We start from the raw sequence: 115,343 nt of genomic DNA on the forward strand, positions 1-115,343 counted from the left end.
CCCGATTGAGGTGGGAAGGCTTTAAAGCAAAGCCCCGAGAAGAGCATTTTTATCAAGGAATTCTCTCAGTTATGAAAGACATCCTGAAAAGAGATAGAAATAAAAACATCCTCAAATTTGTCAGCTCTGAAATTTGTCCCGATTGCAAGGGAGCAAGGATTAAATCTGATCACCTAAAGTTCCAATGGAAAGGATTGAATTTTCATGAATGGATGGAGATTCCACTGCATGATTTATATGATCAATTGAAAAATCAAGACTTATCAGCGGGAGAAAAAGTATTGGTTGATAAGATTTGTACTCAATTGCATGATTTGAATCGATTGGGAATGGGAGAATATCAGTTAAGTACACCAAGTACTGATATTTCCTCCGGTGATGCACAGCGAATCAAATTAATCAAGCAAGTAAATAGCAGTCTTCAAGGGATTTTATATGTTTTTGATGAACCTTCCATTGGTTTATCGGAAGAATACCAACTCTATTTGCGCCATATCTTAAAGCGATTGATTAGCCGAGGGAATACTGTAATGGTAGTGGAGCATGACCTCAATTTTATCCAGTCTGCAGATTGGATAATAGAATTAGGACCGGAAGCGGGTGTACATGGTGGTGAGATTGTTTTTAATGGGCCGATTAAAGATTTTTTAAAGGCGAAAAATATTTCAAGCCCAACCTTAAAGGAATTGAAAGCTGCCAAAACAGCATCTATTAAGCAGCCTAAAAAAGAATCTCCCAATACTTTTCAACCCAAGCCAAAAAGCCTGACGGTGGTGAGCAGAAAGACTCCTCAATTTGTTGAAAACATCAGTAGTTTTTGTGCAAAAGAGGAATTGAGCCTTGTCACGGTATCGGATCAACCCATTGGCAAAACGCCTCGAAGCAATCCTTCGACTTATACAGGTTTGGCAGATATAATACGTGATCTTTTAGCGAAAACGCCCGAGGCAAAATCCTTGAAATTGGCAAAAGGAGCATTTTCTTTTAATAATAAAAGCGGCAGATGCGAAAACTGTGAGGGAGCCGGTGTCATTACACTTTCCATGAATGTGATGGGCTCGATTAATCAGATTTGCCCGGTCTGTAATGGAAAGCGCTTTAAGCCTGAGGTACTTCGTGTTCATTGGAATAATAAAAACATTGCGGATATCTATAACCTAAGTATAGAAGAAGCTTTTGAATTCTTTTCAGATGAAAAGCAAATTACTTCCATTCTGTCTTTAATGCTGCAATTGGGACTTGGGTATATCAAATTGGGGCAACCCTCCAATACTTTATCAGGCGGGGAAGCGCAACGCATAAAATTGACTAAGCATTTCGCAAAACCATCAAAAAAGACCCTTTTATTACTGGAAGAACCTAGTATTGGATTGCATCAGCAGAATGTGAGACAGCTACTTGCCGCTTTGCATGAATTGAAAAAGCAAACGGCAGGCATTATTTGCTTTGAAAATCATCCGCTTTTTCAATCAGATTGTGATGTGTTGGTGGATAATGCATTGAAACCAGAACCAGTAAATTTGAAAGAATCTTCAGACCAGAAAACCGACCAGATTTCCATAAAAGGCGCAAGAACTCACTATCTCAAAGATTTGGATATTGATTTCCCTAAAAACCAATTATCTGTCGTCACAGGAATTTCGGGTACAGGTAAATCCTCATTGGTAATCGACACACTGCATGGATACGGACTGCAGGAAATGACCAAACAATTTTCAAGTTATCAGCAGTCGAGAGTTGGAGTAAATTTCCAGTTTGAAGTGGATCATATTAAAGGCTTGACTCCTACGATTTGCATCACACGCAAGGAAAAAAGTTTTTCAGAACGCTCCGATATCGCCAAGCAAACGGGCATAGATAAAATCTTGCGATTTGCCTTTTCCAGAAAGGCGCAATATGAAGGAGAAGAATTATCCGCCAGTCATTTTTCCAATAATCATGAACTAGGAAAATGTGCGGTTTGTGATGGTTATGGAGAGGAATTACTTCCTGATTTGGCTAAAATAGTCATGGATGAGAATAAAAGTATTTTTAATGGATTGTTTGAGCATAATAAAGCACTAGCCTATTACGGTCAGGCAGGCAGTCAATATATGGCAATCTTAAAAGAGGTAGGTCAGGAAAATGGATTTAGCTTGGAAACGCCATTTAATGAACTGACAGATCAACAAAAGAATATAATTTTCCATGGTGCTGGTGATAAAGTCTGGACAACTGATTGGCACTATAAAACCAAAACCAATCAAGGTACGCAAGCTGTCAAAATGAAGTGGGAAGGACTGTTCCAATATTTAAAAGCTGAATATTATAAGACTAGGAAGAATAAAAATATAGCACATCTCACCGCACTTTTTGCTCCTGCTGAATGCAGTCATTGTCAGGGAAGCGGATTAAAGCCAGAAAGATTAACTTTTCAAATTGCAGGAAAGTCCATTCACCAAATAAAATCAATGGATTTTAAAAGTCTCGAAAATTGGCTGTCCACTAATGAAAAGCAGGAGGAAGTAGGCCAAAAACTAATTGAAAAAATTGAACCGCTACTAATCAATACCATTGAGAAAGCGAAACAATTACATATTGACCATCTCCAACTGAACCGAAAATCTACCACGCTTTCCGGTGGGGAAAATCAAAGGGTTGCATTGATCAAACAGTTGAATAGTCCGCTAAAGGGCATCACCTATTTGCTGGATGAACCTTCTGCGGGTTTGTCTAATGACAACATCCCAGATTTGATCCAGATTCTGAAACAGCTGATTGAAAAAGGAAATACCGTGATTGTGATTGAACACAATAAAGAAATTATTTTGGCAGCAGATCAGCTAGTGCAACTCGGGCCAAAAGCCGGAAAATTAGGAGGATATACTAACTATCAAGGAAGTCCTCAAGATTTTTTGAAAGAAGCAGAGTGCCATCCCTTCTTAAAAGCTCCATCAAAAGCTGTTCGACTTTCAGATGGAAAGGAACATATTGCTATCCGTAAATTATCAAAACATACGCTCACTAAAGATAAATTGGAAGTACCGGTTGGTGGTATTACCGCCATTTCAGGAAAATCAGGAATAGGGAAAACTACTTTAGTGAAGGACATCCTGATACCGAGCATTCAACAGGGCAAGCCTGTAAATTGTGAAGGCATTGAATTTCCTAAAAAATATGAAGAGGTACATTATTTTGAGTCCAAAAAGCTAAGGACATATGCTACCACCTTATTGGTTGATTATTTAGATCTGCTAAAAGACATTACTAAAGTTTTTGCAAAGGAAACAGGCTTAAAAGCACAGGATTTTTCCTATAAAACCAAAAGCAGCCAGTGCCCAAACTGCAAAGGCAAAGGTTTTGTAGAAACCAGTTTAGATGTAGCCGCCAATGCCATTGAAAAATGTGAAGTTTGCAAAGGGCAACGCTATCAAAAGCATATTCTGAAGTATAGTGTTCAATCGGCATCTATTGCAGATGTATTGGCAATGAATTTAATGGAATTAAAAGCTTGGCTAGCCGAGTTTAAGTCTTCTGCAAAAAGTATCCAACTCATCAACCAACTAGAAGAAATCGGCTTGGCACATCTCCGCTTAGACCAGCCCGTGCAATCCCTTTCTTCAGGAGAAAAGCAAAGATTATTGCTGTTGAACTGGCTACAAAAGCCAAATAAAAACACCTTATATATTTTAGATGAACCTAGCACTGGTTTACATTATGCTGATATTGATTTGTTGTTTAATATTTTAAAGGTATTAGGCAAAGAAAATGATATTTTGGTCATTGATCATAATCTGTATTTGTTGGAGATGATTGGGGTTGGGGTTGTTTTGAGTTGAAGTGGTAATTGCTCTATTTTTAAACTTACAGCTTTGGTAGCGATAAAAGTGTGCCAACTAAGCCCAAAGTTTGCTTGCTAATGGCCCCATAGGGGTCTACTTATGGTAACTGAAAAACTGTCAGCCAATCCCAAGCTCCGTAGGAGCGACCTTATCGCATACAATCTCTCAATAAAATTCAAATACATAGCTTTCATTATAATCAACATCAAACTTTTCAAGAAATCCCAAATATTCTTCTTTAAAACTCATGGTTCTATGATGCTCTTCTTGATTCTTTATGTAATTAATTACATTCGACCGTTGTGATTTTGAGTAAGAAAAAGCACCATAACCTTCTTGCCATCTAAATTCACGATTATTAAAATAATTATCATTTAGCCACTTTGAAGAAGTGGATTTAAGCATCATCATATGGTCTGCAATTGACATTTTCGGGGATAGTTCAAAAAATACATGAACGTGATCTTTCCAACCATTGATAGCTAAAGGGAAAGCATTGTCATTTTTTAGAATGCCATACATATATCGGAACAATTCTTTTCGTATCTCTTTGGTCAAGAAATATTTTCGTCCCTTTACTGCGAATATACATTGAATGTTGATTTGTGAATAGGTATTGGCCATGATTGAAATTGTTTGGACTCAAAAACTAATCATTACATTTTAATTTTTAAAACTTTTGACTAATTCTTCTCTTATAAGGTCGTTCCTACGGAACTTTTGTTTGTTTTAATTATGCTGTTACCATAGGATCGTTCCTACGGAACTTGGGTTTATGAGCTAATCGAATGAGCAAGTATACATTTTATCTTATCATCCGCCTTAAAAGCCCTCAAATTAGCTAAAAAGCATGCGGGGAATTAATAATATGCAAATGTAATTTTAGCCCCATTGGGGCGGACTTATGGTAACCGAAAACTATGGGTTATAGTCTAGCTCCGTAGGAGCGATCTTATCATGGACTACAGTCATCTCCTTGCTTATCTAACTCAGATAAGGTCGTTCCTACGGAACTTAGTTTTACTTACTTTATCCTTTTACCATAGGGTCGTTCCGCTGGAACTTAGGGTTTTGGGCTAATCGTAAAACATGAAGGAAATCTCTCCTACCGTTTTGCAGGTAGTCAAATTAGCAAAAATGATTATTTGGTTGCTTTTTATGTAACAAAGTGCTTGAATTTAGCCCCATCGGGGCTGAATTATGGTAACAGACGATAAGGTGCTGTAGTATAGCTCCGTAGGAGCGGCCTTATCATTAGATAGTAGCTCAATCTGTAACTTGATCGTACAGCTCACATAAGGTCGTTCCTACGGAACTTGGGTCTTCTTTACCTTATGCTGTTACCGTAAGATCGTTCCGCTGGAACTCAGCTTTTGTGCTTATGGTAAAATATAAAGGAAATCTCACCCCATCATCCGTTCATCCGCCTTAAAAGCACCGCGCATATGCAAAATCCATTGTGACTCATCAAGCGGTGAAACGCCTTTGTAGGGACGAACCTTCTGATCGGTAAGCGTGGTTTTTTCATAGCCATCCAGGCTGAATTTTAGTCTGCCTTTGCCGGAGGTGGTGGCATTAAATTGAATGGCATAATCCATGGCTTCGGCTACGGCAACTCTACCTTTTAAGATGAAAAATTCCCCATCAAAAAGCGGACTTTCCAAAGTAGCTCGCATTTGACTTAAATCACCGGAGACCGCCCCAAGATATTCCTGGTGGGCTTTGATTTCAAAGGCATACATCGGCTCAAGCAGATCAGTTCCTGCATTTTCCAATCCTCGCATTACGCCCATAGGGGTTGCTAACAAAAAGTCTCCCGGATTGGAGTGCACATTATGCTCTTCACCTTTGATCAAAGTGATCTTGATATCGGTTACTTCATAACCATGCAAACCTTGCTTTAAAGTCCACGGAATGGCGCGCTTTACTTCATTGATGTATTTTTGGCTGATATCGCTGCTGCGGACTTTGTTTTCAAAGCTCACACCACTGTTCGCTTCTCCTGGTTCTATCAAGAAGGTCATAATCGCCCAACAAGGCTTCGGCATCCAGTAGCGCACATAGCCTTCGGCAGATTGAGAAGGCGTTTCCTTATAAATAACTTTTGGCGGAAGGAATTCAGCTTCTATGCCCCATCTTTGGCTCAGGCTGTCTTTCAAAACTTCCGTTTGAATTGGTCCCAGAATTTTTAAGTGAAACTCTCTTTCTTCCTTAAACCATTTGAAATCTAAAATGGGATCTTCCAGATTAAGAATCTCTAATGCTTCTCCTAACTTTTGATAATCTTTATCTTCTACGGCTTTTACCTCCACCGCCAGTACGGCATTACTGATTTTGGAATAGGAATCAGCGAGTTTTTCATTGCCTAAAATATCTCCCGCCAGGATAATATCAGAAGTCGTGATCAAACCAATTTCTCCCTGATGGAGTTCGGAAACTTGCTCCAATCCCCCAGCTTCTGCCTTAAAAATTTGGTTGATCTTAATATCTTTGCCCATCTCTTGAGACGGAATGCTGTCTTTGGTTTTTAGCAGACCGCCATAAGATTTGATATAAGCGAGCCTTCCCAATTTTTCATGAAATTCGACTTTAAAAACCTTGGCAGCAGGATTAGAAAAATAATTTTGATGAGGAGGAATGAGCTTTTCCAACTGATCTAATAACTCATCAATCCCAAGCCCTAGTTTAGCACTTCCAAAAAGAACAGGATGAAGACTGCCGTTTTGAATATGCGGCAAGGCTTGCGCCAAAATAGTGGACATTTCGCCAATATTTCCTTCCAGGTATTTTTCCAGAAAAGCTTCATCACATTCGGCTAAGTTTTCCAGGGAATGATCAAGGATTACATGATCTGCAAGATCGCTACAAGCTTCAAAGGGCACTACTTGCACTTGATTGGAATCCGATAAATCAGGAAGGTTCAAAGCAAAAAGTTTAGCGCCTAATTTTTTTTGAAAATCAGCAAAAACCTGTTCTGAGAATACACCATCTCGATCGATTTTATTAAAGAAAATGATGACAGGCAGATTACGCTCTTTCAGGCTTTCCCACAAATTTAAAGTATGCGCCTGAACGCCTTCTTTTGCTGAAACCACTAAGATCACCGCATCCAAAATGGAAAGTGCCCGATCTACTTCTGCCGCAAAATCAATATGGCCCGGGGTATCGACCAATTGGAATTGTATTTGCTTCCAGCTGAAATTAACGGAAGCCGCTTTGATGGAAATCCCTCTGCTTTTCTCCAGTGCCAAGCCATCTGTGATTGCAGAACCTTTATCCACACTGCCTTGCGCTTTCGTTGCACCCGCATGGTGCAGCAAGCACTCTGTCAATGAGGTTTTTCCTGCATCTACATGCGCTAAAATTCCTATGGTTAAAACTGTTTTTGCTGACATTGGAGTGCAAACTTAGGAAGATTAACCCGTAAAATGGGACTAAAAAAGACATAATCTATTAATCAACCTGAACCAATGGAACCAAAAATATGGGGTTTGAAAGGGTATTTTTAGACAGGAGGAGAACGAAATTATTGAAGAACTTTTGACTTCCTCAGATTGGCAGCGTTATTTCCCTATTATTTATGGTATTCCAATCATGACCCCTGATGAATACAGACAAAAATCATTGGAGGCCCCGGTCATGAAGAAGTGGGGATTGGAATTGCCTGCAGGTGATCAAAGCTTTCGCTTAGATGGACCTACCCATGCACGAGCTTTGGAGATGGGTGATGAGGAATGAAATGGTAGTTAGGCTAAGTGCTGTGTTTTATCGCAAGATAGTGGCAAGACACATGCGACACGTGTGCGCCAACGGGGGGGGTGATTGTGGCTAACATTCCCTGTATGGTGTCGTAGCATCCCGCAGGGTGGTGCTATACACTATACATTTTGCTGTGCTTTCATTATTTTTTTACTCGCCTTAATCCTGCTAAGAATACTTTGTTTTCTGTCTCAGATTCAAAAATTTCTTGCAGAGAAGTCCAGTATTCACTACTTACCTGGTCCGCTATGTTTTGACATATAGTAAAAGCAATTGCCTCTTCAAAATCAACCCATTTTTCTGACATTATAATTTCTGTTCTAGGTGAGTTAAGATCTAAATCTCTTTGGTCGCATATGTCAATAAATAGAATAAGAGGAAAAGGCCATGATATTCTGACCTGATTGTTCTTTGTATTCCAGCTATTAGGGAACAATGTGGTTGGTACTTCAATCCCATGCAGAGAAAGTTTGGATCTAGATTTTGCTAATTCGGAATTTGAATGAGATTCGTCTATTTCTCCTTCATCATTAATGGTAATTGTTTTTGATGTTTCTGATATGGAGTTTTCTGAAATTGTAATCTTTTTTTCTAGAGTATACATTTCACCTTCAATTTCAATATCTCTTGAGTTCAGTTCGATTTTCTTTTTTGGAATACCTTGACTTTCAAGTATTGCAATTGAAGCTGAACCAATAATGCCTAATTCTTTTTTATTAAGTTCTATTTCAAATATTCTAATATTGTCATGAGAATTCCAAGTTCTATCTTTTAGTGAAGTAGATGTTTGTTCTAAAAAGCTATTTTGATTCTTTACTTTTTTCTCAGAAATAGTATGAATATTTATTTGAAATGGAGGATTAGGAATTACATTATCGATTGATTCTATGAAGTCATTCTCTGACATTTCATCCCACGGATTTTTCTCTTTCCTTAAAACCAATTTAGTCGTAGTTCCGGGTATTTCTCTTAATCCATCTTTAATCCAAAAAATACTTTCTTGTCCTTCAACGGTGATATTGATTGCATCACTTGATTTATGTGGTGCATAAACTCTTTTGGTATCAACAGTCAATGTGTCCGCAACCATAAAACATGATAATATTCCTATTCCGAATCTTGAAGTCGGTGTGAAATCCGCATTTGATTTAGATTTTAGATCATAGAAATCTGCCGATTTATAGAAAGATGAACCTATTTTAGAATAGTAGCTATCTATAATGTATTGATCCATGCCTGTTCCATTATCATCAACTTCTAAAATTATATCTCCTTCTTCCTTGTAATATTTTACACTTATTTCTGGGACATATAAATTCCCCCATTTATCTTCTTGTGCTTTCCTTAAAAGGCAAGCGTCTATGGAATTTTGTAAGAGCTCTCTAAGGGCTACTTCAGGATTTCCGTATAGTTTGGTTCCCATCAATAAACCAATTACCTGTTTTTTACTAAGGTTAAACTGGGTATTTCGGTAAATGTAAAGTGGTTTATTGTGAATGTCTTTTTGAGTTTGAATCTTTTCTCTGTTTACTTGAAAAGGTATTCGAATACTAATATTTCTATCCGTTATTTGGTTTGAATCATACAAAGTGCTCAGAATATTATTACAAATACTAAGCTCATGATCAATCAAATCACAAAACTCATGGATTGAAGCTTCAATCGCTGGGTGTTTACATTTTGCATTGAATTGAATTTTATCAGAGTTAATTTCCCACGCTTGAACTGCTCGATGTTTATTCCACTCTTTTATAGATATTGGGTGTCTAACATTTAAGTGAGAAAATAAAGTTGGGGGAGTTCTTTTAGCATCAAAATCTAGAATATCTGCTAATCTTAGTATTACACCAAGGAGTGGTAAACAAGAGTATATGTTTTCACCACAAAGATAATTTTGATCAAGGTCAAGTAAAGTTAGGGCATTCTCGTTGTGACTGTAACATATTTGTGCAAATTCAATTGTAAGATCTACATCCCTAAATACAATCCTATTGCTCCAGTCTTTGGCTATAATATCTTTGGCTCTTTCAGCATGTGTGATTCGTATGTATTCAGTTATTAAGTAAGCTTTTTGTATCTCAGCTTCAGAATGCTTTCCTTTAATTATTAGTTCAGTAATCAATTCTTTTGATTCAGGCCGAGCAACAATAAAGCGATGAAATTTTTCAAAATCATTTTTTTCGTTGTCCTCAACTTCAGGTTCATAATCAAATACCTTTTTCCAAGCTAAAATTTCTTTTTCTTCAGGAGCCATACCTATATCATGAAAAAATGAACTAAGTATTAAAATTGCTAATTCTGGAATCGACAAATTCTGTATGCTTTCTTTAGGAATAAGTTTTCCCATCAAGTTTAGAACTCTAAATAAATGATCTCCATCATGCAGGGTGAACTCACCCATATGCTTTACTATGGTTTTTGTTCTTTGGAAGGCATATGATATTCCACTGTTGACCAAAGTGACTATTTCGGAATCTTTCTTATCACATTTTTCTTTAAGAACTTTATATAGATCACTTTTTTCAAGTCTTAATAGGTATTCATCCTTATAATCGTCAGACATATGTTCTCGTTTTTTAATCTTGGTCGCTAATAAAGGTTCTCATCAATCCAATAGATTCACTTAGTTGGGCTTCAGTAAATCTCGTATTGTGGGTGTTTTCAGGATGATGTATTTGGTGTCTAATAAATTCAGTCAGAACTTTTTGTTCTGTTAGTGTTGAACCATCTCTTCTTAGCCTTATATATTCTATTGTATCCTTACCATTTTTAAAGTCATTTATTAATTCTTCGCTTTCTAAATAACCATATAATTCATTGTGATACTCTTCGGTTATTTCCTCAAATGCTGTAAAATTCACCTCATTTAGTGACGGGTAAGGCAGTTGTCCTGGTGTTACCGATTTAACAACCTTATTTCCATGTTCTAAAAGAATTAATCTTAACTGGTCAAAAATCAATTCTTTGACTATTACTGGGCTATGTGTTGTTAAAAGAATTTGAGTGTTATCTGAACCCGATAAATCGATAAGAGATCTAATTAACATTTTCTGATGAGCTGTATGTTGAGATGTTTCGGGCTCTTCAATGGCATAAATAACACTTGGAACATTTCTTTCTATCCTTCTTCTTTCAGCCTCCGCTCGAAAAAAATTTAATAGGATAAGTCTTTTAACACCACTCCCTCTTTTGTTTATTGGAATGTCTTCATCACCTGTGATAGAGACTTTTTTAAAAACGTCATGCCACTTTAGACTATCTGATGATGGAATTTCTGGGTTTAGACTATCTGCAATTTCAGGATTCATTTCTCTTAATTTAGCAAGGGTTAATCCTGCTACTTCTTGAAGTTTTCTTTCAACTTGTTCGGCTATTCCTGCTAGTGTACTTTGGATTTCTCCATCATTCATTATTTGTTTTACAGCCTCATTAAGAGGATCTTGTACTTCATTATCACTATCACTATTCTTTCTGTCAGATTGGAATAGTGAATAAAGAGGTAAGTAGCTTTCTAGCTTATCCCAAATGGATTTAGTTTCTCCTTTGGTCACATCAATTTCAATTTCTTCTAGGTCAAGATTTCCAGAATGATGCGACCATATAGAAGCTCGCATAACAGCATTTCTCGTCCTGTTTTCACATTCTATTTCTTCATCATTTATTATCCCCTGTAATTCTCTTTGTGTTTTGAGTAATAGGTTGGAACAGTTTCCATTTGTAGGATGGTTGGCTTTTATAAATACTTTTTCAGTACCGCCATTGCTGTACCTTTTAATTATTTCTAAATGTCCGTCAGCATTCAGAAGGAATTCAGCTCCTAAAGATGTTTCATTTGTGCTATCGATTACAAGTGAATCTGGTAACTGATCAAATATTAGTGTGAATTCGGTGATTTTATTATTCTCTTCTAAAGAAGTTTTATTAACATCATCCTTGTCCAATTTTATTGTCCCTTTGCCTTTATTGAAGAAAACATCTAATGCTTCTAGTATTGATGATTTTCCAATATCGTTTTTACCAACCAATGTGGTCAGATTACCAGCAGAAATTTCAACTTGCTCTCGATAACTTCTGAAATTTTTTATTTTGGCGGTTAATAGTCTCATTCTATTTTTCTATTGAAGCACAACATCTTGCTAAATCTATTGCGTTTATTCATTTTTCAACTCCCAGAAAGCTTTATGATTTGAATGGGTATAAAGGTTTCGGTTATTGATGAATTGTAAATATAGAAATACCGTTCTGTTTTTCACCATATAAATAGCACTATTCATCGAAAAAATTCAATTTATTCTTGTTATTGGGCTAGTTGGAAAATGGATGGGGTAAATAGGTGAGGGGTTTTGAGAGACCTGTTATTAAATTCATTAGTTAAATTATGAATCAAATTTATCTTATTGCTCTCATGTTGCTTCATACTTTTTCCATTGATGAAAAAGTATGCAAAAAATCTAGGTAAAATGATGCTACTACCCGCTAATGCCAACGCCTTGCCCGCCATTTTACCCTCCAGCCCGCTTTTTCGCTTTAGGCGAAAGTTGGGGAGTTAGCTTTAAATTATTTTAATACTAATATTAAATGCATCATTAACTGTATGAAACTTAAGTCAACTCAAAATTACCCTCATTTAGCTTAAGCTTTGGATTATTGAGCTTTTCAAGAGAGTTTTTTATTTTCATTCTATCTGCTTGAGCTAAAAAAGTAGGGATCAAGTAAGTCAGGTCGATTTTCAACAGTCGGTTGATGATAATCAAATCTTTTAAGGAAAAGGGACTTACACCATTCATTAACTCGGACATATAGGATTTGCTTTTATGCCCTAAAATTTCACCAAGGTCTTGCTGCGTTAAATTTAAACTTTTAAGCTTCTTTCTAATTAACTCTTTCCTCTTTTGAATGAATTGCCTTTCTTTTTCAGCAATAACTTCTGCTAAATCACTTTCCTGTATTTTTTTATCCGTTATTTTTGAGCTGGAAGACCAATTTTTGTCTTCATAAGCAGTAATTAAGTCTCTTAATTTCTTGCGAATAGCTTTATATTTTGAATCTTCTTTAGCAAGAACTCTTAATTTTCGATCTGCAATTAAGGCTCTCTCAAACTCCAATTCACTAGCAATTTTACCTGCTTCCAATAATTTCGATATGTCGAGTGGTGTTTGCATAATGCTTATTACAAATAAACAAAGAATAGTTCGGAATATTTCCGAACTTTTAAAATAATTTTATTGATAATAACAATTGATTTGTCCTCAATTGTGACTTTATCCTCTAAGTTAATTTTTGCCAAAAAGTGGAAAATCTTAATCGAAAGGGACTTTTCAGGTTTTGGCGAATGTTGAATTTGAAAGATAATTAATCCATCACAAAATTAGAAATTGCACATATAGAAGTTATCAAAAAATTCAATTGATCTTGTTTTTAGGCTAGTTGGAAAAGTGGAAAGTGTAAATGATTTTAGACCTTGAGAGTTTAAAACAGGTTTTGTTGGGTTTTAGCCAACTAGCACAAGTGGACACTTGCGCTATGGGAGTCCAAGCGGACGCTTGAACTAGTGGTTAGCTATCATTGAAATAAAAAAGCAAAAGTGGTTATTAAAGTAATTTATGCACACCCACTTAAACCAAAAGAAGGAAGTGATTGATCACCTTAACCGCTAGTGCTCTTATTCAATATAGAAAGTTTTCTTATTTACTTTCTTTCATAGGGCAGCTTGAAATCCCGAAAGGTGCATAAAGAGGGCAAAAGCTTATCAAGCTGGTTAGTACAAAAACTCCTGCTAGTACTAAAAGCACTATACCTACTGTTCCTGAAATGATTCCTGTGAAATAAAGAACTCCTACAATTGCAGCGATTATTACTCTAATAATTCTGTCTGCTGATCCCATATTTTTTTTCATCTTCTTAAAATTTAAATTGTTTTGCTTTATGTTAGTATAAAGATATGGGATACGAAGTTGCTATACAGTGACTGCGGTCACCACTCGCCAACAATTTTTATTTCCCCAGCGTTTTGTACAACTTTCTCTTCATTTTCAAGCTTTTTCAGCACTCGGGTGATCACTTCACGAGCTGTTCCTAGTTCGTTCGCAATCTGGCTATGGCTCATTTTAATGGAATTAGTGCTGGTCAGGGCGGATTTCTTTTTTAGATAATCATACAGGCGCTTATCCATTTTGTCGAGTAGCAAATGGCTTATAGTTTCCAGTAATTCAGAATATCTGAGGTTGTACTGAGTATAAAAGAGTTCATTAAAATCCGGGTATTTTTGTAGCCATTCAGGTAATAGCTTTACGGGAATTAAAATGATTTTTGAATCGGTTTCCGTAGTGGCAAAGACTTTACTGGGGCTGTTTTTTAATGCCGCATTGAAAGTCATCACACAACTTTGAGCAGGTTCTATATAGTAGAGTAACAACTCTTTCTCTTCAAATTTTGAATATACTTTGACTAAGCCATCCAAAACAATGGGTAAGACCTTTACATATTGCTGCGCTCTTAAAATTTCAGTTCCTTTGGGAAATTCTTGGACAGTTGATTCTTGCAGTATCTTTTCAACCAAATCAGGTTTTAAAAAAGACAATATCTTCTTTTCAGATTCCATTAGTTGTAGTGTTTAAGAGGTTTTGCACGCTGCTGTAAAGATATGACTATTTTGTCGGGGGTGGTAAGGACACACGCGAAATGCATGCACCCAATGTCTTTAAGTTAAGGATTTTATTATTTCTCTGGTATCTGTTTTTTACTATTGCCTGGCACAGTAGCTTAATAGTTTGTTAGCAAGAAACAAATAAAATCCACCAGAGGCGGTAGTAGTTTCCACCAGCCGGAGGCAGGAAGAGATTGTTTTTCTATCGCCATCCTCTGGATGGTGATGATTACTATCGCCTCTGGCGCTGAATAATAAGACTGCAAAAGTTTCTTTGTCGCAAAGTATTAAATAAATTCCAATAACCTGAGTTTCTCAATTAATAGAAGTACTTTCATACTGGTGTAAAAGCCTTAAACTAGAGTAGTATTTCTTAACTTAACGACATTGCCCGTGCGCCAAAAGGGGAAATTAATGACTATTAATGAGATACTTTAGATGTATGGTTGGCTACCCTCGCGCATTCTATGATAGATTTAAAATTTATATCCTAAAGTAATTCTGGCAATAGCATTCCTTACCGATTCTTCAAACTGAGTGTCTTCATATTTCATTGATCTGTAAATTCCGTAATCGTAGGTTGTTTGGATCACATAGGAACTTAACTGCACACCTAAACCCATTTGAATTCCATAGTCAATCCGGTTACTAAACTTTCCTTCAAATTGATTTCCCATTTCCCTTGGTTCGCCACCTACAAATAATTCTGTAGTGCTATTATCAAATAGTAATAAGTTAACATAAGGTCCTGCCAAAGCATATAATTTTTGCTCTCTAAGCTTAAAATGGAATTTTAAGGTGATTGGTAAATCTAAATAATATTCATTGACAGAAGATTTGAATTCATATCTGTTAGATGTATTGGTGTTATCAAATGAGGGCATGTAAATCGTTGATTCACTATTTTCCCTTTTCAAAGAAAACATTAATGCTGGGGCAAGATCAAAATGATCGTTTAGTTTTATATCAATTGCTGGTCCAATATGAAAACCTGGTCTGTACGCCCTATTGACTTGGGAATCATTAACTTTTTGCTGTCCTAATTTAGAAAAATTGATCCCGCCCAAAAGATAAATATCTTGACCATAAGATACATTACTAAATAGCACAAATGTTAAAATATAGATTAGTAGGGTTTTGCTTATTTTCTTCATGATAGAATTTCTTTTCTCATCCTCTTCATGGCAAGAGAGAGCTGAAATTACGCAATTGTAATGCAGATGCAATGATAGAGTTTAAGCAAAACAAATCCAATTTGAGTTGAAAATGAGGACTAGCTAGGGTTTAGCCAACAAGCACAAGCGGACGCTTGCGCTATTTCATTTTATTTCCATATAACTCACTGGTTCAAGTTGGAACCGTTTTGTTTTAAAAATGAACAACGTTATTATTGCCGAATGCACTTTTAATTGTACCGAATTCGGTATAATTAAAATCTAGATTGTAAATTGATTCTCATTTCCCGAGACACTAATCCTTAAACTCTGGACTCCTTTTTTCCATGCTGGCTTTAAAGGCCTCACTCAAATCATCAGAAAGTAACATAGCGGCATTCCAAGTGGCCATATAATTTAAGGAATCCTCCACCGAATGATCTCGGCTGTATTTCAGCACTTCTTTGGTGCCTCGAATGGACAAAGGAGATTTTGAAGCTATCGTAGCGGCCAGTTTATGAGTGCTTTCCATCAATTCATCTCTTGATGGTAAAGATTGATTCACTAGACCAATCTCTTTGGCTTCTTTGCCGTGCACTTTTCTACCTGTATAGGCCATTTCGGAAACCATACCGGGAGAAATTAATTTTGGCAGGCGTTGTAAAGTGCCGAGGTCTGCTACCATTCCTAAGTCAATTTCTTTTATGGTAAAATAGGCATCATTACTACAATAGCGCATATCACAAGCTGCAATGATATCGACTCCTCCACCTATGCATCCGCCATGTACTGCGGCCAAAACGGGCTTCTTGCATTTTTCAATAGCATTAACCGCTTCTTGAAGGGTTAATACCAATCCTCTAATTTCCTCACTTCTTCTTCCGGCACATTCAATTTTTTGATATTGACTCACCGACATCAGCAATTCTAAATCGATGCCCGCACAGAAATTTTTACCTTCTCCGCTAAGCACAATGGCCCTCACTTCAGCTGTTTCTGAAAGCATATTGAAGATTTCCTTCATCTCTGTCCAGGCTGGCTTATGAAGCGCATTGGATTTTTCTGGACGATTGAAGGCTACGCTTGCTACTTTGTTTTCAATTTCAACTTTAAAATATTGTGGTTTCAGTTCCATGATCTTATGTCTTAATGGTTTTTCTAAATTAAGAATTGGATTTAATCTTATTGCATCGGTTCAGCTAGTAGTAAGATAGGGATTTAAGTTGAAATGATGAATATTCAATTTGGTATTCCGGCTAGACACAATTTGCTTTTTCAATAAAAATAGAGAGTAGTCTTTCACTAAACTATGGATTAATTGAGTCTATTTTTTTAATCAATTTATGTAAACGCTCTTCCTCTATCGAGAACTCTACTATTCTCATTGGAAATTGCTTTTCAATGGAATCACGTTCAGGCTGTCTATACCAGTAATTATAGGGTTGATTGTAAGATTCAAGCGAAAGTTCATTTCTTAGCCGATCTAGCTGTGTATAAAGAAGATCCAAGAACTGGATATACCGCTCATAACGCACCTTATCCTCTACATTGAAGATAACCCTATAAGTTGGCGAGTACTTTTTTATGAATCCGTAAATCAGTTTCTCCAGCTTTAGGGGCTCTATTGCTTGCCCATTTAACATCACAGTATCGGGAGTTAAATTAATTTTTACTCGATTGAAATCTTTCAATGAGCTATTTCGATACATTCTTGATTCGGGAATTTTAATTGTCTTTCCTTTTAAATCAATATTTTCCACCGAGTCCAAGAAATTTTCAAATTCAGAGAAATATTTTGGGTTTAATGTTTTCTGAATTCCGGAGTATTTAAAAACCGGGTAATCTGCTGGGTATTGTGAATGCTTTACTGCAGTTGAAAATTGGATTTTCCTTAATTCTGCTTCTCTTAATTCATTAAGAATAGGCTTGATTTCCTCCATTTTAATCCTCTTATCTACATGTAGATTAGCAGTTAAATTATGTTTATCCCATTCAGAAATTTTACTCCTCTCAACAGCCACAGCATGCTTGATGCCTTGGAAATCCACACGGTTTTCTATATCATTAAAAAATATTACAGGAACTTCTGTATTAAGGGTGTCCTGCACAATGTATATATCAATCACTATAGACAATCGATAAAGCCTCTGCTGGCTTTTACTTTTTGCTTTCTTTAAATCAAAAACATGCTCAATAGAATTGCTAAGTATATTTTTATTAATCTTCTTATAATTGGTGAAATTCTTAAAAGCAAAACCAAAACTCATGATTATAAATGTAATTGTAATTCCAACAAACCATTTTGCTTTATTATTTGGAATCAAGCGGTTAAAGCTCGGCCAAGTAGAATAAAAACATATTACAGGAAGAAGAATTAGTATTACCGAAAAATTTTTGATCCAATTGAGATCGTATTGCATGGCATAAACCGTGTACCAAATACCTAGCATGCTTCCGAGTTTGCCAAACCAGAATAAAAAGGTCCAAGTAAAAAAGCCCTCAGTATTTAAAGTTCTTCTGATCACTGATTTAGTTTTCCTTCCAAATTTGTATTGTGAGCTTTGAAGGGTAAATCTCAGTGCAAAAGCATAACCTAAAACAGAAGCAACCGCAGCATAGAAAAGATTATAAGTATAATTTTCTGTGGTTGTTAAGACAAGAAAAGCTCTATCCCCAAAGAAAGCTGTAAAAAGTCGAAAAGATTCTCTGAATATTTGAAAAAAAGCGTAGAAAATATAGGCTGTTAGAATCCAAAGCAACAGACCTCCAATAATATTTACTGGTTTAAATTCTTGTCTTTTCTTTAAGAAACCATTCTGTCTGATTTTCATTCTATATGAAGAGAGTTGATGGCAATGCCAGAGTTAAAATTTAATACTTACGGCTGCTATTATCCAAATATTGAGTCTCCTCAATCACACTCTCAACATTTAGACTGTATTCGAGAAGTTTGAAGAGATTTGAACAAGCACAAGCGCACGCTTGAACAAATTGTGAGATTATACCTAAATGATTTTACTAAACCAATATATATAAGCCTTTCACGCGGATTCTTGAAGGAACGAAATAATTTATGACCTACTGCCTTTTATTTTCTTCAAGACAAAACCACCAAACTCCACCACAGCTAAAACCACTATTCCTACCACAAGACCAATAAGAAATTCAGTTATAATGGAAGGTATAGAGGGAAGTAGGTGATGTAGAAAGTCTATATTGTGCGCAAAAATTCCACCTGAAACAAGAAGTAGCGCAATAGTACCTATTACCGTCAAACTCTTAATTACTTTCGGCAAAGCTTGAACTAGAAATTTTCCTACTTTATCTGAAAAACTATTATCCTCTTCATTTAAGTTGATCAATTTTACCCCAAACTCATCCATTCTAACAATTAGGGCAACTATTCCATAAACACCTACCGTAGCCACTAAAGCGATAATAGACACGACCATAATTTGATTAAGCAAAGTCTCAGTTTCAACCGTCCCTAAGGCAATAATGATAATTTCAACAGATAAAATGAAATCAGTGACAATAGCAGATTTTACTTTTTCCTTTTCTTTGCTTAGTGCTTCTTCTTTCGTTAGTTTTTCTACTTTTTCTATTTTCTTTTTGGGTGCTCGATGGAAGAAAAAGGCATAAATTTTTTCCGCTCCTTCATAAGCAAGGTATAAGCCACCAAACAAAAGGATGATATGAATGGCCTCGGGGATAAAAGCACTTAATAAAAAAGCGAGTGGCAAAATGATCAATTTATTCAGCAAAGAGCCTTTTGTGATGGCCTAAAGCACTGGAATCTCTCTTGAAGCCATAAAACCAGATGCTTTTTCTGCATTTACTGCTAAATCATCACCAAGTATCCCGGCTGTTTTCTTACCAGCCACCTTGCTAAGCGTGGCCACGTCATCCATCAACATTGAAATATCATCCAGTAAAGCAAAAAATCCAGAAGCCATAGTCTATAAAATTAAAATTTGGTGCAAGTTAATAGGTAATCTGATTTGACTCAGTCTAACAAAAGAAAAATTTAAGCTTCTTAAAGATGGGAAGGCGGACTCGGTTATGCAAATAGGGAGAACAGCGGTGGCCTGTAATCTATTATTGGTCGACTAAGTTCAGTAGGCTTTTTGAGTGGGAATCATGAAAAACTTCAACTAAAAAAGCCTGCTCTCTACAGCTAAATGTAGAGAGCAGGCTTGGTATAATTTATTGTTGTAATTTCTTTAATAAAAGCTCTGCTGCTTTTTTGGAAGAAGCTGGATTTTGTCCTGTAATCAAATTACCATCTTCCACTACATGCACACTCCAGTTTTCACCCTTCGTGAATGTGCCTCCTTTTTCAGCTAGCATATCTTCTAGTAAAAAAGGAACTACTTTAGTTAGCTGTACTGCTTCTTCTTCTGAATTGGTGAAGCCGGTTACTTTTTTACCCTTTACTAAAGGCTGGTCGTCTTGTCCTTTCACTTCTTTTAAAGCGGCTGGTGCATGGCAAACAAATGCCATTGGCTTATCTTGTGCATTAAAAGTTTCGATCAACTCAATCGAAGTTTTATCTTCGGCCAAATCCCAAAGTGGCCCGTGTCCACCGGGATAAAATACCGCATCATAATCCGCTGCATTTACCTCTGACAATTTCTGAGTATTGGCAATTCGTTTTTGCACTTCCTCATCCTTATTGAATCGCTTTGTAGCTTCCGTTTGGCTTGCTTCCGATTGACTTCTTGGATCAATTGGCGCTTTGCCTCCTTCTGGTGTAGCAATAGTAATTTCTACTTTCTCATCTTTTAATGTATAATAAGGAGCGGCAAATTCTTCTACCCAAAAGCCGGTTTTTTCTCCTGTGTCTCCCAGCTCATCATGAGAAGTTAAGACAAAAAGGACTTTTAGCTTTTCAGCTTTTTCTGTTGTTGCTCCTGCGTCTGTCTTAGCTTCAGTATTACCTGTTTGCTTATTGTTGTTGGAATTGCATGCTGCAAATCCTAATACAGTTACTGCTAATATTAATAATTTGATATTCTTCATCTCTAATTTTACTTTTGTCTATAATTATAATTTAACGATCATTTTTCCTTTGTTCTTTCCTTCGAAAAGATCTAAAAAGGCTTGTGGTATTTGGTCAAAGCCTTCTCTGATCGTTTCGGTATAGTGCAGTTTTTCTTGCTGCAACCATTGCGATAATTGTTGAATGGCTTCTTCGTTTTTGTCAGCAAAATCTGTGACGATAAATCCTTGCATAAGAGAACTTTTCTTCACCAAAAAGGGCTGCACACTGATGCTCTTAGGTGCTTCGGTATTATTATAAACCGAGATAGCGCCACAGTTAATCGTTCTTGAAAATTTATTGATGTTGAAGAGCACAGCATCTGAAATCTCTCCTCCCACATTGTCAAAATAGACATCTACGCCATTAGGGCATGCTTCCGAAATGGCTTCAGTCATGTTTTCAGTGGTTTTATAATTGATGCCTTCATCGAATCCAAATTCAGATTTTAGCATCTCCACTTTTTCGTCCGATCCGGCAATGCCTAAAACGTGCATTCCTAGAATTTTTCCGATTTGACCTACTATACTACCTACTGCCCCGGCTGCTCCTGAAACAATTAAGGTTTCGCCTTTTACTGGTCTTCCAATCTCCATCAACCCATGGTAGGCAGTGAGTCCTGTCATACCTAAAACACCCAAGTATGCTGATAAGGCTGCTTGATTTGGATCTACCTTCATTAAGCCATCCGCTTTCACTACTTGTTTTTCTTTCCAGGCCAATTCTCCTACAACAAAATCTCCTTTTGCAAAAGCATCATTTTTTGATTCTAGAACTTCTGCTACTACACCCGATTTAATTGGCTTATTAAGTTCAAAAGGTGGAACATAAGAAGGTGCATCGCTCATTCTACCTCTTAAGTAAGGATCGACTGAAACGTATTTTGTACCCAGCAAAAGCTCTCCTTCTTGCACTTCAGGTATCTCTGAGGTGGTGATATCAAAGTCATCCAAAGAAGGGCGTCCTTTTGGTCTATTTTTTAAATTAATTGTATTGTTTATACTCATTTTTCCTCTGTAAAAATTAATGCGTAGAGGGGGCTAACGAGCATCTATTTCATGAGTTGTTAGATGGGCGATTATTTTGAAAGATTAATCACCACTTTCCCGGTATGCTTTCCTTCTCCAAAATATTGAATTAATCGTGGGATTTCTTCGAATTTATAAGGGCCATCAATCGTTGGTTTTATTTTACCTTCGGTATATAATTGGTTGATGGTATCAAGCCCTTGATTCGGTTGTAGTGCTAAAAGCAGAAACTTCTTGCTGGTCAAAACGGAGAGTAAACCGCTACTTAAACCAAAGAGTATTAAATTACCGGCTGTTCCGCCTACCGTAACATATTTTCCTTTAGGCTTCAACGCTTTCAAATAGGCCCAAGTCGGTTGAGAGGTCTTCGCATCCAGAATCAAATCATAGCGCTCGCCTCTTATGGTGAAATTCTCTTTCTTATAGTCAATGATTTCGTCATAACCGATGGCTTTCATATTGTTAAGCTTTTCGCCCGTATCTACACCCGTTACTTCTGCATCATACATTTTAGCGATTTGCAGTGCAAAAGTCCCTACTCCGCCACCAGCACCATTGATTAGAATTTTCTGCCCTTTTTGAATTTTTCCTTTCTCTACTAATCCTTGATAAGCTAGTAATGCAGCATGCGGAATAGCAGTAGCATCTTCAAAACTCATGTCCTCTGGTTTTAATACCAATGCTTTTTCATTGATGGCAATGTAATCAGCGAAACTTCCGAAACCAAATTCAGAAATATCTCCATAAACTGCATCGCCCTTTTTGAATTTTGTAACGTCTTCTCCAATATCTTCAATCACGCCCGATAGTTCCATTCCTGCAATAGGGCGCTTAGGTTTTGTAAGTCCAAATATTAAGCGATACAAAAAGGGTTTACCCCTTACCATGCCCCAGTCATAATCATTGATGGCGGTGGCATGTATTTTTACCAAAACTTCATGTTTAGCTGGAACTGGGGTGGACACCTCTTTGATTTTGAGTTGTTCAGGAGAGGCGTAATGAGAACAAAAAATGGCCTTCATCTCTATACGTGTTTATAGTTTTTGAGCAACAACAAATTACTCATTTAATGAAGATAGTGTTTTAGTTTGGATGATTTTTATTTTCAAGCATTTGTAATATGTTGAAATGATAGTTTAGCGGAAAAAAAATATCAGTACGAATTAAAAGGAGGACTAGAAAGGATTTAGATAAAAACCAGTGGTGCATGCTTTGCAATATTGCAAATAGCTTCACTTTACACTTAGTTCGAGTATGCTCTGATTCAAGCATACGCTGTTATGTATGTAGAAATAGTGATTCAAACAAATACCTGTTCTTTCCAAATAAATCATAAATTCTCGAACTTATAATGGCAAATTCAGAAGACATCTTGGCCATTCTTGTTTTTTGCATATAAAGACCATAAGTTCATTATCTATGGATTAAGGAAACAATTCATCAGTCCACAAATTCAAACTTTACTTCCCATCCATCACCTACATTTTTATCGTCAGACAAAAACCATAACAGCGCTACGTTGGTTCGTGAGGTAACCTCTGGGGGTATGTTTTGGCCACTGAATTTGGCAATATAATTCTCAGGGATAGCCGTTCTGCCATCCACCAAATGAACAAAATCAACATTTGCTTCGGTATCCATTTTACTGAACATGAATTTAATTCGCTTGCCAACTGGTGCTTCAATCACCCATCGACAAGTGCTTTCATTCGTATAATTATTTTCGGAGCTGCCATCCTCTAGGATGTTTTCATCAGAATAGATGTATTGGGTTCCTGTGCAATAAATACTGGACGAGTCAATAGGATGACCCTGATACTTCACCTTAAGCCGATCCTTTCTTTTGAAGGCGTTCACATCCACCGCTAGAGAAAAGGAACTTCCGGGCACATAAATATCCTTATGCCAATCTGTTAACTTAGTCTGCTTCCACACAGTATCTGCCAATATGATGTTCAGTGCAGCTTTGTTTCTTTTGGATATGGAGGAGTTTTCTGGCGATAAGATAAACCCAGAATAGCTACCTTTAGGCTTTATTTGTTGTCTCGATTCAGATGTGCCATCAAATAAAAGGAATCCTCTAGGCCTTAAGGAGGTCAAGCTATCATTTTTTCTCTCTTTAAGATAATGCAATGCGCTTTTTAAAGAGACTTGGCCGGCTCCCATTTTACCTTGGTGTTTTGAAGCTAGACTTCGGTGAGCTAAGCTTGAATTCTGAAGCACCTCCTTAAGTTCCGCGGGGCTAAGGCCAGGATCTTTAGTCTTCAAAATGGCGGCTATGGCCGACACTATTGCAGCGGAGGCTGAAGTACCTGAATCCTTGATGTAGGCATTATCCTTTATAGGGTGGGCTCCTGAAATACTGTCTGAGGGAGCACTTAGGTCTACCTCTATTCCATAATTGGAATAAGGAGATTTTCTACCTTCTTGAGTGGTGCCTGATACAGCAAAAACCGTGGGCTCCGCAGCGGGCTGTCCTACTTCTTTACTGTAGAAATTTCCTGCAGAAGCCACAATGAAACTGCCGCCATTGGACGTTTTAGCGATCAGCTCTTTTTCTTCGGCATTAGGTCTTCCGCCATTCCATGCCAGGCAAATAATCTCCGCACCCATCCTATAGGCGTAATTCAAGGCTTTGTAGCCTGCTGTTACATTCGTATTGGCCGCATAATCAGAAATAGCCTTTATTGGCAAGATTTTAACCTGCTCATGGGCGCGCTCTCCATAATGCTCCTCAATCACGCCCGCAATGATACTTGCAATATAGGTTCCGTGATAAAAAAGACGTTCCCTTCCTGCTATAACTGCAACATCTCCGTCTGCATCCGCCATGTCCCAACCCTTAACATCATCTATAAAACCATTTCCGTCATCGTCTATGCCATTTTGGGGTATTTCGCCTTGGTTCGTATAAATAAACGATTGCAAACTTTCGTGTGATAGCGAAAAACCATCATCGATGATCGCTATGGTGATAGGTCTTTGCAAATCAGAAATTTCTTTCGCCTTAACCATTCCTATGTTTCCATAGTTGGAAGAACTCTCCTTTTGACCGTATAAATGGGACGAAAAAAACTGATGAAGACTAGAATCTCCATCAGTTGGAAAATTTTAACTTTTCTTAATCTCAATTTGCTGAATACGTAATGTTATGGGTGTGGCTAGGCATCTGGTTTGTGGTAAGGGTTGTTGTTTCTTGTCCTCCTTTTTGGCCCAATGTTTTACTGGATAAGCCAGGACCTGATCCGAAATGGATTGGAGCTCTTCCCCGCAGGTCTGGTAAAGCAAAGGTGGTGCGGCCATCCCCACCATAGGTAGTCCCAACCAAGCTAAAAACAGCACTATAGCTACTAATTGGCAGCAGCTGCCCGTTACAAAATGCCCATCCCCTCGGAGCAAAATTTCCTGCAAATATCATCACTTCTGCAAGAAAAGGATCGAGTCCACTCCTTGAAGGAAATACTCCCTGCAAGGCTATCACATAGTTAAGTGTCAAGTAAGGTTGCATATTATTGGAAGCCTGATTCCCTCCGGTCGAAGAAACTGATAAGCCTGAAATCAGATCTATAGCAACCCAATTAGTTCCGTCATATGTGATAAAGTCACCATCAGTGGCTCCCAAATCGTTGATGGTGCCAGCAGGGCCTTGCGGTCCTGTTTCTCCCTGTGGTCCTTGCTCACCCTGAGGGCCGACTTCGCCTTGCATTCCTATGGCTCCTTGTGGACCAGTTTCACCTTGCGGGCCTTGCTCACCTTGAGGACCTGGTATGGAACTTCCTGACGACTTTGCATACAAGGCAAAAGGAACACTTACAAGAGAAGAGGTTCCAGATATTGTATAATTATTACCTCCGCTAGGATCCACCTCCGTTTTCAGAAAATAACTGCCTTGGCTCCAGTCTATAGCCGAGAAATCATCCGTACTTAGGCCGTCTCCTATCTGAAGACTTATAAGTCCGTTTGAATTTGTGCTAGGTGTTTGCGTTTCTGTGTAAATGGCCGTACCATTTTCCGATCCAGCTAGTACACTAAATCTTACTGACACTTCTTGATCAGAAACAAGCTCACCTGCAGGGTTTCTGACAACCGCTTGATAGCTTAACATTTCGGGACTCTGTGCCCAACTTACCTCTGTGATTAGAAAGGTAACCATTAAGATTAGATACTTTTTCATAGTTAGTTTTCTTTTACAATTTTGATAGTCTTGAGAACTCTACTTTGATCTAGGATATGAAGAAAATAGAGACTTGAGGGGAGGTTTAAAAGGTTGATTTCTGTTTTGTCATGTTCAAGTTTACCGCTCTTGACTGCGCGTCCGTTTGCGTCAAAAAGTCGATACTGGGTATTTTGACCTAGTGCTGACTCTCCAAAGTTTATTTGAATCTTACTATTGGTAGGATTAGGGAAAATCAAAATATTGGCCACCTCAGGTGTTGTACTCAGTACACTAAGCGTCACCGAACTTAGCACTCCGGGCGTGACCGAACCCTCTTCTGACGACATCGGGGCAGTAGTTAACTGACCTACTGAAAACGCTATGCTTCCACCTTCGCCCATAAGGTTACCTCCTGACGCATTTATCGCTTGTTGTGAAAACAAATTGTTTTGCAGAAACAGGGCTAAAGCAATGATTAGTATAATGCTATTTTTCATGGGTTTCCTCTAATTTAGTTTTTAAATTTAATAAATAATATTTATATAATTGACATTATTTTCAATTAAAGCTTATCTGTAAGGAGGGGGAATATTAAGTTCAATTACTCCTGTCTAATAGAACTTAGTCTCAAATTTCATATCAATTTAAGATGTTATCATGTGTTTTTGTTGAAAGTACTTTTTTCCACTATTTCCAACAAATTCGGAAAGCAAGTTATTAAATGTGCTGATTTCATTTATCAAAGTAAATTGTGCAGATCATGTTGGTTTTTTCTGCTCAATTTACCGTCACATAGCTTGCCTTCTTTTCGTTCTTCGGTATTCTACCTAGCCTGTGTGTGGCTCGAAGAAGATTTCTAACGCATTTATACCCCAAAAATTAGATGTTTAATCTACTTAGCTAAAAATCCATTACATTTATAATTCAACTTAAAAAGCTATGTCAGACGGAAAAAACAGAAACAATATTAAAATTGGTCAGGAAGTAGAAATTGTCCAGAAACAAGATCAGCGAAGCGGTGATCTGACCAATGGATTTGTTAAAAAGATTTTGACCAAATCTTCATTTCATCCGCATGGGATAAAAGTGATGCTGGAGACTGGTGAAGTGGGGAGGGTGAAAGAAATAATTGAGGAGGATTAGCCTGTAATAGCACAAGCGTCCCCTTGTGCTATTACAAGCTATTGCCATCACGCTCTCTCTGATTCCAGCTTCCGCTTGGACCAAGGAGTGTTAGAAAATGCTTTTGAGCAAATCCTCACTTCATCCGCATGACTTAATAGTGCTGCCAATCGAATTAAGCGCTATTCAACTTTTAAATGTTATTATTAACCAATATTTCTATCCTAAGGAATCTTCATGAAAAATGTCTAATTATGATCCATCATTTAATCCGTAAGTTTTAATGTTTTCTCTGTTGGTGTACCAAAACCCAGGTTTAAAGTAAGTACAGATACAAGGGTACTTTCAGAATTTAAAATAGGTTCAAATCTATTTCCAATATTATATGACAAAATAATTTGATCCGATAAATTATAATTAAAGGAGCCTAAACACTGAAAATCCGAGCTTTCATCACGCCTGAACAATTCGTTTCCTTGAGCATCTGTACCTGAAGGGATTTCTGTTTCACTATTTCTACCTACTGCCTCAAGCTTAATTGAGAATTTTTCAAATTCAAAAGCGACTGCTAAACCATAATCAAAATTATTTTCGTAGATCTTTGATTCTGCAAAGTATCTTTTGTAAAAATCAAAATTATACCATTCATACCTAACTACTCCCATAATTTTAAAGAAATTCAAATCATCTTTGAAAAGGTATGTAGGCGTTATCCAAAATGACTGGCGAGGTACATAAGAAAAACTGAAGTTGTTTGTTGGGAAATTCACAAAACCAGCATAGGCCAAGTCAACTGACCATCCCTGTCTGTTTTTTATGTAATTCTTAAATTTTTCAAATGTTTGTTTAGAGCCTAGTTTAGAATCTATAAGATTGTAAAACTGGTCTAGAAAAGCATCCGGACTATTTATGTCAAAAGATAACAAAGCTGCTTCTTTCATTATTTCATTTATCAAGATAGACTTCTCTTCCGTGCTTAGGTTTGAAGCGTATGTATTAATTGCCTTTAATACTGTCTCCTTTATATTTGCTAAAAACTCAGATTGGTTTGCCACTTTTTCATTTATTATAAGTTCAGTTGCCACTGCTCCAATTAATGCTGAAATTCTTTGTTTATAATTTAAACCTGATAAATATTCCTGCACTTTTTCTCTATCCTTTTTATTTCCAAAGTAGATCGTATTCCTATATCCAAATGCAAGCCCACTCGATACCGTGCTATCATTTAATTGGTAATTTTGTGTTGAAGCTATTGAAAAAGAAGAGTTCCTAATGATCTGATCTGTCACACTTTTGGGATATAAGTATTCATCAACAGTTAAAGCATGATTTTTGGCCCAGTAAGGTGTAAATTCCAGAGAAAAATCATTAGGAATTAAAGCGCCACCATTTTCTCCTATAAAATTGGAATATAGTGCCGTTTCTAAAGCTTGATATGATTTAGGGATTAATACTGCCGTAGGCTGTAAGCCTAATATACTAGCTGCGGGTGAAGTGGGAGCCTGTATTTTATTTAGTTTTTCTTGTGCCAATGATATTGATAATATCATAGACAAAAATAATGTTAAACTATATTTCATGGCTGCGGAAATTTAATTGCTAAAACGATTATAGGTCTTTCTTCTTCGGTTTTCTGATTTACATGTTGAACTATTGTTGTATCATTGATTTTATAATTAATTTTGATTTCATCTTCTTCTGGGACTAAATTTGCAATGTCTGAAAAGCAAATAGTAAAGCCGTCTCGAAGTTCTTTTCCCTTCCCTATAACTTTTTTATCAGAGTTTTCTAGTTCCTTGTCATTTGGCCCTGGAACATTCACTACTGTTTGGCCAGTATTCCCATCTGAAATAAATTCAACTTCAAATGTAACTTCGGTTTCATCCTGAACAGGAAATTGCAGGTTTTTGTATCGGTAAGTTTTTCTCATTGTTTTGGTTTTTAGTTAATCCTTAATATATCTGTTTCATCACAAAAGAGGGGTTTATTCCTCCTTTGAGAGTCAAACTAGTAAAAACCAAAAGCATACTATTTGTCGATTAGGAAATTGCAGGTTTTGGTTTTAAATTTTATGAATATAGGTATAATAATTATAAACATTACAGCTAACACCAAATTGCACATAAAAATACCCATAAATAGGTATGTGTTTCTGTGATTTAAGCCGGAAATGAATCGACTTTACTCCTTAAATTAAGACTTGGTACCTCAAGGCAAATATCATTGTTATGTTATTACACAGTAGTTTGTTAGTTTTCTGCTACTGCATCTTTAAGATAAAACCTCTGGAGCTAGGACACCTGGACTAACTTTCAATTACTTAGGTTTCTAAGAGTAGAATCATCTAAACTTCTCCAGTTAATAGAATTAAGTGCTTGAAACACTTCAGACGGAAAAACAGAAACGATATAAAAATTGGCTTGGAAGTAGAGATTGTTCAAAGGAGAGTCAGCGAAGCAATCATCCGACCAATGGATTTGTTAAGAAGCTTTTGACGAAATCCTCATTTCATCCGCATGGCATAAAAGTGATGCTGGAGACTGGTGAAGTGGGGAGGGTGAAGGAGGTTCTGGAAGAAAAGTAAAAATCTAATTACGCCAATTAAGTTTAATGACTTCAGCTTACCATTAGGCTGAAGTCATTAAACTATAAAAGTTTCAATTTTTTATATCTACTATATCAGTTTTTGGAAAGAGCTTCGATCTCATTTAAACTGAGTGCCCTATTGTAAATCCTAACTTCATCTATGCTGCCCTTAAAAGGCGCACAAAAGCCTACTTCACAGCGACCTATTCCTATTAAGAAATCTTCATCTGATTCCAAAAATCCACCACAATCATTATTACCAGAAACTAGATTAGAAACGTCACTTTGAACACCATCAATATAAAGTTTAAAGCTTGCAGGATTGAATGCTCCTTCCCAGGTAGCTACCACATTATACCACTTACCAACTTCCAAACTATTCGTTGAAGTGACCCTGCCGTCATAATCATCACCATCCACTGCATAAAAAACATTTACTTGGTTTGAGGAAGTCACTCCAAAAACAAATCCTATTCGCTCAATACAATTTCCAGGCGCACCTGTACCATTGTAGTTAGAAAGTATTCTGGATGCATTCCCTCCTTCAGCTATATATATCCAAGAAGAAAAAGAAGCTCCGGCATTCAAATTATTATCTATCTGATCTGATGTTCTAATATAATCATCCTGACCATCAAAAGTAAAAGAGTTATTTTCTTGTCCATTTCTATCCTCTGCTAGAGTAACCCCATTATTTAACATGCCATCAAATCCATTGCCACTATTATCAACCGCATCACCATCAAATGGATAGAATGCTACTAAACCACCTGTAGGAAGCACCACTATTTCCTTGGTTAATATATCAGTTTCAGAATCAGATGTCCTTGTAACCGTAAGTGATACTTCATAAACTCCTGGAGAATTAAATTGAACAGAAGGAGAAGGGTCAGTTGATATTGCAGGAATACCTCCCTCGAAACTCCATTCTCTAGTAGTAGGATCACCTTCCGAAATATCTGTAAATTGAATTTGCTCTCCTTCGTCAATTATGGAGTCTGCCCTATCAAAAAGTGCTATTACTTCCTCTTTAACCGTTACAAAATTCTGTTTTTCTTCCGTGTCGGAACTGGTTGCATTTGAAGCTATTAAACTAACGTTATATACTCCTGGAGTTTCAAACAAAACAGTGGGGTTTTGATCAGTTGATGTATTTGGATTCCCCCCTTCAAAAACCCATTCCCAACTATCTGGATTGTTAAGGGACTCATCTGTAAAAGTTATCGAATTACCTTCAACAATTGATGTTTCAGAAGCTGAAAAACCAGCTTCAACTTTTTCGAGAACAGTTATGAAATCTTCTTCAACAATTTGATTGGAAGTTTGGTCATTTGAAGCTGTAAGTGTAACTGAATAGATACCAGGGTTATGATAAACTACAGTAGGGTTTTCTTGGTTTGAAGTATTAGGATCCCCTCCTTCAAAAACCCATTCCCACTTATCTGGATCTAGTGTTGAATTATCAGTAAACGATATTGAACTTCCTTCTGCAACGACCGTCTCAGATGCAGTAAATCCGGCTTCTAATTTATCAAAAACAGTGATTAAATTTTCTTTTATAATTTTATCAGAACTATTCTCATTTGAAGCAGTCAATGTTGCCCTATAAGTCCCTACCGTTTCATAAGTCACAACAGGGTTTTGATCGGTTGATGTATTTGGATTCCCCCCTTCAAAAACCCATTCCCACTGATACGGATTACCAGAAGATTTATCTTCAAAAGAGACGGAACTACCTTTCAAAACAGATTCTTTTGAAACAGAAAAATTAGCCTTCGCTGGTTCATAAACTGTTATTAATTCTTCTTTAATTACCTCATCTGAATATCGGCTGTTTTTTACAGTTAAACTGACTGTAAAAGTTCCTGCATTATTAAAAGTAACTCTCGGGTTTTCTTCTTTTGAGGTGCTGGGAGTTCCCCCTTCAAAGCTCCATTCCCATTTAGTAGGGCGACCTGTAGACTCATCTGAGAACTTTAGAGATTGATCTTCCGGCAACAATGTTTCCGTAACGGAAAAATCAGCCTCAATTGGACGGCTTTGCCCTCCCATAAATTCGAGCCCGGATTCATCAGAGTTGCCGCATCCAGTAAAAAATACATAAGATAATATTAATAAATAAGCTGTAAATCTGATTTTCATATAAAGAAGAGGTTTATTGTTATAAATGAATGATGAAGCATCAAAACTACTAAAAATATCAGTATAACAAAATATGCTCAAAAGTCATTATACATCCTTCAATCTCCTCAATATCATTCAACTTTATATAATCGACAATTAGTAAACTAGACAGAACTGCTTTAGAAATAGACTCCAAAGTAATATTATTTAATCCTCCATAATGAATATATACTTTTACCAAAGCCCCGGAAAAGTATCCGCCAAATCCTTAGAATCAAATTGCTTCCCTTTGGTCTGATCAAACTCAAAGTCAATGATCTCTGGAATTATACTTTTCGACTTTAATATATAAACCTCAGCTATCAAATCTTTAATAGTATCAGGTTTTAGATCTTTTACTGGAATATTTCTTATTATGTCTGGATTATTAACTGCATTATTAAATAAAACTTGACCTCTAGATACTAACCAACTACAAAATATATGGTATTCTGTAAAAATTTGAGAATGGGAAATTATTTGAATTGAAATCTATAATTTTTTTGAATTTGATCATCAATTTTTCTGCACTCAAAATAATGATAAATACCATACCCTATAGCTATAATAGTAGCAATAGCCAATAAGTCTAAATTAGGTTTGAAAAACTCTAAAAACTCCATCTCAATTATTAATTCATGTTTTTAGTGGAGTCATACACCTCTCCAAAAATCATCACTGAATACCAAAAGTAAGCCCTGCTTCAAGAATGAGTCCTCCTGGTGAAACTAATTGCAATACTTGTTTTTCGAATTGCGATAAAGTTGAACCATCTTTTACTTGCCAAGGCTGGTTTTTCAAAGCCACCGCATAACCAATATTTATGTTTAGGGTATTATATTTCCCAAACCACCAATTATAGCCCGCTTTTAAATTAAGGGTGCCGACACTTTCCATTCGCATATTCACTGTATTCGGTGAACCATTACCTGAATCAAACTCCATATCTATATCCTCTATGCCTGAAGATCTTGTCAAATTAATGCCGTAAGTAAAGCCGTGCCTATAAGATTGATCATAACGTAGCCCAATAGAAGTTCTGATTCCCCAGGTGCTTAACCCAAGGCCACCTTGTACAAAAAGTGTTTTATCAATGATGTAATTGCCAGAAATTCCTGCAAGCCCAGTAAAACTATTAATCCCAGTACCAAGCCCTAAATAAAATTTAGGTCGGTCATCATCATCAGGATCATAATATTTACCGTCCTGCGCTTTTATCTCTAAGGATAAAAAGATAATACATAAAAGGAGTAAGATTTTTTGCATAGGGTTTTATTGTTCTGTTAGACTTCTACTTTGGGTATTTTCAAAATAATTTACAAAACTATTCAAATAGTAATAATAACCTATTAAGCTATATGATTTTTTCGGAAAGCGGAAAGGCTAGCAAATATTAATCAGTAAAAATGAGGTATTAGTGGAATCCAACCACATTAAATGCATTTTTAAAATTACAAAGCAATTTCTTTCTCTAATTTTCTTCCATATATTTTAATAAGACCCACACTATCTCCTTGCTGTATTTTGTTATGTTTCTTATAAGTATCAGGATTCATAATATTATCTGATCGGACATGTCCTAAGCCTAAAGCATGTCCTATTTCATGCAACATGAAAACGTAAAATGATTCACAAGAATGCCCGTTTACTCTCGAGTTTATAATAATATTACCACTTATTTTTTCACATCGACCTGATTCAAAATTAGGAAAAGAAACAGCAGCCCTTTTATCTCCCATATCAGCAACAAAGAATTTAATGTCACTATCCAACTCATTTTGTTTCTTTACAAATTTTAAATTAGTAACTCCTTCATAGGCTCTAAAAGCCCTTTCTATTGATTGTTGCGAACATGGTATAAGTTGACTGAAGGATAAAGATATAAGGCTATCTTCAGTATGCGTGCTCACTTTTTGCCCTTTCGTTTGAAAGCTGTAACTAATGAGAATTGCGTTTTTATTAGTTTCGCTCTTTTTGTTATTGGTGAAATCAAACCCAAAAAGACAATAGGGTTCATTGCTATTCGAGCAGACTGCCATCATTTCATTGCATTCAGAATATTGGGAATTATTACAAGCAAAAAAGAGGAATGGAAGTAGAAGAATTGGTAAAACATTTTTCATGATTTGAATATACTAACCAATTTTTCAAAAAGGTAACTGCTCAGCTTTTAAATAAAAAAAAGTATATTTAATGCGCTTACAGGTTTAAAAATTGGTGATTAGCGATTCATAATACCATTGAAGTTTCACTACGATTCAGTCTTCTATCAATTCCAATACTTTTTGTAAAATCCTATCTGTCCAAAGGGAATACTGATAGCCACTGGGGTGCAAATTATCGCTAGCTAACGCTCCAGAAGAAGCACCTAGCTCACGGGATATGGAAGTAATATCAATAAAAGGGATGTCGGCATCCCTGCAGACTGATTTGGCATAATCGTTATATTGGTCTATTTCCCTGGCTATTGTTTCACTATTAGTGCTTCCAATAGGAGTTACGCCATAATCCGGAATGGAAACTACAAAGACATTTGCCTTACCACCTGCAATTTCAATCGCGGTTTGTAGAAGAGAGTCAAATTCAGATTCATACAAAGAAAATGGCCTGTCCTGATATTGATTATTCACTCCAATTAAAAGCGATACTAAATTGTATTCAGCTGAATCTACTTGATATGATTCTATTGCTCTTATCAGATCGCTTGTAGTCCAGCCTGATTGGGCAATTATTTCCACCCTCACGCCTAATGATGTCTCTTGTTCAATTTGCTGGCTTAATTGCACGGGCCAACGGTCGCTTACTGATACGCCCTGTCCGAAAGTGTAGGAGTCTCCTAGCGCTAAATAACTTACAGAAGTATCGATATTCGGGTCGTGTTTCACAATTTCATTGAGTTCATTCTCCTCCACCGTTCTTTCACATCCTGAAATTAGTATGGATGTCATGATTGCAAAAACATTAAAGATTAGAGTAGATCGTCTCATTTGTTAAAAACACAGATTAGTAATATTAGTTTTTACAAGGCTTGCTTTCACCCTACTTATAACTTACTTCAAAAGTTTAACACACTTTTCTCATTCGTTGATTATATTTCATTTCATCAAGCATTAAGGCTTCCTGAATAATTTCATAAACCTGATCCTTAGGGATTTCCTCCTCATTTGAAAAAGTGATTCCAGCTACTTGCTTCCTGCCTTTTGCTTCCAATAAACCTTGATGGTTTGATAATTCTTTACCCAATAAAAAAGCGAGTTCAACAGCATTATTTTTTATCGGGTTTAAATAACAAATCCAGGACTTGTGGTAATAAAAGGGAATTTTAAACCTGATTTTATCTTCTAGTTCTAATTGGTGCGCTAGTAGCTCATGAAAATAAAACATAATCTCTCTTTGCTCATTTTTCAGTTGGTTTATGAAGTCTTCAACATTCACCATTTTGTTGATCTTAGAAAATTTTGAAATAGAAAAAATGCGCAAGGACTAGAATTAAGCCCCTGCACCTCTAAAGTTATTTTACCAAACCGCTACTCTTTCCTCCTCAGGTAAAAACATTTTATCTTCCGGTTGAATGTCAAAAGCCTTATAAAAAGCTGGGATATTCATCAATGGACCATTCACTCGCCACATGGGTGGTGAATGTGAATTGGTTTTGATCCATAAGCGAAGATATTCCTCTTTCATTTTTACCCTCCAAATTTTTGCTAGTGACATAAAAAATCGCTGGTCTGGGGTAAAGCCATCTATTTTGGTGGTATCTTGTCCTTGCTTCGTCATCTTAAAGGCATCATATGCCACGGCTAAACCACTTAAGTCAGCAGTATTTTCGCCTACCGTCATGGCGCCATTAATGTGCAAAGTATCCAATACGGTAAAAGTATTGTAGAGATCTACCACAGCTTGCGTCCTGGCATTAAACTCATCATAATCGGACTTGGTCCACCAGTTATTTACATTACCATCCTTATCAAATTGCGCACCTTGATCATCAAATGAATGGGTGAGTTCATGCCCTATCACCATACCAATTCCTCCATAATTTAAAGCATCATCGGCTGCATAATCAAAATAAGGTGGCTGCAAAATTCCAGCTGGAAACACAATTTCATTTGCGGAAGGATTATAATAAGCGGTTACAGTCGAAGGTGTGGTGTACCACTCTTTTTTATCTACTGGCTGACCAAGTTTGGCTAAATTATAGTCATATTCAGCTTTTGAGGCTGAAAGTATATTAGCGAAATAATCATTAGAAACAATTTCTACATTACTATAATCTCTCCATTCATCTGGGTAACCAATTTTTTTAGTGATGGAGAATAATTTTTCCTTTGCTTTCACTTTTGTGCTATCCGTCATCCATTCTAATTGATCTATTCGGTTCGCATAAGCCTTCTGAGCATTTTCCAATAATTCCAGCATTCGTTCTTTAGCGGATTCAGGAAAATACTTTTTTACATATAATTGCCCTAAAGCTTCACCTAGCATATTATCCACAGAACTCGCCATTTTTTCTCCTCTTGTTTTTTGCACAGATTGGCCAGAAATTACTTTAGTATAAGCAAATTCAGCATCTACAAAATCCTTACTTAAATTGTCTGCATAATTCCTCATAGTGGTGGCCTTTAGATAAAGCTTCCAATCTTCTAAGGGAATGCTAGTCAACAGCTCATTCAGTTTTTCATAGTAATCGGGTTGCCCCACATCTACAGAATCTGTCTCGGCACCCATTTCTTTAAGCAATTGGCTCCAGCCAATATTGGGGTGCATTTCATTTAAATCTTCAACTGAAAATTTATTGTAATTGGCTTTCACATCCCTAAGCTCTACTCGGGTTCTATGTGATTCTGCTATTTGCTTTTCAATTTCATAAATGGTTTCAGCATTTTTCTCGGCTTGTTCAACATCCTTTCCGCTTAGTTCAAATAGCTTAGTCAGATATTTTTTATATGCTTTTTGTATTCCTACAGTAGATGAATTGTCTTCGAAGTAATAATCTCTGTTAGGAAGACCTATTCCAGTTTGATAAGCATGGGCAATATTGAGTTTACTGTTTCTGTCATCTGGCCCAACATAAAAACCTATGATAGAATTATTCTGCTGCTTTGCTTGCGAAGCTACATAACTCATCAAAGCCGGGACATTATTTATAGCTTCAATTTTAGAGAGTATGGGTTGAATCGGTTGATACCCTTTTTTATTGATGGTTGCGGTATCCATTCCCGAAGCATAAAAATCACCTACTTTTTGTTCTATTCTTCCTTTAGCATTATTCAGCTGAGATACGCTATCCAATAGGTTTTGAAGTCGTAATCTTTGTGGATAATTCATAAAACGATAAGCACCAACTCCTGCTTGGGTTTCGGGAATAGTGGCAGAATCGTACCAAATTCCATTAACGTATTGGAAGAAATTATCCCCCGGATTTCGGGTTGAGTCTATTCCCTCAATTGCAACATATTTTGTGGATGTTTCTGGTTTTTGATCTGTACAACTAACTATGATTAGAAATGTAAAGATGAGTGTTAATAAGAATTTCATGTGTGTGTGATTGTGTATAGTATAATTGATATAACTTTAGAAGCTATCAAGTTAAGCATTTTTCATGATATAGCTAAAGTCTTAAATACTGTTAGTGAGTTATAAGGCTGCTTAAACGGGCGTATTCTGTAGGTGAGGAGAGATAGTAGAGAACCCTTTCTTCTGCAAGATTAATTTGTTAGCCTAATGACAGGGATTGTTATTTAGTAAGAAATGATATGGTAAAGAATTTACCAACCTAAGCAAATAGCGATAAAGTGCGAATTAAAAACCACGAGAATATTGCTCTCGTGGTTTAAAAATAAATGGCTATTCCTTTACAATTCTTTTTATGGTCTTCCTTCCATTGAGGTTAATGTTGCAAATGTAAACACCTTTGTCCCAAGAGGTAATATCAACCTTCAATTTTTCTTCTTTTGATCTAGAATTATATACTTCCTTACCTGAAAAATTAGTGATACTTATAGAGACCTCACTCAACATTTCTTCTTTTGAAAAGTCAAGCATTACATAGTCTTTGGCGGGATTAGGGAATATATCTACAGTAAGTTCGTCTGGATCTTCCTGATTAATATTTCCATTCAAATCGATGGGTTCACGTGCAATTTCAATTATGTCATCATCTACTCCTATAATTTCTCTTTCACAGCATGCCACTTTGAAGAAAATATCCACTGCATCCCAGTCTGGCCCTACTGCCAATCTGAATTTATAAACTTTGTTAGGTCGCAATTGATAGCCTTGTGGTAAAAAGTCAGTAATATCAATATCATTAGGAGCCTGACCATAACTTACCCATGCAGAATGTAGTACATTAATATCTGTCCAATTCATAAGATCAAATTCGGAAAGGCCAACAAAATAACGATCCTCATTGCAACTTGCTGTTCCATCTACCAATAGGTCATCTACCAAGCATAATTCAGCCACCTCAATCGGTCCATACATTGAATTTAACTCCAACATTTGGTTTGGATATCTGAATTCTGCTGCAGCTGTAGAGCTACTTCCTATTTCACATTCAGAACAATTGAAGACCTGATAATAAGGTTTTCTGATAGTGTGCATATTGGTGCCTTGATTGCTTTTGTCTCCCGCAATAATAAATTGGCAATTGTTAAAAGCAGGAGCCCAAGAACCATTTATGTTTCCATCCTCTTGATAATTACGAACCAAACTATTGTTGGCGTCATACAATCTGGCAAAGGCTCTCGAATTACTAGTCCAAGAAAGAAGTAATTTATCATTAGCATCAACATTGACTTTTGCTATTGTCTTTGGACTTAGTGTTGCCGTGCTATTTCCTGAGATTTTTTTGACCCCTGAAAGCCCATTTACATAGAAAACATCACCGTTTTCCCTTAAAGCCACCTGATGTGAATTGTTTACCGCTAAGCTCATCCTTTTGAATCCGCCATAAAAGGAGTAGCTATTGGTGACAGTTGAATTAGCAGGTGAAGCAGCATTGTAATTATACTTTTTTATATCTGCCAAATTGCTAGAGGATATACCTTTTGAATAGCCGATTAAAATATAACCATCGTTGTAATCCATTGAATGTGCTCTAAGATTATAAGCGGGATGAATGCTTGTCACATAATCCACCGCAATTTCACCTTTGTAAGAAAGGCTAGTATTAAAGCTCTCTATCTTTAGTTTATCATTATCAAAGCGAGATACCAACACATCCATCTCCTCCGTTACCGCTAAATCTATAGCTGGATCACTATGGAAGTGATCTACAATCTTCAGACCTGTCTGAATTCCAGAAGTATTATATCTCTTTAGGACAAGTTTTGTATGAGCATCATAATCTTGGAATCCCAGAACATAGATCTTGTTATCTGAACTAATCTTAACTATACTTACACTTGATCCAAGATTAAAAACAGGAATATCCTGAACTAATGGTGAACCAAGGTTATCGAAAATAGTCATAAAAGTACCTGGGGAGCCAGAGCTCACAGACATAGGGGCATTCTCATTTCCGTAGGTTACCACTATATAGTCATCATTTAAATCACTATCAACATTCCAGTGTGATTGTGTATAGCCTGATACGGGTGCCGAAGGGGTAACCACTAATTGCGCTGTGCCCGATGTGGCAAATAATAGGGCAATGAAAAGTAAAATGTAAGTTTTCATAATTGTTGAATTTATTGGGTGAAAAATTTATTTAATGAAGAGATTCCTCTCTTCGGTTTTGATTGCAATCACCCTTATATCAACAATGCTTGTTTTTGTTACCCTTGTTAGGAATTTATTTCTTAAAGATTACTATGGTTTTAGAGGCTAAAAGGAGGGGTGTTTTGGAGAAATGGAAACAAAAAAAGCACGCAAATTAATGCGTGCTTAAAGTTTAAAATGTTCAATAATTCATGAGACAAATTATTTATTAATCTTAAACGGCTTATTTTTGAGTGAACTGAAATATAATTTTAAACAGCTTAGCGAGTAGAAAAATAAATATTCCATAGACTGTGGTATAAGAAGAAATTTTTAATCCCCCTGCTAAAATGCCTTGAGAAACTTCTCCCATTTCTTCTAGGGCTTGAAATGCAGCTAAAAGCCCAACCAACTGGCCTAAAATGCCAAGTACCAAGGCAAACAATGCTATGTCTTGAGATATTTTCAGCCATTTATTAGCTTTAATATTGTCGGCTCTATTTTTAAAAGTTAAAACTGATGTTACAATTACTCCTAACAACAAAAGGAAAAGAACGGACATAAATTCTATACCTCCCTCAATGTGAAATTCAATAAAGTTCATACTTTTTGTTTTTTGGTGATATGCAATGGTATTACCTTTTCCGTTAAAAATTTTTAATTATCGATGGTTGGCATTTTTTTACAGATAGAAAACATAAATGCAGTACTGTAAGGTAAATTTTGTATTCTGCCTACCTTAAACAGTAATTGGTCGATAAAAAATGCATCTTATCTGAAGATGCTTAAATTTACTTTTTGATGAAACAGAAATATTTCTACCATATTATTTTTTGGCTTCTTTCCTTTGTGCTCTGCTCTTTCCTGCTCAGTTATGATAACAATTGGTTGGAAGCACTGCTTTTAGGCTTAATATATATGCCAATTATTATTGCTGCGGCTTATCTAATTTCAGATTATTTAATTCCAACATTTTTACTGAAAGGCAAAAAGCTGAGGTTTATTCTCTATGTGGTTTACTTGATTATTTCAGCCATTTTTTTAACAATTCTTATCAATACCGTGGTTTTAATAGTGATTGCAGATTACCAGTTCAAAATGATGCCCCCTGCCACGCGAGATATTGCCATTTTAAATACCGTTTTATTTTTAATTGTTTTTCTTTTTGTGGCTATCAGCAGTATTGAGAAATGGAGAAAAACTGAAAATGAAAAGAATGAAGCCCTCAAAAATATGGCAGAAGCCGAGCTTCGCTTTTTGAAAAGTCAGTTGAATCCTCATTTTTTATTCAATACAATGAATAATTTGTATGCCCTTTCCTTGAAGAAGTCGGATAAAGCGCCCGAATTAATTTTAAGGCTAAGCACTTTGCTCGAATATATACTGGAAAACAGCAAAAATGATCTGATTAGTTTATCTGATGAAATCAACACCTTAGAAGACTATATTTATGTGGAAAGTTTTCGCTTCGGTGATAGATTGATAATTGAAAAAACCATTCAAGTTCAAAGTCCAAAATTTATTAAAGTTCCTCCACTTATCTTGATTACTTTAATGGAAAATTGCTTTAAGCATGGTGGTAAAAACAATACAGAAAAATTATCTGTCATTTATTCAATCCATGAAACTGATGATAAATTAAAAATCTTTTTTTCTAATAATTTTATTCAAAGTGAACATAATCCAAAAGCAATTGGACTCAAAAATATTGAAAGTCAATTAGATTATATTTATAAAGAAAATTACGACTTGAAAAAGACTGTAGAGGAAAAAACATTTAAAATTGAAATCACTATTCCTTTAAAATGAAAATGATTTGAAAACCTGGAAATGTATCATAGCGGATGATGAACCTTTAGCACGTGAATTAATCAGCGATTATGTTGCTAAAGTTCCCTTTCTAGATTTGAAAGGTATTTTCACCAATGCTTGGGAAGTACGAGATTTCTTACAGAAAAACACTGTTGATTTATTATTTATAGATATCGAAATGCCTGGTCTGGACGGGTTGACATTTATTAAAAGCTATAATATTCAGCCCAAAGTGATTTTTATAACAGCACATCGAAAATATGCAGTGGAAGCTTTTGAGGTAAAAGCATTGGACTATCTGCTCAAGCCCATTTCATTTGAGCGATTTCTGAAATCAGTAAATGAGTTAGATACCAAAAACACTGAAGCAAACCTAAGGTCAAATCATATATTTATTTCCATCGATCGTCAACAACAAAAAATTCAGTTAGATAAGATTATGTATATAGAATCTAAAGGAGATTATCTCAGTTTTGTATTGGAAGATGATAAACCGCTAATCAGCAAAATGACATTGAAAGCTATTCTTGAACAATTGCCCGAAAACTTCACTCAAATCCATCGTTCTTTTATAATTAATCAAAATAAAATAAGTGCTTTCCAAAAAGATAAAGTGAAAGTAGGGGAAGAGTGGCTGACAATTTCCAGATCATTTAGGAATGATATCCATTTCGGAGAATAAGAAATGAAAATAGACCAGTAAAAGAGAAATGTGACTAACTATAAATGAATAATGAATTATAAAGTTGATACTGATTTTTTCTTTGTTTTCTCCCTACTGTTTTTGGGTGCAATAGCTTTATTTGTTTTTGTATATGTTGCCCTACAATATTATTTTCGATTAAAAACGCACCAAAGAAGAGCTCTTCGTACGAAAAGAAAACAGGAAAACTACAAGCAAATAGAAAGTAAATATGCTAAGCGAAAACTTTCAAAGTTGACTGCAAATAATCAGAAACTTAAAATTAATTTGAAAAATGATTTGGAGCATATCCTAAAATCTGATGAAAACAAATTCGATCATTTACCTTCATTCTTCTCAAACTTTGAGACTATCTATCCAACTTTTGGACAAACTCTTAAGAAAATCATTGCTGACATTACAGCGAATGAGCTAAAGCTTTGTGCTTTCTTAAGACTAAACTTAAGTTCTAAGGAAATTAGCATGCTTTTAAATATCACACCAGAAAGTGTTAATAAAGCGAGATACCGATTAAGGAAAAAACTGAAAATGAATTCAAAAGATGACCTAATTATTTTTCTTTCAACTATTTAGTAATCAATAAATTAAGTCACTGTCCATCGTTTGTCTATTACTGTTTTTTTGAACTACTCCATTTAATCAATTCATTTGTTTTAAAACAAATTTAGAACATATGAGAATTTTAGAAATCATTTTATTGATCACCATTACGGTTTTACCTTTTTACATTTCAACTAAGAAATTTCCTTCGAATAAAAAGGTATTGCTAAGTATAATAGGAGCTTTGCTTGTTTTACATTTCCTCATAGAGGGTTATAGATGGCAAATGATCCCTGCTTATTTAACAATCCTGATTTTAGCATGGTGCATTTCCAAAGAGTACTCCTTTTTTAAAGGGGGCTGGTTTAGAAAAGCAATTAGCGGATTAGCATTAATTATCCTATTGTTTTTAGGTTGGATCTTGCCTTACCTCTTACCCGTTTTTGATTTACCTGAAACAACAGGTAAGTATAAAGTGGGGGCTCAAGATATCCATTTAATTACTAATCAGGATGAACCGATTACGCTGGAAAAAGGAGATAAAAGAGAATTGATGATTAAAGCCTGGTATCCAGCCAAAATCAATAATGAAGAAAAGGAAGGATTTCTTAATCAAGCAGAAAGAATTGGTTTTGCAGTAAAATATGGTTTACCAACCTCTATTTTTAATTATTTAGATCATGTAAACACCAATACTTTTGTTAATCCTGCTGTTGAAGATGGGAAATTTCCTGTTCTTATTTTTTCACACGGACAATATTCAAATGCAACAGGTTATTATTCCATATTAGAAGAAATAGTCAGTCATGGATATATCGTACTCAACATTAATCATACTTATGAAAGTGTGGGTTCATTATTTCCAAATGGAGAAATTAAATTATTTGATAAAGCTTGGGACAAGAAGAATATCAATGAAGAGATGGCCCAGATGGCATGGAATCTTAAACAAAACTATAAAAAGGCCACTACTTTTGAAGAAAAATTAAAAGTGTCTGAAAATGCTATTCGTAATTATGTAGCTGCTGAAATCACCCTTCGATGGAGTAATGATATCAGTTCAGTAATTGATGAAATCAATAATTGGAATAAAACCTCTTTCTTAGCTAATCATATGGATACTTCTAAAATTGGTGCATTCGGCCATTCGCAAGGAGGTGCAGCAGCTGGTCAAGCTTCTTCTTGATGATAACAGGCTAAAGGCAGGAATGAATATAGATGGTGTTCAGTGGGGTCCAATGATTGATACAGTGCTAACAAAACCATTTACTTACCTTGCCTCCGAATGGCCAAGTACCCTTCCTGATCTAAATGCGCTTATATTTCACAATGGGACTCTTTCCGATTTCTATAATGCAACAATACCGAACTCGGGTCACTCGAATTTCATGGATGTCCCGCTTATGATTAACATACCTGTGGTTAATGAAGCAGGTTCCATAAAATCCGAAAAGGCTTATGCAATCACTACGGATTTTGTAGTCAGCTTTTTTGATAAATATTTATTAGATAAACCAGTTGAGATAATGGACTTAAAAAGTGAATATCCTGGGCTTGAATTAACTAAAGAGAATTAATTTTAGGTAGAGACGCAATGCATTGCGTCTCTACCTAAAATAACCCCGTAATTCTACCCTCCTCATTCACATCAATTTGCTCAGAAGCGGGGTGAGCTGGCAAGCCAGGCATTCGCATAATTGTTCCGGTTATAGGTATAATAAATCCTGCACCTGCGGCAATTTCTATTTCTCGAACTGTTATTACAAAATCTTTTGGTCTTCCTAACAGCTTTTGATTATCAGAAAGTGATTTTTCGGTTTTTGCCATGCAAATTGGAAGATTGCTCAATCCCAAATTTTCAATTCTTTTTAAATCTGCAATTGCTTTGGCTGCATATTCAACTCTTGTAGCACCATAAATTTCCTGAGCTATTTTGCTTATTTTATCCAATACTGGGCTATTCCAATCATATAAGGGTTTGAAATCAGATAGCTTAGCATCTACAGAATCTATGACTAATTGAGCCAAATCCAAGGCTCCTTTTCCTCCTTCTCCCCAAACATTGGTGGCAGCGGCTTGTATATTTTTCAAACGAGCAAATTCCAGCACCGCTTCAATTTCTTCATCCGAATCTGTATTGAATTTATTAATGGCAATAATAGGCGTTATTCCAAATTTCTGCACATTTTCTATATGCTTTTCCAGATTTGGAAATCCATTTTTTAATTGTGCTACATTCGGCTCTTTAAGCGCTGACAAATCCGCTCCGCCATGGTATTTTAAGGCCCGAATAGTTGCGGTGAGCACCACTACTTTTGGCTTTAGATTAGCTCTTTGGCATTTAATATCTAAGAATTTTTCACCCCCTAAATCAAAGCCAAAGCCTGCCTCAGTTACGGTGTATTCTGATAGTGACATTCCCATTTTGGTGGCAATCACCGTATTGGTTCCTTGAGCAATATTGGCAAAAGGACCACCATGAATAATAGCTGGATTACCTTCAATAGTTTGAACCAAATTAGGTTTGATGGCATCTTTAAGCAAAGCCGTCATAGCGCCTTCTGCTTTCAAGTCTCTGGCATAAATTGGTTTTTTATCAAAAGTATAGCCCACAAAAATATTTCCTAAGCGCTTTTTCAAATCTATCAGATCAGAAGAAAGACAAAGAATGGCCATGATTTCCGAAGCTGCCGTAATATCGAAACCCGTTTCTCTTGGGATTCCATTGGTTGTGCCTCCCAGTCCAACTACAATATTTCTCAAAGCACGATCATTCAAATCCATGACACGTTTCCAAGCAATTGTCCGTGGATCAATTCCCAATGAATTGGTCTTGCTTTGAAGGTTGTTGTCAATAATAGCCGAAAGCAAATTATTGGCTTTTTCGATAGCAGAGAAATCTCCTGTAAAGTGGAGGTTAATATCTTCCATCGGCAGCACTTGTGATTTTCCTCCTCCGGTTGCGCCTCCTTTCATTCCAAAAACAGGCCCAAGTGATGGCTCTCGTAAAACCACTGTGGTCTTCTTTCCCAACTGATTTAAGCCTTCTGAAAGACCGATTGACATGGTGGTTTTGCCTTCTCCTCCAGGAGTTGGTGAAATAGCTGAAACTAAAATCAAATTGCTTTGCTTAAGCTTGTCTTCATCAATCAGATCAAGTGGTAATTTAGCTTTGTATTTACCATACATTTCAAGGTCATCTACATTGAGTCCTAAATTTTCAGCAATTTGTTGAATGGGTTGTAACTTACTTTTATTGGCTATTTCTAAATCTGTCATGGTTTTGTTTTTAGAATACTAATTTACTGATCCGCAAAGATCAAAATCATGACGGATATCAGCTTAATAATTGATTTTAATTTTTTATAACACCGCTTACCGTGTCCCTCCTTTTTCTAGAAAGTATAATTTTTCAAAATCAACCTTTTTTTAGCATTAAGTGTCTATAACAGACAAATGAACCAAACGTTATAAGATAATGAAAAATACGATCCCTCTTTTTTTGATTGCTATGATACTGTTTTCTTGTAAGGAAGACGAAGTAAAGCCTCCTTTCGATAATATAGAATTTTACGAAAATCATGAAGCTGCTAACTGGACAAAAGAAACTGCGAAAGAGCATCTTCAAGGAAAATGGAAATTAATCTACATCTATTGTTGTTCTATGGCAACAAGTCAAGAATGGGCAAAAATAGAAGATGGATACTTTGAATTACAATTTGATGGAGATTCGATAAAAGTGTTTAGTGAAGGAAAGCTCGAACAAACCCAATATTGGGAGTTTAATGAGCACTATGAAGAAGTTTTTTATTTAGAAACAGCAGAACCTATTTCTAATACTTTTGGAACTCTATATTTTTCCGAAAATTATATGTTTTTTAATAGCTCTCCTTATGATGGGCCAGATAATTATTTTGAAAAAGTTGAATAGAAACTACAAAGTATAAAAATTTCCTCAACCATTTCTCTCAAAATAAGTAAGAAGTTTTTTATTTAGAAACAGCAGAACCTATTTCTAATACTTTTGGAACTCTATATTTTTCCGAAAATTATATGTTTTTTAATAGCTCTCCTTATGATGGGCCAGATAATTATTTTGAAAAAGTTGAATAGAAACTACAAAGTATAAAAATTTCCTCAACCATTTCTCTCAAAATAAGTTGGGTATTGTTATGAGCAATACAAAAACCATCGCTATAACAGGAGCTACATCAGGAATTGGATTGGCTACTTCGGAAGAACTATTAAAAAAAGGACATCACTTAATTTTCTTAGTCCGAAATACGGAAAAAGCCCAGGAGATAATTGCCAATTGGAATAATAAAGAAAATGTCAGCATTATAAAATGCGATTTAGCGGATCTAAAATCAGTAAGAAAAGCAGGTGAAGAACTATTGCAGAAAACAGAAAATCTGGATGTGTTAATTAATAATGCGGGTGGCACATTTAATGAGCGTTTGGAAAGCAAAGATGGATTTGAATTACATTTGGCAGTAAATCATTTAGGTCACTTTTTACTTGCCAAAATATTGATGCCATTGCTCCAAAAATGCAATACCAAAGTAATTAATGTTAGCTCAGAAGCGCATAGAGCTGGAAACCCTAATTGGTCTGATTTGAATTTAAAGAAAAAGTATTCCACTATAATGGGATATGGAAACGCTAAATTATACAATATCCTTTTCACAAAATCATTGGCAGATAAAGGTTTAACTTCTTACGCACTTCACCCAGGTATAATTGATTCAGGTTTCGGAAATTCATTACCAGGCTTCTTTAAATTGATGTGGAAATTAGGAAAACCCTTTATGAAAACCACTCGAGAAGGTGCATCAACCTCCATCTATTTGGCAACTAATGATTTGTCGGCAGATAAAAACGGAAAATATTTTAAGAATATGAAAGTGAAGAGTGCTTCCCCCATTGCGAATAGCAAAGCCGCAAGAAATAGACTTTGGGAAGAAAGTGAGAAGATGGTGGAGGGGTATTAAATTATGAATTATGAATGTGCCTTTTTAGTTTGTATATTTAATTATGGAAGATTTAAATCAACATATTGAGATAAACCCTGCTATACAAAATGGTCCGCACGTATTTAGCGGTACCAGAGTTCCCGTTAAAACACTGTTTTGGCATTTAAAAAAGGGGATTTCAATTGATGAGTTTTTACTAGACTATCCAAGTGTCAAAAAGATCCAAATAAAAGGAGTTTTAAATCTTGTTCAAAAAATATTTTCATCGAATAAATTTGAATCAAATAATCTGGGAAAAGCTGAAAATTTTATAAATGAGTGGCCTGGATTTCTTTCAGTTGAGGATGTTGAAAAGCAAAGTCTGATTATTTAGAAGAAAAATATTCCTAAATCTGCCTCAAGATAAGTCTGTTTAAATCCATGTACCCACCTTCCCGTATTCTTCCCATCATCGTTTTCTCACAATTTTGTTGTACTTCCCTTTGGTTTGCGGGTAATGCGGTGATGCCGAATTTACTTTTGGATTTTAATTTGGCTCCAACGGCTTTAGGCAGTCTGACTTCTGCTGTGCAATTCGGATTCATCATGGGCACATTGGTTTTTGCAGTGCTTTCTGTAGCGGATAGGTTTTCTCCTTCTAAAGTCTTTTTCTTTTGTGCCATTATTGGAGCAGTTTTTAATTTAGGCGCTGTTTGGGAAGAAAATACTTTATGGAGTTTAATCAGTTTCCGATTTGCTACAGGTTTTTTCTTAGCGGGGATATATCCTGTTGGGATGAAAATCGCCTCTGATTATTATGAAAAGGGTTTGGGCAAATCTTTGGGATTTTTGGTAGGGGCTTTGGTTTTAGGAACAGCCTTTCCACATCTTCTCAAACAGCTGACTCAAAATATTGATTGGCAATTGGTTATTTATATCACTACTGCTTTAGCTGTATTGGGCGGAATTTTGCTGTTTATATTAGTGCCAGATGGACCTTTTCAAAAAAGAAGTCAGAAGCCTGATTTTTCTGCATTCTTTCAAGTTTTTAAGAAAAAGGAATTTCGAGCATCCGCTTTTGGTTATTTCGGTCATATGTGGGAATTGTATGCTTTCTGGGCATTCGTGCCAGTTATCTTAATAGCTTATCAGGAGCTTCATGCCTCTGTAGAATTCAATGTTCCACTTTTATCTTTTATCATAATTGGAATTGGAAGTCTATCCTGTATAATTGGTGGATATATTTCAGAAAAGTATGGGACGAAAAAAACTGCTGGAACTTTTCTTCTGCTTTCGGGGATATGTTGTCTAATTTCTCCACTGATAATCCTTTACGCTCCAGCGGAAGTATTCATTTTCTTCCTAATTTTTTGGGGAATGGTGGTGATAGCTGATTCCCCACTTTTTTCAACCTTAGTTGCCACTCATGCACCTGCTGAAACAAAAGGCACGGCTTTAACCATAGTAAATTCCATTGGTTTTGCGATCACCATCATCAGTATTCAACTTTTAAATGTTCTCCGACTAGAAATTAATCCAATCTTTTTATACATTATTCTGGCAATTGGGCCTGCTTTAGGGTTGTTGAGTTTGTTCAAAGGAAAGATATCCATAAGCTAAACTCTAAATTGAAAATAGCAATTCAGTAGAAAATATGACTATAAAACTATATTTTCTTGCATTCTTAATAAATCAGACGTATTCTTAAATTTAGAAAAACAGACCAACCTTAAAAGAGATGGAAGAAAAGCCAAATAAGCAAAATAGTCTAGGTAAAACTGAAAAAAAGCCAGCCAAAAAACCCTATTATTATAAGAAAAAATATAAACCTCAACCTACAAAAAAGAAATTTTGGAATGCCGATAAAATAGTGAGTCTGTCAGCAATGGCGATTGCACTATTTACTTTAGTAGTTTTGCTGTATCAAAGTCATATATTGGATAAGCAGTATGAGCTAACGGTAAAACAGCAAAAAGCTTCAGTTCTTCCTTATATTCAATTATTTAATGGAGGTGGCGAGAATTGGTATTCCATAAAAATCCAAAATAAAGGCCTTGGCCCTGCTTTTATTAAAAACTTATATATTAAAGAAGGAGATTCAACTTTCTTCCATTATAATCTTTACGATTTTTATAAACAGCAAAATATTGATACAGTATATAACTATAATTCTGCTTCTGTATTTGACGGTCTTGTATTAAGTCCTGGAGAGGAATGGGAGCTATTTTCAGCAGGAGACGGCAGCTCTGGCTTAGCTAAAATTTCTAGCTTTTTTGATATGTACTTTGGGAGAGGCTCAAAGATACTTTTCATTGAATACGAATCTGTATTTGGAGATACATGGATTTCAACATCAGGGCTTGAAAACAAGACCAAGGAGGAATATGGAGACTTTGATGTCTTCTATGATCTGGTTGAATAATCATATTACAGTATAGCAATAGTGTTAGATAAATTGCTCATTCACCAACTAATTTTCATTTAAGCAGTACAAGGATAGTAGTATCTAAAACTTATAAAATGGACATTAATTTAGCAGTATTAATTGATGGAGATAATATTCCCTCTGCCAATGTGAAGGAAATGATGGAAGAGATAGCGAAATATGGTAACCCAACCATCAAAAGAATTTATGGTGATTGGACTAAACCTAATCTTAGCAAATGGAAAAATCTGTTGTTGGAAAATGCCATTACGCCCATTCAGCAATACGGCTATACCACTGGGAAAAATGCCACGGATTCAGCCATGATCATTGATGCAATGGATATCCTATATTCTGAAAAAGTAAATGGGTTTTGCTTAGTTTCGAGCGATAGTGATTTCACTCGTTTGGCAACCCGACTTAGGGAAGCTGGTATGAAAGTTTATGGCATAGGAGAAAAGAAAACCCCTAACCCATTTATAGTGGCTTGCGATAAGTTTATTTATATAGAAATCCTTAATAATCAGACTGAAGAAAGGGAAAGTACCGAATCAAAACCAAAAGCCACTGTAGATAAGGTCACCCCAAAAGACATTAAGCTGATTACCAGCACTATTTCTGATTTAGCAGATGAGGATGGATGGGCGTTTTTAGGAGATGTTGGAAATCTGCTCCAAAAGAAACAACCAAATTTTGATTCTAGGAATTATGGTTTTGCAAAGCTGACTCCTTTGTTAAAATCACTTAAACAATTTGAAATTGAAGAAAGAATTGGTACTAAAAACCATTTGAAACTGGTTTATGTGAGGTTAAAGAAAAAGAAATAGTTTTACTTTATTTCCTCCAGTCTCTTTTTATAAGTCTCTACTATTGCTTTAACTTTTTCTAATTCAATATATAATGAATCTATTGATGTTTTTAAACTTTGAAGATTTTGAGAATATTGAGTAGAATCACTTCTCAATTCCACTAGCTTTTCATTGGTTTTATCAAAATTTCTCTGATTTTTACGCTCATCTTTTTTCAGATTTTCAAATTCTTTACTCAGGTAAGTTGCCGCCTGTTCCGATTCATCAATCTTCTTTTGAGCAAAATCCGTTCTCATTTTGATATTGAATTTGTAAATGAATTCTTCCATGGCATTTTGCAATTCAGAATATATATCCTTTGGAATTCCCTGAGGATCTATTCCTGCCCAAATAGTGCTTTGCTCTTTATTTCCATTTATTTGGCTGTAAATTAGAATGTCATTTGCATAAATATCTGTTCTAAATGTTGTCTGGTAGGTTTTATGTGATTGCGTTTCCTCACTTTTACCAAAATCCTTTGAATATTCCTTCCAGCTATCCTCTGACTTTTCTTTTGAAAAAGGCAAATCAATTTCATATCCTTTTACATCTACCCCTAGAAGATAGTGTTCAGTTGCTACAGTTTGAAACTGAGCAAAGGATAAATTTAGATTAAAAATAAAAAAGGTGGATATTATGAAGTATCGTAACATATTAAATCAATTCTATTAAGCTATTAAACGCAAATATAAACATATTGGTATAGTTATTTACGATGATCAATTTACAATAATCAGGCCCAAAATATTTATACCAAATTCAATCCAACTTATTTGCCTGACATGAGTTAAAAAAGTAGAATAAATGACTATGCAAAAAGTATTAATAACAGGCGGTTCAGGATTAGTAGGAACAGAACTTTCAGCACTTTTGAAAGAAAAGGGCTATGAAGTAGCACATCTCACTAGAAATATAAAAGATAATTATCCTTATCAACAATTTCAATGGGACATCAAAAAACAAGAAATGGATGAAGAAGCCATTCGCTTTGCAGATGTTGTTATCCACTTGGCTGGTGCAGGTGTTGCGGATAAAAAATGGACGGATAGTAGAAAAAAGGTGATTATAGAAAGCAGAACTGAATCTGCGGCTCTTTTGCATAAAGCAATTTCTAAAATGCCCGATGAAGCACCAGAACATTTTATATCAGCAAGTGCTATTGGATATTATGGCATGGACACTGGAGATAAATTAGTTGATGAGGAATCGAAGGCAGGAAATGATTTTTTAGCTGAGGTTACTAAAAAATGGGAAGCTTCAGCAGACCAATTTAAATCATTGAAAATTCCTACTGCCAAAATCAGAATCGGAATTGTTTTAACCGAGAAAGGTGGAGCCCTCCCACAACTTGCTCAACCCATAAAATTAATGGCAGGAGCTCCTTTGGGTTCAGGCAAGCAATGGATGAGCTGGATTCATATAGATGATTTAGCTCGCTTGTTTTTACATGTTTTGGAAAACAAATTAACCGGAGTTTATAATGGAGTCGGGACCAATCCTGCAACCAATAAAGAAGTGACCAAAGCTGTAGCGAAAGTTTTAGATAAACCCTTGATTCTACCCAATGTACCAGCCTTTGCTATGAAATTGCTATTAGGCCAAATGGCGCAAATGGTATTGGGAGGAAATAAAGTCAGTGCCGAAAAAACGCTAAATTCTGGATTTGAATTTAAGTTTGAGAGACTGGATGATGCGCTGGAGGATATTTATAAAGTCTCATAGGCCCTAAAGGGAAGATCTTTCTCACGGATTTAAATCAGCATTTTAATTTTGAAATGTGAAACTAATATTCTGATGAAAATTTATTAATTTTATAGCATGGTTAATATCCAGCAAAAAAACTTCATTCTCAAAACCCTAGCCGAATATAACCCAAAATCAGTTGGTGTCTTTGGTTCTTACGCACGTGGAGAAAATAATTCAAATAGCGATTTAGACATTTTAGTTGATTTTGAAAACACTCCTGATTTATTAGAGATAATAGGTATAGAGCAAACACTGAGTGAAAAACTTGGTATTAAAGTTGACTTAATTACAACTCGCTCACTTCATCCAAGTCTAAAAGAATATGTTGAAAAAGATTTAATAGCATTGGCTTAATGAAGAAAAACCCCCTCATTTATTTAAATCATATTCAAGATTGTATTTTGAAAATTCAAGAATACACGACTAGTATTAATGAAAGAGACTTTCTAAATAACTCTCTTATTCAAGATGGCGTAATAAGAAACCTTGAGATAATTGGTGAAGCCACAAAACAAATTGACCTTGAGTTTAGATTAAAATATCCGGATATCGAATGGAAGAAGATTGCCGGTATGCGAGACAAATTGATACACGATTACATTGGTGTGGATTTATGGGCGGTTTGGGCTGTAGTTGAAAAGGTAATTCCTCAATTTAAAGAAGAATTAACTACTATTATTAGAATAGAAAAGAACAAAAATCAATAATCTCCATTCATTTTCTTCTGCTTGCTACTAGCTGGTGGAAATCCGTTGCTCCTTTGGAGCTTTATCTCATGTAAGAGTTGGGAAAAGTAGTGTTAATTCAAATTAAAAAGTAAAAGAAATCCCATGTGTCTTCTTCCCTGGCTGGTTTGGGGGCTAGGGGGCTTAAAGAAAAACCCAAAAACTCAATATCAGTACCGCCCACAAAATGCCTAAAAAGTGCCATCCTTTGGTGAGCAGCTCATATTTCAAATGCCAATACGGATTGGTTTCGGCTATCAGATATTGAACAGGGTCTTTGGAAATTCTTTGCGTTTGGAGGATTAAATACCCTAAATAAGTATGAGCTGCTAAAAAGTGCAGCGCATGCACGCCAGTCAATACATAAAAAAAGGAAGCGGTTACATCGGATGAAAATAGTATATCTGATTCTCTTAAGGCTTTCCAACCCAGAAACTGACATAAGGCAAATCCCAAACCTAAAAAGAAAGTGAATCGCAAGGCAGTTAATAAGGATGAAATTTCTTCTGCTTTAAAAAGACTATGGATAGGGTGAATCATAAAGCTGGAAGCACCAATTAAAACGGTGCTTAAGGCAAATACTGCAGGTATTTCAATTTCTTTTTGCCCTTCATTTCCTAAGCTCATGAAAAAGGAGAATAGGAGGAAAAAAAAGATCAAAGAGCTTCCTACTAAACTCAAAATAAAAATCATTTTATAAGGGTGCAGTTTTTCCACCCTTTCAAAAAATGACAAATCCTCTTTTTTCGTATTCTTATCCATTTATATAAAATCTCAGTTTTTAGGCAATCCGCAACCCATTTTTAGCATTTTTATCCACACTTAACAAACTAATTTCATCACCATCCACTGCTCCCAAAACCAAACATTCACTCATAAAGTTTGCGATTTGCTTGGGTGGAAAATTCACCACTGCCACTATTTTTTTGCCTGGCAACTCTTCCAAATTATAGAGATTGGTAATCTGAGCAGAAGTCTTTCGCATTCCCAACTCACCAAAATCAATTTGCAATTTGTAGGCAGGCTTTTTGGCTTCTGGAAATTCCTCCGCTTTAACCACTGTACCAACTCGCATTTCAATTTTGGAAAAATCGTCCCAACTGATTTCTTTAGTCTCTTCATTCATAACTCTTTATAATGCGTTTAGTTATTTTATTGTTAATTCCTTCTGTGAAAGTTGAACTATGCCCCATTCCCATTAGTTTGTTTTACCTTTGCAGGGTGTTTACGAATTTAGAACGAAAAAGTGAGCACAAAATTTAAATTGTATCTGTTTTGAAAATTAAAGACTTTCTAAAATTATATAAAGACGATGCCATCATGCAAACGATGGTAGCTTCTCTTAAGCCCAATGAAGACCAAACTATCCAGTTTAAAGGATTAGTGGGTAGTTTGGATGCCATAGCCGTTGCGGTGTCACATCTATTAAATCATCAGAACCAGCTTATTATTTTGCATGATAAGGAGGAAGCAGCTTATTTTCAAAATGACTTGCAAAACCTTTTGGATTTTAAAGAGCCACTGCTTTTTCCCACTTCTTACAAAAGACCCTATCAGTTTGATGATATAGAAAATGCCAATGTGCTAATGAGAGCGGAAATTTTAAACCGCATCAATAACAAATCCTCCGCAGGAGAAATTATTGTGACCTACCCAGAGGCACTTTCTGAAAAAGTTATCAATAAAAAATCTTTAAAATCAAATACCTTCACTGCCAAAGTAGGGGAAAGTTTGGATGTAGAATTCATAGCAGAATTATTACAGACTTACGATTTTGAGCCTACTGATTTTGTTTACGAACCCGGGCAATATGCCATTCGTGGGGGGATTATAGACATCTTTTCCTATGCCAGTGATGAACCCTACAGAATAGAATTATTCGGGAACGAAATTGATAGCATTCGAACATTTGACGTTGCTTCCCAACTTTCTACCGACACAGTAAAACAAATCAATATCATTCCCAATGTGCAAACAAAGCTATTGGAAGAAAGCAGAGAATCTTTACTGGAATACATTCCTAACAATACTAAAATATGGTTCAAGGATTATAAGCAAACGTTAGATGTGCTAGCGCAATACTACGACAAAGCTTCACAGTCTTTCAAAGAAATATTGGAAACCACACAGCAAACGAAAGTGGTCCTAGAGCCCCATATGTTATTTGAAACGCCCAACAGTTTCAAAACAGGGCTGGAAAAATATCTGAAAATAGAATTCGGCAATCGTTTTTATTTAAAGGCAAATCAGCAATTTGAATATCAAGCGAAACCACAACCTTCATTCAATAAAAATTTTGATTTCATAGCGGATAATCTTTCTAGCAACCAAGAAGCGGGATTAATCAATATCATTTCTTCGGAATCTTTAACGCAAACCGAGCGACTGAAAAATATCTTTGAAGAAATTGATCCCTTCATCAAGTTTCAGTCTCTGCCCCACACTTTAAGGGCTGGATTTGTTGATGAACAATTAAAACTAGCCTGCTACACTGACCACCAAATATTCGAGCGATTCCATCGATACAAAACCAAGGATAAGCAAAGCAAATCCAAAGCCATCACCATTCGGGAGTTGAAAAACCTTCAGCCGGGAGATTTTGTGACCCATATAGATTATGGTGTGGGGCGTTTTGCCGGGATGGATAAGGTGGACAATAATGGTAAGAAGCAGGAAGTCATCCGTTTAATATATCGTGATAATGATTTGCTTTATGTCAGCATTCATGCCCTCCACAAAATTTCAAAATACAGTGGAAAAGAAGGGAGCACTCCGAGCATAAGCAAATTAGGTTCACCTGAATGGGAAAATAAAAAGAAGAAAGCTAAAAGGCAGGTTAAGGACATTGCCAAAGATTTAATTGAGCTTTATGCAAAAAGAAAATCGGCTCCTGGTTTTGCATGCAATGATGATAGTTTCCTACAGGCCGAATTAGAATCCTCCTTTATTTATGAAGATACACCCGACCAGGCCAAATCCACAGCGGACGTAAAATCAGATATGGAACAGCCACATCCTATGGACCGGTTGGTCTGCGGTGATGTAGGATTCGGGAAAACAGAAGTTGCTATTCGAGCGGCTTTCAAAGCGGTGGATAACAATAAACAAGTCGCGGTTTTAGTGCCGACCACTATTTTGGCGATGCAACATTTCAGAACTTTCTCGGAAAGACTGGAAAAAATGCCGGTTACAGTAGAGTACATCAACCGATTTAAATCCACGAAACAGATAAAAGAAATTCTAAAACGCACCGAAGAAGGAAAAGTGGACATTCTTATCGGAACGCATCGAATTGTAAACAAAGATGTGAAATTTAAGAATTTGGGCTTATTGGTGATTGACGAAGAGCAAAAATTTGGGGTTTCGGTAAAAGATAAACTCAAGCAATTCCGTGTAAATGTCGATGTTCTGACCTTAACAGCCACCCCCATTCCACGAACATTGCATTTCAGTTTGATGGGAGCTCGGGATTTGAGCGTAATTCAGACGCCTCCGCCTAACCGGCAGCCCGTCACCACTGCTCTCCATACTTTTAATGAAGAAATATTGAGAGATGCTATCGCTTTTGAGTTGCAAAGGGGCGGACAAGTGTTTTTTGTGCACAATCGAATTGGAGATATCGAACAGGTAGGCAATATCATTCTCAAATTAGTGCCCGATGCCCGCATAGGCGTTGCTCACGGCCAAATGGATGGTGCCAAATTGGAGAAAGTAATGATGCGCTTTATTGAAGGAGAATATGATGTGTTGGTTTCTACTAATATCATTGAATCCGGATTGGATATCCCCAATGCGAATACCATCATCATCAATCATGCCCACATGTTTGGCATGTCCGATTTGCACCAAATGCGCGGACGAGTTGGACGTTCCAATAAAAAAGCGTTTTGCTATTTGTTAACTCCGCCAACCATCGGCTTAAGTTCCGATTCCCGAAAAAGGCTGACCACTTTAGAAGAATTTTCCGATTTGGGAGATGGTTTTAAAGTGGCAATGCGAGATTTGGATATCCGTGGAGCTGGGAATATGCTGGGCGCAGAACAGAGTGGGTTTATCACCGATTTAGGTTTTGATATGTATCATAAAATTTTGGATGATGCTGTTGCCGAATTGAAAGAAAGTCATTTTGCCGATTTATTTAAAGATGAATTAGCCAAAAAGGCTAAAATTATTGCTCAAGATTGCACCATAGAAACTGATTTGGAAATTCTGATTCCTGAGGATTATGTGGGCAATATCACGGAAAGATTGAGTCTATATTCTCAATTGGATAATATCCAAAATGAAGAAGAATTAGGCGTTTTTGAAAAATCCATGCAAGACCGTTTTGGACCAATTCCTGAGCCAGTCTATGATTTAATTGAGACTGTTAGGATACGCTGGAAAGCTGAAAGCCTTGGTTTTGAGAAATTGCTAATTAAAAATGGTAGCTTAAAAGCTTATTTCGTGCCAGCCGATAATGAAAAATACTTCAAGTCTGATGTTTTCGGCAGGATTCTAACTTTCGTGCAAATGCATTCTAAAAAATGTAAGATGAAAGACTATAAAGGCAGACCAATACTTAAAATAGAGAATATAGAAAATATAGAACAGGCCAAATCGATCATATTTGATATGGCTGGGGAAGAAATTACAGAATGATAACTTATAATATTTGTAGGGTTTAATAAATAGATTTTTTGGTTCGCCTTATCAACAATAAATATTAAATCTCACTAACTAATCTATTTTTTTAAACCGCTTGCAATTTTTTGTTTGAAAATAGTGCTTTAGTTTATTAGTTTGACAAAATTAAAAATACTCATGATGACTTAGAAAGTATTTTTAAGAATAGGATCTCTTGCTATTCTTGTAAGAAGAAGTAGTTAGATCTTTTTTACATGTAAGTTTATAAAAATAATGAATATTCCCGCTATTACTATAAAGTATAAGTCATGGTTTTTCTTATTAATTCTGTCAATAGTTTTTGCTGGAGTTTATATTTATACCTTTGATTCTAAAATTGCTGTTCTGGGGGACAATGCCTATTATTACATTTTGGGGAAAGCATTAGCTGAGGGTGAGGGTTATGTAAACATTTCAAGCATAAACAAACCACCCAATAATCATTACCCTCCTGGATACCCTGCAATTATTGGTCTGACCTTATTTTTGGGTGCAGGCATCTTTTCTATAAAGGTATTAAATGGCATATTTCTCCTTTTGGCAATCTATATATTTTATTTTCTTTTCAAGAAGCTTCTAAATGAAGATGTTGCTTTTATTGCTTCTTTAATGATTCTACTTAACTCGCATATCTTGTATTATTCTTCTATCATGATGTCTGAGATACCTTTTATGTTTTTCAGTGGACTATCTATTTTGCTGTTTTTAAAGGCATCAGAGAAGGGTTACAATATAAAAGATTTAAACTTTATTTTCGCTTTACTAAGCATGTTGATTGCCTATTATATCAGGTCGATAGGAGTGGCTCTTTTTGCAGGCCTTTTTTTACATTTTATTGTTAAAAGACAATGGAAATATCTGGTCATATGTGGCTCCTTTTTATTGGCTGGAGCATTACCTTGGTTTATCAGAGGAAAATATACAGTAAGTAGCTCTTACTTTAATCAACTTTCAATGAAAAATCCGAATCAGCCAGCTTTAGGTAGGGCTGGATTTGGAGATTTTGCAGAAAGGATTCTTGAAAATATATCTCGGTATGTAACCTTCGAAATACCATCAGCCTTATTTCCAAATATGAATCCAGATTACTGGAATGATGCAACCCTAAGCGATTGGTTAATTGGTAGTATCTTGATTGGAATTGCTATTTTAGGACTCATAAGCCAAAGGAAACATAGATGGATTTTAATTGGCTATTCTCTTGGAACCATTGGCATATTATTGATTTGGCCTGCAGTTTGGATTGGGGTTCGGTTTATTGTTCCTTTTATCCCTATATTAATTTACACATTTCTCAGCGGAATAAATGAAATATTTCAAAGAATCGCATCTGCATTAGGTCGAAAATCTTTAAACCCTTTATTGCTTTTGTTTCTTCTACTATTTACTTATGGTCCAATTAATAACCTCCACAAAACAGCAAAAACTGACTATTATCCTGCTCTGAATAATTATTTTAAAATCGCCAATTGGTTAAGTAGAAATGTGAGGCAGGATGTAGTGGTCAGTTGCGCTAAACCAGCCCTGCTATATCTCAAGGCTAAGACTTTTACAATGAGGTATAAATTTGACCAAAATCCCGATGAATTAATTCAAGATTTGGAAGATAAACAAGTTGATTATGTAGTTCTTGATCAGTTCTATAAAAACACCTATAAATATCTCGTTCCAGCCATAAGAGCCTATCCTCAGCGTTTTCAAAAGGTGATAGAATTTGAAAAGCCAAATACCTATTTATTAAAGTTTAAGAAAATAAATGATTAGTAAATTATCAATTATCATACCTGTCTTTAACGAAGACCGCACTATTTCTTTGCTCTTAGAAAAGATAAAAGATGTAGACCTCATAAACAGTATCGAAAAAGAGGTGATTATTATCAATGATGCTTCAACAGATAATACAGAAGAATTAATACAGGTTTATCAGAATAATAATCCAGAGCTTAGCATATTTTATTTTTCGCAGCAAAAAAACATGGGGAAGGGAGCTGCTTTAAACAGAGGCATTCAGGAAGCTAGTGGAGATTATTTAGTGATACAAGATGCCGACTTAGAATACGATCCTAAAGAGTATAATACTCTTTTAAAACCGGTCATTGAGGGTGTGGCTGATGTTGTTTATGGAAGTCGTTTTCAGGGCGGCAAGCCTCATAGGGTCCTTTTTTTTTGGCATACCTTAGGAAATAAATTTCTTACGTTTCTTTCCAATATGTTTACCAATCTTAATTTAACGGATATGGAAACAGGTTACAAATTGATTAAAACATCTATAGCTAAAAGTTTGAACTTGAGAGAGATGCGATTCGGGTTTGAGCCAGAGGTGACAGCCAAAATAGCAAAAGTGAAAGATATAAGAATATATGAGGTAGGAATATCCTATTACGGCAGGACTTATGCAGATGGTAAAAAGGTTTGCTGGAAGGATGGGTTTAGAGCAATCTACTGCATTATAAAATTTAACCTTTTCTAGTACTTTTTTTTATATATAGCAGCCTATATTTAGTAAAGGTAATTTATTTAAATAAAAAGTACAGATAAAATAAAGTGTGGGTTTTTGCTTTTTAGATAGAAACAAATGAAAAGCGGCAATTTAAATTAGCAATATGCGGGGTGAATAATCATTCTTTAAAATTTGATTCGGGAACAAGTAGAAAGTCTTTAGTGAGTTTTTCAACAATTGCTATCTTTACAGCGTATTGAAAGAATGAAATAATTTTCTAAAAAAACCTACAACATGAACAAAAAAGTAATCTTAATGATATTGGATGGCTGGGGTTTAGCCACCAACAAAGAAGTTTCCGCTATAGACAAAGCCAACACCCCTTTTGTGGACAGCCTTTATGGCCAATACAAAAACAGCAAATTGGATGCCTCTGGTTTGGCAGTAGGCTTGCCCGAAGGGCAAATGGGAAATTCCGAAGTCGGGCATATGAACATTGGTGCGGGCAGAGTGGTCTATCAGGATTTAGTGAAAATCAATAAGGCTATAGAGGAAAAATCCATCAAGGAAAATCCAGTTTGGGCTGACGCCATGGATTATGCCAAAAAGAACAATAAAAAAGTGCACTTCATAGGATTAGTTTCTGATGGTGGCGTGCATTCCCACATTGGGCATTTGAAAGGCTTATTGAGCCTGGCGCATGATGAGGGCGTTCAAAATTTATTCGTTCATGCTTTTACAGATGGGCGTGATACTGACCCAAATGGCGGAAAAGCTTATTTGAACGATGTCGAGGAACATGCTGAAAAAACAGGAGCTAAAATTGCTTCCGTTACGGGTAGATATTTCGCTATGGACCGAGATAATCGATGGGAAAGAGTAAAATTAGCTTATGATGCTATGGTAAATGGTGAAGGAAAGCAAACTGAGTCCATTTCAGATGCTATTCAAGCTTCCTATGATGAAGACATAACGGATGAATTCATCAAACCTATTATCAATACAGAAAATGGAGAGCCAATTGCTAAAATTGAAGCGGGCGATGTAGTCATCTCTTTTAATTTCAGAACTGATAGAGGTAGAGAGATAACCCAAGCTTTAACTCAAAAAGCTTTCCATGAGCAAAACATGCATCCTTTAGATTTGCATTACATTACCATGACCAAATATGATGATACTTTTAAAGGCGTGAAAGTGCTTTTCGAAAAGGATAATTTAGCCAACACTTTAGGTGAGGTTTTAGAAAAACATGGCAAGAAGCAAATTCGAATTGCCGAGACTGAAAAATATCCGCATGTGACTTTCTTTTTCTCTGGCGGAAGGGAAACGGAATTTGAAGGCGAAAAACGCTTGATGTGCCCTTCTCCAAAAGTAGCCACTTATGATTTACAACCAGAAATGAGTGCTTATGACATCCGAGATAAAATCATTCCTGAGTTGAAAAAAGGAGAAGCAGATTTCGTTTGTTTGAATTTTGCTAATCCTGATATGGTGGGACATACAGGTGTGTTTGAAGCAGCGGTTAAAGCTTGCGAAACAGTAGATAGTTGTGCTAAGGCCGTGACAGAAGCAGCTATGGAAAATGGCTATGCCAGCATCATCATTGCTGACCATGGAAATTCTGATTATATGGTGAATGAAGACGGAAGCCCAAATACTGCCCATACTACTAACTTAGTACCTTGTATTTTGGTTGACCCAGGTTTTGATGGCATCATTAAAGACGGTAAATTAGGAGATTTAGCTCCCACCATTTTAAAAATTATGGATGTCGAAATCCCTAAAGAAATGACAGGGGACATACTGATTAGTTAATAATTTTAAAAGGGGTTTGATAAAACAAATCCCTTTCCATTTTCTTTTATAAAATATGAGAAAGCTCAACAGTATTCTTTTTACAATTATAGTAGTTTCCTTTTGTGCTTGCGAAACAGCCGTAAGGGAAAAACCCATCAATGAATATTATGATGTAGATGCCTTAATTGACAAACAGTCCAAATTACTGACTGAACTTCAGCCCAAAATTGAAAAGTCCATAGAAGTAGATGGGAAACAAGAGATCGATACTATGGAATTTGATTCCCTAGGCTGGAAAAATGAGTTGGAAGTTTTCAAATTAGCAGACATCAATAAGCCTACTTTATATGATGCCTATGAAGCAACTGAGGAGCAAACAAGTGATGGAAAAATCTGGAGATACACCACTGAAAAACCTTCTTTAGGCATAGAGTATTTGTATGTGTATTTCGATAATGACAGTGCCGTAACCAAACTGGAAGCTCGCTATCATGAAAATAATGCACTTTATGTTTCCGAAAGAAATTTTGAAATCAATTTCAAAAAATCTGAAGATTATAGTGTTTTGGATTCCTACAAAATCTACGGCAGACAAAAAATGGCCATGAAAGATGAGGTCACTTTTTCTATTGAGAGTGAGGTAGTGGATTAAAAACTAGTAGTTACTTGCCTTCTGTAGATTGCTTCGTTGGGCTAGCAATCATGCTTATTAATTACAATCTAGTTAGCTACTTGCCATCATGAGATTGCTCGGTGCCTCGCAATGACGGTAATTAATAACGGAATCAATTGCCAACCTTCACTATCAGCTCGAAGCGTCATTGCGAAGGAGAAACGACTGAAGCAATCTGCAGTTAGCTATCAAGAATTACAGGCTGCTACATGGCTCTAGCGATGAGAGCTATTATTAACCTAACAATTTTTCACATTCTCTATCTGTTCAAGCACTCATTGCAAAACAGTCTGCCTCTGAGCAAAAATAAGAGGGTATTGAAACTCTATTTCACAACTTGCCATCCTGAGATTGCTTCGTACCTTGCAATGACGGTAATTACTAATGGTATCAGTTAACAACTCACGATATCAGCTCGAAGCGTTATTGCGAGGGAGGAACGAACGAAGCAATCTAACGTTTGTAAAAAGCAAATAAGGTAGTTAAACTATGAGTTTTGTTGAACAATTATTTACTTTAAAATCATGGTAAAAGGAGGAGCCATATACATTATGACTAATAAAACCCATTCAACAATTTATGTAGGGGTTACATCAGAATTGTATAACAGAGTTTATCAACACAAAACCAATTATTACCCAAATAGCTTCACAGCTAAATACAACTGCCACAAATTAGTTCATTTTGAAACTTTCCATTCCATTGAAGAAGCAATCGATAGAGAAAAACAAATTAAAGCTGGTTCAAGAAAAAAGAAAATTGAATTGATTAATTCCAATAATTCTGAATGGAAGGATTTATTTGAGGAAATAAAGAAATGGTAGGTAAAAATTCTTTCCCTGAAAAATTATTCTAACTATCATGGCAGTTATAAGCTAGCCAATATGATATTTAACTACTTTAAGATTGCTTCACCCTGAAGGGATTCGCAATGAAGGTTATTGCTTTCATTGTCTGTTAATTACATACACTATTTGCTCGTAGCGTCATTGCGATGGAGGAACGACTGAAGCAATCTCCTGTCAGCTATCAAGAAGTAAAGCCAGCTACAGGGCTATTGCAAAAAGGGCTATTGCCAATTGTTGCCAATCTCTGCATGGTCAAGCTGACATTGCAAACCAGCCTGCCTCTGAGCAAAAATAACAGGGCATTGAAATTCTATTACACAACTCGCCATCTGTAGATTGCTTCACCCTAAAGGGATTCGCAATGACGGTAATTAATGTCATTGTTGGTTACCATCATTCGCTCTTAGCTCGGTGCGTCATTGCGAGGAACGAAGCAATCTCCTGTCAGCTATGATCGCAATAGATTGCTTCGTTTCACTCGCAATGACGGTAATCACCAACAGTATCAATCAAAACCCAACAGCCACACGTTCTTTAACCACCCTCGTATTCCCTTCCGCTGTGAATAGCTCAAAGTAAATAATATAATAGCCGGTTCTTACTTTTCTGCCATTGGCATCTACGCCATCCCAGCGGAAAAAGCCGGTATTGCTGAGGGTTTCATTATTGGCCAAAGTATTAACTACGGTGCCCTTCATATCAAATATTTTTACCGTGGCTTTAGTACCAGCATCTTCCAATCTATAATTGATAAAAGTAAAACTTCTGCCAGGTTGATTATGTGCAAAAGTTTTCGGATTAGCTTCTATATTGCCAAAGCTAGTATTTTCACTGGTTAGTTGGGAATTTGCCTTGCCTGGAGTGGCATAACCCACAGCTGAAGCAGCAGAACTCCACGAATCCGCTTCACTTATGGGTGCTTCAGGATGGATTCTTTCCAAAGAAACACCATCCACTGTGCGCAGAAATGGTATATGCATATCATCTGAATATTCTAAATATTCCTCTAATGCCTTATTGACTGAGTTCACGCCTACAATTCCTTCTCCATTAGTCAAAGTTGGCAGGTTGACTTCTATAATATTATCTTCATCATGCGAAGTAGGATAATCTTTAATGATACTTGCTTTATTAGGAGTTAAGGCCAGATATTGCCCTGGTGCAATGATTACATTTTCATTCTGTAGAATAACATTTTCATCGCTATTACCTTCTATTATCCAACCGCTGAGGTTAACATATTTATCCGAAATATTGAGCAACTCAATAAAATCCGCTCCTCCCGATTTTTGATCGTAAAGCACTTCATTTAACACTATATCTCCCTGTTGGGATGGTTCTGCTAATGCAAAATTCACTTGATTCGCATCTGAATTGATGAGATTTCCGACACAATCTGATAGATTATTAGCATTTAGACTGTAGCGAACTTTTACTTTCAATTCATCTGCAAGGGTTAGTTTTACTGAACTCAAATCCAGCATTTCCACGCTTTCGATTTGAATGGAAGGGCTGATACTGAATTGATTTCTACGAATTTCTGTGATTTCTATAATCTCATTAAAATAGGCAATCACTTCTGTTGAATTTGGGGCAAAAGCTTTTTCCAACTCAGGACCGCTTTGGTCAATATTCTCTTCTGGAACAGAATTTTCTGCTCCTGGTGTTCCTTGTGCATCCGATATCGAAGCTCTCCAATTCGAAATACCCAAACAAGGATTTCTAACATCAATCATTTCCAATGACCATCCGCTTTCATCATATTTGAAATTTTCTTTATACCAATTATCTCTATAAAACGCCTGATTGATAATGGTCTCATCGGTGATTAATTGCAAATCATCCCCTCTATTGTTGAGATTGGGCCAAGGGTTTAATCCAATCACTCTGGCATAAGGACTTAAATCCTCTACGGCAGAACTAGGAGCCAACAACAAATATTCATCTGCCTCAATGTAATTCAATCCTAAACTTACGGTATCTCGCTCATCCATAAATTTCACATCAGTGAGTGAAAGTAATTGCTCAGTAGGATTATAAATTTCTACATATTGTCTGTTTGGTAATTGCTGGTCTTCATTTGGGTTAGCCATAATTTCAGTGATAATAAGATCGTTAAAACCTGGCTTGGCAGGACTTACCAAAATAATTTCTTCTTGAAAATCAATTATTGGGTTTTGCGATAAATCAGATACTCCATTTATATACAAAGTGTATGGAAAACCAGCTATCCAATCATTTTCCCAAATCAGCACTACCTGATTTTCGCTCCATAGCCGAGCATCTTGCAAATTTATTTGAGGAGATAAATTATAATTTTCAATACTCTCTGCACTTGCTGTATCTAAAGGCTCATTAAAAGTCAAAAGCAAAATGGAATCCGATAGAAATATTAAAGAATCTAATTGGGGTGGAATAATATCATATAAAAGGCTATAATTTAAGTTTTCAGAAATATTACCATTGCAATCTTCTACTTTATCAATAGTAATTTCATAGTTTATCTGATTTACTAGCTCATTTGTCAAGTTTAACATTATGGCATTATCTATACTATCCTCTACCAAAATTTCCGAGATTCCATTTTCAGGAGTGACAATGTATTCTGCATCTGACAATGAATTTAGATTCATGGTTTTGTCAAACTGGATTTCCAATTGAGTAGGGGAAATAGCTTTGAAGGAAATAATTTCAGGAGCATTACCAGTAAATTCTAAGTCCAGAATACTGTTTTCACTTCCGGGAGTTCCACCTTCATTAGCTTCTGAGGCTCGCCAGTTATTTTTATCAAAGCAATCTAGATTTGGATTGATAATTTCAATGGAATAGCCTCCCTCAGCTTTTTCTTCATCCTGATACCAACTTAAATCATATCCCAATCCATCCACCTGAATACCTTCAGGGTTTTTGATGGTCACACTATCTGCTCCATTGTTAAGTGCCCGCCATGAAGATGGAATAAGTACTTCTCCAAATTCCGAATAGCTTTCTTCGGCTGATGAAGGAGCCAAAACCAGATATGCTCCCGGATGTAAAATGTATGAAGGCAATATTCCTGAGGAAGAAGTATTATCAGATATTTCCCAATCTTCTAGGTCAATAAATTTATCAGAACGATTATAGATTTCTACAAATTCTTCATCGGGTAAGCCCAAAACAGGAGTTGGGTCAGGAAAAAATTCAGTGATAATAACATCTCCTATTTCTGCTTCCTCTACTTCAAAATAGAAAAACTCAATGGACTCACTTTCGGATATATTCCCTTCTAAATCGCTTATGTTTTCAACTGTCAAATTGTAATCCAATCCGCTTTCGAAATTATTTTCAAAACTCAACCAAACAGAATCATCATTATGCTGAATTGTTGAAGGTTGAATATCGCCAGGACGCAATAAATAATTATTGATTTCTGTCGCAGTAGCTGAAGTAACTTCTTCAGTGAATACACATTGAATTTCATTTACACTTAAAATTTCATATTCTAAAATCTTCGGTGGAATAGTATCAAATACATAATCCCCCAAATAAATATTATCAAAATAAAAGCTATTGCTACGGCTGGAAGTAAAATAACAGATGAACCCAGTAAACCCTGTTTGATTAAAGCTGGCTTCATTTCCAGTTGCAATAGTATTGAAATTTTCTCCTTTGTTTGGGTCAACTGCAATTTTCCAATTGGCAACTGCATCTCTTCTAACTCGAATGCGAGTATCAAAAGAGGAGGCAAAATCGCCATCTCCTCCTCTAGTTATCAATTGCGTATTCTCTCCATTTCTGTAAAAAAGACTGATACCATCATCACTTCCATTTTCCCCAATTTCCAAATAATATCCTTCTTGACTAGTGCCAGATTTTTCAAAATCCCGTAAATCGGAAGTAGTGCTGGCTAAATATATTTCAACCTTATTAGAATTGGAAGGACTGAAATCCAGACTCACATCAAATCGCCATTCTTTTTCATCGAGATTTCCGTTTTCCGCTAATGTGGATAAATAGGCAGGACGCAAGGATTCTTCTTCAAAATTGAGTTGTAATTGAGAGGTTTCGTTTACAATAAAATCATTGGTATCTCCCGTCCATTCAGGATTATTGCTGAAATCACCATCTGAAAAATCATCTTGAATTAATTGGGCGTTCAGGTTGAAAAATGGACAGAAAAATAAAAGACACAGGGTCAGTAAGTTTTTTATCATTAGGTTTTGGCTTAGTTCTGTTTCAAATATACTATTTTTGCGACTAAATCATAAAACGAAACAAATTTCTGAGCTAGTTTGTAATTAGGTTTAAAAAATAGAAGAATATGAAAATAGCTGTTGTAGGCGCCACTGGCTTAGTGGGTGGTGAAATGTTAAAGGTATTGGACGAAAGAAACGTCCAATTTGATGAATTACTTTTGGTTGCTTCTGCTCGTTCTGCGGGCAAGAAAATGAGCTTTAAGGGTAAGGAATATACCGTTATCACTTTGGAAGAAGCCGTAGAAGCCAAACCTGACTTAGCTTTATTTTCAGCTGGAGGAAACACCTCCTTAGAATGGGCTCCAAAATTCGAAGAAATTGGGACAGTAGTCATTGACAACAGCTCAGCCTGGAGAATGAATGACCGCATTAAATTGATTGTGCCGGAAATTAATGGTCATGAAATTAAAATTGACCACCGCATTATTGCCAATCCTAATTGTTCTACCATTCAGATGGTAATGGCTTTGGCTCCGTTGCATAAAAAATACAAAATGCAACGCATAGTGGTTTCTACTTATCAATCTGTTACGGGAACCGGAAAAGCAGCTGTTGATCAATTGATGGATGAAAGAGCCGGAAAAGAAGGTGAGAAAGTTTATCCGCACCCAATTGATATGAATGCATTGCCTCATATAGATGTATTTTTGGAAAATGATTACACCAAAGAGGAAATGAAAATGGTGAATGAAACCAAGAAAATTTTTAGTGATAATTCCATTGGACTTTCAGCAACTTGTGTTCGTTTGCCTGTTATGGGTGGACATTCAGAATCTGTCAATGTTACTTTCGAAAATGATTTTGATATCACAGAGGTAAAAGAAATTTTAGCGAATACGCCTGGTGTAGTTTTGCAAGATGATCCTAAAAATAATGTTTATCCATTGCCATTAAATGCACATGGAAAAGATGAGGTTTTTGTGGGTAGAATCAGAAGAGACGAATCGGCTAAAAACACTTTGAATATGTGGATAGTAGCCGATAATTTAAGAAAAGGTGCCGCAACCAATGCCGTGCAGATTGCAGAATATATGATTGAGCACAGCTTAGTTCACCCTTATGGAATTGAACGATAAAAATGATAAAATCTGGGAATTTATAAAAAACCATGAGCAGGATAATCCTGCTCAATTGGTTTTAAAGCAAAAACTATTTCCTGATTTACCTTTAAAGGAAATTGCCTCCCAAATTGCTTCACGCCAAAAAGCAAAAACGAAATTGCCTGAATGGTATGCTGAAAAAGTTTGGTTCCCGCCAAAGCTTTCTTTAGAACAATGCAGTTCGGAGCCTACAGCAAAATTCAAAGCCAATTTAATTTCAGGACATAGTTTTGCAGATTTAACAGGAGGTTTTGGAATAGACACTTTTTACCTTTCCCAAAACCTCTCTAAAAGTCATTATGTAGACCAACAAGAAGAGTTGTGCGAATTGGCTCAATATAATTTCAAAGTGTTGAATGCCAATATTGAAATTCATCATTCGCAATCCGAAGAGTTTTTAAATTCTATCCAAAAGCCATTAGACTGGATTTATCTTGATCCCGCAAGAAGAGGAGACCGTAATCAGAAAGTATTTTTATGGGAAGATTGCAGTCCAAATTTAGTGGAACTATTGCCCTTACTTTTCGAAAAAGCAAAAAATATCATGGTGAAAGCTGCGCCTATGCAGGACATCAGCCGGGCTATAACAGAACTGGAAAATAAAGTAAAAGCAGTTTACATTATTGAATTGAAAGGAGAAGTAAAGGAATTGCTTTATATTTTGAGTAAAGAAATGGTTAAGAACCCTGAAATTCAAACTGTTCAGATATCAGAAAATGGAATTCCGATTTTCAGCTACAGAGGTGATAAATCAAAAGAAGCTGAGAGTTCCATTGATTATGAATTACCTCAGCAATATTTATATGAACCATCACCAGCCATGATGAAAGCAGCACTATTCAAGCAATTAGCTCAAGATTTTCAGCTTTCGAAGCTTCATCCCAATACTCATCTATTTACATCAAATGAAATCAAAGAAGATTTCCCAGGCAGGGTATTTAAAATAATTGGGCAAAGCCCAGTTCAAAAAAAGGAATTGAAAAAACATCTGCCTGAGATGAAAGCAAATTTAGCAAGCCGAAATTTTCCCATGCCGATTGCACAATTGAAGAAGAAACTATACCTTAAGGATGGAGGGAAGCACTATCTTTTCGCTACAACTTTGAAGAATGAGGAGAAGGTAGTTTTGATTTGTAAAAAAGATCTATGAACTGATGCTTTTATATTTGTTCAATTAAGAATTATCAGATTGAGATAATTTTTAGTGAGAGTCTTATTTAATAAGTAATTGAAAAACTAATTATTTTTTCTTTTTGCGCCAGTATCTTTTTTTGATTGGCTTATTAGATACAATAGCAATATTTTTATTCCTCAAGATTGATTTAATATCTTCCTGATTAGAATTAAATTGTATTGATAAATCTTTAATTGATACTCCTTTAAAATACCTTTTTAGAATTTCTCTTTGGTCAACGGCAGTTATATGGTTTTTTGCTTCCTTTTGACTTTCAGGAATCTGCTCCAAATATTTTTTCAAAACATTTACAATATCTTCAATTAGTGTGGGATTAATCTTTATTGATTGTTCAGATTTATTTCCTGAATCAATACTTTGTAAAAGTTCGATAAAATAATCTCCATTATCATGCTTGATTAAATCTATCAAAAAAGCACTTTTATTATATTCTAAATGAGTGGTTTCAATGATATTAGACATCCTAAATTATATTTGGTTGACAGAATACATTAGTATGTAAATATAATATTACATCATAATCTGAAAAAATTTATTAGTTCAAATTGCTTAAGAAAAGATTTAATTACTCGCTACCATCACAACCCTTAACTATACCCTGCCTCAAGTGAAGATTGAATGAGCCCTTATATTAAGTAGTCCTCCCTCTTATTTAATATTCCGCCATTTTCGTTTAACTTTGTTTTTTAGGATTAAAACTGATTTGAAATTCGATGTCTGAAAAGATAAAAGCATTAAAAGCTGAAATATCAGCAGCAACAGCCAAAACTCAAGATGAGTTAGAGGCTTATAGATTAAAATTTATCAGTCGCAAAAGTGTATTAGGAGATCTTTTTGCCGACATCAAAAATATAGCTCCGGAAGACCGAAAGGCTTTTGGACAGGAGGTAAATGAAGTAAAACAATTAGCAGAAGAAAAATTCAAGGAGCTGATTGCCGGATTGGAAAGTGCTGATACAGGAAATAAATCTTCTGCTCCAGTAGATTTGACACTTCCGCCCAATATTAATTTGGGAACTGTTCATCCACTAACCTACGTACACAATCGCATAGTCGAGATTTTCCAAAAAATAGGGTTTAATGTAGCGGATGGCCCAGAAATTGAAGATGATTTCCACAATTTCACCGCTTTGAATTTCCCTGAAAATCACCCTGCCCGTGAAATGCAAGACACTTTCTTTATTGAAAGCAATCCTGATATTGCACTTAGAACGCATACTTCTTCAGTGCAAATCAGAATTATGGAAAACCAGAAACCACCATTTAGGGCATTGGCACCTGGTCGTGTTTTCAGAAATGAAGCTATTTCAGCTCGTGCACATTGTTTTTTCCATCAGGTAGAAGGCTTTTTTGTGGATAAAAATGTGGGTTTGGTGGATTTAAAACAGACTTTATATTATTTTGCCAAAGAGCTTTTCGGCCAAGATACTAAAGTCAGATTCCGTCCTTCTTATTTCCCTTTTACGGAGCCAAGCGCGGAAATGGATATTTCCTGCAACATATGTAAAGGCAAAGGCTGTAATATTTGTAAATATTCCGGATGGGTAGAAATTTTAGGCTCAGGAATGATTGACCCTAATGTGTTAGAAAATTGCGGAATTGATTCTGAAGAATATACAGGTTTTGCTTTCGGTATGGGAATTGAGCGAATTGCCATGCTAAAGTTTCAGGTAAATGATTTAAGACTTTATTCAGAAAATGATGTTCGCTTCTTAAATCAGTTTAAGCATTTGAGTTAAAAAGAAGTATTAAATGAAATTAAAAGACATTAAAAGCATAGGAATAGTAGGAGCAGGAACGATGGGTTCAGGGATTGCTCAAATGAGCGCAATGGCCGGTTACCAAACCATTATTTTTGATATTCAAGAATCTGCTTTGGAAAAAGCCAAATCTGCCGTTACCAAAAACCTGGAGAAAGGAATTGAAAAAGGTAAAGTAACTCAAGAGCAAAAAGATGCTTGTCTTCAAAATATTAGTTTCATATCTAAACTGGATGAGCTTAAAGCAGATGTTATAATAGAAGCAGTAGTTGAAAAGCTGCAGGTAAAAATTGACATTTTCAGTCAGCTTGAAAAAATCAATTCTGAAAGCACCATTTTAGCTACCAATACCTCTTCTATTCCCATCACCCAAATTGGTGCTGGACTTCAAAACCCTGAAAGACTGGTGGGCATGCATTTTTTCAATCCTGCCCACATTATGAAATTAGTCGAAGTTATTTCTGGAGCAGCTACCAATCCAGAAATTGCACAAACCACTAAAGCATTAGCAGAAAAAATGGGCAAAAAAGCCGTGATGGCAAAAGATTCGCCAGGTTTTATCGTTAACCGTGTGGCGCGCCATTTTTATGTGGAGTCTTTAAAAATAGCCGAAGAAAATGTAGCCGATTTCGAACAAATTGACAGATTAGTGGAAAGTTCGGGATTTAAAATGGGTCCTTTTCGGTTAATGGATTTAATAGGCGTTGATACTAACTTTTCAGTAACCAAGTCAATGTTTGAATCATTTTATTATGACAGCAAATTCAGACCAAGCAGAATTCAACAACAAAAAGTGGATGCCGGCCACCATGGAAGAAAAAGCGGTAAAGGGTTTTATGACTATAATTAAGAAATTTTCTTTTCTATTATTTTTTCCTCTCCTTATGTTTTTAAGTTGTGGAGAAGAAAACCCTGAGGTATATTTTGATGAGTTACCATATCCTGATCCCTTTCAATTATCGCTCAACCTCGATTTAGTCAGCTATCAAAGTTTGCAGTTTGAAAAAAATGTGGTTTTACCCGATGTGGGTTTAAATGGAGTAATAGTAGTCAAAAGGGCTGAAAACGACTATGCCGCTTTTGAAAGAACATGTCCTTACGAGCCTGAAAAGGAATGTTCTATTGTTTCCATGAATGCAGGACAACAATATTTGGAATGTGAATGTGGAAACTCTTTCTATAATTTAAGTGGATACCCTACCAATAGTCCATCCCCTAGAAAACTGAGAGAATATTATACTAGCCTTTCGGGAAGAAATTTATATATAGATAATACTATTGTGAATAGTGAGAATAGGTAGAAGAATGGGCATGCGTTAAGAAACGCGCGCCAGCTTGAAAGCTTAAGCTAGCTCAGAATTATGTGCTGATGCGAGCTTCCCACCTCGTACCTTTTATACATTAAACCTCTTAAAAAACAATTAATGGAAACTCTCCTCCTTTTATCTCCAATCTATAATTCTTAAATCAATTCTTTCCATTAATTTTAAGCTATGGAAAAAATGAACTGGCTAAAATTACTAAACCCAAATCGCTTAGAGCAAAGCACTAATACCAATCAATCTTCCGCACGCTCTTTTTTCGAGCAAGATTACGATAGAATTATTTTTTCTCATCCTTTTCGTAGGTTGCAGGATAAAACACAGGTTGTTCCTTTACCCGAGGAAGATTTTGTGCATACTCGGTTAACACACAGCTTAGAAGTAAGTAGCGTAGGTCGTTCCCTCGGTAAAAAAGTGGGGGAATCCATAGTGGAAAAATACTCTGAATTGCAGGAATCGGGCTTTTCATCCTTTGATTTTGGAGCTATTGTAGCAGCTGCTTCTCTAGCGCATGACATAGGAAACCCGCCTTTCGGCCATTCAGGTGAAGATGCTATTTCAGCATTTTTCAAAAACAGCTCTTTAGGAAAATGGATTCAATCACAAGTTTCAGTAGAAGAATGGGAAGACTTAATAAACTTTGAAGGGAATGCGCAAGGTTTTCGTTTGTTCAACAGACCTGATAATCAGGGAATAAAATTAACTTACAGCACTTTAGCTGCATTTAGTAAATATCCCCGAACTGCCCATCTTTTTGAAAAAGATGACAGCAGAAAAAGCCAGAAGAAATACGGTTTCTTTCAAACTGAAAAGCAATATTTTGAAGAATTAGCAAATGAATTAGGCTTGATTCGATTATCCAACGAAATGAGTTGGGTGCGTCATCCGCTTACATTTTTAGTGGAAGCAGCAGATGATATTTGCTATCATGTAATTGACCTAGAAGATGGTTGCCGATTGGGTTGGGTTCCTTACGAACAAGCGCGTGATTTATTAGCCAATGTTTTAGGGGATTCCTATTTGCCAGAAAAGCTAGAAAAAACAAAAGGGAAAAATGAAAAGATAGCTTATTTAAGAGCATTATGCATCAACAAACTCATCAACGAATGCGCTGAGGTTTTCATGGCAAATGAAGAAGACATTTTGACTGGGAAATTTGATTCTGCTTTAATGAGCAAAGTTCCTTCAAAAAGAGTGCTGAGTAATATCATAGAAGTATCCATTCAGAAAATCTATCGCTCGCATTTAGTTTTGGAAACAGAAGTGGTAGGCCATAGAGTTTTAGAAGGTTTGTTGGAAGAATTTTTGGGAGCAGCAATTGCACAAAAAGGAATAGAGGAATCGAGCAAAAAAGATTTAACCGTTTTCAGATTATTACCTGAAACTTATCAAGAATTAATCACCGATACAGCAAGCCTTTATGAAATCAGTTTGTTATGTATTGATTACATTAGTGGCATGACAGATCGATATGCTATAAATCTTTACCGAAAACTAAAAGGAATCAGCTTACCCGGAATGAAGTAAAGCATGAAACTGCTTGAGTTTACTAAGGTAACTATATTTAAAAAGGTAAACGTATTTATTTGTTGGCAATAAAGTAAAAAGTGATCTAGAAAAATCAGAAATAGTATAAAATGAATTATATCATTGAAAATGAAAAGCTGACTCTGCAATATATACCTGGGAATGGAGCTTGGACATATCAATTGATTATACCAAACACAAAAGGCATTAAAGGCAAATGGGGAGAATTAAAAGTTTCAGGAACGATAGATGGTTTTGAAATAAAGAACAAGAACTTAGGACCTGTAAAAAATTCTGATAAGAAAATGTCTGTTAATTCTGAAATAAGGAACGCAATTAACAAAAAAGGTGGTGACGCTGTGATGGTGACTTTATATCTTGAAAATCAAGTTGAAGAAAATGATAAGAACGAAATTTTAGAATGCTTCAAGGATGCACAAGTATTAAGCACTTTTGAGAACTTAAGTAAAAATCAACGTGAAGATATTTTTCATGAAATAAATACTGTAGCAACTGACAATCAAAAAGCCGAAAAAATAGTATCCATAATTGAGAAACTTGGAAATAAAATGTACGAAACGGAATAAACACTCTTGCCAAGTTAGGATTATCTGTTTTCGAAAAATTAAAATTTAACCATCCTTTAAAGGGGATACGGAAATACGAGACTTTTTAAACGTATATGAAGACTACAGTCAATTTTGTTACCGTGTAGAAAAACGAAAGCAAAGTCCTTTGTCTCTAGACTTATTAAATAGTACTCTTAATTTCCTTTTCTAGGGTATAGAATAAATCTAGGCTTTCAGCAGCATTCTCATTCACAAAATAATCTGCTACCGTAATGGATTTAACCAAGGCATTATCGGCCTGATCTAATTTATTGCGGTTAACTCTATTTAAAAATTCGTAAGGAATTCTCAATAAAGGCGCAGGGAGACGGTACTGCAAGTTGAGAATATCGAATTTGGTTATTTTCTTAACCGACTGACGGTTTTTCTCATGATAATCCATCACTTTATCATTACCCGCAATGCCATTCGCTTCTACTTTTGAGAAAATGCTTTTGCAAAGCGCTTCCAATTCAGGAGCAAAATACTCTCTGACATGCCAAGGGTTTCTCGTAAGCGTCATTTTTTTATTCGGAGTGGAAATAATTGCTTTTCCTCCCGGTTTTAACACTCGATGAATTTCTTTCAAATAGCTTTTATCATCTTTAATATGCTCTATTACCTGAAAGGAAACGACTCTATCAAAGCTATTATCTTCAATATCAGTTAATGGCGGAATATGCATGGCATTAAAATCCGCTTGAGGATATTCAGCTTGCAATTCGTCCGTTAAGCTTTTGTATTTATCTATGCCCGTATAATGATCGGCTGCATTCACTAAAATTTCCAAGCCTCTTCCCGTTCCACATCCAATTTCTAATAAGTTTCCTTCAATTTGCGGTTGTACATATACATAAGCTGCCAATAAACGTTGGTGAATTGGATTATCAGAAGCTATGGAATCAGATGTAATTTCTGTGGTTGAGACTTTGGACATAATATTATGCTTAGCTAACTTTTAAGGCTTTTTTAATACTATCTAAAAATGATGGTTGCTGTTTTTCCTCTTGGTGCTCAGGAAAAATGGTGTCATGAAAAGTAATATCCTCTGTTTCCTTTTTGGTATAAAAAGTAGCAGAAAACATTTTTCTTTCTTCTTTATCCGGACATTCCAATGGTTTGGTATAGCCATAATAAGAAGTATCTTTCACTTCAAAGATCACCGCTCTGTTAAATCTACAAGAAACAGCCTTTTTACATTTAGATACGCAATCATTCCACATCTCTAACGCACCATTCCATTCTGGTTTCCATCTTGGGGTAAGGTAAAGCTGAAGATTAAGTCTTCTTTGCACATCTTTTTCAGGGTGAATATTAAAATCCACATGCACATCTTCAAAGGAGCCTTTTTTACCTTTTTGAATGCCTACCCCAAAACCATCATTGGTGATGAATGCATTTTTAATACCTGTTACCTTTTCAATAAACTCCAGAAATTGCGGCTTGGCAATTTCTTCTTTTAAAAGGTTGAATAGGCGAGGATAATCCTCAAACTTATCACCCTCCAGTTTATTTTCATGTTTATCCTTTTTGGGTTTATTGAAAAGCTCATCTTCAGGAAAGAAATTATGAAGTTTTTCTGCAACCTCCGTTGACAAAAAGTCATCCAGGATAAGGTGGTGAAAAGGTTTGGAAGATTCGAATTCTTCCTTGTACTGCTCGATTTGTTCTTGACTAAAGTGCTTACTTTGAATAAGTTCCATAAAGGAATTTAAAATTTCGTGGCGCAAATATACACTTCAAATGTAGTTTGCTAACATAAAAAGTAAAATATTTCCCTGCTTATTTTTAATATTTCATTCCATCTTTCGATGAATGAGCTTTATAGCAGGTGCAAACAAACTTATAAACCCTTTTTTAATTTAAAAAGTGCCAGGTTTTCTATTTTAAAAATTAAATATTTATCGTCTCAAGGTAGGAAAAAGCATAGGTGTTCGCTTTTTATATTCCTTATATTTATCACCAAAATGCGCTATCAATCTTATTTCCTCATAATGAATTCCAATCAATAGGTAAATCAAGATACAAATAGCATGTAACAAATTGGTGTAAGTAGGGCTAAATATCACAAAGCCAAGGATACCTAAAATTAATGCGGTATAAAGTGGGTGGCGCATACGGGCATATATTCCACTTGTAATAAGTGTTTGCTTTTGTTCTGGTTTAATTCCCATGAATTCAGAAAAACTAATGGGTCTAAAAGCTAATTTAGCCAGCAAAAAACCAAATGTTGCAATAATTAAACCTATTGCTTTGCTTGTTTGATCTTTAGGAAATAAATATTCTGGAGAAATAGTACTTCCTAATAGAAGAATGAATAAAACTGCTAAGATTGAAATGATATTATATAACCTACGATAATTCACAGGTTTTAAATTCATTTTATCCTTAAGAAGTCTAGATGCTAAAACAGAATGGGCAATGCCAAATATGAGCCATGCTATTATTATAGGTAAATATTGCAGATATTGATTCATCCTTTAACCCAATTTACTTTATCATTGATTGGTGATCTTTTGCCTTCTGGCCAAAAACCTTCTTTAGGCATTCCTACATACAAAAAGCCCAATAATTTATCTTCTTTTTCGACGTGCCTAACGCTTTTTTGGCTTCCTCCATATAAGTGATTCCGCCTGAACCCCAATAGCAACCTACGCCATAGGCACTTGCCGTTAACTGCATATTTTGAACAGCTGCAGCTACGGCCGCAACTTCTTCTTCCACAGGAATGCTCTGTTTTTCATCTCTTTTCATTCCAATTGCGATCACATGTGATGCCATCAATGGTTTGTTTCTCAACTTCTCCATCTTAGATTCATCAAAATTACCGTTTGCGGTCGAAACTTCCTTATATATATCAGATTGAAATTTTCCTAGTTGATCTAAACCATTTTCAGTAAAAACAATAAACCGCCAGGGTTCAGTATGTTTATGATTCGGTGCCCAGTTGGCATTTTCCAACATTTGCTCAATTATCATATCATCCACTTTTTCACCTGTATATTGTGCAGGATAAATAGATCTTCTGGTTCTGATTAAGTCGTTAATTTCTTCGATATTAAATGTTTTATGCATTATCTTTTTTCATTTTTAACCTAGATTTGGAAAAAGGGTTACAGCTATGTATTTTTATTGATATTCATTTTATGATATGACAAAAATAATTTCATTTATCTCAAGAAAAGGAGGGACTGGTAAAACTACCAGCGCCATCCACTTTGCTACCATGTTGCATAGTTTAGGCCATTCGTTGGCTATGTTGGAAACCGACACCAATTATACCCTCAATACTTTGAGAAAAATGGAACTCTATAAAACAGGAGCAAAAGAATCCGCTGTTTTCCCAATTATCGGTTCCGAAGATCACAAAGCTTTAAAAGACATCGAACAATTAAAAAGCCAAAATTTGGATTTTATTGTGGTAGATAGTGCAGGAAAAACTACAGACGAACATATTAAAAAGCTGAGTTTGAATAGCGATTTGGTAATAGTTCCCACTAGCCTTACACCTAATGATTTGCTGGTGACTTACCAGACAGTGGAAGATATAAAGCCTGCTTTAGAAGAAAATAAGAACTTAAAAATATTGGTTTTGCCAAATAGAGTGCATTCTGCTACCAAAATTGATACGGTAAAAGATGCACTATCTGAGTTAGACGCTGAAATTTTGGAAGTAAAAGTTCCTGCAAAAAATATTTTCGCTAATTTCAGTACTATTCTGGCAGAAAAAGAATTTTTACCCATAACAAAAGCTATTCTTTCACATCTTAAATAACTGATGACCATGGCAAAGAAAAAAGATACTTTAAAGGATCTGAATGAATTTATGAAAAATCAACCTGCTCAATCGGGTGAGGAAAAGGAAGATTATTTATCCAAAAAACCTACCCGCTTAGCTGAAGTTGAAGCCTTAAAATCAGAAATTAAAAGATTGGACGATTTACCTGAAGGTGCTTTAAATGAAGATGAAATAGCGAATTTAATTAATAAAGTAGCCAAGAGCCATGAATTAACTTCAAGACAGGTTCTTTACAGAGTTTGCGAAAAAGTTTTAACCCAACAAAAGGAAAAGGAGGGCTCCGACATACTCTTAGAAAATCTTATCATTTATTTACAACATCAGGATTTGATAATGGAAAAGCTAAAATCTTAAATTTGAATTAAGCTCTAGTGGCAGAAATTGTGGCAATAGAAATTTCCGCTCCAGCCTTTTGAAGCGGTTGGCTACAAGCTTGCAAAGTTGCCCCAGTGGTTACTACATCATCTACAAGTAAAATTCGCTTGTTCTTTAAATTTTCCTTTGGAATTTTTAAGTGAAAAGTAGACTCTACATTATCAAATCTTTGAATTCTGTGTTTTCTAGTTTGGCTTTTTCTATTAACTGTTTTCTCTAAAATAGGCTCAAAAGGTATGTTTAGCTTCAAACTCATGCCTTCTGCTATTTTATGGCTTTGATTATAACCTCTTTTCCTTTGCTTTTTATAATGAATTGGCACAGTCGTAATCAAATCCCATTCATTACTAAAATAGTCGGACAATTGTTCGCCATAAATTTCCCCCAACAAAAGCCCTATCGCTTCGTTTCCCTCATATTTCAGTTGGTGTAAAAGGTGTTGAATTACAGTATCTTTTTGAAACCAGGCATAAGCCATAGCATATTTCAAATTGGGGATTTCAAAAAATCTTCTGTGCAATTGATTTGGCTGATCTAAATGGAGATTCGTGACATTCAGATTGCTAAGGCAATGGCTACAAACCAAGGTTTCAGACTTCGATAAGGTTAAATTGCAGACACTGCAGTAATTAGGAAAAAATAATGACAGAAAATCTGATACAATTAGGGTAAAGTTTTGGTTTCGTAAGTTCACAACGGCTAACTTTGCAGGTTAATTTAAATTTCAAAATTGATAGTGATTTTAATTTATGAAATCGACATTAAAAATCCAACTTCGAATTTAACACCAATCGAAGTTGATTTTTAATCAAAGATTCCATATGCCCATTAAAAGTTATATAATACATATGAATAAAGTAGAAGAATTCAACGAATATCGTGCAAAAATGAACGATAAAATCGTGGGGAGCAATAATAAAATCCTTAAGCGAATATTCAATCTTGACACCAATGCTTTTGCAGAAGGCAGTGTGGACAAAAAAACTAAAGAAATGATTGGTCTTTCTTCCTCCATGGTTTTACGTTGCGATGATTGTGTTCGCTATCATTTAGGAAAATGTTTTGAATTGGGCGTTACTGAGGATCAGGTTTTTGAAGTGTTTTCTATCGCAAACTTAATTGGAGGAACGATTGTAATTCCACATTTGAGAAGAGCTGTCGAATATTGGGAATATTTGAAAGAAAACGGGAATGATTAAAAAAGACCTTGAACTCGAAAGAAGATGGCAGGCACTTCGGTTAGCCTTAAAAGATTCTATTGGCAGAAAACCAAAAGATCTTAATGCCATACTTTTTTTAATTGGAGTTCAAGAGCTAGGTAAAGGGCCGCATACATTCAGTAAAGAAGAAAAACAGGATTTAATGCATATTGCGATTTGCAAAGTTTTAAGTCTTTCAGGTTTTTATGAATTGGAAGGAATGGACGAAAATGGGTGGCCACATTGGAAGGGAATTAAAAAACTTCCGCATTTTGACTTATTAGAACAGGAAAAATTGCTTAAAATGCATGTAATTGAGTATTTTGAGCAAGAAATTGGTTTAGAATTTTAATTTGGTATAATTATATATGAATATCATTTCTTATAACGTAAATGGAATTAGGGCTGCCGAAAGAAAAGGCTTAAGCGAATGGCTAAAAAATGAACAGCCTGATATTTTTTGCATCCAAGAACTGAAAGCAAATAAAGACCAAATTGACACTACTGTTTTTGAAGATTTAGGATATCATATTTATTGGCATTCAGCAGAGAAAAAGGGATATAGCGGAGTAGGTATTTTCACCAAAATAAAACCTGAAAATGTAGAAGTGGGATGTGGGATGCCACAATACGACAGAGAGGGTCGGGTAATTAGAGCTGATTTTAAAGAATTTTCAGTAATCTGTACTTATATGCCAAGTGGCTCCAGCGGTGATCCCCGTCAGGATTTCAAAATGGAATGGTTGGCCGATTTCAGAAAATATATTCAAGAATTAAAGAAAGACTTTCCCAATTTATTAATCTGCGGAGATTATAATATTTGTCATCAGCCGATCGATATTCATGATCCTGTTCGAAATAAAAACAGCTCTGGTTTTCTACCCGAAGAACGTGAATGGATGACCGAGTTTTTAAATGATGGCTTTATCGACAGTTTTAGACAATTAAATAAAGAACCCGATCAATATAGCTGGTGGAGTTATCGCTCTGCGGCCAGAGAAAGAAATAAAGGTTGGAGAATTGATTACCATATGCTTTCTGAAAATCTTCTCAATAAACTTCAAGCAGCTGACATTTTACAAGAAGTAAAGCATTCTGACCACTGTCCAGTAAAAATTGAGTTAGATGTTTCATAAAGCTGATAATATATTGGAAATCATTGTTTTAAATTTCCCGTTACTACTGAGGTGAAGCAAAACAGCAACATAACGGAAGTTCTTAATAAGTTGAAAGCTTATAAGCGCAAATACTATTTAAACAAAATAGTAAAGGGGCTTATATTAAATTTAGCTTTTTTCCTATTTATATTATTGATTTCCAGTTGGTTGGAATACAGTTTTCAAATGGAAAGTTCTGGCAGAACTGTTGTTTTTCTAATCTCTGCCTTGAGTATAGTCTTTTTTCTAATTAGATATCTTTTCATCCCAAGTTATCACTTGATACAAAACGGTAAACATTTAAGTGATAAAGAAGCCGCCAAGCAAATCGGCAAATATTTCCCTGAAATAAGTGATAAGCTTCTGAATATCATACAGTTAAATGACTTAACAACTCGTGAAAACAGCTTGATCACGGCCAGTATCAATCAGAAATATGAAAAAATATCCTTATTAAATTTTAAGGAAAGTATTAACATAAGAAATGCTAATGCTGGCTACTTGCCTTATGTAGTTATTCCATCTGTCATAATTGGGTTAATTCTTATGTTTTCTCCTAATATGATAACAGAAGGAAGTTATAGAATCATAAAATTTAATGAAGAATTCATACCTAAAGCACCGTTCAAATTTTTTATTGAAAATGATAATTTGAAAGGATTTAAAGGAGAAAACTTTAGTCTGAAAGCCAAACTTGAGGGAAGTGAATTACCAAACGAGTTATTTATCAATAAGGATGGCATAAAACAGAAATTTGAAAAAGTTTCAAATAATGAATACCAATTTGTCATCAAGAATATTCAGAAGGATGTGAATTTCAGGCTTGAAGCTGCTGGATTCAATTCTGGAGACTATCAGCTAAAGGTTTATGAAAAACCAAGAGTTCAGGATATGAACATTACCCTAGATTATCCAGATTACATAGGAAGCAAAACAGAAAGAGTAAATAACTCTGGTAATTTGATAGTGCCTGAGGGAACAGAAGCTAATTGGTTGATTAAAAGTAAATCAAGTGATCAAATTTTATTTAAAGGAGAAAAAGATAGTGTTGAATTCAGTAAAATTGAAGATAACACATTCAACTTATCCAAAAAATTGACAAATAGTTTAACCTATGAATTAAACTTATTTAATAAAGATGCTGATTATAATCAAAAAATAAGCTATTCTATTGAAGTAATCAAAGATAAGTATCCTGAAATAAATCTTAATCCAATAAACGACAGCACCTATTTTAGTCAAGTGGCACTTGCTGGTGAAATAAGTGATGATTATGGGTTTTCACAATTAAGAATTGTTTATAATAAAACTCAAAATGGGGAATCTCTAGAAAAAGGATCAATTCCACTTCCTTTTGATAGAAAAATACTCAACCAAAAATATTTTAAAGTATGGGAAGTAGATTCTTTATTAAAGGACAATGATGTAGAACTAGAATACTATGTTGAAGTAGCCGATAATGATGGAATTAATGGGGCAAAATATTCAAAAAGTGCCACCTACACTTTTCAATTACCAAACGAAGAAGCAATAGAAGAGGAAATTAAAAAAACAAGTCAATCAACTGAAAATCAACTAGATAAAAACATTAAATCAACTTCAGAAACAAATAAAAAACTGGAAGAATTAGAGGAAATCTTGAAGACCAAGAGAAATTTAGATTGGGAAGATAAAAAATTGATAGAAGATATTTTTCAAGAGCGAGAGGATAGGAGAAAAGAACTAGAGAAAATTAAAAACGAATTAGAGAAGAACAGAGCCAAAAGAGATCGTTTTAATAAACAATACCCTAAAACTGAAGAAAAATCTAAACAGCTCGAAAGTTTGATGGAAGAGATGCTTCAAGACGAGAATGAAGAGTTGATGGAAAAAATTAAATCCTTATTAGAAGAACAAAATGAATCAGATGAATTCCGCGAATCTGTTGAAGATCTCAAAAAGCAAGAAAAGAACAAGCTTAAAGAAATGGAAAGGCTTATGGAGCTTTTCAAAAGAATGGAGATCGAATACGATATGAAGCAAGTAGGGGAAAGTGTTAAAGAACTTGAAAAGGAACAAAAAGCCCTAGCTGAAGAGAACGAGCCAAAAGAAGAAGAAGAGAGTTCCTCTAAAAGTGAAGAAGAAAATAATACAGAAAATGAAGATGCGGACGAAGAATTTAAATCAAAAGAAGAACAGGAAAAGGCCATAGAAGAACAAAAGGAATTAAATGAAAAATTTGAAAAAATTCAGGAAGAACTAAGAGACATTGAAAAGCGCAATCAATCTTTAAAACAACCTAATCAACTTCAGGATACCAAAGAGCAAGAAAATGAAATAGATTTAAGCCAGCAAAACAGCTTGCAGGAAATGCAAGAAAATGATAAAAGCGGGGCAGGTGAGCAGCAAAAAAAGTCTTCTGAGGAAATGAAGAAAATGTCTGAAATGCTTTCTTCCATGCAAATGAGTATGGAAATGGAAGCTTTACAAGAAAATATAGATGATTTGAGAAATATAGTGGACAATCTCTTGAAGCTTTCTTTCAGACAAGAAGAATTAATGAAAGACTTCCGAGAAGTAAATCCAAGTGACCCACGCTTCATAAGTTTATCTGAGAAACAGCTTGCCATGCAAGACGATGCTAAAATAGTTGAAGACAGCCTTACTTCACTAGCAGAGCGTGTTTTTCAGCTTAAAAACTTTATTAATAAGGAACTAGACCAAATGAATGAATCTATGGAGTCTAGTATTAAAGCATTACGAGAAAGAGAAAATGGTAAAGCCATAGGAGAACAACAATTTGCCATGACTGCCATGAACAATCTTGCACTGATGCTTGATGATGTTTTGGAGCAAATGCAGATGCAAATGCAATCATCTATGGGAATGGGGCAACAATCGAAAGGCAATGAGCAAACACCAAGTTTATCTGAAATGCAGAAATCCCTTAATCAACAAACAAAAGAGTTAAGTGAAGGGCAGAAGCAAGGAAGGCAATTTTCCGAAAAACTTGGAGAATTAGCTGGAGAACAAGCTAAAATCAGAAAAATGATGGAAGAGCTTGAAAAACAATTGGGTAAAGATGGTGATGAAGGCGGAAAAGAAAATGGTGGTAATACTGGTGATATCTCTGAAGAAATGGAGAAAATAGAAGAAGATTTAGTCAACAAAAGATTAGATCGTCAACTAATAGAAAGACAACAAAAAATTGTTACTCGATTACTGGAGTCTGAAAAGGCAAGGGAAGAGCAAGAAGAAAAGGATGAAAGAAAAGGGGAAACCGCCACTGAATATGAAAGAGACCGAATCCCAAATGCATTTGAAGAGTATATAAAAGAAAAGGAAAAAGAAATTGAGCAACTTAGAAATGTACCGCCCAATTTTACGCCTTACTATAAAAATGAAATTAATAAGTATTATAATCGATTAAAATCTAAAGAAAACCTAATACGATGAGTGAAATCAGTATAAGTATTCCATCTCTCAGCGAGAACATAAGAATAGTTGAGAGCTTTATTGACAATGCTAAAGAGAAGTTTGACTTGAATGATGACATTTACGGCAATATTATGATAGCCGTAACAGAGTCTGTCAACAATGCCATCCTGCATGGAAACGAAAGCAATAAAGACAAAAATGTTTTTTTAACACTAAACATGGAAGACAACACTATTGTCTTTAATGTTTCTGACGAAGGCAAAGGCTTTGATTATAATTCACTTCCTGATCCAACTGCACCAGAAAATATAGATAAGCCAGGAGGAAGAGGAATATTCTTAATGAAAGCTTTAAGTGATGAATTGAGCTTTGAAGATGATGGCAAAAAAGTAAAACTAAGCTTTTATATCAGTTAATTAATGAGTGAAATATACTTTTTTAAAGAGGATTGTCAGATAGATTTAAGAAAGCTAAAAAAGTATAAGGCTTGGCTTAAGAAGCTAGCAAACCTCTACAGTTATGAAATACTAGAGCTGAATTACATATTTTGCTCTGATAAATATTTACATAAAATCAATTTGGATTATTTAAATCATGATACTTATACTGATATCATCACCTTTGATTTAGGAGAAGAATCCGAAAATAAAGAAATAGAGTCTGATATATTTATTAGCCTGGAAAGAGTAAAGGAAAATGCAGCTAAATTAAATTCCCTCTGGACAGAGGAGCTGAGCAGAGTTATGGCACATGGATTGCTACACCTTGTAGGATTCAAGGATAAAACGGATTCAGAACAAAAAGAAATGAGATTAGCGGAAGATCAAGCGCTAGAATTATTATAGATAGTAAGGTGTTCCACGTGGAACACTTCAAAGTAAACTAAAATTAGAAAACAGGTGTTCCACGTGGAACACTTTTCATAATAATATTGATATGTTTCAAGATTACGATTTAATTGTAGTAGGAGGGGGTCATGCCGGTTGCGAAGCAGCAGCTGCTGCAGCAAATATGGGTTCGAAAGTATTACTCGCTACAATGAATATGAACACTATTGCGCAAATGTCATGCAACCCCGCAGTAGGTGGGGTAGCTAAAGGGCAAATTGTAAGAGAAATAGATGCTTTAGGCGGATATTCTGGAATCATTGCCGATAAATCCATGATTCAATTTAGAATGCTCAATAAATCAAAAGGCCCTGCAATGTGGTCTCCTAGGACACAAAATGATAGAATGCGCTTTGCGGAAGAGTGGAGATTACAATTAGAAAGAATCCCAAATGTTGACTTTTGGCAGGAAATGGTCTCTGGTATCATTGTAGAAGATCATAAGGTAGTAGGAATTGAAACCAGTATGGGTTTAAAGATAAAAGCAAAGGCTGTTGTCTTAACTAATGGTACATTCCTAAATGGCTTGATACATATAGGTGAAAAACAGTTTGGTGGGGGTAGATCAGCAGAAAGAGCTTCTAAAGGTATAACTGAACAATTAGAAGACCTAGGCTTTGAATCTGGAAGAATGAAGACAGGTACACCTCCAAGAGTGGATGGTAGAACGATTGACTACTCTAAAATAGAAGAACAAAAAGGAGATGAACAACCTGAAAAATTCTCTTTTACAAAAGAAACTAAAGTGCTTGATAGACAAAGAAGCTGTCACATTACCTATACAAATCCTCTCGTTCACGAGATTTTGGAAGAAGGATTTGAAAGATCGCCCATGTTTAATGGTAGAATTCAAGGTTTAGGCCCAAGATACTGTCCATCTATAGAAGATAAGATTAATCGATTTGCAGAAAGAAATAGACATCAAATATTTGTTGAGCCTGAAGGTTGGGATACAGTAGAAGTTTATGTTAATGGATTTTCTACTTCATTACCAGAAGATATCCAATATAAAGCCATAAGAGAAATTGAAGGGTTTAAGGATGTTAAAATGTTCCGTCCTGGTTATGCGATTGAATATGACTTCTTTCCTCCAACTCAATTAAAAACTACATTAGAAACAAAATTAGTGGAGAACCTTTATTTCGCAGGACAAATAAACGGAACTACAGGATACGAGGAAGCAGCTTGCCAGGGATTAATGGCTGGCATAAATGCACATCTAAAGATCAATGATAAAGATCCATTTATACTAAGTAGATCCGAAGCTTATATAGGAGTATTGATTGATGACTTAATTAACAAAGGTACAGACGAACCTTACAGAATGTTTACTTCCAGAGCTGAACATAGAATCCTATTAAGACAAGATAATGCAGATGTTAGATTAACACCTCTAGGACATCTAATTGGTTTAGCTTCTGATGAGAGAATGAAGTATGTTGAAGAAAAACAATCCCATATTGACGCCTTTATTGAAAACTTAAAGTCTCATAAAGTTAAGCCTAATAGTGTCAATGAAAATCTAGCAAATGTTAATTCATCCCCTATTAAAGAGAAGGCAACTGCATATAGCATTTTAAAGAGGCCTGAAATTAGCTTTAAGGAATTACAACAAATAGAAACTGAATTAAATCAAATTATAAATGGATATAGTAAAGAAGTAATCGAAGCTTCAGAAATTCATATCAAATATGAAAGCTATATTGAAAAGGAAAATCAATTGATTGAAAAGATGAAAAACCTGGAAGATTTAAAAATCAAGGATTCACTAGATTTTGATCAAATTCCTGCTTTATCAGCTGAAGCTAAAGAAAAATTCAGAAAGGTTAGGCCACAGACATTAGGACAAGCATCAAGGATTAGCGGAGTAACTCCAGCAGATATTTCAATTTTAATGGTTTATTTAGGAAGGTAAATATGTACGAAAAACTTAACGAATGCCCCGTTTGTAGTGCTTCGAATTTAAAAAATCATCTAGTTGTTAAAGATCATTCCGTTAGTCAGGAAAGCTTTAATATAATGCTTTGTGATAATTGTAATTTCCAATTTACAAACCCAAGACCTAGTGAAGAAGAAATAGGGAAATACTATCAGTCAGAAGAATATATCTCGCATTCAGATAAAGCAAATTCTCCTATTAATTTTATATATAAACTAGCGAGAAAATACGCCCTAGCCTCAAAAAGAAAGTTGATAAATTCTGTGGCAAAAGAAAAGAAAGGAAGACTTCTTGACTATGGATGTGGTACTGGTTATTTTCTTGAAACCATGAAAGAAAATGGTTGGAAAACCTATGGATTAGAACCAAATGAACAGGCAAGAAAAATTGCAAATACTAAATCAAAAGTAAAAGAAAGTTTAGAAGAATTAAATCTTAAGAATAAGAAGTTTGATATTATTACATTGTGGCATGTATTAGAACACATACACAATATAAATGATACCATTAAAGTTCTTAAGACAATATTAAAAGAAAAAGGTAAAATCGTAATAGCTGTCCCTAATATTGAAAGCTACGAACAAGGAGTTTTTAAAGAAGATTGGGCAGCTTATGATGTACCACGCCACCTCTATCATTTTAGCCAAGAGACTATGAAGACACTCATGCTCAAGCATGGTCTTAAAATTAAGAAAGTATACCCAATGAAATTGGATGCATATTATATTAGCCTATTAAGCAACAAATACAAATTCAATAAAAATAAATTCCTAAAATCATTCTTAACTGGCTATAAATCAAACAGTTATGCAAGTTCTAACAAGAATAATTACTCAAGTCTTATATACGTTATCAAAAAATGATTAGAAAGCTTTTATCTTTATCTATTATAATAATAATTTATGCTTGTGCTACTGTTCAAAGTCCTACAGGAGGGGAGAAAGATGAAAAAGCACCTGTTCTATACGAGTCCAATCCTAAAAACCAATCCATAAATTTTAAAGGCAAAGAAATTAAATTGTTTTTTAATGAGTGGATGAAACTGGAACAACTTGACAATGAATTGATCATTACTCCTAGAGAGGATATAGAATTTGAAGCTTCACTCAAAAAACAAGAATTAATCATTACACTAGAAGAAAAATTAAAAGATTCAACAACCTATACATTTAATTTTAGAAAAGCTCTAAAAGATATAACTGAAGGAAATTTATGGGAAGATCCAATAATTGCCTTTAGCACGGGACCATTCCTTGATTCACTAGAAGTATCAGGTACTGTATTAGATATTAAAAATAATTCAAAACAAGAAGGTTTTCTAGTAGGCTTATACTCTAATGAATATGATACTGCTAATATGAGGCAAGGTAAACCCGTATACTTCACCACAACAGATAAAGAGGGAAACTATAAAATGGAAAACCTCAAGGCTGGAAGTTATAAACTGTACACCTTTAAAGATAGTAATGATAATTTAATAAATAACCCCCAATCAGAACCTTTTGGATTTCACTCTGAAGTAATTGAATTATATGACAGTATTGGTAATATCAATATGAATACCTATAGTAGAAATGAAGATACTTTGAAACTAAAAAAGTTTAGTCCAGTTGGTAAAGATTTTACAATTCAATATAACAAAGGTTTACAGAGTTATTCTATATTAAACCCGAAAGATTCCAATCAATTTATTTATGCTAACGACATAGAAAAATCAAAACATTTAAAAATCTATAAGGAAAACTTTCCAAAACACGGATATGATACAGACTCAACTTTACTAATTGTTAATGTTTCAGATTCGATTGGTAATGAAAGAAGTAATTCTGTATATTTCAAATTAAGAGAAAGTAGATTATCAAACGACAGTATTCAGATAACTGGCAAACCAAACGCAAAAATAACGTCAGGCAACCAAGAATTTAATATTGAATTTTCAAAGCCAGTTCATACAATAAATTATGATTCAATAGAACTTAGGATCGATACAATTCCTATTTATAAATTTACAGATGAAGATTTAGTATTATCAAAAAATAGAAAACAAATCAAAATCAATTCACTAATTGATAAGGACGAAATACAAAATATAACTGATAGTCTATCTGAGCTAAAAAGTAAGCTAAGTACCGATAGTTTAAAAAATAATAGAACCGATAGTACTACTGTTTCTGATTCAATCAAAACTCAGGATAATGAATTAGAAGAACCAAATCCAACGATCGGTAGAGATTCAAGGAGTGGAACATCTTCACAGAATGGCTCAATGAAACTTCAACTATACTTAGGTAAAGCAGCCTTTTTGGGAATAGAAAAAGATTCAACAAAAGCTACGAGTATTTCATTTAGTTTTATGAAAGCAGAAAACTATGGAATCATTAAAGGAAAAGTGATTGATCCAGCCTTTCCCTTTGTTATAGAATTACTAAATGACAAATATGAGGTTATAGATACTTTAATTAATGAAAAAGAATTTCAATTTAATTATGTAGATCCGGGAGATTATAGATTAAGATTATTGAAAGACGAAAATTCAAATCAAAAGTGGGATGCGGGTGACCCGTTTTTACTGGAGCCAGAGGAAGAATATATATATCTAAATGAGCTTATTACAGTTAAAGCAAACTGGGAAGTGATAGATAAAAACTTTAATTTCAGTGTGGATAATGAGGTGGATAATGGTGAAGAAGATGAGGACTTATAAACATTTATAAACAAATCAATTTAGATTATTGATGGATGTGAACAAAGCACTCTAATAAGTGAGCAAAAGTCCAATCTATCGACAACTTAATCCACACATAAAATATCCACTTCATCAGCTGAAATCTTATGCACAAAAAAAGTAAAAAATGTTAATTAATTAAAGTTCAATAGTTTAAAAGTTGATAATAGATAAACTTATATACATTTAATGATCAATTATGAAACTAATTATTTATAAAGCTTATTTATCCACATATCAACAGCTTTAACAATAGATAATAGTTTATATATAATTAAATAATATAATATTATGTGTGTGGAAAAGAGGAGAAAGTTAAAGAGCTAAGAAAAATGAAATATTACTTATTTACATATTTATTTTTGACAACAATCTTTTGCTTTGGTCAATCGAACCAAAAAATTAGTTTGGCTAATGCTTATTATCAGGAAGGAGAATATGACAAAGCAATTTCAGTTTATCGAGAACTGGCTGACTCTCCTCAAAATATTTCATTTATCCACAATAATTACCTTGAGATATTATATGCGAAACAATACAATAAAGAAGCAGAAAAATATTTAAAATCAGTAAATAAAAATTATCCAAATAACATAAGTTATCAAGTAGATTTTGTGGATTTTTACATCACCACAAATGATAGTACAAAAGCAGAAAAAGCGTATAGTCAAATTGAAGATCAAGTCCTTGAAAATTTAGGTAATCTAAGATCGGCAGCTCAATTTTTTATCAATAAGCAGCATCGTGAATATGCAGAGCGATTATACTTATCCGCTCGTGAAATAATGAGAGACCCTAATGCATTTGCCATACAATTAGCTACTTTATATAGATATACAAACCAAAAGGATAAAATGGTGGATGAATATTTGAAATATGCTATTGAAAGACCAGGCAATTTACGATATGTAAAAAATATGCTTCAATTATCCTTAACCGAGGAAGATGAACTTCAATCCTTTGTGGAAAAAATAATGGAGAAAATGCAGAAGGGCAATGAGAAAGATATGTATGCAGATCTTTTGATTTGGGCCAATTTGCAATTAGAAAATTTTTATGGAGCCTTTGTGCAGGCTAGAGCAATTGATAAAAGAAATCAACTTGAAGGAAAGAATAGTTTAGAAATTGGTGAGCTTGCTTTTGAAAATGAAGATTATGATGTAGCTGAAATGATTTTTTCTTATATCGTGGATAATTATCCAAATTCAAGAAATTATATAAAAGCAAAACAATTAAAGATTACAACTCAGGAAATAAAAGTTAAAAATCATTTTCCTGTAGATACTTCTGCAATTAGAAACTTGGTAGTGTCTTATAAAAAATTAATAGACGAGATAGGACTTTCTCATTATACTTTAGATGCTTATCGACAACAAGCAATGCTCCATGCGTTTTATCTTGAAGAGCATGAAAAAGCTACAGATATGCTGAAAGATATAATAAATTTTCCCAATGCAGAGGATAAAATAATTGGATTAGCTAAACTTAACTTAGGTGATATTTATGTAATTATTGAACAACCCTGGGAATCCGTTTTACTTTATTATCAAGTTGAAAAAAGCCACAAAAATGAAAATTTAGGAGAAACGGCTAAATTGAAAAATGCAAAGCTTTCCTTTTACAAAGGAGAATTTGAATTAGCACAAGAACATCTAGATATTTTAAAAAATGCAACGAGAAGAGAAATAGCAAATGATGCAATGGATTTGAGTATTTTAATTAAAAACAATACCATTTTGGATAGTACGCAAAAGGCGCTTCGCGCCTATGCTGATGTTGACCTCTTGCTTTATCAGAATAAATATCAAGATGCTCAAAATATACTAGATAGTTTAATTTTGGAATATAAAGAACACCCGATATTGGATGAGTTACTTTGGCTCAAAGCAAAAAGAAATAAAGAAACGGGTGAGTATGAAGAGGCAATAAAACTATTAAAAAGAATAGTGTTTGATATGCCTTATGATATTTTAACAGATGATGCACTTTTTGAAATGGCATTAATTTTTGAAGAATTAATTCAGGATAATGAAAAAGCAAAAGAATATTATCAACAATTGTTGACGGATTATCCAGGAAGCATATTCGTAGCAGAAGCCAGAAAACGATTCCGAAACCTTAGAGGTGATTTTGTTAATTAACTTTTCTACAGAAAAATTAAAATACCCATTCTACCATTAATGCATTCTATTTGACTACCTTTGATTTTTAATTTTTCACACCTAGAGTTCCTTTTCGTTTATGCGTTGATAGGAACAATTAAATCCTAAATATGCGATTCGAAGAACTTAATATTATTGCGCCTATCTTAAGAGCGCTAAAACAAGAAAATTATACAGAACCCACTTCCATTCAAGAACAAGCCATTCCGCTTTTGTTAGATAAGAATGACATTATGGCCAGTGCGCAAACAGGCACAGGAAAAACAGCAGCTTTTGCAATTCCTATTTTGCAGCATCTTGAAAATGAAAAAGCAAATTCAAAAAATATCAAATCATTAATTTTAACTCCCACCCGTGAATTAGCAATTCAAATAGGAGAAAGTTTTTCAACATATGGAAAATATACTTCCATCAGAAATACTGTAATTTTTGGCGGGGTAAATCAAAATAAGCAAACCACGGCCATTAGAAATGGAGTAGATGTATTGATTGCAACTCCGGGAAGATTGCTGGATTTAATGAATCAAGGTTTTATCAATTTAAAAGATATTCAATATTTTGTTTTAGATGAAGCCGATAGAATGTTGGATATGGGTTTCATTCATGATATCAGAAAAGTGATTGCGGTTTTGCCACAAAAGAGACAGTCATTATTTTTCTCGGCTACTATGCCTGATACCATAGTGGAACTTTCAAGAAAAATATTAAATAACCCGAAGAAAATAGCCGTAACTCCAGTTTCTTCTACAGCGCAAACTATTCAGCAATATTTATATTACACCAATAAATCGACCAAGAAAGATTTATTATTGCACATTTTGAAAGATCCTAAAATGGATCAGGTTTTACTTTTTGATAGAACTAAACATGGTGCAGATCGAATTGTAAAAGAACTGAAAAAGAAAAATATTTCTGCGGCTGCTATTCACGGAGACAAAGCCCAAAATCAAAGACAAAAAGCACTGAATCAATTTAAAGATAAAGAAATTCGAGTTTTAGTGGCAACTGATATTGCAGCCCGTGGAATTGATATTGATAAATTACAGTATGTGATCAATTTTGACATCCCGAATGTGGCGGAAACTTATGTACACAGAATTGGCCGATCAGGTAGGGCAGGCGAAGCTGGTGTATCCATTTCACTTTGCGAACCAGAAGAAAACGATTATTTAAGAGACATCGAAAAGTTAATCAAGCAAAAAATTCCGGTTGTGAATGAAAATCCATTTCCTCAAACGGATAAGCCTATGACCACAGCTGAGAAGAAGGAATTTGAAAAAGAAAAACAACGGAGAAAACAAGAGTTTTTTGCCAACAGAAAGAAAAACGGAAATAGGGGAGGAAGAAGGTAAACTTTCTTTTATTTTCTTCAAGTTGATTTACTCCTGCTATCTTATTTTTCGCTTTAGCGAAAAACCTTTTGTTTTCTTTTGAATCTTTTGTGGTTAAAAACTAAAGTTTGTTAATCTATACCAACGGTAGCAAATATCCACTACGACTTGTCCCGTATTGATTGGGAAAGAAACAAGAGAACACAAAAGAAAATAACTTTAGTTATTTTTCAGGATTTCAGTGAAATATAAGCTCCAAAGTTAAACTTGATAGAATTCGAAGTTAAACACACGGATTAGTGATGAAAATGAACTGTGACAAATTAAGACTAATCAATTCTGATTTTGTAATTTTAAATTTCAACTCAAAATATTCAATATGAAGCGTGCATTAATATTCATCTTATTTATTTTTAGTTCCGTTTTTTCGAATGCTCAGAAATTAATGACAGCATTTGAAAAATCAAATGGAAAAGAGACTGCTACTTATCAGGAGGGAATTAATTTTTATAAAAAATTAGCTCAGCAATTTCCTCAGATTGATATGCAGGAAATGGGCAAAACGGATAGTGGCGAGCCTTTGCACTTGGTAGTTTTTAATAAGGGGGAAAGATTTCGTTTTAATGAATTACAAAATTCGGGAAAACCGATTCTATTCATCAACAATGGCATTCATCCAGGCGAATCAGATGGAATAGATGCATCTATGATGATGTTGAGAAATTGGGCACAAAATATTTCCCAATATTCTTTTTTGGATAGTGTGATTGTGGCGGTGATTCCGTTTTACAATATTGGTGGAGCACTCAACAGAAATAGCACTACCCGAACAAATCAAAATGGGCCAGAATCATATGGCTTCAGGGGCAATGCACAAAATTATGATTTGAATAGGGATTTTATCAAAATGGATTCTAAAAATGCATTTGCTTTTGCAGAAATTTTCCATCAACTCGATCCTGATGTTTTTATAGATACCCACGTGACCAATGGTTCCGATCATCAGCATGTAGTGACGGTTTTAACTACTCAGCATAATAAATTGGGTGGCAAACTAGGACAATATCTGGAAGAAGAATTTGAGCCCATGATTTTTGAGCAGATGGAAGCAAAGGGAAGAAACCCAATTGAGTATGTAAATGTGCACGGAACTACACCTGAAAATGGTTGGACTCAATTTTGGGATGCACCAAGATATTCAACAGGTTATACCACATTATTTCAAACTTTTGGTTTTATGACCGAAGACCATATGTGGAAAGATTACAAAAGCAGAGTGGAGAATATTTATGATTTTTTAAACATTGCTTCAGAACTTACCGCTCAAGAAGGCGCTAAAATTCAAAAATTAAAAGCAGAAGATAGAGAGCAGATGTTAGAATCTGATTCATTGCCTATTATTTGGAAAAATGATAAGGAGGAATTTAAAATGATTACTTTGGAGGGTTTTGAAACCAGCAAACCTGAAAGTGAGCTGACGAAAACCCCATTATTGAAATATGACAGAAAGAATACATTTGAAAAGGATGTCCCTTTCTATAATCATTATAAAGTAGAAAAATCAGTTCGTGTACCTGATTATTATGTTATTCCACAAGGATGGTTTGAAGTGATCAATAGACTGAAAGCAAATGGTGTGAAAATGGAAGCATTGAAAAAGGATACTGTGATTTCAGTTGAGGTTTATCATATTGAAAATTTTAAAACAGTTTCAAATCCGTATGAAGGACATTACTTGCATTATAATACTAAAGTGAAAAGTTCAACTCAGAAAATTGCATTTCGAAAAGGTGATTATTTAATTGATACTCAACAAAAGGGGAAAAGATATTTGGTAGAAACATTAGAGCCAGAAGCTCAGGATTCATTTTTTAACTGGAATTTTTTCGATAGCATTTTGCAACAAAAGGAAAATTTTTCAGCATATGTTTTTGAGCCTAAAGCCAAGGAAATTTTAGCAAATCTACCTTCAGAAGAACAAGCTGAATTTTACGAAAAACAAAAAAGCGATTCTGTATTTGCATCAAATAATTATGCTCAGCTGGATTGGATTTTCAAGCGCTCTGAACATTATGAAAAATCTCATAAACGATATCCTGTTTATAGGTTGATGGAAAAATGAAAAGAATATGGCAAAATCCATTCTTTAAAATTGCACTAAGTACTTTAGCAGGAATGTTAATAGGTTATTTTCTCAATAATATTTCTTTGTTTACCGGAATAGGTTTTGCTTTAGGCTTAGGCTACTTTTATATTGCTCGATCAAATGGCTAGAATAAAAAGAACTTATTTAGAATCCATTTCTATTTTAGGCTTAAGTACAGGTGCTTCACCAGAAGAAATTAAGGAGGCCTATCGAAAATTAGCCAAGCAATATCATCCTGATGTTTATCAACTAGATGGTGGAGAAAAATTCAAAGAGATCAATTCGGCTTATAGATTCTTAAAGAAGCATCCTGATCCCCCAGAAAACCTAACTCAAAAAAGAACAACACAATCTACTTTTTATCCACCGCAAGATGATTATGTTCGCAGAAAAAGAGAATATTTTCGCAGAAAGAAAGCGAAGCAAGCGCAACAAAAGCAAGAGATGTATTTGTGGATGATGCGAAAAGTAAAGCCATTTGTATTAACTGTTTTAGCTTTCAATATTTTACTTGCATTAGATTACTTGCTTCCAACTTTAAAAGAAGAAAGGGAATTAATTAATTATACCATGAATTCTACAAGAAAGAGCGTGATTGATTTTGAGATAAGATATAAGTATTCCGTAATATTCGATGATAACCAAAGAATGTCATTTGAGGTAGATAGAAAAGATTTAGTAAATAGAAAGGATCAATATACTTTAGAGACCAGCCTTTTGTTTGGCACATGCATCAAAGCTATCCATCACAAATCAGGAGAAGAGCTAAACCCTCAGTATAGTGTTTATAAAATATTTGGTGTTATCATTCCATTTGTCTTTTTATTACAGTATTTATATTTTTATAAAGTAAAAAACTATGATTTGCGATTAGGACTGGTAGCCTTTATGATAATATCAGTTTTAATGCAAATAAGTTTAACATTTTTTTAAGTACTTAAGAGATTTCTAAAAAATTACAAAAAAGGGTCAATGGGGGCTTAGCTATTTATTTTGGAATAGAAAGCTTAATTGCAGCAGTATTGTCAGCAGTTGGTTTTTTAGTTATGATTTACAAAGCCGTCTTCTTAGAAGGTAACTATAACTTGGAGATGTATCCCATAATTGGTTTAATAATTTAGGGTCTAATGACGTATGTCCTATTACGAATTGGATATAATGAAATTGAAAATTAAGAGTTATGAAAATGCTCTTTCAAATCAGATAATTTAGCAAAAAGCTCTTTTCCTTCTTCAGTATCATAACTCACTTTCACAATGTCACGAATAGTGTGATCTAGTTGCCCAACAGAATCTTTCATATATTCCAAAGCGGTTTTATTATTTTCCGATAAGTCATCAAAATCAATTAATTGCATTAGGCCTAAAATACTTGCAACAGGAGCACGAACTTCATGAGAAGCTTTGAAAGCAACTTCCTCTAACTTTTCATTATATTTTTTCAGTTGTTCCAGCTGATTGATTTGTTCTGATATATCATGATAAACACAAACCACCTCATCATTCGGTAATTTGTAAAACGCTCCCTTTCGCCATGAATCTATATTTTCATCTTGATACCGTAATAGTGGGAAACTAGCATGTCCCTTTTGATAAGCTTCTTCTATATAAAAAGTAAATCCACCAGAATCTGTCCCTGGATAAATCTGACTTACTTCTCTTCCTATCACTTCTTCTTTATTTTTTTTATCTAATTTCTCAGCGCCATGATTGAAATCTGTTATGATGAATTTATCCTGCATCTTTTTCATCACTATTACGCCTTCACTGATATGGTTAAATAATTGGCTGAATCTCCTTTCTTGAAAACTCTTCTCTTTTTCTAGGCGCATTTCCTCAGTCTTTTCAATCCTTACTGAGAAGTACTCTTTCACTCTCTTATTCTCAATGATGGGTACTATGGTAGTGGCTACCCAATATTGTGAACCATCTTTTGCTTCGTTTAAAATATTTCCTTGCCAGACATTACCTCTACCTATTGTTCTCCATAAATCTTTGAAATACTCCCTATGATGATAGCCAGAATTCACTATGCTATGTGGTGCACCTATTAATTCCCCTTCATTATATTTTGAGATTTTACAGAATTGGTCATTTACATATTTAATTTCCCCTTTAAGGTTAGTAGCGGAAATGATACTATGTTGATTCAACACATCAAAATAAGTGTAGATTTTATCTCTCATCTAAAAGGAATTTCAAAATTGAACGTGAGGAAAAAGTGAATGTTTAGAATTTAAGAATGACTAAATACGCAGGTATATTTCAAAATTAGGTTTTTTATACCTATTTTTCTTACTGTTTACAACGAACACTATTTTGAAATCGAGTAAGGGAAATAGAATTTACATTATTGTATCTATCATTGGCATTTTAATGCTGATAAATATTTTCTTGATTCGCCAAAATGGTCAAAGAATAACAAACAATCAAAAGATTTTAAATACTACTCAAGAAGTAATTATAAATGCAGAAGAAATAGTTCAAACATTGCATTTATTAGATGTAGGAATAAGAGGATATGCCATAACTGGAAATCAGGAAATGTATCATAGCCCTGCAGATAGTGCTGAAATTAGAAAAGAAAAAGCCTTTAAATTTTTGGAATCTACTTTAAGAAGTCAAGGTTATCCACTTGATGAGTTTAAGGTATTAAAGGATACAGTTGATTTTTATTTTAAATATGGTAAAGAAATAGCTGAAGAAATTAAATTAAGCAATCTTTTGAAAGCACAAGCTTTGGTAGCGGAAGACCGAGGTTATCCAGTTTGGCTATTAGCAACTAGATTTTCTTCTAAGGTGGAGTCTTTCGAAAATGAAATTGAGGCGAAAGCAAATCAAAGTTTTCAAGAGGCAATTCAAACTTCATTTTGGTTACAAGTCATTTTATTTTTAGTAACAATGCCAACCTTACTATATTCTGCGATATATAGTATTAAAAGTATTTCCCTTTCTAACAAGTTGAGAAAAGTAGAATCTGATAAAGCAACAATTTTAGAAAATCAGAATGAAACATTGGATCGATTGGTGAGAAAAAGAACCGATGAAATCTTGGCTCAGAATGAGGAAATCAGAGCCCAAAATGAAGAAATTTCTTCTCAAAACGATATTATTATGTCTCATAATGAAGAGATGAGTATAAAGCAGATGTTAATTGAAGAGAAAAATGAAGAACTTACCTCGCAAAATGAAATCCTAAACAGTGCAAAAGCCACCATTGAAAAACAACAAAAACTTTTAGAGTTAAGAAATGAAGAATTAATTGATGAAGTGGCAAAACAAAATGAAAATTTAAAACAGACAAATTTAGAGCTAGTAGACCAAATTAATAAGCTAGAACAATTTGGCTATATAGTTTCTCATAATCTTAGGGCACCAACAGCAAGGCTGATGGGACTTGGTAATTTAATTGATAAAACTGATTCTGAAGAGCGAGAAAAGATTGTCAGCTTGATGATTCAATCATCCAAAGAGCTGCATGAAGTAATTGATGATATGGGAAGGATTTTATTGGTTCAAAAACCAGGGAGCAAAATTCTTGAAGAAGTTGATTTAGAAAAATCCTCAGAAAAGGTTCAAAAAATATTGAAGCATGAAATTGAAAGGACTGAGACAGAAATTATTGAAAACTGGGGAGATGAAAAAATTATAAAATCGCTTCCCCTTTATATAGAAAGTATATTGTACAATTTGATTTCCAATGCAATCAAATATCATCAAAAAAATAAAAAGCCAATTCTAAAAATCAGATCCTATTCTAAAAGTGAACAAATTGTGATTGAAATAGAAGACAATGGAATGGGAATAGATTTAGAAAGATATGGGCAGAAACTATTCGGCTTGTATAAAAGATTCCATTTCCATGTAGAAGGAAAAGGCTTAGGTTTATATCTTGTAAAATCTCAAATAGAAGCTTTGGGCGGAAAAATTGAGGTGGAGAGTCAGATTGGAAAAGGCACAAAGTTTAAAGTTTACCTTCATAAATAATCTGTAGATTGAAAATAGGAGTATTTACTAACTCCTATTAATTGCTAAATCTCTTTTTATTTGGGTATAATCTAAGAAATATATTAATCGGATACTTAAGTTTTGTTGATGTTCAGTAGATAATACATTTCTAAAATTATCAGAAAAATTCATGTCCACCATTTGGTTCACTTCTTGAACGGCATCTTTCCAAACTACATTAACAAAACTACCTGGTGCAATTTGCCATGAATAAACGGCATCAATATTAAAAACATTAAAATTAGTATCATGCTTTTCGTAAGTGTCAGTTGATAGATCTTTTCCAGAATATGCGATAGGTTCAATATCCCCCTCATTTGTTAAATTGAAATAATTAAAGTAATCTATTTTATTCCAATAATGCCTCAATCGGAAATTAAAACCCATTTTATTATTTATGGTATAATTTACTCCCAATACATTGGACATCACATCAATATCCCTTTCCCCAAATAGAACCTGTTCAATTTTGCCTTTATCATTTTTTAAATGTTCTGCAAAACCAATAGAGCTAAATTGCTTATTGAAATTGAGACTATAATTAATAGAAAACTGATTATTGAGTCTATAACGAGGAGAAAAATTAATCCAATAATCAAATTGCTCTCTATCGGGTGCATTCCAAATTCCTATTGACACATTACTCATGAAAGCCTTTCTGCTGTCAGAAGAATATTGAAAATTACTGCTGTAATTCCAAGTTCTGAAATACTTGGCTCCTTCTACCCTAGGTTCAAAATAATCGAATGTTCTAGAAGGCCTATAATTAAAGTTGAGAGAAAAAGTCTGGAAATCTTTAGTTTGCACCCAAAAATCTGTCCAAGTTGAAAAATTTTGATAGACTTTAGGTTCATAAAGTTCACTGTAGTCAGCACCAGCCCAGATTCTATACTGATTAAACAAAGTGGTCGGCTGAAATTGATTATAACCAATCGAAGCAAAATGAGTAATTTCATTTGGATTACGCAAAAAGCCCATGTCATTTGGGTTATAAGTATCGCTTTCAACATTTCTACCAATTTCATATTGATATTTTCCGCTTATTTTAGCCAAACGAACATTGTATTTATAGCCATCTTCAACAAACCCATCAGGGTTTTGAATATTGTTATAAGCACCAAACCCATCGATTTGGTAAGTATTACTTTTATCGCGTAATCGAAAATCTGACCCTATAACATTAGCATTATTTTCTCCATCAAAACGCTGAACATTGGTATTGATCAAACTGATATTACTATTGTTCTTCAAACTTTGATCCACTACCATTACGTTAAAGTTTGTCAGGTCATCTACTTGCTCTAATCTTTGATCCTTAGTTTCCTTATCATACACCTCGGCAAAAGTTCTGTTAGTGATGGCGTTAAAGAAACCAACCCCTAATCCGCTTTTGGTTCGCCCGGTTATTTTGGAAGCATTTAATAAGGGAGCTTCGGTGGGTCTTGAAAGTAAAGAATCTGATTCTTGTAGATTGACAGAGCCAAATGATTGTCCTACTCTACGCGAATAAAACAATCCACCTTTGTCAAACAACTCAGTTCCTTCAGTAAAAAAAGCACGATTTTCTGCATACTGAACCTCAAAAGGGCCTAAATTATAGACTAGATTATCAGAAACCGTTTGTCCAAAATCTGGAATCAAAGTCATGTCCAAAGTAAAACTTTCCGTTAACCCGTATTTCAAATCCATTCCACCTGTGAAGTCCATTCCACTATCATCACCCCGCTTGTTGTAATAAGTAGTGATGTAAGGTGAAACAGACAATCTCAAAGGAGGCTTAATTCCATTTAATCCTTTTAATACACCAGATTGATTCACTAACCCGTCAACCGAATTATCCACATAATTCCAATAAGCAGTTTCGTTTTTGCTTTGGATTTTCCGCATGAAATTGATATTCCAATCCTGGTCGGCTTCTTTTGGAAAACGTATGGCAGAATAAGGAATTTCCATTTCAACTTGCCAACCATTTTCTGTTATTTTTGCTTCGCTTTTCCAAACCGCATCCCAGTTATAGTCATTTCTACCCCTATTTATAAAAATATCAGTTTGTACTCCTGCAGCACTTACCTTTAGGTAAAAGGCATTTTGTCCGTTTTGATAAGTATCGAGAATTACTCCAAATTGGTCTGCATTTCTACTGTCATCATCTCGGATTCCTAATTCCTGACGAACAGCTTCTCCGCTATTATCTTCCATTCTGGCAGAAATGTATATTCCAAAATCAGTGTAAGCTGTTTTGATAAATGTTTTTTGATTGGATTGAGCACCATTTTCAGGAACGAAGGTGATAAAGTTGGCTTCCGTTTCTTCTACGTTTTGCCAAAATTCGTCATTTAATTCACCATCAATAGTGGGTGTAAGTTCTTCAACAAATTGGGTTTCCATTTCCCTTATTGCCTTTTTTTCTTTCTCTTTAGCTGAAATAGTTACAACTGAAAAAACAATCAGAATAATGACTGACGATAAAAATTTATGCATGCTGTATTGACGCTTTATAGAAATATTGACTTATTGCCCAATTTTAACACAATAATGTGGAATTGGTTGCTGGAATTACATCAATACAAATTAAAGTAGATAGACGGTAGGGATTATTGTGTTTTACCGGAAAAGCTTACAAGTCTAATAAATCTCAATATTAGGAAAAGATCATAATTATATAAATAAAATTAATAAAGCGTTTCGTCTTTAATGAAACCAGAAGGTTGATTTAAAAAAACGATCTCAATTTTTTTGTCAGCATGTTTTTTTCTATACTCTAATACTTCTTCAATTAAGTTTTTGGACTGTCTTCCATTATAAATTGTCCAATAAACAATAATGAAAATTTCAGCATCCTTATTTATTCTTTCATTGAGGGTGTTGTTCGATAGGTCTTTAAAATAAGGTGAAATATTCGATAACTTTAGTTCTCTTTGATATTTCTTAACGGAATTATCTTTAGGGGGAAATTGATCAAATGTGCCCTCATAATTCCATTCCCAATTATCATCTATTCTTTTGGTTGTGCAATTTAATTGATAAGATAACAAACGATCCGATTGATCAAAAACCATTAGTTGGTGCCATTGGTATAAATCATGGGTTAGCCTTTTATTGTCGTCTTCATAACTATATATCTCATCGCTATAATTTTTAGTATCCATTATGAATAATGATTCTTCTGGAATACCCCATTTTTCTGCATAAACTTTAATGGTTTCTAGGTTTCTTACTTCATCAGGAATATATCCATACTTTTCTTCTGCCTCGGCCTTTCTTTGCTGGGATGATTTGCAAGCATTAAAAAAGAGAATTGAAATGATGAGTAGAGATAAGGTTAAGTTCTTCATTTTAAGATTCTGTTAAATTGATAAAAGGTTTAATACTGAAAGTTATGATGCAAAGAAAATTGCAATTGTGTTTTGCTATAATTACTGTTCAAAGTTTGTTCCATAATTCCTAGTTGCACTCTAAGATTATCTTTCCAGACATAACCTAATCCTCCATACAATCGGTTTCTATCAAAATATTCAATATTACCCATTTTTTCGCCATTGATAAAAACCTCATTGTAAATAGGAATATAAAAAGTACCAGGGCTAAATTTTTTATCCGACAAAGAGATGTTGATGAATAAGGCATAACGTAAACGGGTTCTGAAATCTTGATCGTCTACAAAGCGTTGCTCATATCTGAACCTATGGTTTAATGAAACCATTGCTACATCTTGTTTTAACAAAGCTTCTTGATAAATCCTGCTTTCATAAAAGGTATTATTAGGTACGCCAACCGACTGGGTAGTAATGTTTCCATAGCCTAAGGTAAAAGTTGCAGATCCATCCTTCAAATGATAACGTAATCCTGTTCTTAAAAGTAATTGCTCTAAGTCACCAATGATGTTATGATTTCGATATTGTGCTTCCGCATGAATTCCAAATTGACTTTCCTCAAATTCTACACCTCCAAAATACATATACCAAGCGCCTAAATCAGGCTCATCCTGAGCAAAAGTCGGTGTAAAGCAAAATAAAAAAATGGATACAATTACGAATCTAAAAGTCATACTTAAGAATTTGAAAAAGTTAAAAATATTTGCAAAACTATGGCTTGGGATTCATTCTGCAAACCCTTTTCAACGAACGGCTTTCACATTGGTTTTTACACTGTACAAAGAGCTAGTTGCGGTTATAAATAATTGATCGAAATTTTCACCTCCGAAACAAATATTGGCTGTCCAATCTTCTGGGATATCTAAGTGCTGGACAAAGTTTCCTTCTCTGTCATAAACATCCACACCATTACCAGTTAAGTATAAATTTCCATTTGAATCTAAGGTCATTCCATCGGAGCCTTGCTCGATAAAAAGAGTTTTACCTTCAAGCTTTCCATTTTCATTTATGTTGTAGCGATAGGTTTTATTGGCTCCAATGTCAGCTACAAATAATAAGCTTTCTTCAGAATTTCCCACAACGCCATTAGCTTGAACCAGAGTGGAATCCAATAAAATGGGTTTTTCATCTTTTAGTAAATAAATGGATTGGTGGCCAACCGTATCATGTTCGTTTTCCCAATACGGTCTTTGATAAATTGGATCTGTAAAATATAGATTTCCGTTTTGGTGAACCCAAACATCGTTTGGCCCATTGAACTTCACATCTCCAGAAGGGTTTAAAATAATTTCTCGATTTCCATCTAAAGAAAACTTCCAAAGCTGATTTTTACCATCGGCACAAGCCCAAAGATTTTGCTGATCATCAATGTATAATCCATTAGATCTACCCGATCTATCGGTGAAAGCACTCAGTTCTCTCTTAATGTCATATTTATAAATTCGGTTATTAGGCTGATCAGTGAAATATACATTACCTAAACTATCAGAGGTTGGAACCTTCTGTAAAATCAAAGCCGTCAGCTACTTTCAGAATTTCATTATCTTTTGAAATGGGTAGGTTGGATTGGTGATCACACCCAAAAAATAAAAAAGCACATAGGATTAGCAGATGAATAGTTCTAGAATCAATCATTTTGTAACATTTTGCGTAATTTAAGACTTTTAAAAGAAAGCGTTTCCATTTCAATTTAATAAGAAGATGAAAATATATTTTAATTCAATCATAGTATTACTTTTTTTACTACTCACGGCATGTGGAACGGATAGTAAAAAGTCCGAAAAGAAAACTGAAAATAAGGAAAGTCCAGCAGTAGTTGAAAAAGAATCGGAAAAGAAAAATATCATTTTCTTTGGCAACAGCCTTACAGCAGGATATGGAGTGGAAGCAGAAGAAGCTTTTCCAGGCTTAATTCAGCAGAGATTGGATTCTTTAGGCTATGACTATAATGTAATCAATGCGGGAGTGAGTGGAGAAACCACGGCCAGCGGTCTGTCCCGAGTTGAGTGGGTAGTAAAAAGACAGCCAGTTGAAATATTTGTTCTGGAATTAGGGGGAAATGATGGTTTAAGAGGTATTAAACCAGAAGAAACCAATAAAAATTTAAGAGCAATTATCGATAAAGTAAAGGACATCCATCCTGAAGTAAAAATTTTGCTGGCAGGTATGATGGTTCCGCCCAATATGGGACAAGCCTATGCAGAAGAATTTCAAAAGGTATTTCCTAAAATTGCCGAGGATAAAAAGGTGAACCTAATTCCATTTTTATTAAAAGATGTGGGTGGTGAAGAAGATCTTAACCAACCTGATGGAATCCACCCAACGCCAGAAGGGCATAAAATAGTCGCTGAAACAGTTTGGGAATACTTGAGGCCTTTAATTTAAAAATCTTAAATAGGCAGAAGACAAAATTAATTAATCAAATAGATTATAATCATCATAGATATAAGAATAAAGATTAGTATTACTGTTGTACTAGTTAATTTCGCTTTTTTCCTATTTTGAAGCCTGTAGCTTTGGATTTCCTTCAAATTGAAATTTCCTCTATTCATGTTAATTTTTGATTTATTAGAAGAATAAGGGTTTTCACCTATTGTTTTTCTTTTATTTCGTAAAGCACGGTTTTGCTTAAAAGAGTCACTTCCTTGCCTACTAAAGCCAATACCTCCTGTCATACTATTTGTTTATTTAACTGATAGTATAAATATAATAAGAATGTTATTTAATTTAAATAAGAAAGTAATTAAATTACGCTAGCCTAAGCAGTCTGTAAATAAACACTAAATACTATAATCCTGAATTAATTGCTACGTTCTGATGTCCGAAAGCATGAAATTTCTTATTTTCGCCTCTGTTATAAAAAAACAAAAAATTTATGATGTCATACCAAAGGATTAATAACATCAGTGGCTGGATTATTTTCTTAATCGCTTCTGCCGTTTACATCTTCACTTTAGAGCCTGTAGCTAGCTTTTGGGACTGTGCAGAATTTATTGCCAGTGCGTATAAGTTACAAGTTCCACATCCTGCGGGAGCGCCATTTTTCTTACTTATTGGAAGAATGTTCTCCATGTTTGCCAGCAGTGATGTAGAGTCAGTTGGTTTTGCCGTAAACTTGGTTTCGGCACTAAGTAGTGGTTTTACCATACTTTTTATGTTTTGGTCAATCAATTTGCTTTCTCATAAAATCATGAAGATTAAAGTGGGTGAAGCAGACACAGCTCAAACTATAAAAATCATTGCAGCAGGAGCTATTGGTAGTTTAGCCTTTACTTTTTCTGATTCCTTTTGGTGGTCAGCTGTGGAGGCTGAAGTTTATGCCATGTCTTCTTTCTTAATTGCCTTAGTATTTTGGGCTATGTTGAAATGGGATGTCATTGAAGATGAGTCTACCGAAAACAGATGGTTAATTTTAATAGCCTATATCATTGGTTTATCCATTGGTGTTCACTTATTAAATATTGTGGCACTACCAGCATTGGGATTGATTTACTATTTCAAAAAATATAAAAATGTAACTTTCAAAGGCATTTTCTTTACACTTTTAATCAGCAGTGCGATTCTTATTTTTATTTGGCAATTCATCATTTTAGGGGTACCTAATTTGATTGGTCAATTTGAAATTTTCTTTATCAATTCAATCGGCTTGCCATTTGGTTTTGGAGCCTTAATTTTTGCTTTAATTCTTGTAGGAGGAATTTCTTATGGAATTTATTATGCTATCAAAAAAGAGAAAGTGACACTTCATACTTTTCTTTTAGCCTTTACTTTTATTTTAATAGGCTATTCATCATACTTTATTGTGATGATTAGGTCAAACTATAACCCGCCAATTGATCAAAATAATCCTGAAAATGTGATGACTTTATTATCCTATTTAAATAGGGATCAATATGGTTCAAGACCTTTAATACATGGTCAGTACTTTGATGCTGAAGTGGTTTCACAAGATAAAGGAGATGCAGTCTACAGCAAAGGTGAAGAGGAATATGAAATCACAGATTATAAAATAACAACTCAACATGATCCTGAGAGAACTACATTTTTTCCAAGAATGTACAGTGGGGCTCCTGGTCATCCTGAAGAATATAGAAGGTGGACAGGTTTAAGACAAAATGAAAAGCCAAAGTTTGGAGATAACTTATTGTTTTTAGTTAGATATCAATTAGGGCATATGTATTTCCGCTATTTAATGTGGAATTTTGCAGGAAGGGAAAGCGATATTGAAGGAGCAGGTTGGAAAACCATGTTTCAGGATACTAGCGAAATGCCTGAAATCATGAAAGATAATAAGGCACGGAATAATTTCTATATGTTGCCTTTTATTTTAGGTCTTATTGGAATTTTCTTCCACTACAAAAAGGATTTGAAAGGATTCAGTGTGGTGGGCTTATTCTTTTTCTTAACGGGTATTGCTTTAATTCTTTATTTGAATTCGCCTGCAACTGAACCACGAGAGAGAGATTATATATATGCAGGATCCTATTATGCATTTGCATTTTGGATAGGATTTGGAGTATTGGCTGTTGCTTCTTTATTGGAAAAAGCCATCAAAAAACCTAAAGTAGCAGGTGTTGTGGCGGGTGTTATTTGTTTGATAGTGCCGGGAATTATGGCCTCAGAAGGTTGGGACGATCACGATCGTTCAGAAAGATATTTCTCGGTGGATGCAGCCCGAAATTATCTTGCTTCATGCGAACCAAATGCAATTTTATTCACTGGTGGTGATAATGATACATTCCCGCTTTGGTTTGTGCAGGAAGTAGAAGGTTTTAGGACAGATGTTAGGGTAATTGTTTTAAGCTACTTTAATACGGATTGGTACATTAATCAAATGCGACAAAATTCCTACGATTCGGAGCCACTGCCTCTAACATTAAATGAAAAACAGGTTGAACAAGGAGGTAAAAATGATTATTTGCCTTACATGCAAAACTCTGGGATATCTGGAGCTATTCCTATCGATAGATATTTAAGCTTAATTAGAAGTAACAATAAAAGCTTGGAAGTTCCGACTTCAGTTGGAAGTTACAATATGTTACCGTCTAAAAAATTAAGCCTTAAAATAGATACTGAACATGTTAAAAGTTTAGGTATTATTCCTGAAGATAAAGAAGATATGTTGGTAGATAGAATGGTTTGGAATGTGAAAGGAAACGGCTTGGAGAAAAAGGATTTGATGATATTGGATATCATGGATGAAAATGATTGGAAACGCCCAATCTATTTTAACACCACTTCATTGAATGGAATTAAAATGGATTTGAGGAAATATGTGATTCAAGAAGGCTTAACTTATAGATTGTTACCTATTGAAAGGGAAAATGTGCAGCAGGAATTTGTCAATACGGAAGTGATGTACAATAATTTGATGAACAATTTCCACTTTACCAATACAGCTGATCCTGATGTTTATTACAATGAGAATTATAGAAATTTCTTCTTGAACCATCGTTCAGTTTATACAGCCTTAGCAAAATCATTAGTAAATGAAGGAGATGAAAAAAGAGCATTGGAGGTAATTGAGTTTATTAGAGAAAAAGTACCAAATGAAGTAGTTCCTTTTGATATGACTGCGCTGGATTATATTCAAGTTTATTTGGCAACAGGAAATGAAGAAAAGGCCAATGAAGTAATCAATACTTTATGGGAGCAAAACCTCGAGCAGTTCCGTTATCTGGTAAATAATGATTTGATGTATATGGGCAGGGAAAGACAAATTAGTATTGCAATCCTAAGCCAAATTGTTCAAATAATGAGACAATACGGAATGAATGAACAAGCAGTAGAATATCAAGAAAAATTAAGAGTGGTTTACGAAAGAATGTAAAGCTTAATAATTTTTATAAGGATAGCTCACAAGAAATTGTGGGCTATTTTTTTGACCTTTACATTTTAAAAAATCCATATTACTAGCTTTTCCCACTTTAGATTAAGAATTTTGTATTTCAATATTCAAGATTATGGCAGCATTTAATAAAAGACCAAAGCTTAACGATAAAGACTATATATTCGGCACACGTGCTGTCATTGAAGCTATTCATTCAGGCAAGGAAATGGACAATATCTACATCCAAAAAGATGTACGAAATGAATTGGTGGCGGAACTGATGGATTTATGTAAGGAACAAAAAGTACCTTTCACCAAAGTACCTATCGAAAAATTGAATCGCATTACGATGAAGAATCATCAGGGTGTAATTGCAATGGTTTCAGCTGTTAGTTATGCTTCTTTGGATAATGTCATTAATGAAGCTTTTGCCAAAGGTAAAGACCCTTTGATTTTAATTTTGGATAGAGTTACGGATGTGAGAAATTTTGGAGCTATCGCCCGATCCGCAGAGTGTGCAGGAGTAGATGCCATAGTGATTCCTTTTAAAGGTAGTGCGCAAATAAATTCTGATGCTGTAAAAACCTCAGCTGGAGCTTTGCATTATATTCCAGTTTGTAGAGAAAATAGTTTGAAAAACACTGTAGAATATTTGCAAAAAAGTGGTTTGCAAGTAGTGGCTTGTACTGAAAAAGGTAAAGACCTGATCTATGAAACACCTATGGCACAACCTTTAGCGATAATTTTGGGGTCAGAAGAAGATGGGATTAGCAATGATTTAATAAGAACAGCCGATTTTTTAGCTAAAATTCCAACTACTGGAAAAATTGCATCTTTAAATGTATCAGTTTCTGGTGCGATTGCAATTTTTGAAGCGGTTAGACAAAGGAGTGTGAAATCTAATTAGTAATTAATAAATGGGGAATTAATAATTAGTCAGAGATTTATACCCTGACTGGTCTTAGCGTCTCGCTAAGACATTCAAGGCAAATAAGCGTGATTTTAATTATTATTATTAAGACCTAAAAGCAAAACGAAAGTAGTTTTATAAATCTTAGCGAGACGCTAAGACTAGAGAGGCACCCATAATTACTAATTAAACTAGTTGTCTTTCATTTTAATCTTAAGGGTAGGCTTTTCTTTTTTTCCAATAGTTTGGGTATTCTTTTGAGAATTACTTTCAGTTTTTGGATCAGGCAAGCTTAATTGCTCATCCAGTATTTCTTCCGTAATCATTCGATTGTTGAGCTGGCTGGCATAACTTCTTCCTTTTTTATTTCCATAATCAACATAAGACCTGCCAGCCCATTCATGAGCTAAAAATAAGTCGCCAATAATTTCATAACCAACGGCAATATTGTAAGCCATTCTTCCACTTTCTTTTGTGTCTGAAGTTTTTCTTAAACCTGTTTTCCAAGTTGCAATAGCAGTTTCCCATTGATTTACACTAGCTTGTCTAGCCCCTTTACTTATATAGGCGTTTCTTTTTGGTTTGGCATAATAGCTTCTTGAAATTCTAACAGGCATAGGAGCTATTTTTGCTGCGTAAGTGTTGCCAACTGATTGGGCTAAGTACTTTGTCGCTTGTGATTTACTGACTAATTGTGCCAACGCTTCTTTTAAACTGGTGGCTGAAGCTTCCCAAGTTTTGTTTTGTGTATAAATATCTTGATCAATTACGGTTCTGTTTTTAGCATCGTATAAACGGATGCCAATGCGAGTATTTCCCACTCCTTCAGCAAAGAATTCTGTATATTCTTCTTCCCTTTTATTTCCATCCTCATCTTCTACAGTTCTGGTATTTTTTCTTTTTCCATTAGTCACGATAAAGTTGCTATCAAAAATTTCTATCGCCAATAATGCATCTGTGTTATATTTTCGGGTCAATTGATCAACCTGTCTCCAATCCAATGGGTCAGGAAAGGAGCCTAAGATATTTTGACCTCTAAGTTTTTCAGAGGCTAATACCACATTAAATCTAGGCGAAACTCGCAAACTATTTTGAAGACTAGAAAACATCGTCATGACTCCATCTTGATCCTCATTAATTCCTTCGCCTGTGATGATGCCCTCGATTATACCCACAGCATCTTTTTCATAGGCAGTCCTATCAACCAGCACGATCGACTGAATATCATTAGGAATACTGATATCGGCAGGCCGTAATGTATTAATAGAAACAGACTTCATACAGGATGAAAAAACTGATGCTATAAGAATTAGAAAAATGTAATATCTCTTCATTTAAAAATGATTAATTTCAAGAACTTTGGTTTTTATTCAATACAATTTAGCCAAATCCCCATAAATTAGCTCTATGTCTGTTAAAAAATTCTTTTCACCTGATCATGTACCTATTCAAAGAGTTCAGTTTGCAGGATTGATATTTGATATCCTTCGATTAGACAAAATCCATCAAGGAGCATCCGGTAATAAGTTTTTTAAACTCAAGTACAATTTCCTAGAAGCGGAGAAAAATGGGCACATAAAAATTTTAACATTTGGAGGGGCTTTTTCCAATCATATAGTGGCTATCGCAATTTCAGCCAAGTCATGTGGATTCAAATCTATTGGAATAATCAGAGGAGAAGAAGTAAACAACCCTACTTTAAATTTGGCGAAAAAGAATGGCATGGAGCTTCATTTTATAAACAGAGATGATTATAGACTAAAGGACAATCCTGATTTTCTAGAGGATTTAAAAAAGCGATTTGATAATCCTTTTATAATTCCAGAAGGTGGTACGAATGAAAAGGCAATCAAGGGAACCTCAGAAATCCATGACTTTATTCCTCATCATTATAATTTGATAACAGCATGTTTTGGTACAGGCGGAACTTTGGCTGGCTTGATTAATGGCAAATCAGATCATCAAAAAATTATAGGGGTTTCTGTTTTAAAAGGTGATTGGGTAAAAGAAGAATTAAGAAATCTAGTTGACCAAGAAAAAGAGAATTGGGAATTATCTACACTCTATCATTTCGGAGGATATGCCAAATGGAAGCCTGAGTTGATAGATTTTATAATGGAGTTTTATGAAAAAACTGGAATTCCTCTAGACCCCATTTATACTGGTAAAATGATATATGGATTAATGATGGAATGGAAAAAGGACAATATCTCATCGGATGATCATATTTTGGCTATTCACTCTGGTGGTTTGCAGGGTATAGCGGGATTTAATCAAAGATTTGGGCTTGATTTGGCTGAGCAATAGAACTTTTAATATAAATCTTTTGAATTGAATTTCAATGAGTTACTTTTGTATTTTGATAAAAGTATGTCTATGAAAAAAATTTTACTATTATTCCCCTCACTTCTATTTTTTATATCTTTTTGTTTTACTACTCAAGCCCAAGTTCAAGAATGGCAAAGTATTCAAAATTTTCCTGATTCACGATCAGGAGCCGTTCGCTTCGTCATAGGAGACACAGCTTATGTGGGTACTGGATATACAGGTAGTGCGTATAAAAAATCATTCTATAAATATAATCCTGAGGATGGCAACTGGAGAGTTATGAATGATTATCCGGGAGCTGCCCGTGAAGGAGCTGTTGCTTTTGTAGCAGATGGTAAAGCTTATGTAGGCACGGGTTCAGATGGAACTACACAATTCAAGGATTTCTACGAATATGATCCTTCTACAGGTAACTGGACAGCCACTGCAGATTTGCCAGGAGAGATTAGAAATCAAGCCTCTAGTTTTAGTATTAACGATAAGGGTTATGTGGGACTTGGAGGAAATAATACAGGCTCATTAAGTGATTTTTATGTATTTGAACCTTCAACAGGCACTTGGACAGCAATTGCTTCTTTACCTCCCGATCAAGCTAGAAGCAGAGCGGTGGGTTTTGCTTCTAATGGCAAAGGGTATATCGCATCAGGGGTAGGAAGTATCCAACTACCGGGCTTGTACTCTTACGATCCTACCGATGACAGTTGGACAGAGGAAATATTTGCGGATAGCAAATTAAGTAGTTTGCAACAAAATACTAATTATACTGATTCAGACGGTTTAGTGCATATTTTGAAGCTTAGCTCGCGACAAGAGCAAGTTATCATAGATCCAGCTGATAACTCCTTAACATTAGACGACTCGTATTTTGTAGATGAAAGAAACCGTGGAGTTGCTTTTTATTTGAATGGTGAGGCTTATGCAGGTTTAGGGTATATATCAGAAGGGTTTGATATTACTTACCAAAATGATTTTAGAAAGTTAGCTTCCTCTTCTCCTGAAGAACCAGAACCAATCGAAGCTCCTGCCAGTCCAACTAATTTAATTTTATCGAAGTACAATACTAATACAATTTTTTGGGAAGATAACTCAGACAACGAGGAAGGTTTTAATATTTTCTTATCGAAGGATCAAAATAGCAATTATCAGAAAATAGGCACTGTCGGCAAAGATATTGAGACCTATGCTATTGAAGGACTACAAAGAGACACCAAGTATTTTGTTAAGGTGGAAGCATTTAATGATGGAGGAATTTCTGAATCGAATGAAATCAATTTTTATGGTATATTCAAAAGTGGTAAGTTAAATAGACCAGAGCTATTGACGATTTTTAATAGGGAAAGTTATTCTTTAGGTTCTCAGTATCTGGTTTTTGAAAATCGTGATAAGCATGGAAGAAATATAGAGGTTGAAAGAAGCATAAATAATCAAGATTTCGAAAATGTCGATAACTTTTTAATAAATGGGTGGTCTGTAAAAATCGATACTATAACCTTTTATGAAAATTATCCAGATAATATTACTTCGATTGATTACAGAATAAGGCTTACAGCTGACAATAGAATTCCCTCAGAATATTCAGATAGCTATTCGCTTGACCTAAAAGAGCTGAAGCCAGAATCTGGAAAAATTATACTTGACGGATTCGAGAATAGCTGGTCAGATAAGGAATCCGTTCACCCAACAATAAATTTTGAGGATTACCTGAATATTGAAGATTTACTGGTTTATAAAATGGAAAATGATAGCAGCATTCATTTTATGGATACTTTGAATTACCAGTGGAGAAGTCGATTAAAATTTAGGGAAGGGGAAAAACTAAACCTATTTACCATAGCTACTAATGTATTTGGAGCAGATACATCAGAGATATTTAATTTTCAGATTCCATTGCGAAACCCAGAAATTCGTCAGGCCAGATCTGCAGGAGAAGCCACAGTAGGTTTCTCTTTTATTTCAAGTTCATTTCGTAGCAAATATTCAATTATTCAAAAATCTACAGACGGAGTATCATTTAGTAATTATGACTCCGTAAAAGTTGATAATAAAAGCTTTGATGATAACATTAGATATTTTGACAAAGATGTTGAAGCAAATCAAACCTATTATTACAGGGTTAAAAATGTAAATGAGTTTGCAGAGTCGTTTAGTACAAGTGAGATTATTGAGCTTACCGCAGTTGAGAATCATAGCTGGATACCATATAGAAAGCAAACGATGGATTCTTTAATTGCAATTAGTGATCAGCTACTAATTACTAATATAAATTACCATGAAGGTAAGCTTTATTTTTTATCTGCACAGTCCCAGGAAGGGCTAGTATATGACTTGGATTCAGATACATTTGAAGAAATACCTCCACTACCAACAAGCTTATATGAGGGTTGGTTTATGGATGTTGAAATAGTTGACAACAAAATATTTTGTTTTTCAATTGAACGTACGAATGATGATGATTCCAATAAGTTTTGGATTTATGATTTAGATTTAAAAAAGTGGATTATAAAAGAATTACCTGATAAATATTATCATATTAAGAGATCATTCACTCTTAATGATAACGAGATTTTATTAGTAGTAAAAAGCACTTTTTTCAACCCTAATCAAGGATTAGTAAAATTTTATATTGATCAGGATTCGATTGTCGATAATGATTTAA

The 115,343-nt window shown here is 34.9% G+C and carries 94 protein-coding genes and 3 pseudogenes (2 of these 97 only partly in view); 53 read left to right on the forward strand and 44 right to left on the reverse strand.

Going from position 1 to position 115,343, the window contains the following annotated elements; translation table 11 throughout:
- On the forward strand, nucleotides 1–3,818 hold the 3' portion of the coding sequence (locus ABWH96_RS00730; protein WP_375581502.1) for an ATP-binding cassette domain-containing protein. The gene continues 190 nt to the left of window position 1, outside the view; 3,818 of the gene's 4,008 nt are visible here — the last part of the coding sequence; the start codon falls outside the window, past its left edge; it ends in the stop codon at nucleotides 3,816–3,818.
- A gap of 168 nt (nucleotides 3,819–3,986) precedes the next feature.
- Here the strand turns inward: ABWH96_RS00730 and tnpA are convergent, their stop codons facing one another.
- Together tnpA and ABWH96_RS00740 are read right to left on the reverse strand one after the other, a co-directional pair.
- Nucleotides 3,987–4,445 carry an IS200/IS605 family transposase gene (gene tnpA / locus ABWH96_RS00735; protein ID WP_375579635.1) on the reverse strand — a complete coding sequence of 153 codons (459 nt, stop codon included), beginning with the start codon at nucleotides 4,443–4,445 and terminating at the stop codon, nucleotides 3,987–3,989.
- Between the two features lie 779 nt (nucleotides 4,446–5,224).
- Nucleotides 5,225–7,216, reverse strand: a complete 1,992-nt coding sequence (locus ABWH96_RS00740; protein WP_375579636.1) for a GTP-binding protein — start codon at nucleotides 7,214–7,216, stop codon at nucleotides 5,225–5,227.
- 145 nt (nucleotides 7,217–7,361) lie between these two features.
- Here ABWH96_RS00740 and ABWH96_RS00745 point away from each other — a divergent pair, with 145 nt between their 5' ends.
- A complete protein-coding gene (locus ABWH96_RS00745) occupies nucleotides 7,362–7,559 on the forward strand; it encodes a hypothetical protein (RefSeq protein WP_375579637.1) in 198 nt (65 codons plus the stop codon).
- A 163-nt stretch (nucleotides 7,560–7,722) separates the two neighbouring features.
- Here the strand turns inward: ABWH96_RS00745 and ABWH96_RS00750 are convergent, their stop codons facing one another.
- The 15 genes and pseudogenes from ABWH96_RS00750 to ABWH96_RS00820 form a co-directional block, all read right to left on the reverse strand.
- Nucleotides 7,723–10,143 carry an ATP-binding protein gene (locus ABWH96_RS00750; RefSeq protein WP_375579638.1) on the reverse strand — a complete coding sequence of 807 codons (2,421 nt, stop codon included), beginning with the start codon at nucleotides 10,141–10,143 and terminating at the stop codon, nucleotides 7,723–7,725.
- Nucleotides 10,144–10,156: 13 nt separating this feature from the next.
- Nucleotides 10,157–11,686 carry an ATP-binding protein gene (locus ABWH96_RS00755; protein ID WP_375579639.1) on the reverse strand — a complete coding sequence of 510 codons (1,530 nt, stop codon included), beginning with the start codon at nucleotides 11,684–11,686 and terminating at the stop codon, nucleotides 10,157–10,159.
- Nucleotides 11,687–12,181: 495 nt separating this feature from the next.
- On the reverse strand, nucleotides 12,182–12,742 hold the full coding sequence (locus tag ABWH96_RS00760; RefSeq protein ID WP_375579640.1) for a helix-turn-helix domain-containing protein: 561 nt from the start codon (nucleotides 12,740–12,742) through the stop codon (nucleotides 12,182–12,184).
- A 522-nt stretch (nucleotides 12,743–13,264) separates the two neighbouring features.
- Nucleotides 13,265–13,477: a DUF2892 domain-containing protein gene (locus ABWH96_RS00765; RefSeq protein ID WP_013454458.1), complete on the reverse strand. Its 213-nt coding sequence runs from the start codon at nucleotides 13,475–13,477 to the stop codon at nucleotides 13,265–13,267.
- Nucleotides 13,478–13,554: 77 nt separating this feature from the next.
- Nucleotides 13,555–14,181, reverse strand: a complete 627-nt coding sequence (locus ABWH96_RS00770; RefSeq protein WP_375579641.1) for a Crp/Fnr family transcriptional regulator — start codon at nucleotides 14,179–14,181, stop codon at nucleotides 13,555–13,557.
- Between the two features lie 521 nt (nucleotides 14,182–14,702).
- Complete coding sequence (locus tag ABWH96_RS00775; RefSeq protein WP_375579642.1) at nucleotides 14,703–15,380, reverse strand: porin family protein; 678 nt, start codon at nucleotides 15,378–15,380, stop codon at nucleotides 14,703–14,705.
- Between the two features lie 316 nt (nucleotides 15,381–15,696).
- Entirely contained in the window at nucleotides 15,697–16,515 is an 819-nt protein-coding gene (locus ABWH96_RS00780; RefSeq protein ID WP_375579643.1) for a crotonase/enoyl-CoA hydratase family protein, read from the reverse strand.
- Nucleotides 16,516–16,687: 172 nt separating this feature from the next.
- A complete protein-coding gene (locus ABWH96_RS00785) occupies nucleotides 16,688–18,211 on the reverse strand; it encodes a hypothetical protein (protein ID WP_375579644.1) in 1,524 nt (507 codons plus the stop codon).
- 240 nt (nucleotides 18,212–18,451) lie between these two features.
- Nucleotides 18,452–19,336, reverse strand: a pseudogene (locus ABWH96_RS00790) (DUF808 domain-containing protein).
- 250 nt (nucleotides 19,337–19,586) lie between these two features.
- Nucleotides 19,587–20,402, reverse strand: coding sequence for a type 1 glutamine amidotransferase domain-containing protein (locus ABWH96_RS00795; RefSeq protein ID WP_375579645.1), 816 nt, complete (start codon nucleotides 20,400–20,402; stop codon nucleotides 19,587–19,589).
- A gap of 24 nt (nucleotides 20,403–20,426) precedes the next feature.
- Nucleotides 20,427–21,428, reverse strand: coding sequence for an NADP-dependent oxidoreductase (locus ABWH96_RS00800; RefSeq protein WP_375579646.1), 1,002 nt, complete (start codon nucleotides 21,426–21,428; stop codon nucleotides 20,427–20,429).
- Nucleotides 21,429–21,499: 71 nt separating this feature from the next.
- Nucleotides 21,500–22,471, reverse strand: a complete 972-nt coding sequence (locus ABWH96_RS00805) for an NAD(P)-dependent alcohol dehydrogenase (protein ID WP_375579647.1) — start codon at nucleotides 22,469–22,471, stop codon at nucleotides 21,500–21,502.
- Nucleotides 22,472–22,889: 418 nt separating this feature from the next.
- Nucleotides 22,890–24,464 carry a S8 family serine peptidase gene (locus tag ABWH96_RS00810; RefSeq protein WP_375579648.1) on the reverse strand — a complete coding sequence of 525 codons (1,575 nt, stop codon included), beginning with the start codon at nucleotides 24,462–24,464 and terminating at the stop codon, nucleotides 22,890–22,892.
- A 112-nt stretch (nucleotides 24,465–24,576) separates the two neighbouring features.
- A complete protein-coding gene (locus ABWH96_RS00815) occupies nucleotides 24,577–25,623 on the reverse strand; it encodes a tail fiber protein (protein ID WP_375579649.1) in 1,047 nt (348 codons plus the stop codon).
- A gap of 2 nt (nucleotides 25,624–25,625) precedes the next feature.
- Nucleotides 25,626–26,102: a T9SS type A sorting domain-containing protein gene (locus ABWH96_RS00820; RefSeq protein WP_375579650.1), complete on the reverse strand. Its 477-nt coding sequence runs from the start codon at nucleotides 26,100–26,102 to the stop codon at nucleotides 25,626–25,628.
- Nucleotides 26,103–26,544: 442 nt separating this feature from the next.
- Here ABWH96_RS00820 and ABWH96_RS00825 point away from each other — a divergent pair, with 442 nt between their 5' ends.
- Nucleotides 26,545–26,748, forward strand: coding sequence for a YwbE family protein (locus ABWH96_RS00825; protein WP_375579651.1), 204 nt, complete (start codon nucleotides 26,545–26,547; stop codon nucleotides 26,746–26,748).
- A gap of 245 nt (nucleotides 26,749–26,993) precedes the next feature.
- Here the strand turns inward: ABWH96_RS00825 and ABWH96_RS00830 are convergent, their stop codons facing one another.
- Together ABWH96_RS00830 and ABWH96_RS00835 are read right to left on the reverse strand one after the other, a co-directional pair.
- Nucleotides 26,994–28,307 carry a hypothetical protein gene (locus ABWH96_RS00830; RefSeq protein ID WP_375579652.1) on the reverse strand — a complete coding sequence of 438 codons (1,314 nt, stop codon included), beginning with the start codon at nucleotides 28,305–28,307 and terminating at the stop codon, nucleotides 26,994–26,996.
- Nucleotides 28,304–28,657 (reverse strand): hypothetical protein, encoded by a 354-nt coding sequence (locus tag ABWH96_RS00835; RefSeq protein WP_375579653.1) that lies wholly within the window; start codon nucleotides 28,655–28,657, stop codon nucleotides 28,304–28,306. The genes ABWH96_RS00830 and ABWH96_RS00835 overlap by 4 nt, the downstream gene beginning before the upstream one ends.
- A 445-nt stretch (nucleotides 28,658–29,102) precedes the next feature.
- On the opposite strand from ABWH96_RS00835, the pseudogene ABWH96_RS00840 reads away from it, so the two are divergent.
- Nucleotides 29,103–29,311: pseudogene (locus tag ABWH96_RS00840) on the forward strand (YwbE family protein).
- Nucleotides 29,312–29,406: 95 nt separating this feature from the next.
- Here the strand turns inward: ABWH96_RS00840 and ABWH96_RS00845 are convergent.
- The 8 genes from ABWH96_RS00845 to ABWH96_RS00880 form a co-directional block, all read right to left on the reverse strand.
- A complete protein-coding gene (locus tag ABWH96_RS00845) occupies nucleotides 29,407–31,455 on the reverse strand; it encodes a PKD domain-containing protein (protein ID WP_375579654.1) in 2,049 nt (682 codons plus the stop codon).
- A 696-nt stretch (nucleotides 31,456–32,151) separates the two neighbouring features.
- Nucleotides 32,152–32,742: a hypothetical protein gene (locus tag ABWH96_RS00850; protein ID WP_375579655.1), complete on the reverse strand. Its 591-nt coding sequence runs from the start codon at nucleotides 32,740–32,742 to the stop codon at nucleotides 32,152–32,154.
- A 185-nt stretch (nucleotides 32,743–32,927) separates the two neighbouring features.
- Nucleotides 32,928–33,599, reverse strand: coding sequence for a matrixin family metalloprotease (locus tag ABWH96_RS00855; RefSeq protein ID WP_375579656.1), 672 nt, complete (start codon nucleotides 33,597–33,599; stop codon nucleotides 32,928–32,930).
- Nucleotides 33,600–33,734: 135 nt separating this feature from the next.
- Complete coding sequence (locus tag ABWH96_RS00860; protein ID WP_375579657.1) at nucleotides 33,735–34,424, reverse strand: SGNH/GDSL hydrolase family protein; 690 nt, start codon at nucleotides 34,422–34,424, stop codon at nucleotides 33,735–33,737.
- 115 nt (nucleotides 34,425–34,539) lie between these two features.
- The gene (locus ABWH96_RS00865; RefSeq protein WP_375579658.1) at nucleotides 34,540–34,914 is read right to left on the reverse strand and encodes a DUF1801 domain-containing protein; all 375 of its coding nucleotides are present in this window, start codon (nucleotides 34,912–34,914) and stop codon (nucleotides 34,540–34,542) included.
- A gap of 78 nt (nucleotides 34,915–34,992) precedes the next feature.
- Nucleotides 34,993–37,014: a M13 family metallopeptidase gene (locus tag ABWH96_RS00870; RefSeq protein WP_375579659.1), complete on the reverse strand. Its 2,022-nt coding sequence runs from the start codon at nucleotides 37,012–37,014 to the stop codon at nucleotides 34,993–34,995.
- Nucleotides 37,015–37,323: 309 nt separating this feature from the next.
- Complete coding sequence (locus tag ABWH96_RS00875; RefSeq protein WP_375579660.1) at nucleotides 37,324–39,159, reverse strand: T9SS type A sorting domain-containing protein; 1,836 nt, start codon at nucleotides 39,157–39,159, stop codon at nucleotides 37,324–37,326.
- Nucleotides 39,160–39,424: 265 nt separating this feature from the next.
- Nucleotides 39,425–39,784, reverse strand: a complete 360-nt coding sequence (locus tag ABWH96_RS00880; protein WP_375579661.1) for a MotA/TolQ/ExbB proton channel family protein — start codon at nucleotides 39,782–39,784, stop codon at nucleotides 39,425–39,427.
- A gap of 197 nt (nucleotides 39,785–39,981) precedes the next feature.
- Here ABWH96_RS00880 and ABWH96_RS00885 point away from each other — a divergent pair, with 197 nt between their 5' ends.
- From ABWH96_RS00885 to ABWH96_RS00905, 5 genes are all read left to right on the forward strand, one after another.
- Nucleotides 39,982–40,989 (forward strand): sensor histidine kinase, encoded by a 1,008-nt coding sequence (locus ABWH96_RS00885; protein WP_375579662.1) that lies wholly within the window; start codon nucleotides 39,982–39,984, stop codon nucleotides 40,987–40,989.
- A gap of 7 nt (nucleotides 40,990–40,996) precedes the next feature.
- Nucleotides 40,997–41,674, forward strand: coding sequence for a LytR/AlgR family response regulator transcription factor (locus tag ABWH96_RS00890; RefSeq protein WP_375579663.1), 678 nt, complete (start codon nucleotides 40,997–40,999; stop codon nucleotides 41,672–41,674).
- Nucleotides 41,675–41,725: 51 nt separating this feature from the next.
- Complete coding sequence (locus ABWH96_RS00895; protein WP_375579664.1) at nucleotides 41,726–42,268, forward strand: helix-turn-helix transcriptional regulator; 543 nt, start codon at nucleotides 41,726–41,728, stop codon at nucleotides 42,266–42,268.
- Between the two features lie 100 nt (nucleotides 42,269–42,368).
- Nucleotides 42,369–43,421, forward strand: coding sequence for a hypothetical protein (locus ABWH96_RS00900; protein WP_375579665.1), 1,053 nt, complete (start codon nucleotides 42,369–42,371; stop codon nucleotides 43,419–43,421).
- Nucleotides 43,422–43,473: 52 nt separating this feature from the next.
- Nucleotides 43,474–43,812, forward strand: coding sequence for a hypothetical protein (locus ABWH96_RS00905; RefSeq protein ID WP_375579666.1), 339 nt, complete (start codon nucleotides 43,474–43,476; stop codon nucleotides 43,810–43,812).
- A gap of 34 nt (nucleotides 43,813–43,846) precedes the next feature.
- Here ABWH96_RS00905 and ABWH96_RS00910 read toward each other — a convergent pair whose 3' ends face one another.
- Complete coding sequence (locus ABWH96_RS00910; protein ID WP_375579667.1) at nucleotides 43,847–45,514, reverse strand: formate--tetrahydrofolate ligase; 1,668 nt, start codon at nucleotides 45,512–45,514, stop codon at nucleotides 43,847–43,849.
- 199 nt (nucleotides 45,515–45,713) lie between these two features.
- On the opposite strand from ABWH96_RS00910, the gene ABWH96_RS00915 reads away from it, so the two are divergent.
- From ABWH96_RS00915 to ABWH96_RS00940, 6 genes are all read left to right on the forward strand, one after another.
- Complete coding sequence (locus ABWH96_RS00915; protein WP_375579668.1) at nucleotides 45,714–46,166, forward strand: hypothetical protein; 453 nt, start codon at nucleotides 45,714–45,716, stop codon at nucleotides 46,164–46,166.
- A 241-nt stretch (nucleotides 46,167–46,407) separates the two neighbouring features.
- Entirely contained in the window at nucleotides 46,408–47,226 is an 819-nt protein-coding gene (locus tag ABWH96_RS00920) for an SDR family oxidoreductase (RefSeq protein WP_375579669.1), read from the forward strand.
- A 43-nt stretch (nucleotides 47,227–47,269) separates the two neighbouring features.
- Nucleotides 47,270–47,581 (forward strand): DUF433 domain-containing protein, encoded by a 312-nt coding sequence (locus ABWH96_RS00925; RefSeq protein ID WP_375579670.1) that lies wholly within the window; start codon nucleotides 47,270–47,272, stop codon nucleotides 47,579–47,581.
- A gap of 47 nt (nucleotides 47,582–47,628) precedes the next feature.
- Nucleotides 47,629–48,807: a nitrate/nitrite transporter gene (locus tag ABWH96_RS00930; RefSeq protein ID WP_375579671.1), complete on the forward strand. Its 1,179-nt coding sequence runs from the start codon at nucleotides 47,629–47,631 to the stop codon at nucleotides 48,805–48,807.
- A gap of 118 nt (nucleotides 48,808–48,925) precedes the next feature.
- Nucleotides 48,926–49,609, forward strand: coding sequence for a hypothetical protein (locus ABWH96_RS00935; protein WP_375579672.1), 684 nt, complete (start codon nucleotides 48,926–48,928; stop codon nucleotides 49,607–49,609).
- A gap of 98 nt (nucleotides 49,610–49,707) precedes the next feature.
- On the forward strand, nucleotides 49,708–50,439 hold the full coding sequence (locus ABWH96_RS00940) for an NYN domain-containing protein (RefSeq protein WP_375579673.1): 732 nt from the start codon (nucleotides 49,708–49,710) through the stop codon (nucleotides 50,437–50,439).
- A gap of 2 nt (nucleotides 50,440–50,441) precedes the next feature.
- On the opposite strand, the gene ABWH96_RS00945 is transcribed toward ABWH96_RS00940, so the two are convergent.
- Nucleotides 50,442–51,113 carry a hypothetical protein gene (locus ABWH96_RS00945; protein ID WP_375579674.1) on the reverse strand — a complete coding sequence of 224 codons (672 nt, stop codon included), beginning with the start codon at nucleotides 51,111–51,113 and terminating at the stop codon, nucleotides 50,442–50,444.
- A 157-nt stretch (nucleotides 51,114–51,270) separates the two neighbouring features.
- On the opposite strand from ABWH96_RS00945, the gene ABWH96_RS00950 reads away from it, so the two are divergent.
- The 3 genes from ABWH96_RS00950 to ABWH96_RS00960 all read left to right on the forward strand — a co-directional run bounded on the left by ABWH96_RS00950 (nucleotide 51,271) and on the right by ABWH96_RS00960 (nucleotide 52,913).
- Nucleotides 51,271–52,182 carry a TIGR01777 family oxidoreductase gene (locus ABWH96_RS00950; RefSeq protein WP_375579675.1) on the forward strand — a complete coding sequence of 304 codons (912 nt, stop codon included), beginning with the start codon at nucleotides 51,271–51,273 and terminating at the stop codon, nucleotides 52,180–52,182.
- Between the two features lie 96 nt (nucleotides 52,183–52,278).
- Nucleotides 52,279–52,560 carry a nucleotidyltransferase family protein gene (locus ABWH96_RS00955; RefSeq protein ID WP_375579676.1) on the forward strand — a complete coding sequence of 94 codons (282 nt, stop codon included), beginning with the start codon at nucleotides 52,279–52,281 and terminating at the stop codon, nucleotides 52,558–52,560.
- Nucleotides 52,560–52,913 carry a DUF86 domain-containing protein gene (locus ABWH96_RS00960; RefSeq protein WP_375579677.1) on the forward strand — a complete coding sequence of 118 codons (354 nt, stop codon included), beginning with the start codon at nucleotides 52,560–52,562 and terminating at the stop codon, nucleotides 52,911–52,913. The genes ABWH96_RS00955 and ABWH96_RS00960 overlap by 1 nt, the downstream gene beginning before the upstream one ends.
- Nucleotides 52,914–53,075: 162 nt before the next feature.
- On the opposite strand, the gene ABWH96_RS00965 is transcribed toward ABWH96_RS00960, so the two are convergent.
- The gene (locus ABWH96_RS00965; RefSeq protein ID WP_375579678.1) at nucleotides 53,076–53,693 is read right to left on the reverse strand and encodes a heme-copper oxidase subunit III; all 618 of its coding nucleotides are present in this window, start codon (nucleotides 53,691–53,693) and stop codon (nucleotides 53,076–53,078) included.
- Nucleotides 53,694–53,712: 19 nt separating this feature from the next.
- The gene (locus tag ABWH96_RS00970) at nucleotides 53,713–54,057 is read right to left on the reverse strand and encodes a tRNA-binding protein (RefSeq protein WP_375579679.1); all 345 of its coding nucleotides are present in this window, start codon (nucleotides 54,055–54,057) and stop codon (nucleotides 53,713–53,715) included.
- A 149-nt stretch (nucleotides 54,058–54,206) separates the two neighbouring features.
- Between ABWH96_RS00970 and mfd the strand changes: the two genes are divergently transcribed.
- From mfd to ABWH96_RS01000, 6 genes are all read left to right on the forward strand, one after another.
- Complete coding sequence (mfd, locus tag ABWH96_RS00975) at nucleotides 54,207–57,572, forward strand: transcription-repair coupling factor (protein ID WP_375579680.1); 3,366 nt, start codon at nucleotides 54,207–54,209, stop codon at nucleotides 57,570–57,572.
- Between the two features lie 258 nt (nucleotides 57,573–57,830).
- A complete protein-coding gene (locus ABWH96_RS00980; protein WP_375579681.1) occupies nucleotides 57,831–59,360 on the forward strand; it encodes an ArnT family glycosyltransferase in 1,530 nt (509 codons plus the stop codon).
- Entirely contained in the window at nucleotides 59,353–60,066 is a 714-nt protein-coding gene (locus tag ABWH96_RS00985) for a glycosyltransferase family 2 protein (protein WP_375579682.1), read from the forward strand. Before ABWH96_RS00980 ends, ABWH96_RS00985 begins: the two co-directional genes overlap by 8 nt.
- Before the next feature lie 264 nt (nucleotides 60,067–60,330).
- Nucleotides 60,331–61,851: a 2,3-bisphosphoglycerate-independent phosphoglycerate mutase gene (gpmI, locus tag ABWH96_RS00990; protein WP_375579683.1), complete on the forward strand. Its 1,521-nt coding sequence runs from the start codon at nucleotides 60,331–60,333 to the stop codon at nucleotides 61,849–61,851.
- A 55-nt stretch (nucleotides 61,852–61,906) separates the two neighbouring features.
- Entirely contained in the window at nucleotides 61,907–62,485 is a 579-nt protein-coding gene (locus ABWH96_RS00995; RefSeq protein WP_375579684.1) for a hypothetical protein, read from the forward strand.
- Nucleotides 62,486–63,030: 545 nt separating this feature from the next.
- Complete coding sequence (locus ABWH96_RS01000; protein WP_375579685.1) at nucleotides 63,031–63,330, forward strand: GIY-YIG nuclease family protein; 300 nt, start codon at nucleotides 63,031–63,033, stop codon at nucleotides 63,328–63,330.
- 533 nt (nucleotides 63,331–63,863) lie between these two features.
- Here ABWH96_RS01000 and ABWH96_RS01005 read toward each other — a convergent pair.
- Entirely contained in the window at nucleotides 63,864–67,547 is a 3,684-nt protein-coding gene (locus tag ABWH96_RS01005) for a lamin tail domain-containing protein (RefSeq protein WP_375579686.1), read from the reverse strand.
- 107 nt (nucleotides 67,548–67,654) lie between these two features.
- Between ABWH96_RS01005 and ABWH96_RS01010 the strand changes: the two genes are divergently transcribed.
- Both ABWH96_RS01010 and ABWH96_RS01015 read left to right on the forward strand, forming a co-directional pair.
- Nucleotides 67,655–68,665 (forward strand): aspartate-semialdehyde dehydrogenase, encoded by a 1,011-nt coding sequence (locus tag ABWH96_RS01010; protein WP_375579687.1) that lies wholly within the window; start codon nucleotides 67,655–67,657, stop codon nucleotides 68,663–68,665.
- Entirely contained in the window at nucleotides 68,649–69,839 is a 1,191-nt protein-coding gene (locus tag ABWH96_RS01015; protein ID WP_375579688.1) for a hypothetical protein, read from the forward strand. The genes ABWH96_RS01010 and ABWH96_RS01015 overlap by 17 nt, the downstream gene beginning before the upstream one ends.
- 90 nt (nucleotides 69,840–69,929) lie before the next feature.
- On the opposite strand, the gene ABWH96_RS01020 is transcribed toward ABWH96_RS01015, so the two are convergent.
- Nucleotides 69,930–70,346, reverse strand: a complete 417-nt coding sequence (locus ABWH96_RS01020; RefSeq protein WP_375579689.1) for a hypothetical protein — start codon at nucleotides 70,344–70,346, stop codon at nucleotides 69,930–69,932.
- A 251-nt stretch (nucleotides 70,347–70,597) separates the two neighbouring features.
- Between ABWH96_RS01020 and pheS the strand changes: the two genes are divergently transcribed.
- The 5 genes from pheS (at nucleotide 70,598) to ABWH96_RS01045 (ending at nucleotide 75,080) form a co-directional block, all read left to right on the forward strand.
- Nucleotides 70,598–71,623, forward strand: coding sequence for a phenylalanine--tRNA ligase subunit alpha (gene pheS / locus ABWH96_RS01025; RefSeq protein WP_375579690.1), 1,026 nt, complete (start codon nucleotides 70,598–70,600; stop codon nucleotides 71,621–71,623).
- Between the two features lie 13 nt (nucleotides 71,624–71,636).
- Nucleotides 71,637–72,494, forward strand: coding sequence for a 3-hydroxyacyl-CoA dehydrogenase NAD-binding domain-containing protein (locus tag ABWH96_RS01030; RefSeq protein ID WP_375579691.1), 858 nt, complete (start codon nucleotides 71,637–71,639; stop codon nucleotides 72,492–72,494).
- 34 nt (nucleotides 72,495–72,528) lie between these two features.
- Entirely contained in the window at nucleotides 72,529–72,945 is a 417-nt protein-coding gene (locus tag ABWH96_RS01035) for a hypothetical protein (protein WP_375579692.1), read from the forward strand.
- A gap of 201 nt (nucleotides 72,946–73,146) precedes the next feature.
- The gene (locus tag ABWH96_RS01040; RefSeq protein WP_375579693.1) at nucleotides 73,147–74,493 is read left to right on the forward strand and encodes a deoxyguanosinetriphosphate triphosphohydrolase; all 1,347 of its coding nucleotides are present in this window, start codon (nucleotides 73,147–73,149) and stop codon (nucleotides 74,491–74,493) included.
- A 110-nt stretch (nucleotides 74,494–74,603) separates the two neighbouring features.
- A complete protein-coding gene (locus tag ABWH96_RS01045) occupies nucleotides 74,604–75,080 on the forward strand; it encodes a DUF1905 domain-containing protein (protein WP_375579694.1) in 477 nt (158 codons plus the stop codon).
- 163 nt (nucleotides 75,081–75,243) lie between these two features.
- On the opposite strand, the gene ABWH96_RS01050 is transcribed toward ABWH96_RS01045, so the two are convergent.
- The 4 genes from ABWH96_RS01050 to ABWH96_RS01065 all read right to left on the reverse strand — a co-directional run bounded on the left by ABWH96_RS01050 (nucleotide 75,244) and on the right by ABWH96_RS01065 (nucleotide 78,176).
- Nucleotides 75,244–76,038: a class I SAM-dependent methyltransferase gene (locus ABWH96_RS01050; RefSeq protein ID WP_375579695.1), complete on the reverse strand. Its 795-nt coding sequence runs from the start codon at nucleotides 76,036–76,038 to the stop codon at nucleotides 75,244–75,246.
- A 10-nt stretch (nucleotides 76,039–76,048) separates the two neighbouring features.
- Nucleotides 76,049–76,804, reverse strand: a complete 756-nt coding sequence (locus ABWH96_RS01055; protein WP_375579696.1) for a 2OG-Fe(II) oxygenase — start codon at nucleotides 76,802–76,804, stop codon at nucleotides 76,049–76,051.
- 198 nt (nucleotides 76,805–77,002) lie between these two features.
- The gene (locus ABWH96_RS01060; RefSeq protein ID WP_375579697.1) at nucleotides 77,003–77,578 is read right to left on the reverse strand and encodes a methyltransferase family protein; all 576 of its coding nucleotides are present in this window, start codon (nucleotides 77,576–77,578) and stop codon (nucleotides 77,003–77,005) included.
- Nucleotides 77,579–77,651: 73 nt separating this feature from the next.
- Complete coding sequence (locus ABWH96_RS01065; protein WP_375579698.1) at nucleotides 77,652–78,176, reverse strand: nitroreductase; 525 nt, start codon at nucleotides 78,174–78,176, stop codon at nucleotides 77,652–77,654.
- A 76-nt stretch (nucleotides 78,177–78,252) separates the two neighbouring features.
- Here ABWH96_RS01065 and ABWH96_RS01070 point away from each other — a divergent pair, with 76 nt between their 5' ends.
- Both ABWH96_RS01070 and ABWH96_RS01075 read left to right on the forward strand, forming a co-directional pair.
- Nucleotides 78,253–78,876 carry a division plane positioning ATPase MipZ gene (locus ABWH96_RS01070; RefSeq protein WP_375579699.1) on the forward strand — a complete coding sequence of 208 codons (624 nt, stop codon included), beginning with the start codon at nucleotides 78,253–78,255 and terminating at the stop codon, nucleotides 78,874–78,876.
- Nucleotides 78,877–78,885: 9 nt separating this feature from the next.
- Nucleotides 78,886–79,254: a hypothetical protein gene (locus ABWH96_RS01075; RefSeq protein ID WP_375579700.1), complete on the forward strand. Its 369-nt coding sequence runs from the start codon at nucleotides 78,886–78,888 to the stop codon at nucleotides 79,252–79,254.
- A 7-nt stretch (nucleotides 79,255–79,261) separates the two neighbouring features.
- Here the strand turns inward: ABWH96_RS01075 and ABWH96_RS01080 are convergent, their stop codons facing one another.
- Nucleotides 79,262–79,795, reverse strand: a complete 534-nt coding sequence (locus tag ABWH96_RS01080; RefSeq protein ID WP_375579701.1) for a ComF family protein — start codon at nucleotides 79,793–79,795, stop codon at nucleotides 79,262–79,264.
- Nucleotides 79,796–80,123: 328 nt separating this feature from the next.
- Here ABWH96_RS01080 and ABWH96_RS01085 point away from each other — a divergent pair, with 328 nt between their 5' ends.
- The 14 genes and pseudogenes from ABWH96_RS01085 to ABWH96_RS01150 form a co-directional block, all read left to right on the forward strand.
- Nucleotides 80,124–80,474 carry a carboxymuconolactone decarboxylase family protein gene (locus ABWH96_RS01085; protein ID WP_375579702.1) on the forward strand — a complete coding sequence of 117 codons (351 nt, stop codon included), beginning with the start codon at nucleotides 80,124–80,126 and terminating at the stop codon, nucleotides 80,472–80,474.
- On the forward strand, nucleotides 80,467–80,826 hold the full coding sequence (locus tag ABWH96_RS01090) for a hypothetical protein (protein ID WP_375579703.1): 360 nt from the start codon (nucleotides 80,467–80,469) through the stop codon (nucleotides 80,824–80,826). The genes ABWH96_RS01085 and ABWH96_RS01090 overlap by 8 nt, the downstream gene beginning before the upstream one ends.
- A 16-nt stretch (nucleotides 80,827–80,842) precedes the next feature.
- Nucleotides 80,843–81,610: an exodeoxyribonuclease III gene (locus ABWH96_RS01095; protein WP_375579704.1), complete on the forward strand. Its 768-nt coding sequence runs from the start codon at nucleotides 80,843–80,845 to the stop codon at nucleotides 81,608–81,610.
- A 189-nt stretch (nucleotides 81,611–81,799) separates the two neighbouring features.
- Nucleotides 81,800–85,066 (forward strand): DUF4175 family protein, encoded by a 3,267-nt coding sequence (locus tag ABWH96_RS01100; protein ID WP_375579705.1) that lies wholly within the window; start codon nucleotides 81,800–81,802, stop codon nucleotides 85,064–85,066.
- Nucleotides 85,063–85,464 carry an ATP-binding protein gene (locus tag ABWH96_RS01105; RefSeq protein ID WP_375579706.1) on the forward strand — a complete coding sequence of 134 codons (402 nt, stop codon included), beginning with the start codon at nucleotides 85,063–85,065 and terminating at the stop codon, nucleotides 85,462–85,464. The genes ABWH96_RS01100 and ABWH96_RS01105 overlap by 4 nt, the downstream gene beginning before the upstream one ends.
- Before the next feature lie 3 nt (nucleotides 85,465–85,467).
- Nucleotides 85,468–85,893, forward strand: a complete 426-nt coding sequence (gene ybeY / locus ABWH96_RS01110) for an rRNA maturation RNase YbeY (protein ID WP_375579707.1) — start codon at nucleotides 85,468–85,470, stop codon at nucleotides 85,891–85,893.
- A gap of 91 nt (nucleotides 85,894–85,984) precedes the next feature.
- On the forward strand, nucleotides 85,985–87,850 hold the full coding sequence (mnmG, locus tag ABWH96_RS01115) for a tRNA uridine-5-carboxymethylaminomethyl(34) synthesis enzyme MnmG (protein ID WP_375579708.1): 1,866 nt from the start codon (nucleotides 85,985–85,987) through the stop codon (nucleotides 87,848–87,850).
- A 2-nt stretch (nucleotides 87,851–87,852) separates the two neighbouring features.
- Entirely contained in the window at nucleotides 87,853–88,737 is an 885-nt protein-coding gene (locus ABWH96_RS01120; RefSeq protein ID WP_375579709.1) for a class I SAM-dependent methyltransferase, read from the forward strand.
- Nucleotides 88,734–90,578: an Ig-like domain-containing domain gene (locus tag ABWH96_RS01125; RefSeq protein WP_375579710.1), complete on the forward strand. Its 1,845-nt coding sequence runs from the start codon at nucleotides 88,734–88,736 to the stop codon at nucleotides 90,576–90,578. The genes ABWH96_RS01120 and ABWH96_RS01125 overlap by 4 nt, the downstream gene beginning before the upstream one ends.
- 353 nt (nucleotides 90,579–90,931) lie before the next feature.
- Nucleotides 90,932–92,740, forward strand: a complete 1,809-nt coding sequence (locus ABWH96_RS01130) for a tetratricopeptide repeat protein (RefSeq protein WP_375579711.1) — start codon at nucleotides 90,932–90,934, stop codon at nucleotides 92,738–92,740.
- Between the two features lie 131 nt (nucleotides 92,741–92,871).
- Nucleotides 92,872–94,113 carry a DEAD/DEAH box helicase gene (locus ABWH96_RS01135; RefSeq protein WP_375579712.1) on the forward strand — a complete coding sequence of 414 codons (1,242 nt, stop codon included), beginning with the start codon at nucleotides 92,872–92,874 and terminating at the stop codon, nucleotides 94,111–94,113.
- Nucleotides 94,114–94,471: 358 nt separating this feature from the next.
- Nucleotides 94,472–96,214, forward strand: coding sequence for a M14 family metallopeptidase (locus ABWH96_RS01140; protein ID WP_375579713.1), 1,743 nt, complete (start codon nucleotides 94,472–94,474; stop codon nucleotides 96,212–96,214).
- The gene (locus ABWH96_RS01145; protein ID WP_375579714.1) at nucleotides 96,211–96,366 is read left to right on the forward strand and encodes a hypothetical protein; all 156 of its coding nucleotides are present in this window, start codon (nucleotides 96,211–96,213) and stop codon (nucleotides 96,364–96,366) included. Before ABWH96_RS01140 ends, ABWH96_RS01145 begins: the two co-directional genes overlap by 4 nt.
- Nucleotides 96,359–96,538 (forward strand): annotated as a pseudogene (locus tag ABWH96_RS01150) (DnaJ domain-containing protein); the annotation flags it as partial. The gene ABWH96_RS01145 and the pseudogene ABWH96_RS01150, both read left to right, overlap by 8 nt.
- Before the next feature lie 871 nt (nucleotides 96,539–97,409).
- Here ABWH96_RS01150 and ABWH96_RS01155 read toward each other — a convergent pair.
- Nucleotides 97,410–98,423, reverse strand: a complete 1,014-nt coding sequence (locus ABWH96_RS01155; RefSeq protein ID WP_375579715.1) for a PAS domain-containing protein — start codon at nucleotides 98,421–98,423, stop codon at nucleotides 97,410–97,412.
- Nucleotides 98,424–98,556: 133 nt separating this feature from the next.
- Here ABWH96_RS01155 and ABWH96_RS01160 point away from each other — a divergent pair, with 133 nt between their 5' ends.
- Nucleotides 98,557–100,224 carry an ATP-binding protein gene (locus ABWH96_RS01160; RefSeq protein WP_375579716.1) on the forward strand — a complete coding sequence of 556 codons (1,668 nt, stop codon included), beginning with the start codon at nucleotides 98,557–98,559 and terminating at the stop codon, nucleotides 100,222–100,224.
- Between the two features lie 27 nt (nucleotides 100,225–100,251).
- On the opposite strand, the gene ABWH96_RS01165 is transcribed toward ABWH96_RS01160, so the two are convergent.
- From ABWH96_RS01165 to ABWH96_RS01180, 4 genes are all read right to left on the reverse strand, one after another.
- On the reverse strand, nucleotides 100,252–102,726 hold the full coding sequence (locus ABWH96_RS01165; protein WP_375579717.1) for a DUF5916 domain-containing protein: 2,475 nt from the start codon (nucleotides 102,724–102,726) through the stop codon (nucleotides 100,252–100,254).
- A 191-nt stretch (nucleotides 102,727–102,917) separates the two neighbouring features.
- The gene (locus tag ABWH96_RS01170) at nucleotides 102,918–103,580 is read right to left on the reverse strand and encodes a hypothetical protein (RefSeq protein WP_375579718.1); all 663 of its coding nucleotides are present in this window, start codon (nucleotides 103,578–103,580) and stop codon (nucleotides 102,918–102,920) included.
- A gap of 29 nt (nucleotides 103,581–103,609) precedes the next feature.
- Nucleotides 103,610–104,293 (reverse strand): DUF2490 domain-containing protein, encoded by a 684-nt coding sequence (locus tag ABWH96_RS01175; RefSeq protein WP_375579719.1) that lies wholly within the window; start codon nucleotides 104,291–104,293, stop codon nucleotides 103,610–103,612.
- A 69-nt stretch (nucleotides 104,294–104,362) separates the two neighbouring features.
- The gene (locus ABWH96_RS01180; RefSeq protein WP_375579720.1) at nucleotides 104,363–105,133 is read right to left on the reverse strand and encodes an SMP-30/gluconolactonase/LRE family protein; all 771 of its coding nucleotides are present in this window, start codon (nucleotides 105,131–105,133) and stop codon (nucleotides 104,363–104,365) included.
- 187 nt (nucleotides 105,134–105,320) lie between these two features.
- Here ABWH96_RS01180 and ABWH96_RS01185 point away from each other — a divergent pair, with 187 nt between their 5' ends.
- The 3 genes from ABWH96_RS01185 (at nucleotide 105,321) to rlmB (ending at nucleotide 110,356) form a co-directional block, all read left to right on the forward strand.
- Nucleotides 105,321–106,004 (forward strand): arylesterase, encoded by a 684-nt coding sequence (locus ABWH96_RS01185; protein WP_375579721.1) that lies wholly within the window; start codon nucleotides 105,321–105,323, stop codon nucleotides 106,002–106,004.
- 490 nt (nucleotides 106,005–106,494) lie between these two features.
- A complete protein-coding gene (locus ABWH96_RS01190) occupies nucleotides 106,495–109,449 on the forward strand; it encodes a DUF2723 domain-containing protein (RefSeq protein WP_375579722.1) in 2,955 nt (984 codons plus the stop codon).
- A gap of 133 nt (nucleotides 109,450–109,582) precedes the next feature.
- A complete protein-coding gene (gene rlmB, locus ABWH96_RS01195) occupies nucleotides 109,583–110,356 on the forward strand; it encodes a 23S rRNA (guanosine(2251)-2'-O)-methyltransferase RlmB (RefSeq protein ID WP_375579723.1) in 774 nt (257 codons plus the stop codon).
- Nucleotides 110,357–110,550: 194 nt separating this feature from the next.
- Here rlmB and ABWH96_RS01200 read toward each other — a convergent pair whose 3' ends face one another.
- Entirely contained in the window at nucleotides 110,551–111,693 is a 1,143-nt protein-coding gene (locus ABWH96_RS01200; RefSeq protein ID WP_375579724.1) for a DUF6340 family protein, read from the reverse strand.
- 73 nt (nucleotides 111,694–111,766) lie between these two features.
- Here ABWH96_RS01200 and ABWH96_RS01205 point away from each other — a divergent pair, with 73 nt between their 5' ends.
- Complete coding sequence (locus ABWH96_RS01205) at nucleotides 111,767–112,666, forward strand: 1-aminocyclopropane-1-carboxylate deaminase/D-cysteine desulfhydrase (RefSeq protein WP_375579725.1); 900 nt, start codon at nucleotides 111,767–111,769, stop codon at nucleotides 112,664–112,666.
- A gap of 69 nt (nucleotides 112,667–112,735) precedes the next feature.
- On the forward strand, nucleotides 112,736–115,343 hold the 5' portion of the coding sequence (locus ABWH96_RS01210) for a T9SS type A sorting domain-containing protein (protein ID WP_375579726.1). Its footprint extends 1,472 nt past the window's final position; 2,608 of the gene's 4,080 nt are visible here — the first part of the coding sequence; it begins with the start codon at nucleotides 112,736–112,738; the stop codon falls past the right edge of the window.

The organism is Marivirga tractuosa, assembly GCF_042140215.1.
GTDB classification, from domain to species: domain Bacteria; phylum Bacteroidota; class Bacteroidia; order Cytophagales; family Cyclobacteriaceae; genus Marivirga; species Marivirga tractuosa_A.

Excerpts from the sequence above, each read along its gene's own strand:
- tnpA (WP_375579635.1), bottom strand. The coding sequence starts at position 4,445 with ATGGCCAATACCTATTCACAAATCAACATTCAATGTATATTCGCAGTA.
- ABWH96_RS00740 (WP_375579636.1), bottom strand. The coding sequence starts at position 7,216 with ATGTCAGCAAAAACAGTTTTAACCATAGGAATTTTAGCGCATGTAGAT.
- ABWH96_RS00750 (WP_375579638.1), bottom strand. The coding sequence starts at position 10,143 with ATGTCTGACGATTATAAGGATGAATACCTATTAAGACTTGAAAAAAGT.
- ABWH96_RS00755 (WP_375579639.1), bottom strand. The coding sequence starts at position 11,686 with ATGAGACTATTAACCGCCAAAATAAAAAATTTCAGAAGTTATCGAGAG.
- ABWH96_RS00760 (WP_375579640.1), bottom strand. The coding sequence starts at position 12,742 with ATGCAAACACCACTCGACATATCGAAATTATTGGAAGCAGGTAAAATT.
- ABWH96_RS00765 (WP_013454458.1), bottom strand. The coding sequence starts at position 13,477 with ATGAAAAAAAATATGGGATCAGCAGACAGAATTATTAGAGTAATAATC.
- ABWH96_RS00770 (WP_375579641.1), bottom strand. The coding sequence starts at position 14,181 with ATGGAATCTGAAAAGAAGATATTGTCTTTTTTAAAACCTGATTTGGTT.
- ABWH96_RS00775 (WP_375579642.1), bottom strand. The coding sequence starts at position 15,380 with ATGAAGAAAATAAGCAAAACCCTACTAATCTATATTTTAACATTTGTG.
- ABWH96_RS00780 (WP_375579643.1), bottom strand. The coding sequence starts at position 16,515 with ATGGAACTGAAACCACAATATTTTAAAGTTGAAATTGAAAACAAAGTA.
- ABWH96_RS00785 (WP_375579644.1), bottom strand. The coding sequence starts at position 18,211 with ATGAAAATCAGACAGAATGGTTTCTTAAAGAAAAGACAAGAATTTAAA.
- ABWH96_RS00795 (WP_375579645.1), bottom strand. The coding sequence starts at position 20,402 with ATGAAGAATATCAAATTATTAATATTAGCAGTAACTGTATTAGGATTT.
- ABWH96_RS00800 (WP_375579646.1), bottom strand. The coding sequence starts at position 21,428 with ATGAGTATAAACAATACAATTAATTTAAAAAATAGACCAAAAGGACGC.
- ABWH96_RS00805 (WP_375579647.1), bottom strand. The coding sequence starts at position 22,471 with ATGAAGGCCATTTTTTGTTCTCATTACGCCTCTCCTGAACAACTCAAA.
- ABWH96_RS00810 (WP_375579648.1), bottom strand. The coding sequence starts at position 24,464 with ATGGTTAAGGCGAAAGAAATTTCTGATTTGCAAAGACCTATCACCATA.
- ABWH96_RS00815 (WP_375579649.1), bottom strand. The coding sequence starts at position 25,623 with ATGAAAAAGTATCTAATCTTAATGGTTACCTTTCTAATCACAGAGGTA.
- ABWH96_RS00820 (WP_375579650.1), bottom strand. The coding sequence starts at position 26,102 with ATGAAAAATAGCATTATACTAATCATTGCTTTAGCCCTGTTTCTGCAA.
- ABWH96_RS00825 (WP_375579651.1), top strand. The coding sequence starts at position 26,545 with ATGTCAGACGGAAAAAACAGAAACAATATTAAAATTGGTCAGGAAGTA.
- ABWH96_RS00830 (WP_375579652.1), bottom strand. The coding sequence starts at position 28,307 with ATGAAATATAGTTTAACATTATTTTTGTCTATGATATTATCAATATCA.
- ABWH96_RS00835 (WP_375579653.1), bottom strand. The coding sequence starts at position 28,657 with ATGAGAAAAACTTACCGATACAAAAACCTGCAATTTCCTGTTCAGGAT.
- ABWH96_RS00845 (WP_375579654.1), bottom strand. The coding sequence starts at position 31,455 with ATGAAAATCAGATTTACAGCTTATTTATTAATATTATCTTATGTATTT.
- ABWH96_RS00850 (WP_375579655.1), bottom strand. The coding sequence starts at position 32,742 with ATGCAAAAAATCTTACTCCTTTTATGTATTATCTTTTTATCCTTAGAG.
- ABWH96_RS00855 (WP_375579656.1), bottom strand. The coding sequence starts at position 33,599 with ATGAAAAATGTTTTACCAATTCTTCTACTTCCATTCCTCTTTTTTGCT.
- ABWH96_RS00860 (WP_375579657.1), bottom strand. The coding sequence starts at position 34,424 with ATGACATCCATACTAATTTCAGGATGTGAAAGAACGGTGGAGGAGAAT.
- ABWH96_RS00865 (WP_375579658.1), bottom strand. The coding sequence starts at position 34,914 with ATGGTGAATGTTGAAGACTTCATAAACCAACTGAAAAATGAGCAAAGA.
- ABWH96_RS00870 (WP_375579659.1), bottom strand. The coding sequence starts at position 37,014 with ATGAAATTCTTATTAACACTCATCTTTACATTTCTAATCATAGTTAGT.
- ABWH96_RS00875 (WP_375579660.1), bottom strand. The coding sequence starts at position 39,159 with ATGAAAACTTACATTTTACTTTTCATTGCCCTATTATTTGCCACATCG.
- ABWH96_RS00880 (WP_375579661.1), bottom strand. The coding sequence starts at position 39,784 with ATGAACTTTATTGAATTTCACATTGAGGGAGGTATAGAATTTATGTCC.
- ABWH96_RS00885 (WP_375579662.1), top strand. The coding sequence starts at position 39,982 with ATGAAACAGAAATATTTCTACCATATTATTTTTTGGCTTCTTTCCTTT.
- ABWH96_RS00895 (WP_375579664.1), top strand. The coding sequence starts at position 41,726 with ATGAATTATAAAGTTGATACTGATTTTTTCTTTGTTTTCTCCCTACTG.
- ABWH96_RS00900 (WP_375579665.1), top strand. The coding sequence starts at position 42,369 with ATGAGAATTTTAGAAATCATTTTATTGATCACCATTACGGTTTTACCT.
- ABWH96_RS00905 (WP_375579666.1), top strand. The coding sequence starts at position 43,474 with ATGATTGATACAGTGCTAACAAAACCATTTACTTACCTTGCCTCCGAA.
- ABWH96_RS00910 (WP_375579667.1), bottom strand. The coding sequence starts at position 45,514 with ATGACAGATTTAGAAATAGCCAATAAAAGTAAGTTACAACCCATTCAA.
- ABWH96_RS00915 (WP_375579668.1), top strand. The coding sequence starts at position 45,714 with ATGAAAAATACGATCCCTCTTTTTTTGATTGCTATGATACTGTTTTCT.
- ABWH96_RS00920 (WP_375579669.1), top strand. The coding sequence starts at position 46,408 with ATGAGCAATACAAAAACCATCGCTATAACAGGAGCTACATCAGGAATT.
- ABWH96_RS00925 (WP_375579670.1), top strand. The coding sequence starts at position 47,270 with ATGGAAGATTTAAATCAACATATTGAGATAAACCCTGCTATACAAAAT.
- ABWH96_RS00930 (WP_375579671.1), top strand. The coding sequence starts at position 47,629 with ATGTACCCACCTTCCCGTATTCTTCCCATCATCGTTTTCTCACAATTT.
- ABWH96_RS00935 (WP_375579672.1), top strand. The coding sequence starts at position 48,926 with ATGGAAGAAAAGCCAAATAAGCAAAATAGTCTAGGTAAAACTGAAAAA.
- ABWH96_RS00940 (WP_375579673.1), top strand. The coding sequence starts at position 49,708 with ATGGACATTAATTTAGCAGTATTAATTGATGGAGATAATATTCCCTCT.
- ABWH96_RS00945 (WP_375579674.1), bottom strand. The coding sequence starts at position 51,113 with ATGTTACGATACTTCATAATATCCACCTTTTTTATTTTTAATCTAAAT.
- ABWH96_RS00950 (WP_375579675.1), top strand. The coding sequence starts at position 51,271 with ATGCAAAAAGTATTAATAACAGGCGGTTCAGGATTAGTAGGAACAGAA.
- ABWH96_RS00955 (WP_375579676.1), top strand. The coding sequence starts at position 52,279 with ATGGTTAATATCCAGCAAAAAAACTTCATTCTCAAAACCCTAGCCGAA.
- ABWH96_RS00960 (WP_375579677.1), top strand. The coding sequence starts at position 52,560 with ATGAAGAAAAACCCCCTCATTTATTTAAATCATATTCAAGATTGTATT.
- ABWH96_RS00965 (WP_375579678.1), bottom strand. The coding sequence starts at position 53,693 with ATGGATAAGAATACGAAAAAAGAGGATTTGTCATTTTTTGAAAGGGTG.
- ABWH96_RS00970 (WP_375579679.1), bottom strand. The coding sequence starts at position 54,057 with ATGAATGAAGAGACTAAAGAAATCAGTTGGGACGATTTTTCCAAAATT.
- ABWH96_RS00980 (WP_375579681.1), top strand. The coding sequence starts at position 57,831 with ATGAATATTCCCGCTATTACTATAAAGTATAAGTCATGGTTTTTCTTA.
- ABWH96_RS00985 (WP_375579682.1), top strand. The coding sequence starts at position 59,353 with ATGATTAGTAAATTATCAATTATCATACCTGTCTTTAACGAAGACCGC.
- gpmI (WP_375579683.1), top strand. The coding sequence starts at position 60,331 with ATGAACAAAAAAGTAATCTTAATGATATTGGATGGCTGGGGTTTAGCC.
- ABWH96_RS00995 (WP_375579684.1), top strand. The coding sequence starts at position 61,907 with ATGAGAAAGCTCAACAGTATTCTTTTTACAATTATAGTAGTTTCCTTT.
- ABWH96_RS01000 (WP_375579685.1), top strand. The coding sequence starts at position 63,031 with ATGGTAAAAGGAGGAGCCATATACATTATGACTAATAAAACCCATTCA.
- ABWH96_RS01005 (WP_375579686.1), bottom strand. The coding sequence starts at position 67,547 with ATGATAAAAAACTTACTGACCCTGTGTCTTTTATTTTTCTGTCCATTT.
- ABWH96_RS01010 (WP_375579687.1), top strand. The coding sequence starts at position 67,655 with ATGAAAATAGCTGTTGTAGGCGCCACTGGCTTAGTGGGTGGTGAAATG.
- ABWH96_RS01015 (WP_375579688.1), top strand. The coding sequence starts at position 68,649 with ATGGAATTGAACGATAAAAATGATAAAATCTGGGAATTTATAAAAAAC.
- ABWH96_RS01020 (WP_375579689.1), bottom strand. The coding sequence starts at position 70,346 with ATGTCTAATATCATTGAAACCACTCATTTAGAATATAATAAAAGTGCT.
- pheS (WP_375579690.1), top strand. The coding sequence starts at position 70,598 with ATGTCTGAAAAGATAAAAGCATTAAAAGCTGAAATATCAGCAGCAACA.
- ABWH96_RS01030 (WP_375579691.1), top strand. The coding sequence starts at position 71,637 with ATGAAATTAAAAGACATTAAAAGCATAGGAATAGTAGGAGCAGGAACG.
- ABWH96_RS01035 (WP_375579692.1), top strand. The coding sequence starts at position 72,529 with ATGTTTTTAAGTTGTGGAGAAGAAAACCCTGAGGTATATTTTGATGAG.
- ABWH96_RS01040 (WP_375579693.1), top strand. The coding sequence starts at position 73,147 with ATGAACTGGCTAAAATTACTAAACCCAAATCGCTTAGAGCAAAGCACT.
- ABWH96_RS01045 (WP_375579694.1), top strand. The coding sequence starts at position 74,604 with ATGAATTATATCATTGAAAATGAAAAGCTGACTCTGCAATATATACCT.
- ABWH96_RS01050 (WP_375579695.1), bottom strand. The coding sequence starts at position 76,038 with ATGTCCAAAGTCTCAACCACAGAAATTACATCTGATTCCATAGCTTCT.
- ABWH96_RS01055 (WP_375579696.1), bottom strand. The coding sequence starts at position 76,804 with ATGGAACTTATTCAAAGTAAGCACTTTAGTCAAGAACAAATCGAGCAG.
- ABWH96_RS01060 (WP_375579697.1), bottom strand. The coding sequence starts at position 77,578 with ATGAATCAATATCTGCAATATTTACCTATAATAATAGCATGGCTCATA.
- ABWH96_RS01065 (WP_375579698.1), bottom strand. The coding sequence starts at position 78,176 with ATGCATAAAACATTTAATATCGAAGAAATTAACGACTTAATCAGAACC.
- ABWH96_RS01070 (WP_375579699.1), top strand. The coding sequence starts at position 78,253 with ATGACAAAAATAATTTCATTTATCTCAAGAAAAGGAGGGACTGGTAAA.
- ABWH96_RS01075 (WP_375579700.1), top strand. The coding sequence starts at position 78,886 with ATGGCAAAGAAAAAAGATACTTTAAAGGATCTGAATGAATTTATGAAA.
- ABWH96_RS01085 (WP_375579702.1), top strand. The coding sequence starts at position 80,124 with ATGAATAAAGTAGAAGAATTCAACGAATATCGTGCAAAAATGAACGAT.
- ABWH96_RS01090 (WP_375579703.1), top strand. The coding sequence starts at position 80,467 with ATGATTAAAAAAGACCTTGAACTCGAAAGAAGATGGCAGGCACTTCGG.
- ABWH96_RS01095 (WP_375579704.1), top strand. The coding sequence starts at position 80,843 with ATGAATATCATTTCTTATAACGTAAATGGAATTAGGGCTGCCGAAAGA.
- ABWH96_RS01105 (WP_375579706.1), top strand. The coding sequence starts at position 85,063 with ATGAGTGAAATCAGTATAAGTATTCCATCTCTCAGCGAGAACATAAGA.
- ybeY (WP_375579707.1), top strand. The coding sequence starts at position 85,468 with ATGAGTGAAATATACTTTTTTAAAGAGGATTGTCAGATAGATTTAAGA.
- mnmG (WP_375579708.1), top strand. The coding sequence starts at position 85,985 with ATGTTTCAAGATTACGATTTAATTGTAGTAGGAGGGGGTCATGCCGGT.
- ABWH96_RS01120 (WP_375579709.1), top strand. The coding sequence starts at position 87,853 with ATGTACGAAAAACTTAACGAATGCCCCGTTTGTAGTGCTTCGAATTTA.
- ABWH96_RS01125 (WP_375579710.1), top strand. The coding sequence starts at position 88,734 with ATGATTAGAAAGCTTTTATCTTTATCTATTATAATAATAATTTATGCT.
- ABWH96_RS01130 (WP_375579711.1), top strand. The coding sequence starts at position 90,932 with ATGAAATATTACTTATTTACATATTTATTTTTGACAACAATCTTTTGC.
- ABWH96_RS01135 (WP_375579712.1), top strand. The coding sequence starts at position 92,872 with ATGCGATTCGAAGAACTTAATATTATTGCGCCTATCTTAAGAGCGCTA.
- ABWH96_RS01140 (WP_375579713.1), top strand. The coding sequence starts at position 94,472 with ATGAAGCGTGCATTAATATTCATCTTATTTATTTTTAGTTCCGTTTTT.
- ABWH96_RS01145 (WP_375579714.1), top strand. The coding sequence starts at position 96,211 with ATGAAAAGAATATGGCAAAATCCATTCTTTAAAATTGCACTAAGTACT.
- ABWH96_RS01155 (WP_375579715.1), bottom strand. The coding sequence starts at position 98,423 with ATGAGAGATAAAATCTACACTTATTTTGATGTGTTGAATCAACATAGT.
- ABWH96_RS01165 (WP_375579717.1), bottom strand. The coding sequence starts at position 102,726 with ATGCATAAATTTTTATCGTCAGTCATTATTCTGATTGTTTTTTCAGTT.
- ABWH96_RS01170 (WP_375579718.1), bottom strand. The coding sequence starts at position 103,580 with ATGAAGAACTTAACCTTATCTCTACTCATCATTTCAATTCTCTTTTTT.
- ABWH96_RS01175 (WP_375579719.1), bottom strand. The coding sequence starts at position 104,293 with ATGACTTTTAGATTCGTAATTGTATCCATTTTTTTATTTTGCTTTACA.
- ABWH96_RS01185 (WP_375579721.1), top strand. The coding sequence starts at position 105,321 with ATGAAAATATATTTTAATTCAATCATAGTATTACTTTTTTTACTACTC.
- ABWH96_RS01190 (WP_375579722.1), top strand. The coding sequence starts at position 106,495 with ATGATGTCATACCAAAGGATTAATAACATCAGTGGCTGGATTATTTTC.
- rlmB (WP_375579723.1), top strand. The coding sequence starts at position 109,583 with ATGGCAGCATTTAATAAAAGACCAAAGCTTAACGATAAAGACTATATA.
- ABWH96_RS01200 (WP_375579724.1), bottom strand. The coding sequence starts at position 111,693 with ATGAAGAGATATTACATTTTTCTAATTCTTATAGCATCAGTTTTTTCA.
- ABWH96_RS01205 (WP_375579725.1), top strand. The coding sequence starts at position 111,767 with ATGTCTGTTAAAAAATTCTTTTCACCTGATCATGTACCTATTCAAAGA.